Raw genomic sequence first — 114,614 nt, 5'->3', positions numbered from 1 at the left:
TGAATGAGCAAATAGGCGAATGAGTGAATGCTCTGCTGCCGTTCTTTGCATTCATCCCTTCACTTCTCTAGTCATTTCCCCATTGAATCCCGGCATCTGCGCCCTGAGCGCCGTCCCCGTTCGCGCCGAGCCCAACGACCGGGCCGAACTCGTTACCCAGCTGCTGTTTGGCGAGTGTTACCAGATTCTGGTCACGCAGGAAAGCTGGCTGCAAATCCAGTTGGCCGCCGACGACTACGTGGGCTGGATTGATTTCAAACAGCACACGGCCGTGTCGCCCGAGTACTACGCTGCCTGGTGCGCCCAAGACCACCCTCGCGCCCTCGACGTGGTGCAGGCCGTGAGCGACGCCACTACCAAAATTCCGCTCACGCTGGGCTGCCGGCTGCCGTTTTTCGACGGCATGAACGTGCGCATCGGCGACCGCAACTACTTCTTCAACGGCACGGCCACCAACCCCGCCGCCGCGCCCGACCACGCCCGCCAAGCCGCCCTGCTCCGCAAAACGGCCCTCATGTACCTGAAGGCGCCCTACGTGTGGGGCGGCAAAAGCGTCTTCGGCCTCGACTGCTCGGGCCTGTGCCAGCAGCTCTACGGCCTGGTGGGCATTCAGCTCCCGCGCGATGCCCGCCAGCAGATTGACCACGGCCGGCAAGTGCACTTCGTGACGCAGGCCCGCCCCGGCGACCTTGCCTTTTTCGACAACGCCGAGGGCCGCATCGTGCACGTGGGCATGGTGCTCGACGAAGGCCAGATTCTGCACGCCCACGGCGAAGTCCGCATCGACCCGCTCGACCACAACGGCATCTTCAACCGCGACCGACAGCGCTACTCGCACAAGCTGCGGCTGATTAAGCGCCTGCTGCCGGAGTAGGAGGGGCGCCATACGACAGAAAAGAACGTCGTGCTGCGCGCAGCATGACGTTTTTTTCATGCTTTCGTGTAGCACTGAACTTAACCCATTTCCGCTTGTTTATCTGCTTGGAAACCGCTAGCTTTCGGCGGGTTATCCGAGCCCCAAGCGTGTATGGACCAAAAAGTGTTAGTGCTGAATGGCGACTATACCGCCATTACCCTGTGCAGCGTGCAGAAGGCGTTTGTGCTCTTGTTTCTCGATAAGGCGGAGATGGTGGCCAAGTCGGACCACGGCACCCTGCGCACTATTTCCCAGTCGTTTCCGAAGCCCAGCATCATTCGCTTGCAGCGCTACGTGCGCGTGCCCTACAAAGGCATTGCCCTCAGCCGCCACAACATCTTCAAGCGCGACCATTTCGAGTGCCAATACTGCGGCTCGACCAAAAACCTGACGCTCGACCACGTGGTGCCGCGCTCCCGCGGCGGAGAATCTTCGTGGACCAACCTGCTCACGGCCTGCGCCCGCTGCAACCACGCCAAAGGCCACCACACGCCCAACGAGGCCGGTTTGACCATTCGGCAGCAGCCCAAAAAGCCCACCTTGGCCGGTTTCCTCAAGCTCTCGGCGGGCACCATCGACCAAACCTGGCACGCGTACCTGAATTAAGTTCGGCCGTATAGGGTTAGGAAGGGGTACCTTTGACCACAACCCCACCTAAACCTGCCTATGGCCCTGCCCAAGTTCGCTGCAACCCGCTCGTTTCACACCGAGCTCAAAACCCGTATCAATCACTATTTCGAGGAATCGGGGCAGCGGATGACTGGTGACTTTAGCCTCATCTTCAAGGGCGTGCTGCTCGTGAGCGTGATGGCCGCCCTCTACGTGCACTTGGTGTTCTTCACGCCCGCCTGGGGCTGGGCGTTGCTGGAATGCGCCCTGCTGGGCTGCGTCATCGCCGCCATTGGCTTCAACGTGATGCACGACGGTGCCCACGGCAGCTTTTCGCGCTTTGCTTGGGTGAACAAGCTGGCCGCCTACACGCTGGGCGTGCTCGGCGGCAGCCCCTACATGTGGAACTCCAAGCACAACCTCATTCACCACACCTACACCAACATCGAGGGCCACGACGACGACATCAACATCCAGCCCTGGATGCGCATGACGCCCGACCAGCCCAAGCACGCGCTGCACCGCTACCAGCACTTCTATTTCTGGGCCCTCTACTGCATGCTCTACACGTCCTGGATTTTCGCCATGGACTACCAGAAGTACTTCTCCCGCCAAATCGGCGCCATCGGCCTCAAGCCCATGAACACCGGCGAGCACGTCAGCTTTTGGGGCTTCAAGGTCCTGAACCTGCTGCTTTATGTGGCCCTGCCCATTTACATGGTGGGTTTCCTGCCCTGGCTGGCCGGTTTCATGCTGAGCACCGCCGTGGCCGGCCTGGTCCTGAGCATGGTGTTCCAGCTAGCCCACACCGTGGAAGACGCCGCTTTCCCGGTGCCACACGCCACCACCCACAAGCTGGAAGACGAGTGGGCCATTCACCAAGTGCGCACTACCGCCAACTTTGCCACCGATAACAAAGTGGTCAGCTGGCTGGTCGGCGGCCTCAACTTCCAGATTGAGCACCACCTGTTCCCCAAGATTTCGCACGTGCATTACCCCGCCATCAGCAAGATTGTGCAGCAGGTATGTTCCGAGTTTGACATAACGTATAACAACTACGCCCGCACCCGCACCGCCGTGGTTTCGCACGTCATGTTCCTGCGCCAGATGGGCCGCGCTGCGTAGTACGCTCATCAAGCACGAAATAAAAAGCCCTGGCGCATCTGCGCCGGGGCTTTTTGTTGCCTTAAGATTCCGAAACTACCGGCCCACAAACGAGAGCAAATCCGTCGTCAACTGGTCCTTGTCAGTGAAGAACAGGCCGTGCGGCGCACCTTTATACACTTTCAATTCTGCCTGCGGAATCAGCTTGGCCGTACGCTCGCCGCTGGCCTCAAAAGGCACTGTCGCGTCTTTGTCGCCGTGAATCACCAACGTGGGTACTTTGATTTCGGCCAAATCGGCCCGGAAGTCGGTGGCGCTAAAGGCCGTCACGCAGTCGCGCGTGGCATTGGGTGCAGCCAACGACGTCACCGTGAAATTCCAGTCAAGCACGGCTTGGCTTACGGGATGGCTAATCATGCCCACGCCGTAGAAGCCCTTGGCGAAGGTCTGCAGGAAGTCGAACCGGTCTTTCTTGATGCCGTCCTGCATCTGGTCGAACACCGATTGCGGCACGCCCTCGGGGTTGTTGTCGGTTTTGAGCAGGAAGGGCGTCACGGCCCCCACAAACGCCACCCGGGCAATGCGCTTGTCGCCATAGGTACCGATGTAACGGGCAATTTCACCGCCGCCCATTGAGAAGCCTACCAGCGTCACCTGGTTCAAATCCAGCTCTTCGAGTAGGGCGTTGAGGTCGGCCGCGAGGGTGTCGTAGTCGTAGCCCGTCCAGGGGCGCGAGGAGCGGCCGAACCCGCGCCGGTCGTAGGCGATAACGCGCAGGCCGGCCTTGGCCAGCCCAATGGCCTGGTGCTCCCACATGGTGTGGTCGAGCGGCCAGCCGTGGATGAGCACCACCGGGGCGCCCTGCCCCCAGTCTTCGTAGAAAATATTGACCGGATGCCCGGCCGTGTCGTTGCCTGCTTTGATATAAGCCATGCGTGAAAGGAGTGTTGAGGTGAATGGTTACCGTTCTCCTTACGGGCGGGGCGTTGTGCGGGGTTTGTCGGGGTAGTGTTAAGATTGTGGCAATTGACTACGATAAACTTCCCTGAATATTAGCGCCGCAGATTAACTTACAGTCTATGAAAACACTATTCATTGTATCCTCACTTCTTTGCAGCACTGCACCGGCCTTTTGCCAAGCCAGTTGGACCTACCGTGTTGGCTTTGTGCTGAATGATAAGAATGGTCAACCGCTACGCGACGATGATTTGAAATCAGGGACGTACAAAGTTTTTGTTTGTGGAGGTGGTTCTGATTCAGGCGCTCGCACGTTGGATTATGCGGCTTCACTAGGAATATTCTATGCCACCGGTGGTGCTATAGCAACAGTAGTATCTATAGGTTTAATTAATGGCAGGGATACAACAATTGTCTCGTTGCCTGTTGGTTCCGAGCGTTTCATTTTGACTACTTGGCCCACCACGACCGGCAAATATGTAATCAATCGAGCGGGCGTTGATGAAGTGGAAATGACAAAAGCTCGGATGATGTACCCTACTCGGTTAAACGGAAATGATACATCCCTTTACTCTTTGGCTATTTTAGATTGGGATAAATACCGCCTTAGCCAAGCCGACGCTATTCGGTATTTTTGGAAGCAATTTTTTGCCCATAGCAAGCCATTGAAACCGCTTACTCATTAAAAAACTACTTATCGACAAACTAGCAAAACTGCCTGAAAACCCGTACCTTTGCGGCCCCGCCAAGGTGGCGGGCCTTGCGCCCTAACGGCAAGAGGTTCAAAAGCAACGGCGTAGCAGTCTGGGCTTCGGCCGCTGCGCTTTTACATAGAAGCCCGCATACAAGTATGGCAACTGAATTAGTTGACGATTTTGATTGGGACAACGTTGGAGCGACCGGCTTCGGCGGCAATTATTCTTCGGACCAGCGCGCTGAGATGGAGAAAATGTACGGCGACACCCTGACGACCGTACAGGAAGAAGAAGTGGTGAAAGGCACCGTGGTCGGCATCACCGACCGCGACGTTATCCTGAACATCGGCTTCAAATCCGATGGCCTGGTGTCCATCACCGAATTCCGCGACCTGCCCGACCTGAAAATCGGCGACGAGGTGGAGGTATTCATTGAAGACCAGGAAGATGCCAACGGCCAGCTCATCCTGAGCCGCAAGAAAGCTAAAATCAAGCAGGCCTGGAAGGCTATTTACGACGCCCTCGAGTTGGATACCATCCTCGAAGGCGTGGTGAAGCGTCGCACCAAAGGCGGCCTCATCATGGAGCTCGACGGCGTGGAAGCCTTCCTGCCCGGCTCGCAAATCGACGTGAAGCCCATCCGCGACTTCGACATTTATGTTGGCCGTCGCATGGAAGTGAAAGTGGTGAAAATCAACTCCGCTTTCGACAACGTCGTGGTTTCGCACAAAGTACTCATCGAGAAAGACCTCGAGAAGCAGCGTGAGGCCATCCTGAACAACCTCGAAAAAGGTCAGATTCTGGAAGGCAACATTAAGAACATGACCAACTTCGGCGTGTTCATCGACCTCGGCGGTGTCGACGGTCTGCTGCACATCACGGACATCTCGTGGGGCCGCATCGCTCACCCGAGCGAAGTGCTGACCCTGGACCAGAAGCTGAACATCGTGGTGCTGGACTTCGACGAAGCCAAGAAGCGCATTTCGCTGGGCTTGAAGCAGCTGACTCCCCACCCGTGGGATTCGCTGCCGGCCGACCTGCAGCCGGGTTCGAAAGTATCGGGCCGCATCGTGAACGTGGCCGACTACGGCGCGTTCATGGAAGTGGTACCGGGCGTAGAAGGCCTCATCCACGTGTCGGAAATGAGCTGGAGCCAGCACCTGCGCAACCCGCAGGACTTCATCAAGCAGGGCGACACGGTAGAAGCGCAGATTCTGACGCTCGACCGCGAAGACCGCAAGATGAGCCTCGGCATCAAGCAATTGACCGAAGACCCGTGGACCCGTGGCGACTTCGCCTCGACCTACGCCGTGGGCACCAAGCACAGCGGCACCGTGCGTAACCTGACCAACTTCGGCCTGTTCGTAGAACTGGAAGAGGGTGTGGACGGCCTCGTGCACGTGTCGGACCTGAGCTGGACCAAGAAAATCAAACACCCCTCCGAAATGGTGAAGGTGGGCGACAAGCTCGACGTGGTTGTTCTGGAACTGGACCTCGGCGCCCGTCGCCTGGCCCTGGGCCACAAGCAGCTGGAAGAAAACCCCTGGGATACCTTCCAGACGGTGTTCACCCCCGGCTCGGTGCACAAGGCCACCATCACCGAGAAGTCGGAGCGTGGCGCGGTACTCGAATTGCCTTACGGCATCGAGGGCTTCGCTTATCCGAAGTCGCTGGTGAAGGAAGATGGCTCGACCGCTGAAAACGGTGAGTCGCTCGACTTCCGCGTAACGGAGTTCTCGAAGGACGACCGCCGCATTGTGCTCTCGCACACGGCCGTGTTCAACAAGGAAGCCGCCGCTGAGGACGACAGCCGCAACGCCAAGTTCAAGAAGAAAACCAACACCAAGGCTGGCGACACCCAGGGTGAAGGCAAAATCAGCGACCTGAAGAAGACCGAAGAGAAGTCGACCCTCGGCGACCTCGACGCCCTGAGCGCCCTGCGCGACCAGATGATGGGCAACGAGCGCAAGGCCGGTGAGCAGAAGCTCGCCGCCGCTGCCAAGGCTCCCAAAGCCGCCAAGGCTGAGGAAGCTCCCGCCGCTGAAGAAGGTGGCCTGCTGGCCGGCATCGCCGGTGCTGCTTCGGCTGCCCTCGACACGGTGAAGCACGCCGCTTCGGACGCTGTGGACGCCGTGACGCACTCGGACGCCTTCGCGAAGGCTTCGGAAGTGGCTGGCGACTTGGCCGACAAAGCCAAAGACCTCCTTGCCGGCGACGCCGACAAGAAGGAAGACGAAACCAACGCCTAGTGCTTGATTTCGAATGCTGAAAAAGCCCCGGCCGCAACGCCGGGGCTTTTTTTATGCGTTGGCCTTGCCCACACCAACCGGGCTGCCTACCTTTGCGCTCCCAAAAGCCCACAACCGGTGACGTGACCGAGTGGCTAGGTAGAGGTCTGCAAAACCTCCTACAGCGGTTCGAATCCGCTCGTCACCTCTTTTAGAATAACATAATCCCCTTGTAAGCGAGTTGCTTATGAGGGGATTCTTGCTTTTAGTCAAGCGAGGCCGTTGGAAGTAAGCCGAAGTGCCCGCAGAAAGCGGAAACCGGACTGCAGGAAGCAGGACTTACTGGTATCAGCAGCGGGGTGAGGCAAATAAATTTCTGAAAAGGCTGGCCTGCCCATGACGCTTCTACAGGCCTAGTGGCCAATACTTTCTTGTGCAAAACGAGTGCTGCAGTGGCACACAAAAGCCGGTCAGGAGAAAAGGACGGCAGTATGCTGGAATTATCAGGCCGTAATTGAGGGCATGATTCCTAGTTCCGCGCCAGCGTCTACCTCTTCCACCAAGGAAATTGCACATCACCCAAAGCGCAAATTCGAATACCGCTTGGAGGGTTTGCGGGGCATGGCGGCACTCGTGGTGGTGTGGTTTCACGGCGTCAGCATCGAAAGGGGCCTTGACCCGCATTTTACGCTGTCGGGGCCGCTGGCCTACCACGTGCCGGGGCACTTGAGCGTGCTGCTGTTCTTCATATTATCCGGGTACGTGATTGGCATTACCAATGCGGTGCCCCTGACCGGTCCGACGGTAAGGACCTACCTCAAAAAGCGGTTTGTGCGCATCTACCCCATCTATGCGGTGGCGATGCTGCTCACGTGGGCCGTGGCGCAGCCATATCCGGTGGGCACGTGGCTGGCCCATCTTAGCCTGACGCACGTGTTGCTGGCGAAGGTTATCATCGAAAATGAGCCGGCTTGGTCGCTGCACTACGAAGTCGTTTTTTACCTGCTGTTCATTCCGGTTTCCCTGTGGCGGGCCAATGCCTGGCCGGTGGCCGGCGGCTGTGTACTGCTTGGGGTGGTCAACCAGTTGCTGTGGCCGACCAATACGCTGCTGACTTGCTACTGCTTTGGCCTTGCGTTTTGGCTGTGCGGCCTAGGCCTGTCGCAACGCGCACTGCCGAGCCGGTGGGCCAGTTCGCAGTTTTTGGTGGGAATGTTGTTGCTGTTACTGAGCCTGCACTCGTTTAATATTTTTGAAACACTCCTCTGGAAGGTAGCGCAATTGGCGGTCGGCGACCGGCTGTACTACCATTACTTTCCGGGGGCCGAGCAATTACGGGCCGTGATTACGTTTGGCGATTTGGCCTTTCTGCCGGTTGGGGCGTTGTACATTCTGCTGTTTACCAATCAGGACTTTCCGGGCCGGCAGTATACACTGTGGGCCTTGTTTGGGTTGCCGGCAGCCACTTTCCTCTACCTGGGGCAGCACCACGGCCAGCTAAATCTGGCCCCCTACAACCTGTCCAGTGCGTTTTATGTGGCGGCGGTGGCTTTGGTGGCGGTGCCCTCGGCGCGCATTGAGGCCGTAGCGGCCCGTGCCATGCAGCGGCTGGTGAAGCTAGGAGGCATTTCGTATGGCCTTTACATCGTGCATTTTCCCATCATGACGGGACTGAGGCGCGTGGAGGCTTTTTCCGGGACCGGCTTCACGTATGGCGTGCGTTTCGCTTTGTATCTGTTGCTTTCGCTGCTGCTGGCTTATTACCTCGAAAAGCTACTTCAACCGCAGATGCGCAGGCTATTAACTTCTCAGAAACAGGAATTGGCGGTGCCCAGGCCAACCTGAAATGGTTGGTCCAGGGCCGGAGCATAGATAGTGGCTTTTTCGTGGTTGAAGGCAATGCATTGGGGGTTTTGGGCGGCGTTATCCCTACATTTCGTAGCCAAGCTGACCGAGTGACCGTACTTGCGGCTGAATCCTACTCTCACCACCCTGACACTTTATGAAAATTATTGACATTCGTACCATGCGCGGGCCCAGCTACTGGTCCGTGAAGCACACCAAACTCATCGTGATGAAGGTGGATTTGGAAGAGTTTGCGGGCACATGGTCGAACGCCATTCCGGAGTTGCCAGCTACGTTCATGCAGCTGTTCCCGAAGATTGGGCAGCCGCAGCCGGGCGGCATCAGCGGCCGGCAGTCGCCGAAGCACCCGCCGCTGAACGAAGACCAATTGAACGACGGCGAGCCGCTGGGCCACGTCATTCAGCACGTGGCGCTGGAGCTGCAGCGCATGGCCGGCATGCCCGTGTACTGGGGCAAAAGCTACCCGGCCCGCGAAGAAGGCGTGGAGTATGTGGTGTTTGCGTACCAAGAGGAGCGGGCCGGGCGCCGGGCCGCCGAGTCTGCGGTGCACATTGTGGAAGCCCTGTGCAAGCAGGAAGAGGTCAACCTCAAGCCCATCATCGACGAGCTGCACGAAATCCGCGAGGATGAATTCATCGGGCCCAGCACCTACAGCATCGTGGCCGAGGCCGCGTCGCGCAACATTCCGTACATCGCCCTCAAAAACAGCAACATCATTCAGCTGGGCTACGGCGTGAACCAGAAGCGCATCTGGGCCACCACCACCAGCTACACCTCGCACGCCGGCGTGGAAGTGGCCGGCAACAAGAACCGCACCAAGGCCATGCTCAACGACGCGGGCGTGCCCGTGCCGCGCGGCACCACCGTGTATTCGGAGAATGGCCTGCGCGACGCCATCGACGAATTGGGCTTCCCCATCGTGACCAAGCCGCTCGACGGCAACCACGGCAAGGGCGCCACCATTCGCATCATGAACTGGGAAGGCGCCGTGGCCGGCCTCAAAGCCGCGCAGGAATACTCGCGGGCGGTGATTGTGGAGCAGTTCATCGAAGGCTTCGACTTTCGCTTGCTGGTGGTGAACGGCAAGCTCATTGCGGCCGCCAAGCGCACGCCCGCCGCCGTGACCGGCGACGGCCGCAGCACCATTCAGCAGCTCATTGACGAGGTGAACAAGGACCCGCGCCGCGGCGTGGGCCATGAAAAGGTGCTTACCGCCATCAAGGCCGACAAGCACACGATGGACATTCTGGAAGCGCGCAGCCTGACGCTGGCGTCGGTGCTGCCGGCCGGCGAAACGCTGTATTTGAAAAGCACGGCCAACATCAGCACCGGCGGCACCGCCTCCGACGTGACCGACCAGATGCACCCCTACAACGTGCTGCTGGCCGAGCGCGTGGCCGGCATCGTGGGCCTCGACATTTGCGGCATCGACCTCATGGCCACTGACATTGCCGTGCCGCTCAACGAGAGCCGCGGCGCCGTGATTGAGGTGAATGCCGCCCCCGGCTTCCGCATGCACATCGCGCCGGCCGATGGCTTGCCCCGCAACGTGGCCGCGCCGGTGGTCGACATGCTCTTCCCGCCCGGCAGCACGGCGCGCATTCCCATTATCGCCATCACGGGCACCAACGGCAAAACCACCACCACGCGCCTCATCGCGCACATGGTGGCCAGCAAAGGCTACAAAGTGGGCTTCACAACGACTGACGGCATCTACATCCAAGGCGTGCAGCTGCAGAAGGGCGACTGCACCGGCGGCCAAAGCGCCGAGTTCGTGCTGAAAGACCCCACCGTGAACTACGCCGTGCTCGAAACCGCGCGCGGCGGCATGCTGCGCTCGGGCCTGGGCTTCCACACCTGCGACATTGCCGTGGTGACCAACGTGGCAGCCGACCACCTGGGCCTGCGCGACATTCATACGGTGGAGGAAATGGCCGCCGTGAAGGGCGTACTGCCCCGCACGGTGCGCAAAAACGGCTGGGCCGTGCTCAACGCCGACGACGACCTGGTGTACGCCATGGCCCGCACCGTGGACTGCAAAGTGGCCCTGTTCAGCATGCGCGACGACAACCCGCGCATTCAAGAGCACGTGGAGGCCGGCGGCGTGGCCGCGGTGTACGAGGAAGGCTACGTCACGATTTACCGCAACAGCTACAAGCTGCGCATCGACCGGGCCGCCGAGTTTCCCATCACCTTGGGCGGGCGCGCGGGCTTCAACATCGAGAACAGCCTGGCGGCCGCCCTGGCCGGCTACCTGGCCGGGTTCGACAAAGATGAAATCAAGACGGCGCTGCGCACCTTCATCCCCTCAGCCACCAAAACGCCGGGCCGGATGAACATCTACAATTTTCCGGACTTCGAAGTCATCGTGGATTATGCCCACAACACGGCCGGCATCACCAAATTTGCCGAGTTCATGGCCGCCACGCCGGCTACCCACAAAATCGGCATCGTGTCGGGCCTGGGCGACCGGCGCGACGAGGACACGCTGGGCTTCGCCCGCATCGCCGGCCGCATCTTCGACGAGGTGATTCTGCGGCAGGACCGGGACCTGCGCGGCAAATCGGCCGAGTTCCTGCGCGACATCATGGAGCGCGGCCTGCGCCTCGACAAGCCGGATTTGAAAATCACCTACATCGAACACGAGCCCGACGCCATCGACCACCTGCTGCGGCACACCCCACAGGGTGGGGTGGGCGTCATCTTCACCGAGAACATCAGCGCCACGCTGGCCAAGCTGGATGAGTTCGAGAAAACGAGTGCGGAGGGCTAAAGGTCATTGATAATTAGCATGGAGAGGGAGCAGGAGTAGTCCAGCTCCCTCTTTTTATATTGCGTCTTATATAAAAACTTCTTTTTCAATGTCTAACCTTTCTCTTCTGCCTCCTGCTACACTGGGTCGAGCCCTGTTGGCGTTGCTTGCTTTGGCGTTGCGCCTGCCGGCAGCGGCTCAGGCCCCAGCTTGGCAGTCGGCACAGGCTGTGGGTGTGGCCACAACGGCGGCGAATACTAATCATTCGGAAGTAACGGCTACGGCTATTGATGTGAGAGGAAATGTATTCTTAGCCGGGCATTTCACAAATACGGTGGTACTGGGCAGCACCACGCTGACCAGCCTCGGAGGTGACGATGTATTCGTGGCTAAATTTAACCCAGGTACCAACCAGTTTGTGTGGGCCCAACGGGCTGGCGGCACGGGGCTTGACCGTGCCAACGCACTGGTTGCGAACGGTACCAGTGTGTACGTGGCGGGTTTCTTTGATAGCACTACGGCGGGCTTTGGTTCCACCGTCCTGGCTAATACGGGCTCTTACGACGCTTTCGTAGCCAAGCTCACCGATGCGGGCAGCTTCACATGGGCGCAGCGCATTGGTGGTTCAGGTGAAGAGTTTGCCTCTGCGCTGGCATTGAACAGCACAGGCGTATACATAACCGGCAGTTTTACCAGCCCTGTGATGGCCTTTGGTTCTACCACACTAACCAGTGCGGGCTTGTCTGATGTGTTTGTGGCCAAACTCACAGACGCCGGCAGCACCGGCAGCTTCGTGTGGGCGCAACGGGCCGGGGGCATGTGGCGCGACGGAGCCAGCGCATTGGCCGTGAGCGGCAGTAGTGTGTATCTGACCGGTAGGTTTGACAGTCCCACAGCAATATTTGGTTCCACCACCCTGACCAACGCAGGCAGCAACGATGTATTCGTGGCCAAGCTGATGGATGCGGGCAGCACGAGTAGTTTTACCTGGGCGCAGCGGACCGGTGGGACGGGTGCAGAGCTTGCCACCGCGCTGGCTGTGAGCGGCAATAGCGTGTACGTAGCCGGCGTTTTTTACGGCTCTACAACGGACTTTGGCCCCACCACTTTGACCAATACGAGTGTTGGCGGCTATCCCGACATCTTTGTGGCCAAGCTCACGGACGCAGGGAATACGGGCAGCTTCGCATGGGCGCAACGGGCAGGGGGAACGGGCTTTGACGCAGCCACTGCGCTGGCCGTGAGCGGCAGTAGCGTGTACGTGGCTGGCAATTTTGGCTATCAAGGTAATCCGGTAGCAGATTTTGGTCCTACTACTCTTACTACTGCGGGCTCTGGCGACATATTCGTCGCCAAACTCACGGACGTAGGTAGCACGAGCCGCTTCGTTTGGGCGCAACGAGCAGGGGGTACGGCAGACGATGTGAGTAATGCGCTGGTCCTAAGTGGCACAAGTGTGTACGTGGCCGGGGCATTCGGTAGCACCACGGCTAACTTCGGCAGTATTGCCCTTCCAAAGCCGAACTCATTCGCGACGCTCGGCTTTCTCGCCTCCCTCACCGACCCTACCCTCACCGCCACCACGGCCGCCGGGCCCCGCGAGCCGGCTGCCCTCTTCCCCAACCCCGCCCGGCACGCGGCCACCCTGCGCCTGCCCGCCGGCACTGCCCCCGCGCCCCTCGCGCTCACCGACGCGCTGGGCCGCTCCGTGCGCCGCTACCCCGTCCCAACCGGCCCCGAGGCCACGCTCGACCTGCACGGCCTGCCCGCCGGCCTTTACCTGCTGCGCGGCGCTGGTCCGGCCCAGCGTCTGGCGATAGAATAGCAATGGCCTAGAAAGAAAAAGCCGCTTCAGTTATTGAAGCGGCTTTTTTGTGCCTTATAAATAAGGCCAGACTATTTGAGCGTGAACGTGGTTTTGCCCATCAGCTGGCCGCTTTCATAGAGCTCCACGGTGTGCTGACCTTTCTTGTAGTCGGCACCTTTGGCGTACACAAACTCCAGCTTTTGCTTGGTGTTGTCGTACACCACGTCTTGTTTTTGGGTGTAGAAAGCCTCCTGGCCATCCACGGTGAAGGTGCCGCCGCCGGTGCTCAGGTTGTAGAGCGCGGCGCCGTCGGGCTCCAGAATGCGCATGTAGATGGACTTGGTTTCCTTCGGCGACACGTCGTTGCGGGCCAGGTTGAAGGTCACTTTTACTTTCTCCACTTTCTTGGCCTTGAACTCCTCTTTGTCGTCTTCCTTTTCCTTGTTTTTGGAGGTGATGATGGCGACTTTGATGTTTTCGGACTGCAGGCGCGACGCAATGCCCACTTTCTCGCTCAGCTCGCGGTTGCTGCGCACCACCGTGCTGATGGTGTCCGTCAGCTTGTTTTGCTTCTCCTTGAGCGTGGTGGTTTCGGTGTAGAGGGTTTCGTTGTCCTTCTTCAGCTGGGCAATATCGTCGTCGCGTTTGCGCAGCTGGCTTTCCAGGTTGAGGGCGCGCTGCTTAAACAGGTTTTGCTGGGCAATGGAGAAGCTGCCGGCCCGGAACGAGCGCAGCTTCAGCAGGTCGGCGTTCACGCTGGCAATCTTGGCCACCAGCGAGTCGTTGCTCAGGCCCAGGGCCTGCAGCTCCTGGCTTTGGCGCTCAAAATCAGCCTTCAAAGCCTCGTATTGCTTGATTTGCTCCTGCAGCTTGCTGTCTTTGGCCTGCACTTCGGTGGTCAGCTGCTCGTTTTTCTGGCCTTTCTGCTGGTTGAGGTAGAACAGGACGCCGTTGATGCCCAGGAGCACCAGCACGAGGGCTGCCCAGAGCAGGACGCGGCTGTTATTGGAGCGGGGTTCGGGGGTTTCGTTCGGGTCCATGCGGGAATTGTTAAGCGGAAAAAGCAAAAGAAAAGCAAAGCGCCCGCCGCTATGCGGCACGTACCTTTGGGCGTAAAAATAGGGGACTTCCGTGCCCTGGCAAGTTACAAGTATACTTCAACGGTATGGAAACGGTTTTTCCGGCGTTCGACGCCGCCTACTGGCAAGGCCGTTACGACGCAGGCCGCGACGGCTGGGATGCCCACGCCATCACGCCCCCGCTGCGCGCCTATTTCGACCAGCTCGACGTGGCCCGGCAGCCGCGCATCCTCATCCCCGGCGCCGGCCGCGCCTACGAGGCCGAGTACCTCCACCAGCGCGGTTTCGAGCAGGTGTTCGTGGCCGACATTGCCCCCGAAGCCCTGCGCGCCCTGGCCGCCCGCGTGCCCGATTTCCCGGCCGACCACCTCTTGCTGGCCGATTTCTTCACGCTGCCCAACGACCCGCCCTACGATTTAATTGTGGAGCAGACGTTTTTCTGCGCCCTCAACCCCGCCCTGCGCCCGGCCTATGCCCGGCAAGTGGCCCACCTGCTGCGGCCCGGCGGCACGCTCATGGGCCTGCTCTTCGACACCGATTTCGGGCCGGTGCAGGAGCCGCCCTTTGGCGGCAGTAAGGAAGAATACCGCCAGTATTTCGAGCCGTACTTTGATTTCCGGCATTTCGAAACGGCCACTAATTCGCTCAAGCCCCGGCAGGGGCGCGAGCTGTTTATTTGTTTAAAGAAGAAATAACCTTCCCATGCTCCAAGCCCTCGCCAACACGCTCCCGCATTTCCGACACACCAACTCCGGCCAGTTTTTCCTCATGGCCGGGCCCTGCGTCATCGAAGGCGAAGACATGGCCCTGCGCATCGCCGAGCGCATCAAGCACCTCACCGACAAGCTCCAGATTCCCTACATCTTCAAGGGCTCGTACCGCAAGGCCAACCGCTCGCGCCTCGATTCCTTCACCGGCATCGGCGACGAAACGGCCTTGCGCATCCTGCAAAAAGTGGGGCGCGAAATCGGCGTCCCCACCGTCACCGACATCCATGAATCGGGCGAAGCCGCCCTGGCGGCCGAGTACGTCGACGTGCTGCAAATCCCGGCCTTCCTGTGCCGGCAGACCGATTTGCTCATCGCCGCCGCCCAAACCGGCAAAGTGGTGAACGTGAAAAAAGGCCAGTTCCTGAGCGGCGAAGCCATGAAATGGGCCGTCGACAAAATCCGACAGTCGGGCAACCCGCACGTCATCCTCACCGAGCGCGGCAACTCCTTCGGCTATTCCGACCTCGTGGTGGATTTCCGCAACCTGCCGGCCATGCGCGAGTTCGAGGTGCCCGTGGTGATGGACGTGACGCACTCGCTGCAGCGCCCCAACCAAAGCAGCGGCGTGACCGGCGGCCAGCCCGCCCTCATCGAGACCATTGCCAAAGCCGCCATCGCCGTGGGCGCCGACGGCCTGTTCATCGAAACGCACCCCACGCCCGCCACGGCCCTCTCCGACGGCGCCAACATGCTGCCATTGGACCAATTGGAGGCCCTCCTGGTGAAGCTGACGCGGGTGCGCGACGCCCTCCGGCCGGTGCCCGGCATCGACACGCAGGGCTTGCAGGCCTAATTTCGGAAACGCTGCGATGCAGGAGTTTCGGCTGTATAAGTCGCCTGTCAAAGCCCTGAAGCTGCTGGTGGGCTGCGCGGCCTTCGTGGCCATCGGCTGCCTGATGTTGAGCCGGCCCGACGCGCCGCGGTGGGTGGCGTGGGCGAGCATCGGGTTTTTTGGGCTGGGAATTCCCGTAAGCCTTTTTCAGCTGCTCGACCGGCGGCCGCAGATAATTGTCAACGACGTCGGGGTGTTTGACCGGATGATGCACCACGAATTCATCAACTGGGCCATCATTCAAGACGTGTACCTGGCCGAAGTAAACAAACAGGCCTTCATTTGCCTCGTGGTAGACGAGGCGTTTGAGCCGTCGCGCCGCAAAGGCAAATTCAAACAGGGCATGGCCAGTTTGAACAAGGGATTGGGATTTCAGGAGCTGAATATTTCCCTGGGCTTTGTCAGCATCGATGCCTTTCGATTCGCCGAATTCATCTTGGCCATGCGCGGTGCCGAGTCGCCCGAACGAGAAGCGCTGGTTAGCAATGCGATTGCCAATCTATGACCGGCAATCAGGGGCGCAGCCAGAAATGCTGTTTGGGTTGGTTCTTCCGGAAGAACACCAGCCCAATGTAGAACAAGTCCACCGTCAGCATCACCTCGGGATGGGCTTTGATGGCTTCCCAGGCCCGCTCCATTTCTGCGGACCAGTGTATGTCGTCGAAGACGAAAACTGAGTTTTCAGTACGGTGAGCCAGGCACTGCTCGAAGTAGCGCAGCGTGGGCTCGTAGCGGTGGTTGCCGTCGAAAAAGGCGAAGTCGACCGGACGATTCAGCGCTGCCAGGGCAGGAGCGAGGGTGTGGTCGATATTGCCTTCGATGACGTCGATGTTGCGCAGCTGCAGCTCGGCAAAGGTTTCGCTGGCCACGGCGGTCACGTTGGGGCAGCCCTCGAAGGTGACGACGCGGCTCCGCGAATCGGCCGAGGCCAAGTAGGCAGTGGTGAGGCCCAGCGACGTGCCCAGCTCCAGAATGGTGGCCGGCCGAAAGTAATTGACCAACCGAAACAGCAGCTGCGCCAGGGGCCGGGGCTTGGCGGCGGTGCGGGCAATGTCGGCCACGCGGCGCTGCTGGCCCGCGCCGGTGTGCGAGCCCGCCCCAAAATCGGTGACGCTGATGCTGGCCGGGCTGCCGAGCAGCTGCTGCCGGCGCGCTTCGATGGCTGCGTAGGCCTTGTACGAGCCCGTGTGGCGCACCACCGAGGTGTAGAGCCCAAATACGAAGGGCGAATGCAGCCCGTGGGCGTTGCCCGAACGAAGCCAGAAGCGGAGGTAAGCGAGGAGCTGAAACAAGAAGCGGGCGAACAATGCGAGCCGCAAAGGTCGCACTGTCCGCCCGCTCTTTGGCGAAACGAGGACTTAGTTGAGGCGGTAGGGCACCATGAGCGTGAACTCGGGAATCTCCACGTTGAACTCCTGGCCGTTGGCTAGGCGCTCCATGAGGTAGGTGCCGCGCATCTTGCCCACCCCCGACTTCAGGTTGCAGCCGCTCACGTATTGGTGGGCCTCGCCGGGCTCCAGCACGGGCTGGCGGCCCACCACGCCTTCGCCTTCCACTTCGCGCACCACGCCGTTGGCGTCGTGAATGTGCCAGTGGCGGCGCAACAGCTTCACGGTGAACTCGCTGTTGTTGCGAATTTCAATTTTATAGGCGAACACGAAGTGTTCCTGGCCGGGGCTGGAATAGTCGGGCAAGTAGTTGGTCGTAACCGAAACGGTGACGCCTTGCGTAGTGGTGGTGGGCATAGGTGTCGGGCTATAAGGTAGCTGCGGGCGTAACAGCGGCCCGCGGAAATTGGTTTTACGCAAAAGCGGCCTTTCAACGCCGCAAACACCCGTTTATTTTCTCCAAATTTTCAATGGTAAAGATAGCCGAAAGCTGGCGGCCGGTGTTAGCCGACGAATTTGAAAAACCCTATTTTCAGCGGCTAATTGCCTTTGTGAAAGGGGAGTACGCCACGGCTACCGTGTACCCGGCCGGCCCCCAAATTTTTCACGCCTTCGACGCCACCCCGTTTGAAAAAGTGAAGGTCGTTATCCTGGGCCAGGACCCTTACCACGGCCGCAACCAGGCGCACGGCCTGTCGTTTTCGGTGCAGGAAGGGCAGCGTACGCCGCCTTCGCTCCAGAATATTTTCAAAGAGTTGCAGGACGACATCCCCGGCACGCCGCCCGCGCCCAACGGCAACCTCGACCGCTGGGCCCAGCAAGGCGTGCTGCTGCTCAACGCCACCCTCACCGTGCGGGCCAGCGAGCCGGCCTCGCACCAGAAAAAAGGGTGGGAAGAATTCACCGACGCCGTGATTCGCAAGGTTTCCGAAGGCAAGGAGCACGTGGTGTTCATCCTGTGGGGCGCCTATGCCGGTAAGAAGTCCGAGCTGATTGACGAGAAGAAGCACCTGGTAATTAAGTCGGTGCATCCGTCGCCCTTTGCGGCCGACAAGGGGTTCTTCGGCAGCAAGCCCTTCAGCAAGACCAATGCCTGGCTTCAGCGCATGGGGCTGGAGCCGATAGTGTGGTAGGGTTCAAGCGTCACGGCGAGGCCGTAGGCCGTGGCAATCGAAGGTCAGCTGAGCTAGTCCGTCCGGTTCTTAGCTTCCAACGCACTGATTTGACAAGTCAAATAAAAAGCCCCGACTCCATGCAGAGCCGGGGCTTTTTACATTATGAGGCTGGTCGCGGAGTGAGGAGAGATTAGCTCCGCTGACCTTCGGTTGCTTCGCTGCGCTCGCCATGCCCGGCGCTTAGTGGATGATGTTGAACAAGCGGCTCCAGCGGATTTTGTGCCAGAAGTCGGCGTTGGGGTCGATGGACAGCCAGATGAGGACGGCTTTGCCCACGATGTGGTCTTCGGGCACGAAGCCCCAGAAGCGCGAGTCCTCAGAATTGTGGCGGTTGTCGCCCATCATCATGTAGTAGTTCTGCTTCACGGTGTAGCTGGTGAGCTGCTTGCCGTTCTGGTAAATCATGCCGTCGGCGTTGTTCCAGGTAATGCCTTCGTTGCGCTCGTAGCGGGCCACGATTTTGTAGTAGATGGCGGCATTGCCGGGGCTGAGGGTGATGGTTTGGCCCTTTTTGGGCACGGGCAGCGGGCCGTAGTTGTCCAGGGTCCACTTGCGCGGGGTGGCGCTGGTGGCGTCCGAATTGGTAAAATCAGCCTTGTCGGGAAAGAGCGACGGCAGCGGCGGCTCGTACACGTCGAGGCGCTTCACATAGGGCTGCTTGCGAAAGAAATCGGCTGCGGCTTGGGTGCAGCTGATTTTGTACACGAAGGTGCCGGGCACCTCGCCGCCCATGGCCTGCGGCATGCCGCCGGGCTGAGTGTAGTCGACCACGCCCTGGGAGCGCAGGGCCGCCAGCACCTCGTCGTTGGGGTTGTCCACCTGCATCACGTAGTCGGTTTGCAGGCCGGGCACGGTGCCCTCGGGCTGGCCGTTGAGGTACACCTGGCCGTTTTTGATTTGCAGGGTGTCGCCGGCAATGGCCACGCAACGTTTGATATAGTTGGTGCGCAGGTCGGCGGGGTACTGGGTTTCGTGGGGCACGTGAAACACCACCACGTCGTTGCGCTTCACTTCCGAAAAGCCCGGCAGCCGGTAAGTGGGCAGCTGAATGAGCTCAGAATAGCTTTTCAGGCCCGTGCCCCACACGGTTTGGTGGGTGAGGGGCACCTGCAGCGGCGTTTGGGGCGTGATGGGCCCGTAATGCAGCTTGCTCACGAACAGGTAGTCGCCCACCAGCAGGGAGTTTTCCATGCTGGGCGAGGGAATGGTGTATGCCTCAAACGTGGCCCAACGGATGAGCGTGGCCGCCACAATGGCAAAAATCAGCGAATCGGCCCATTCGCGGGTTTTCGTTTTGGGCGGCTTGGGGGCAGCGGTGGGGGTGGTTTTGAGCAACGACATGGGCAAGCTTGGGCTTGGCAGTGAATATCAGGCAAAGAAAGGCAGCAACGGGCCAGATTGCCCCGCCGCGGCCGGCAAATGGTGAGGCAACTACAAATCCAGCAGCTCTTTCATTCCGAACACGCCCTGGCGGCCGGGCAGCCACTCGGCGGCCAGCAGAGCGCCCAGGGCGAAGCCCTCGCGGCTGTGGGCCTCGTGCTTGAGCTCCAGCGTGTCGACGTCCGACGTGTAGGTAACGATGTGCGTGCCCACCGCCTCGCCGGCGCGCTCGCTGATGATGGCCAGTTCGGCCGGCGTTTCGGCGGGGGCGTTGCGCCAAGTGGATTTGGCCGGGAAATGGCGCAGGATGCCTTCGGCCGTGGTGAGGGCCGTGCCGCTGGGCTGGTCGATTTTGTGGGTGTGGTGGATTTCGCGCACGGCCACGTCGTAGCCGCCAAACTGGTTCATTTTGGCCGCGATGTACTCGTTGAAATGAAAGAACAGGTTCACGCCCACGCTGTAGTTGGAAGCGTAGAACAGGCTGCCCTGCACTTCCTCGGTCAGCGCTTTGGCCTCCTCAAAGTGGTGCAGCCAGCCCGTGGAGCCGCACACCACCGGCAAGCCCTGGCGCAGGCAGGCCTGCACGTTGGCAAAGGCCGAATCGGGGTGGGTGAACTCAACGGCCACGTCGGCCGTGGCGGGGCTGAAGTCGGCGATGCTGGCCTGGCTGGCGTGGAGGTCCACAATGCCGGCAATTTCGTGGCCGCGTTGCTGGGCCAGCGCGCCAATGGTCTGGCCCATTTTGCCGTAGCCGATGAGAAGAATTTTCATGGTAGTTATCAGGGGGCGTTGGCGGTTTTCGGGTCGGCAGCTGCGGCCATCTTGGGCATGACAGCTGACAACGAACTGCTGCCAACTAAAAAGTTATTTCACGCGCAGCGCCACTTGCAGGCCGGGCGTGAAGGGCAAAAGTGCACCCTGGCCGGGCACCTGCAGCAAGGTGGGCTGCCAGTGCACGGCCAGGTCGTCGCTCACGTCGAAGTCCTTCAGGTGAGCGTCGACCAGCGCGTCGACGATTTGCAGGCCATAAGCCAGCCCAATGTAGAGGTAAAAGATGTCGCGGTTGCCCCGGTAGTATACCAGCGCCGATTTAATGCCGTCGGGCCTGGTGTATAGCCGCGCCCGAGGCGAGAGACTTTGGCTGCCTATCAGCTTGGGGTTGGCCGTCACCAGGTCGTAGGCATCGGAAAACTCCGTGAAGCGACGCTGCCAGAAAATCTCGGCTCCCACCACCCCTCCCAAGGCCCCATACACCACCGGCAGCTTCCACCAGCGCCGGTTGTATATCTGGCCCGCGCCGGGCAGAATGGTGGCCAGCAGGGCCGCCTTGCCGGGCCGCGTGAGGCGAATGCCCTGGTAGCCAAAGGCCCGGAACATGCGCTCGGTGCGCTTGGCCGAGTCGGCCGCGGCCTTGCTGCGCTTGGCTTCGGGCGTCACCACCGGGTCGCGGCGTTCGGTGGTGTCGGCGAGGATGGCGGCGGGCGTGCGACCCGTGGGGTCGTTGGGATTGGTCGGGTTATTCGGGTTGAATACCTGCGCCCCGCCACTGTGGCCCGCCAGCAAGGAGCCAGCCAGAACCAGCAAGGCCGCGATGTGGTGATACAACTTCTTCATAGCAACTCCGCTAACGGAAAACGCCCGGGTTTCGCATGTTGGCCAGCGCGTTGAATTACGAAAACCACCCGCCCACCGGGGGCGGCCTTACGAGGGATGCAGAATGTGCAGGATGCGCTGCATGTCCTCAATCGAGTCGAAGGCGATTTTGATTTCGCCGTTGCCCTTGGGGCCGGGGCGCACCTGCACGCGCGAGCCAAACCGGTCGGTGAGGTGGCGCTCGGTGCGGCGCAGTTCGGCGGCGGGCACCGCCGGCTGAGCAGGAGCCGAGTTGGCCGAGCCATTGCTGTTCGACTCAGGCGCGGGGCGGCCGAAGCCGTTGCGCACCAGCTCTTCCACGCGGCGCACGGAGAGTTCTTCGGCCACAATCTTGCGGTAGAGCTCCACCTGGGCCTTGGGGTCGTCGAGGCCAATGAGGGCGCGGGCGTGGCCCATGCTGATGGCGGCGTCGCGCAGGCCAATCTGCACATCGGGCGGCAGCTTGAGCAGGCGCAGGTAGTTCGTCACGGTCGAGCGGTTTTTGCCCACCCGGTCGCCCAGCTCTTCCTGGCGCAGGTTGCACTCGCTCAGCAGGCGCTGGTAGCTGAGGGCGATTTCGATGGCATTCAGGTTTTCGCGCTGAATGTTCTCAATCAGGGCCATTTCCAGCATTTGCTGGTCGTCGGCCTTGCGGATGTAGGCGGGAATCGTCTCCAGACCAGCCAGCTTTGACGCCTGCAGGCGGCGCTCGCCCGAGATGAGCTGGTAGGCGTTGGTGCCGAGCTGGCGCAGGGTCACGGGCTGGATAATGCCCTGGATTTTGATGCTGTCGGCCAGTTCCTGCAGGGCTTGCTGGTCGAAGTGGGTGCGGGGCTGGTAGGGGTTGGCCTCGATGTGCTCGACCGAGATAAAGCCCACCGAGTTGACTGGGTGCGACACCAGCCGGTCGCCGGTACCGGGCCGGTCGCCTTTTTTCTCGTAGCTGCCCTCAATCAGGGCATTGAGGCCGCGGCCCAGGCCACCCTTGCGTTTCACCGCGGCGGCAGCGGCCAAAGCAGCTTGCAATTTCTCTTCGTTTCTCTCTTGAGCCATAGTACGTCGGCCGGGCCCATAAAAGGCATGCGGCAACCGAACGTCAAAAATACGGAGAGTTCAGCGAAGGGCAAGCCAGAAGTTTGGGGCGACGTTCTGACGGGCGCCTCACCCCCCCGGCCCCCTCTCCCAAAGGAGAGGGGGAGCCAGACGCAAGACCCGAATGCAAAGCCCCGTCGGGGCGGCCCTCGTTCAACGAATGCCGCCCCGACGGGGCTTTGAGAACCTGAAGAAGCTTGGGTTACTACCGATATGTCGCCCCGCTGGGGCTTATGGCACTACAACTTTGGATTCTGATGCAGCGCCAGCACCTCAACTACCTCGCACGGCCCGATATTTAGCCCACCTTCTCGGAAATAACCCCGTGTACCAAGCTTTATGTGCTGGCTGTGAAATTCCCGAAAAGCAGAATTTAGAATATACATATCAGCCAAGCCAGAATTAGGCATGGGCTCACCTTCGGGCAGCATTTCGCCAGATGGTGTGATGAATATCGGCCAAATCACAACTATCTGATTTGGTGGGCTTATGTCCTCGTATTCGTAAGCAAAATCCCACCGGATGCCCTGGAAGAGCGGCTTCTTGCGCCCGCCTTCTTCGGCGCTGTAGATGCGGTAGCTTACCCGAAAATCTGGCGGCTGGTGTTCGGAGGAAGAAGCCATCGGGAACTGGCTGGGCTTTAATAATCAGAAGAGACTTCTGCTACTATAGCATCTGTTGATTACCTGCGCAGTGGAGATGCTGCGACTTCGCTCAACATGACGTTCTAAAACTAAATCCGCTCGTCCTCGGCCGTTTCCTCGGTGGCTTCCACGCTGTTTTTCTCCACGATTTCGCGGGCCAGGTTGAGGTAGCTGATGGAGCCTTTACTCTCAGCGTCGTGCAGAATGACGGGGATGCCGAAGCTGGGCGACTCGCTCAGCTTCACGTTGCGCGGAATGATGGTGTCGAAGGCGAGCTGCTGGAAATGCATGCGCACTTCTTCCACCACCTGGTTGCTCAGGCGCAGGCGCACGTCGTACATCGTGAGCAGGATGCCTTCGATTTCGAGGTCGGTGTTGAGGCGGCTCTGGATGATTTTGATGGTGTTCAGGAGCTTGCCGAGGCCTTCGAGAGCGAAGTACTCGCACTGCACCGGGATGATGACCGAGTGCGCGGCCGTGAGGGCGTTGACCGTGATGAGGCCCAGCGACGGCGAGCAGTCGATGATGATGTAGTCGTACTGCTCGGCGAGGGGGCGCAGGGCCTCCTTCATTTTTTCTTCGCGGTTGGGCAGGTTTATCATCTCCACTTCGGCGCCCACCAGGTCGATGTGGGAGGGCATGAGGTCGAGGTGGGGCAGGATGTTGGTGGGCAGGATGATGTCCTGGGCGTTGATGCCGTCCACCATGCACTCGTAGATGCTGTTCTGGATGTCCTTGGGGTCGTAGCCCACGCCGGAAGTGGCGTTGGCCTGGGGGTCGGCGTCGACGAGCAGGGTCCGGTAGTCCAGGGCGGCCAGGGACGCCGCGAGGTTGATGGAAGTAGTGGTTTTGCCCACCCCGCCTTTTTGATTGGCTACCGCGATGATTTTTCCCATGAGTCTCTCTAGTTGTCAGTTGTTCGTTGTCAGTTGTTAGTGGTTTGTTGCTTCATCATCAGGTAGTGGGCTTTTTAAGGGCCTTTCAACTAACAACTGACAACGAGCAACCGACGACTAAAAACTAATAACTTTTGCCGTAGCATTGCACAAAGATACATTCTTTCCCTGTTCGCATGGCCCCTTTTTTGGCTCGTTGGGCTGGCTTCTCGGCTAACTGGTTTGGACTTTCGCTGGGCTTGCTAACGCTGGCCGGCTGCCACGACGCGGCCCGCCCGGCCGCCGACGAGCGCCGCGTGTTTCGCTACAACCAACCCGAGGCCCTGTCCTCGCTCGACCCCGCTTTTGCCCGCAACCAGGCCAACTGGTGGGCGGTAGGCCAGCTCTACAGCGGGCTGGTGGAGCTGGATTCGACCCTGCTGCCCGCTCCGGCCCTGGCCCGGCGCTATAGCATTTCGCCCGATGGCCGCCTCTACACCTTCGTGCTGCGCAAGGGCGTGCGCTTTCACGACAGCGACGTTTTTCCGGGCGGCAAAGGCCGCGAAGTGAAAGCTGCCGACTTCGTTTACAGCTTCAAGCGCATTCTGGACGCGGCCACGGCCAGCACCGGCGGCTGGATTTTTCGGGGCAAAATCCTGGAGAAGCCCGACGGCTCGCCCAGCGACACGGCCTTCGTGGCCGCGAACGACTCCACGCTGCGCATTCATTTGAAGGAGCCGTTTGTGCCGTTTCTGGGCATTCTGACCATGCCCTATGCCTACGTGGTGCCGCACGAAGCCGTGGCCAAGTACGGCAAAGACTTCCGCGAGCACCCGGTGGGCACGGGCCCGTTCCGGTTCAAGCTCTGGGACGAGGGCAATATCCTGCTCTACGAGCGCAACCCCAGCTACTGGCGGCGCGACCGGCAGGGCAAAGCCTTGCCCTATCTGGACGCCGTGGCCATCAGCTTTCTGCCCGACCGCAAGACCGAGTTTCTGACTTTTATGCAGGGCAAGCTGGATTTCCTGTCGGGCATCCGGGCCGGTTCGCGCGACCTGATTATGCACCCGGACGGCACCATCCGAGAGGATTTTAAGGGCAAATTCACGGTGCAGAAGGTGCCGTACCTGAACACGGAGTACCTCGGCATTCAGTTGGATTCGGCTAACCTGACGGGGGAGCAGGCCGTGCAGGGCCGGGCCCTGCGCGACAAGCGTGTGCGCCAGGCCTTGAACTACGCCCTCAATAAGCCCGAAATGCTGACTTACCTGCTGAACCGGGTGGGCACGGCCGGCACCTCCGGTTTCGTGCCCAAGGCCTTGCCGTCGTTCTCGGAGAAGGAAGTGCCGGGCTACAGCTACCAGCCGCAAAAGGCCCGGCAACTGCTGCGCGCCGGGGGCTACGGCCCCGGCAAGCCGCTGCGCCTGCGCCTAAGCACCGTGCTGGAACGCAAGGAGATAGGGGAGTACCTGCAAAAGCAATGGGCCGACGTGGGCGTGCAGGTCCAGATTGACATCAACCAATCGGCGGCGCAGCAGGACCTAGTGGACAACGGCCGGGTGGCCTTTTTCGCCAAAAGCTGGCTGGGCGACTACCCCGACGCCGAAAACTACCTGGCGCTGTTCTACAGCCCCAATTTCAGCCCCGGCGGCCCCGACAAAACCCACTTCAAAAACGCGCAGTACGACAAGCTCTACGACGAAGCCCGCCGCACCCAGGACGTGGCCCGGCGCACGGCGCTCTACCAGGCCATGGACCGCATTGTGGTGGAAGAGTCGCCCGTTATCAGCCTGTATTACGACGAAGTGGTGCGCCTCACGCAGAACAACGTGCGCGGCCTCACGCCCAACCCCATGAACACGCTGCTGCTGGAGCGAGTACACAAGGACTGACCCACCTTTTCGCCTTTAATCTGACTCGTTATGCGCTTTCTCCGCCCGTCGATTCTACTGGTGCTGCTGGCCCTGCCGTGGGCGGGCGCCGTGCGTGGCCAAGCCGCTGGTGCTGCCTCCGAAGCTGCCCCGCTGGTGATGGGGCAGACGTTCACCATTGCCTCCAAGGCGCTGGGCGAAACGCGCCGCATCAACGTGTACCTGCCGGCGGGCTATGCCGAATCGACTACGCTGCAGCTGCCGGTGCTTTACATGCCGGATGGCGGCATGCAGGAGGATTTTTTGCACGTAGCCGGCTTGGTGCAAGTCTCGGTGGGCAATGGCACGATGCGGCCGTTCATCCTAGTCGGCATCGAAAACACCGAGCGGCGGCGCGACCTCACCGGGCCCACCACCAACGAGAAGGACAAGAAAATAGCCCCCCGAGTGGGCGGCTCGGCTGCTTACCGTCAATTTCTGCGCGAGGAATTGATGCCGGCCGTGAAAAAGCGCTACCGCACCACTGCCGAAACGGCCATCGTGGGCGAGTCGCTGGCGGGCTTGTTCGTGGTCGAAACGCTGCTGCTGGAGCCCGAACTGTTCAATACCTACCTAGCCTTCGACCCCAGTCTGTGGTGGAACAACGGCCAGCTGGCAAAAGAAGCCAGCAAGTTGCCTTGGTTCACGGCCAAGAGCAGCCAGCTCAAAACCGTGTTTCTGGCCATCAGCCGCGATGGCGACCCGGACGTCGTGAGCCAGTTGGCCAAGCTGCTAAACAGCAAACCGGGGGGGCGCATCACTGCCTATTCCGAGGCCATGCCGCAGGAGTCGCACGCCACCATCTACCATCCGGCGGCGCTGAAGGCGTTTCGCACGGTGTTCAAGCCCGCGCCTTCGGAAGGAAAATGAGCCGGCCCGCGACTGGGGCGCGCCCTACCTGTCGGCCGCGGTGGACTGAACCAACGGGTCGAACTGGTGCCCGAAATAGGTGACGAGCTGCCGCACGTTTTCGGGTTCGCCTTCTTCTACCCGCACCACTTTGAGCTGGCCGTTGGCCTGCCGCACGCCAATGATGGTGCTGGGCAGGTCGGTGGTGTGCTGGGTGTATTGCTCAGCAAACTGGTCGAAATGCGCTTCCTTGGCCTGGCGCAGCAAGTCGTCGACAGCGGCTTTGGACAGCCTAAGCTCTTTCTGGCCCACAAACGGCACGCCGCGCCGGCCTTCGTACAGCACGCGCCCATCGGCAAACACCTGCATGCGGTAGGCCGGACAAGTGCCGAAGCAGGGCGTCCGCTCGAAGGTGATGACCGGGCTTTCCTCGGCCGCGGGCTTGGCGGCAGCCACGGGCTTTGTGCTGCTTTTGGCCTTTTTTACCTTCACCTTCTGGGTTTTGGAGGCGACTTTTTGGGCGCAGGCGGGCAGCGCGAGGCCGAAAGCAAACAGGAACAGCAGCAGGGCGAAGTGGCGCATGACGGGGGGGTATAAAAGGAATTGCCGCGTGAATGTAGGCAAACAAAAAACCGGCAGAACGAAAACCGTGCCTATGGTCTTCGTTCTGCCGGTTTTGGCCCGCCACCCATTCCGGATGACGGGAAAGATTACGACTTGCGCTTGGCCTGGGCTTCGCGCTCCTGCGCGGCCTTCATGGCTTCGGCAATGCGGCCCTGCAGGCCGCTGGGCTTCTTGTCCTTGTTCTTGATTTTGTTGGCTTCGAGCTGGGCGCGAATCTTGGTGTCATCCACCAGGCCGCGGGTGATGGCCTGCTGCGCGAAAGTGATGACGTTCGACACGAAGTAGTACCAGGTGAGGCCGGCCGCAAAGCTGTTCAGCACGAACAGGAAGATGATGGGCATCAGGTAGCTGTACGTCTTCATCGGGCCCTGCATGGCCGTGTTCATCTGGTTGCTCTGCCAGGTCATCACCAGGGTGGAGGCCGTCATGAGCAGCGTGAACATGCTGATGTGGTCGCCGTACCACTTGATGTAGAAAGGCAGTTTGGCAAACACGTCGTAGGAGCTCAAGTCCTTGGCCCACAAGAAACTCTGCTGACGCAGCTCAATGGCGTTGGGGAAGAACTGGAACATGGCAAACAGGATGGGCAGCGTGAGCAGCGTGGGCACGCAGCCGCTCAGCGGGCTCACGCCGAAGGTCTGGTAGAGCTTCATGGTCTCCTGCTGCACCTTGGTCTGGTCGTCGCCGTACTTGGCCTTCAGCTCGTCGAGCTCGGGCTTCAGCACTTTCATGCGGGCCTGGCTTTCGTAAGTTTTGTAGGTCAAGGGCCACGTTACCAGTTTGATGAGCACCACCAACAGCAGGATGATGATGCCGTAGGAGCTGATGTATTGCTCCAGGAAATGGAACACGGGCAGCACCACGAAGCGGTTTACCCAGCGAAACAAGCCCCAGCCGAGGTACACGTTGCGGTCGAACTCCGGCGCCACTTCCTTCAGGGTGTTGAAGGCATTGGGGCCGAAATAGAAGCGGTACTGGCCGCGGCCCTGCTCCACCTCGGCCACCGGAATGGAGAGCGTGCTGCTCAGCGTTTTGATGGTTTTGGGGTCTTCCAGGTTCACGTTCGAATTGAACGCGCCGCCAGCGAAAGGCTGCTGGTCGGCAATGAGGCCGGCCACAAAAAAGTCGTGCTTGTGCGCCGCCCATTTCACCGGTCCGCCGGCTTTGAATTCCTCGGGCTTCTCGCTGGCTTCGGCCAAGGCGCCCTGGTCGCCAGCGGCAAGGTAATGGTTGATGGTGGTGTGGTTGCGGTTCTGCTTGAGGTCCTGCTCGGTCTGGCGCACCTGGTCCACGAAGCTGAAGGTGAGCGGCTCCTGGGCCACGGTGCGCTCCAAGCCCACCAGGCGCAGGTCGTACTTCACTTCAAAGCTGTTGGCGGGCAGCGAGTAGGTCTGCACAATCTGCCCCCCGGCCACGGGCGCCGTGAACGTGAGCACCGACGCGCCGTTGGCTTGCGAGGGCGCAGCCTGAAAATTCAAGTCCGAAAACTTGATGGTTTTGCCGTCCACGGTACGGAAGCGGGTATCCATGCGGGCGCTTTTGGCGTCGAACAAGTCCAGCGGCTGGCCGAAAAAAGTCTTGTACTTCAGCAGGCGCACGGCCGTCACGCGGCCGCCGCGCGTCGAGAGCGTCACGTCGAGGTTGGCGTTGGTCAGGTGCAGGTCCTGGGCCGGGCCGGCCGTGGTGTCGAGGGCGGTTTCGGGGGCCAGTGCGGCGGCGGCCGGAGCCGCGGCTGGCGTGGCCGCCGCAGTAGTGGCCGGGGGCGTTTTGCCGGCGGCTTTCTCGTCCTTCTTCGGGCTGAAGAAAAACAGGTACACGAGGAGCAAGGCCGAGATGAGGAACAGGCCGGTTGCTTGATTTCTATCCATTACGATGTTAAAGTTGCGAAGGGGCAAAGGTACGGCGGGACGCTGCGCTTAATGAAGAATGAAAAAGAGGAATAAATAATTGCAGACGCCTGTCCTCCTGAGCGCAGCGAAGAACCTTATCGCGCTTGGGTAAAAAGAATTACCACAAACCGTTTTGACGTGATAAGGTCCTTCGCTGCGCTCAGGACGACAGGCGTCTGCAATTGCTTTGAAACCTGCCTACCCCTTGCGGTGCTGAATGGCGGCCCGCACGAAGCGCACGAACAGCGGGTGGGGCTGCTCCACGGTGCTTTTCAGCTCGGGGTGGAACTGACCGGCCACGAACCACGGGTGGCTGGGCAGCTCAATCACCTCCACCAGGCCGGTTTCGGGGTTGGTGCCGGTGGCTTGCAGGCCGGCTTCCTCGAAGCGGGGCAGGTACTGGTTGTTGAACTCGTAGCGGTGGCGGTGCCGCTCGCTGATGTGGTTGCGGCCGTAGGCTTTGGCCGCTTTCGAGCCGCGGCGCAGGTCGCAGGCGTAGGCACCCAGGCGCATGGTGCCGCCTTTCTGGGTGATGTTTTTCTGCTCCTCCATCATGGCAATGACGGGGTTCGGCGTGAGGGCGTCCATCTCGGTGGAGTTGGCGTCGAGCAGGCCCAGCACGTGGCGGGCGTATTCCACCACGGCCACCTGCATGCCCAGGCAGATGCCAAAGAAGGGAATGTTGTTTTCCCGCACGTAGCGCACGGCGGCAATCTTGCCCTCGAAGCCGCGCTCGCCGAAGCCGGGGGCCACCAGCACGCCGTCGCAGCCGTGCAGCAGGCCGGCAATGTTTTCGGGCGTCACGTGGTCGGACTGGATGCTGCGCACCGTCACCTTGCACTCGTTTTGGGCGCCGGCGTGCACAAAGGCCTCGTTGATGGACTTGTAGGCGTCGGGCAGCTCCACGTACTTGCCCACGAGGGCGATGGTCACTTCCTCAGTCGGGTTTTTCAGCTTGCCCAGAAAGTCCTTCCACGCCTCCAAATCCGGCTGCTGGGCGCCACCGGTCAGCTTCAGGCGCTTAATCACCCGCTCGTCCAGGCCCTCTTTGCGCATGAGCAGCGGCACCGAGTAGATGCTGTCGGCGTCGAGGCTTTCGATGACCGAGTTGATTTTGACGTTGCAGAACAGCGCGATTTTGCGCCGCATTTCCATCGGAATCGGGTGCTCGGAGCGGCACACCAAGATGTCGGGCTGCAGGCCGGCCTCGCGCAGGTCGCGCACCGAGTGCTGGGTGGGCTTGGTTTTGAGCTCGCCGGCGGCCTTCAGGAAAGGCAGCAGCGTGAGGTGAATGACCAGCGAATCGTACTCGGGCAGCTCCCAGCGCAGCTGGCGCACGGCCTCCACAAAGGGCAGGCTTTCGATGTCGCCGATGCAGCCGCCGATTTCGGTAATCACCACGTCGAACTGGCCGTTCTGGCCCAGCAGCAGCATGCGCCGCTTGATTTCGTCGGTGATGTGGGGCACCACCTGCACCGTTTTGCCGAGGAAGGCGCCTTCGCGCTCGCGCCGGATGACGTGGTCGTAGATGCGGCCCGTAGTCACGTTGTTGGCCTGCGAGGTGGGCGTGTTCAGGAACCGCTCGTAGTGGCCGAGGTCGAGGTCGGTTTCGGCGCCGTCGTCGGTCACGTAGCACTCGCCGTGCTCGTACGGGTTCAGCGTACCGGGGTCGATGTTGATGTAAGGGTCGAACTTCTGGATGGTGACTCGGAAGCCGCGGGCCTGCAGAAGCTTGGCCAGCGAGGCGGAAATGATTCCTTTGCCGAGTGAAGAAGTGACGCCGCCGGTAACGAAAATGTATTTCGCTGCCGACGCGCTGGGGGAGGGGTTGGAGCGTTCGGGCATGACGGGAGTCAAAAGTACGGCGCCCAAAGTTGGAATGGCGGAAAAAATGCGCGGCCGGGCCACCAATGCCGCCGCAGCTAGCCCATGACGGCCCGCAAAAAAGAGGCGGGTGTTTCCGCAAACGATTGCGAAAGTCGCTGGGAATTAGTACATTTATTCATGGCACATTTCATCAATCACCTCGTCCAGAGCTGGGGTCTGAGCCCGGTTCACTACTGGCACTTGCGCCTGCTCACGGCCTTGCTGCTCACGCCGTTGCTGGGCGTGCTCTACGTGGTGCTTTTCGACCGGCCCAAGCGGCCCACGGCGGGCCGCCAGCTGTGGCACCGGTAGAAAGGCGCCTAGGCGTTTCGCCATTCTGCCTTGTCGCGCTCGCTGAAGCATAGCGCGCTTCGGCAAGCCGTTTCGTTGGCTGGCGCGGCCGGGTGTTTCTTTGGGCTGGTAAATACAACCCGGCCCCATGTTGCACGGAACCCTGCTCCTCGTTCTCGGCCTGCTGTTCGTCGTGTTTCTGCTGGTGATGCTGGCGCAGCAGCTGCGCATTTCCTACCCCATTTTTCTGGTGCTGGGCGGGCTGGCGCTGAGTTTTGTGCCCGGCCTGCCGCGCGTGGCCATTGCGCCCGATTTAATATTCCTGATTTTCCTGCCGCCGCTGCTCTACGAGGCGGCCTGGACCACCTCCTGGAACGACTTTTGGCGTTGGCGCCGGGCCATCGGGCTGCTCGCGTTTGGGCTGGTGGCGTTCACCTCGCTCATTGTGGCCTACGTGGCGCGGGCCGTCATTCCGGGGTTCACGCTGGGGCTGGGCTTTCTGCTGGGCGGCATTATTTCGCCGCCCGATGCGGTGGCGGCCACTTCGGTGCTGCGCGGCATCAAGGTGCCGCGGCGCGTCACGGCCATTCTGGAGGGCGAGAGCCTGATTAACGACGCCAGTAGCTTGATTGTGTTTCGGTTTGCGTTGCTGGCGGTGCTCTCGGGCACGTTTGTGTGGCAGCAAGCAGCCACCAGTTTTCTGCTCACCAGCGGCATGGGGCTGATGGTGGGGCTGGGCGTGGCCTGCGGGTTTTTCCTGATTCATAAGTACCTGCCCACCACGCCCAGCATCAACACGGTGCTCACCTTCATGGCGCCCTACGTGATGTACTTGCTGGCCGAGGAATTCCACTTTTCGGGCGTGCTGGCGGTGGTCAGCGGCGGCCTGCTGCTCTCGCACTTGTCGCACCGGGTGTTCGACGCCAATACGCGCCTGCAGGCCAACAGCGTGTGGGCCAGCGTGAGCTTCGTGCTGAATGGGCTGGTGTTCATTCTCATCGGCCTGCAGCTGCCCATTGCCGTAGAAGGGCTGGGCGAATACTCTCTGCAGCAAGGTATTGCCTACGGCCTGCTGATGAGCGGGCTGGTCATCGTCATTCGGCTCCTCTGGATGTATCCGGCGGCGTTCATTCCGCGCTATTTGAGCAAAAGCATCCGCAATGCCGAGCCCAGCCCGGGCTGGCAGGGCACGCTGGTGCTGGGCTGGGCGGGCATGCGCGGGGTGGTTTCGCTGGCCTCGGCGCTATCGGTGCCGCTGCTGACCAACGACGGCCTGCCGTTTCCGCAGCGCAACCTCATTCTGTTCATCACTTTCGTGGTCATTTTGGTCACGCTGGTGCTGCAGGGGCTCACGCTGCCGGCCATCATCCGCTTCACCCGGATTGCCGAGCGCGACGACCGCATGCCCCTCGAAGAGCAGGAAGCCGGCGTGCGCCTGCACCTGCGCACCGCGGCCGTGAAGCACCTGCAGCGCCACTACGCCGCCGAAACGGAGGCCAACGAGCTGATTGCGCGCCTGCAGCAGCGCATGCAAACCGAAATCAACCTCACCACCCGCACCCTCAACGCGCTGGAAACCGACCAGGCCGGCCGTGACGCCCTGCGCCAGTACCACCTCGTGCTGCTCGACGTGCTGAACGTGGAGCGCGAGGCCCTGGCCCACCTGCGCCACCACGACAGCTTCGACGACGAAGTGCTGCGCCAGCAGGAAGCCCAACTGGACCTGGATGAGGCCAAGGTGAAGCACATTGAGCGGTAGGGGAGGGCGGCCGGCATGACGTGCTGATTATTTTTTCCACTCCGTTGCTTGCGTCGTTTCAGGCCGCCGCTATCTTTGCGGCACGCTCCCTAATCGGGGCACTTATCAAGAAAGGCGGAGGGACAGGCCCTGCGATGCCTTAGCAACCAGTAGCAATACCAGGTGCTAAATCCTGTTCTGAATCAGTTTCGGCCGGTTCAGGAGAAGATAAGTCTACAAGATGTTCCCCGACTGCAGCGGTGGTGCTCTTCTGACTTGTCGGAAGGGCTTTTTTTGTGCCCTTTCGGTGAGAAATCTTGAAAGTGCTCAGGTACCCGGGTGCGTTTTCGTCTCAACCACAAAACGCTCATTGCCTCATGCAAGCCTCCACCCGCCTCATTCAGTCCTTTCCCGTCGACGAACAAACCGGTGCCCTCGCGGTGCCGATATACCAGACCTGTACCTTCGTGCAAGAGTCGCCGGGCGTGCACAAGGGCTACGACTACTCCCGCACCGCCAACCCCACCCGCAGCGCCCTGGAGCAGCTGCTGGCCGGCCTCGAGCACGGCCATTCGGCCTACGCCTTCGCCAGCGGCATGGCCGCCATCGATGCCGTGCTGAAGCTGCTCTCGACCGGCGACCAGATTGTGGCCATCGACGACATCTACGGCGGGGCCTTCCGCCTGTTTGAGCACGTGTACCGCCGTTTCGGCATCGACATCGTGTATTGCGACACCGCCGACTTGGCCCAGGTGCAGGCCGCCATCAATGAGCGTACCAAGCTGGTGTGGCTGGAAACGCCCTCGAACCCCACGCTCAAAGTCTCCGACATTGCCGGGCTGGCCGAGCTGGCCCACGCCGCCGGCGCCTGGCTGTGCGTCGACAACACCTTTGCTTCGCCCGTGCTGCAGCAGCCCATTCTGCTGGGCGCCGATTTGGTGGTGCACAGCGCCACCAAGTACCTGGGCGGCCATTCGGATTTGATTGCCGGCGCCGTGGTGGCAGCTACCGAAGAGCTGGGCAAGCAAATCCAGTTCATTCAAAACGCCTCGGGCGCCATACTGGGGCCGTTCGATTCGTTTTTGGTGATTCGCGGGCTCGAAACGCTGCATCTGCGCATTGCCCAGCACTGCAGCGCGGCCCTGCAGGTGGCCCGCTTCCTGCAAAGCCGCCCCGAAATCCAGGCTGTGTATTACCCCGGGCTGGAATCGCACCCCAACCACGACTTGGCCCGGCAGCAGCAGCCCGACGGTTTTGGCGGCATCATCGCGCTGGTGCTAAAAGACGACACTGTGGAAGCGGCCACGCAACTTGCCACCAGCCTGAATTACTTCAAGCTGGCCGTGAGCCTGGGCGGCGGCAAGAGCCTGGTGTGCCATTCGGCCTCGATGACGCACACGGCCATCCCGGCCGAGCAGCGCCGCGCCGCCGGCTTTGCCGACAGCCTGCTGCGCCTCTCCATTGGCCTGGAGGCCGCCGACGACCTCATTGCGGATTTGGCGCAGGCCCTCGATGGCCTGGGCGCTGCCGCGGCCAGCGCACCGCTGGCGGTGCCCGAAGCAGAGGCCGTGCTGGCCTAGCCGCAACGGCGGGCGGCAGGTGGCGGCCCCGCGAGGGGCACCACTTGGCCGGTGGGGGCGTTTTATTCGGCCGATTTTGGGGCATCAGGCATGATTTGGGGCATAAAAGCCTCCCCAGCCGCGGCTGTTGCGTAAGTTGCGGCCGATGCTACGTTCCCTGTATTTTCTGTTGCTGCTGACGCTGGGGGCCACCCAGCTGCCGGCTTGCGCGCAAACCACCACCACCCCGCCGGCCACCGCCGCCACGGCGCCGGACCGGCCATTGCCCTGGCTCGATTCGTTGCTGAATAGTTCGGCCATTCTGCGCCAGCACCAGGTGGGCCTGAGCCTGGCCTACGCCGACAGCACGAAGCCGTTCTACGGCTACCAGGAAGCCAAATATTTCACCCCGGCCAGCAACATGAAGCTGTTCAGCTTCTATGCCGGGCTGCGCCTGCTCGGCGACTCGCTGCCGAGCCTGCGCTACTTCTCGCGCCGCGACACGCTGTTTTTCCAGGGCACCGGCGACCCCACGCTGCTGCACGGCGACGTGCCCAGCCGCCGCGCCTACAGCTTTTTGCTGAACCGCCCCGAGAAAGTGCTGGCCTACTGCGACATTAAATGCGTGACGCCCTTCGGCCCCAGTTGGACTTGGGACGACTATGGCTACTATTTCCAACCCGAGCGCGGGGCATTTCCCATCTACGGGCACACCGTGCGCTTCTACGCCGCCGCGCCCGCGCCCGCCAGGCCGCGGGCCGGCGCCACGGCCGCCACCCGGGCCGTGGCCCCGGCCATGTCGCGCGTGCGGGTGCTGCCGCGCTACTTTGCGCCGCTGGTGGGCCCGGCCACTTCCGACCTGCTCACGCCGGGCCTCGACAAGGACACCCACGTGCTGCGCGACCCCCGTGAAAACCGCTTCTACGTGCTGCCTTCCACCAAAAAGTGGGTCGATGAAACGCCCTTCATCACCAGCCGCGGGCTGATGCTGCGGCTGCTGGGCGACACCCTGCGCCGGGCCACCGCCAACGCCGCCTGGCGCCCGCGCCCGGGCCAGGATTCTATTCGCACCTTGCACGGGCTGCGCGTCGACTCCCTTTACCGCCGCATGCTGCGCGTGAGCGACAACTTTCTGGCCGAGCAGCTGCTGCTGATGTGCAGCACCAAAATCGGCAACCACGACTCGCTCAGCACCGGCCGCGTGATTCGCTACGCCCGCAAAAACTTCCTCAGCAGCCTGCCCGACCCCGTGGTGTGGGTGGATGGCTCGGGGCTTTCGCGGCTCAACCTCATCACGCCGCGCTCCCTCACGGCGCTGCTGCTCCGGCTGCACCAGGAGGTGCCCGAGCGGCGCTTGCTGAGCCTGCTGGCGGCCGGCGGGGGGCAGGGCACCCTCCGCAAGCGCTACCACGACGCCGCTGGCCCCTGGGTGTGGGGCAAAACCGGCACGCTGAGCAACAATTTGAACGTGTGCGGCTACCTGCGCACCAAAAGCGGCCGGCTAGTGGCCTTCAGCTTCATGAACAACAACCACGTGGCCGACAGCGGCGACATGCGCAACGAAGTAGAGCGGGTGTTGCGCCAGGTGCGCGACCGGCTGTAAAGCCGGCCCGTCGCGGTAACTTGGGGGTGAAACCTGGGCAAAAACACACGAACGTGAAAAAACTTGTCGGAACCCTGTTGGTGTTGGCCCTCGGGCCGACCGGCGCCGCCCTGGAAGGCTGTGCTGATAAGTACAAATGCAGCGTTGATACGTCGCTGGCCTATTTCGACGTGGATGGCCTGACCTTCGCCGTCCTCCAGCGCGGAGAGGCCGTTGCGGCGGGGCAGTCGGTGGCCGCGGCCGAAATCAGCCTCGCCATCCAGTTGCAGAAGCGCTACTACAGCCAGCGGCAAGCGGCCGCCTGGCTGCCGGCTGCTTACGCCTGCCCGCCCGCACCCATGCCCGGCTACCGGGGCACCACCGAAGTCCTCGATTCGCTGGTGGTGCGTTGCGTGTATGCCTACGACGCCGCCCACCCCGCCGGAACCGTCGTCAACGACTTGTTAGCTGGCGACGATGGCAAGCCCTTGCCGCTGGTGCCCGTGCCCGGCACGCGCCCGGACTATCCGCAGCAACTGCGCCTGCGTCAGGCCCCCAGCCAAGCCGGTCCGCAGCAGTTTGCGTTGCGCTACCGCCTCACCAACGGCGAAATCTACACGGCGCGTACGCCCCTCATCACGCTGCGCTGACCGCCGGACATAAACCTTCGGGAGGCGTGATGCCCGACCCGGAAAAAGTGCCCCGGCGCGGGTTAGCGCGTCACCATTATTCGCTGAGTGGCTGTAACATCCGGCCCGCTCACCTTCAGGTAGTAAACCCCGGCCGCGAGTCCCGACACATCAAACTCGGCTCGCACCGAAGGGTGCAGCTCTTGAATAGGCGTCACGGGCTGGCCCAGGGTGTTGTAGAGGCGGGCCGTGAGGTCGTTGGCCACGCCGCCCTCGGGCGCCACCGTAAGCACGTCGCTGACCGGGTTGGGGTAGGTCGTGATTTGCACGCCGGCGGCCAAGAAAGCAGCCGTCACCACGTAGGTGGTCACGGGCTCGTTCACCACGGCGTGGCCCGACTGCGGGCCCGTGGCGCCGGCCGGAATCACGCCGTAGTAAGTAGGGCCGGGCGTGTAGGGGTAGGCGCCGGCGTACTGGCTGTTGATGGTGACGAAGTAGGCATAAGTGCCCTGCGGGTATTCCGGCGTGATGCAAAAGCGGCCGTTGTGGCTGTCGAGGTCGCCGCGCCCGGCCACGTACTCAAAGTCTTCGATGTAGTAGCCCAGCGGCTTGGCCGCGTTGATGGCCGGGCCGGCCGAGGGCGCGGCAGAGCCGTCGGGCAGGGTGGTGCGGGCCGTGATGTTGCGCGTGCGGAAAGAGGTGCGCATGCTCCGGATGGCGCCCGTGCCGTTGGCATTGGCGTAGCCGTAGGCGCCGTAGATGGGGTAGCCATCAAAAGCGAAGCCGATGATGGGGGAGTGGCGGCTGCTGTCGCGGTCGTTGTAGAGGCAGCGCGGATTGAGGTGGTGGTGGTACTCGCCGTTGCCGGCCGGGTGGCCCAGGCAGGAGTCGAAGCTGGGCCCTTCCACCACGATGGCGTTCTGGTTCCACACGCCCGCGTTGTTGTAGCTCATGGCGTCCTTGGCGTTGAAAATGCTCACGCCGTTGCTCCAGATGCCGGTGTGGCCCAGGGGCGTGGCCGTGGGCGTACCGGTGTTGGGCTGGGGCGTGCGCGTGATTTTGAACACGAAGTTCTGGTTGGTGGCCGAGTTGGGGTTCATGGGCCAGGGGCCGATGGTGTAGCTCGGCACGCCCGTGCAGGTGATGTACACGTTGCCGGCAGAGTACTGCACCCGCTGCACGTTGCTCAGAATGCCACCAAAGCCGGTGGCGCCCGTGGTGTTCACCACCCAAGAGCTGACGATGGGGGTGATTTGGGCGTGGCCAAGGGCCGGGAACAGCCACAGCAGCACAAGAAGAAAGGAGTAGCGGTGTCGTTGCATAGAAATCGTTTGCGGGGTGAGGCCGGCTTGACGGCCCGGCTCGGCGGGGGGTTAACGCCGGAAGGCTTATTGGTTGCAGGAGCCTAAATGTAGCGCCGGCCAATGCCGAAGCGGCTATATAGTCTGCGAACTAGCTTTTCTGCCCGATGAGCTGCCGGTTTTAACTGGGGTGAGACACGGACGGATTTTTCAGACATGTTCGGACGGGCCGTGGAGAGGACAGGCGGGCGAAAAACGTCACCCGGCGCCCGCGCGCTTTCGCTGGGAATTGAGCCGGGTTGGGCGAGGAATGGCCGAGGTTAAACGATGCGCAAAAAAAGATAGTCGGCACGCCTAACAATTTTGCAACGCCAACCCGAAACAGCCCTGGCCGCCTATTCAACCGCCTTTTTCAACCCAAGACATGTTCGCTTTCACCTTCTCCTCCGCTTTCCTGCCATCCCTGCGCCGCACCCTGTTGGCCAGCCTTGGCCTGCTGACGCCCGCCCTGGTGTCGGCCCAAACCATCGTTTCGTTTGCCCCCACCACGGCCGCGGCCGGCTCCACGGTCGTCATCACCGGGCTCAACCTCGGCACCACGACGTCGGTGCAGCTGAATGGCCAGAAAATGCGCGTGGTGGGCACGCCCACGGCCACTTCGGTGTCGGTGATTGTGCCGCCGGCCGCCGCCACGGGCCGCATGCGCCTCACCACCAGCACGGGCACGGTGCTGAGCGCCAAGCTGGGCATCACCCGCAAGTCGTCGTCGGTGAGCTACGGGCAGCAGAGCACGGCCTTCACCGGCACCACGGCCAGCGGCAACTACTCCACGCCCACGGCCGGCGACCTCGACAACGACGGCCTCGTGGAGCTGCTGGTGGGCCAGGGCGACGGCACCGTCATGCTCTACGAGCAGGCCTCGGCCAACTCGCTCACCTTGGGCACCGGCGTGCTCCTCAAAAACGCCGACGGCACCACCCTCGACGTGGGCCTCTATGCCAAACCCACCGTGGCCGACCTCGACGGCAACGGCCTGCTGGAGCTGCTGGTGGGCGAAGACACCGGCAACGTGCTGCGCTACGAGCAGCTGGCCACCAGCGGCGCCGGCGCCCTGCAGTTCACCAAAACCACGCTCTTCGCCAACCCCTTCGGCGCGGCCACCAGCGGGGCGCCCAACGGCGGCTCCTACGCCCGGCCCACCGTGGCCGACCTCGACAACAACGGCTTGCTCGACATTTTGGTGGGCAGCAACGACGGCACCCTGCGCCGCTACGAGCAGGCCACGCCCAACGCCAGCACCACCGCCGGCTTCACGGCCTGGGGCCAGCTGAAGCTCGCCAACGGCACGGTCATCGACGCCGGCGACGTGGACAAGCCCCTGCTCACCGATTACAACGGCGACGGCTACCTCGACATGCTGGTGGGCACCAAGGCCGGCACCGTGATGCTCTACACCCAATCGGGCCTGAATGCGGTGACCTTCAACGCGGGCACCAACCTGAGCACCGACGGCACCTCGGCCGGCCTCATCAACCTGGGCGCCACCGGCACCAACCCCAGCAACGTGGGCGGCTACGCGGCCCCCGCCGTGACGGACCTAGACGGCGACGGCCTGCTCGATTTGTTCCTCGGCAACGGCAACGGCACCATTTTCCGCTACGAGCAAGCGCAGTCGGCCACCACGCCCTCGCTCGTGGCGCCGCTGCCCGTGCAGCTCACTGCCTTCGAAGGCGCTGCCCTGGCCACCGGCAACCGCCTCAACTGGGCCACGGCGCAGGAAGTCAACAGCAAGGTGTTCGTGGTAGAAGCCTCGGCCGATGGCAAAACCTTCGCCACGGTGGCCGAGCTGCCCGCCGCCGGCCGCAGCGTTTCGCCCCGCGCCTACGAGTACTTCGACGCTTCGGCCGCGGCTGCCGCCGTGCGCTACTACCGCCTGCGGCAGGTAGACCTGGACGGCACCGTGGCGTATTCGCCGGTGGTGGTGCTCCGCCGCTCGGTGGCCAGCGCCCCGGCCACCGCCGAGGCTTACCCCAACCCCTTTACCCAGGCCCTGAGCGTGGCCCTGCCCGGCAGCGCCGAGCCCCAGGCCGTGGCCGTGTCGCTGACCACGCTGGCCGGCCGCCCGGTATACGCCGCCAAACTCGACCTTGGCGCCGCCCCGCAGGCCCTGGCTGCCCTGCCCGAACTGGCCGCGGGCGTCTACGTGCTGCGCCTCACCACCGCCACGGGCATCATCACCCGAAAAGTGACGCGGCAATAAAACGCGGGTTATCCCTTCAGCAGAAAGGCCCGGCTTCCAGTTGCATGGAAGCCGGGCCTTTCTGCTGAAGGGAGGTTGACTGCTTAGTACAGCACCCGGAACTTGATGGTGTGCTCCACCGCGCGCAGGGCCTGAATCACCTCCTGGTCGTACTGCCGGTCAATGTCCGTTATCACGTAGCCGATGTGCTCGTTGGTTTTGAGGTACTGGCCCAGGATGTTGACGTGGTGCTGGGCCAGCACGTTGTTGATGTTGGCCAGCACGCCGGGCACGTTGGCGTGGATGTGGATGAGGCGGTGGGCCTGCTGCGTGGGCAGCTGAATGTTGGGGAAATTGACCGACTGCTGGGTGTTGCCGGTGTTGATGTACTGCATGATGCGCTCGGGCACAAACTCGGCGATGTTGCGCTGGGCCTCGGCCGTGCTGCCGCCGATGTGCGGCGTGAGCAGCACGTTGGGCAGGCCGCGCAGCTCGTTCTCGAAGGTTTCGTGGTTGGTTTTGGGCTCGTAGGGGAACACGTCGACGGCCGCGCCGCCGAGGTGGCCGCTGCGCAGGGCGTCGGCCAGGGCCGGCACGTCTACCACGTGGCCGCGGGCGTTGTTGAGGAACAGGGCGCCCTGTTTCATCAGCGCAAATTCCCGGGCGCCGATGTAGTTGGTGTTTTCCTGGCGGCCGTCGATGTGCAGCGTCACCACGTCGGCCTGGGCCAGCAGCTCGTCCAGGGTGCGGCACTTCACGGCGTTGCCGAGCTGCAGCTTTTCGGCCACGTCGAAGTACACCACCTTCATGCCCACGGCCTCGGCCACCACGCTCAGCTGCGAGCCGATGTTGCCGTAGCCCACGATGCCCAGCGTCTTGCCGCGAATCTCAAACGAGCCGTTGGCCGACTTGTCCCATTCGCCGGCGTGCATCTTGGGGTTTTTTTCCGGAATGCGGCGGGCCAGCACGATGATTTCGCCCAGGGCCAGCTCCACCACCGAGCGGGTGTTCGAAAACGGTGCGTTGAACACGGCCACGCCCTTTTTCATGGCCCCCACCAGGTCAATCTGGTTGGTGCCGATGCAGAAGGCGCCGATGCCGATGAGGCGGTTGGCGGCATCCAGCACGCGCTGGGTTACCTGGGTCTTGGAGCGAATGCCGAGCAGGCTCACGCCCTCGATGCGCGCAATGAGCTCGTCTTCGTCGAGGCCGCCTTTCACTTCTTCCACCTGGTAGCCTTCCTGGCGGAAAAGCTCGGCGGCGCGGGCGTCCGGATTTTCCAGCAGGAGCACCTTGATGCGGTTTTTGGGGTACGAAAGAGTCATGGGCAGTCTTAGTTGGTACAAAAACTCGTCGAAGGTGGGCAGCACTTCGTCGGCCTGGGCCACCACGCTGGGGCGGCTAACGTTCTCGGTGTAAGCGTAGAAGCGGTGCGCCAGGCCGGCTTCGCGAATTTGGTAGTCGGTATACCCGTCGCCGAGCACGTACACGGGCCCGTCCAAATCGAGCAGCACCAGCTGGCGGATTTTGCCGCCATCGCGGCTCAGCACGTTGCCGGGGTCGCAGCCGGTGATGTTGCCCTGCGCGTCGAAGGTGAAGGTGTTGGCCAGCACGTGGTCGGGCGCGATGCCGAACTCGGCCACCACGGGTTCAATGAACTCGCGGAAGCCGCTGCTCACCACGTAAATCCGGTCGGCGAACTGCCGGAAGAAAGCGGCGTTGCGCTGAATGCTCTCGCTCACTTTGGTTTTGAGGCGGGCGATGAGCGGCGTCAGGTGGCGCTCGTTGGCGCCCAGCAGGGCCAGTCGCTTGCTCAGCGACTCCTGGAAGCCGATTTCGCCGGCCATGCCCTGGTCGGTGAGGGCCTTAATCTGGCCGACGACGTTGGCCTGGTCGGGGTGGCCTTGCAGGGCGATGTCGGCCAGCTCGTCCAGGCCTTCGACCTGGGTAAAGGTGCTGTCGAAATCGAAAACGAGATAGGGCAGGGGGGCGGCGGGGGCGGACATGTCCGCAAAGATGGGCGCGGCAATAGCTTGCGCCCCCATTCGCCGGCGAAGTTTTTGTGAAACCAGTGCTGCCGTGGCTGCCAGCGCCGCTTCGGGAACCTCGCTGCTCTGCTGTTCGTAATTTGGTATGCATACCTTGCAAGCTCGTCGGCCGGCGCTTCGGCGCTGCCGATTGCTCCAAAGCCTTGGCCTTCTGGCCGGGGCTTTGTTGTTTCATTGCCTGGGCAGCAATTGCGGGCGCAGCCAGCTTGCGGCTTTTTCCCAGCGCAGGCCGTCCGACGGTGCGCTGTAGGAGGCTGCGCCAACACCGGGCCCTATTGGCGCGTTACCTTGTGCTATGACGAAAGCTGTTTTTATTGCCGCCGCCGAGCCCAACAGCGGCAAGTCGCTGGTGGCCCTGGGTTTGGTGAACATGCTGCTGGGCAAAGCCCGCCAAGTGGGCTACTTCAAGCCCATCATCGACTACGACCCCGGCCAGGGGCTCGACCCGCACATTGACACCATTGACCAGTACTTCAAGCTGGGGCTGCCCTACGCCGATACCTACGCATTCACGCGCCAGGAAGCGTTGCGGCTGCTGGAAGCCGACGCCCAAGGCGAGCTGATTGACGCCGTCATCCGCAAATTCAAGCACTGGGAAGACACGTGCGATTTTACGGTGGTGGAGGGCAGCGACTTCCTGGGGCCGGGCACCGCCATTGAGTTCGACGCCAACGTGTCCATTGCCAAGAACCTGGGCGTGCCGGTGGTGCTGCTGGTATCGGGCGAGGGCAAAAGCACGGCCCAGCTGGTGAGCGCGGCGCTGACGCTGCTGCGCAGCTTTGAGGGGCGCGAGGTGCCGGTGCTGCTGGTGGTGGCCAACCGCGTGGCCCCCGCCCAGGCCGACGACGTGCAGGCGCTGCTCCGCGCCCAGCTGCCGGCCGAGGTGCTGCTGGCCGTCATTCCCGAAGAGCCTAACCTGCTGCACCCCACCATGCGCGAAATCCAGTCCGGGCTGGGCGGCAAGCTGCTGTTTGGCGAGGGAGGCCTGGGCAGCCAGGTCGACAACTACGTCATCGGGGCCATGCAGGTGCCGCAGTTTCTGAACTACCTCAAAGACAACGTGCTGATAGTGACGCCCGGCGACCGGGGCGACATCATCGTGGCCGCGCTGCAGGCCAACCAGTCGGCCAGCTACCCGCGCGTGGCCGGCATCGTGCTCACGGCCGGCTCAGAGCCCGACCCGCCCATCATGCGCCTGCTGGAAGGCCTGCCCAACGTGGTGCCCATTCTGGCCGTGCCCACGGGCACCTTCGAAACCACCACCCGCGTGGCGGGCATCCGCTCGCGCATCTCGCCCGACAACCCCAAGAAGGTGCAACTGGCCATCGGCACCTTCGGGCGGCACGTGGATGTGCGGGCCCTGGAAGAAAAGCTGGTCAGCTTCCAATCCGAGGGCATTACGCCGCACATGTTCCAGTACCGGCTGCTGCAGTGGGCCAAACGCTCGCGCCGCCACATTGTGCTGCCCGAAGGCAACGACGACCGCATTCTGCGGGCCGCCGCCCAGCTGCTGCACCAGGACATTGTGGACCTCACCATTCTCGGCGACCCGGCCGAAGTGGCGGCCTCGGCCAAACGCCTGGGCCTGAGTCTGCCCGCCGGCCATCTGCGCATCATCGACCCGGTACACTACGAGCACTACGCCGACTACGTGGAGACGTTTTATGAGCTGCGCAAAGACAAGGGCGTGAACCACGACATGGCCCGCGACCTGCTGCGCGACGTGTCCTATTTCGGCTCGATGATGGTGTACAAAGGGCACGCCGACGGCATGGTGTCGGGGGCGGTGCACACCACGCAGCACACCATCCGGCCGGCGCTGCAGTTCATCAAAACCAAGCCGGGCGTTTCGGTGGTGTCGTCGGTGTTTTTCATGTGCCTGCCCGACCGCGTGGCCGTGTTCGGCGACTGCGCCGTGAACCCCAACCCCACCGCCGAGCAGCTGGCCGAAATTGCCATTTCCTCGGCCGAAAGCAGCCGGGCCTTCGGCATCGAGCCGCGCGTGGCCATGCTCTCGTATTCGTCGGGCACCTCCGGCGCCGGCGCCGACGTGGACAAGGTGCGCCAGGCCACCGAGCTGGTGCGCCAGAAGCGCCCCGACCTGAAAGTGGAAGGCCCCATCCAGTACGACGCCGCCGTGGACCCCCTGGTGGGCCGCCAGAAGCTGCCCGACTCGGAATTGGCCGGCCAGGCCAGCGTGCTCATCTTCCCGGACCTGAACACCGGCAACAACACCTACAAAGCCGTGCAGCGCGAAACCGGTGCCCTGGCCATCGGCCCCGTGCTGCAGGGGCTGAACAAGCCGGTGAACGACCTCAGCCGCGGCTGCACGGTGGATGACGTGTTTAATACGGTGGTCATCACCGCCATTCAAAGCCAGCAGCAGTAGCGTGGACGCTGCGAGTCCGCGCTACATACTACCTTTTGCATGAACATTTTCGTCATCAATTCCGGCAGCAGCTCCATCAAGTACCAACTCTTTAGGTGGCCGGCCGAGCAGCCCGTGTGCAGCGGCCTGGTGGAGCGCATCGGCTCGGACGAAGCCACCATTCGCCACACTGTTTTTGAGCAGGAAAGCGCCACTGCCGAGCAGCGCCTCGTCCTGCCGCTGTCCGACCACGAGGCCGGCCTGCGCGAGGTAGTCCGGCTGCTGACGGCCCAGCCCGGCGGCGTCATCCGGGACCCCGCGGAAATCGCCGCGGTGGGCCACCGCGTGGTGCACGGCGGCGAGGCTTTTGCGGCCACCACGCTCATCACGGCCGAGGTGAAAGCGGAAATCCGGCGGCTATTCGCGCTGGCGCCGCTGCACAACCCGGCCAATTACCTGGGCATTGAAGTGGCGGAGCAGCTGTTTGCCCAGGCCCGGCAGGTGGCGGTGTTCGACACGGCTTTTCACCAGACCATGCCCGAGTACGCTTTTCGCTACGCCCTGCCCACGGCGCTGTACGAGAAGCAGCGCATTCGCAAATACGGTTTTCACGGCACCAGCCACCAGTACGTGGCGGCCCAGGCGGCGGCGTATCTGCAGAACCCCGACGCCCGGCTCATCACCATTCACCTGGGCAATGGCTGCAGCATGGCGGCGGTGCGCGGCGGCCAGTCGCTGGACACCAGCATGGGCTTCGGCCCGCTCAGCGGCCTGGTGATGGGCACCCGCTCCGGCGACCTCGACCCCTCGGTGCTGTTGCACCTGCTGGGGCCGCTGGGCTATTCTGCCGAGCAGGTGAGCGCCCTGCTCAACAAGGAAAGCGGCATGCTGGGGCTGGCCGGCTCCAACGACATGCGCGACATCGGGCAGGCCCTGGCCGCCGGCGACGCCCGCGCCGCCCTGGCCTACGACCTGTACGCCTACCGCATTCGTCACTACATCGGCGCCTACACCGCCACACTCAATGGCCTGGATGCCATTGTGTTCACCGCTGGAGTGGGGGAGAACGACGCCCTGGTGCGCGCGAAGGCGTGCGCGCGGATGGAGTTCTTCGGCCTGCAGCTGGATGAGGAAAAAAACCAGCAGCGCAGCCCGGGCTTGCGCGACCTGAGCGGGCCGGCGTCGCGGGCCCGGATATTGGTGATTCCGACGAATGAGGAACTGGAAATAGCCCGGCAAAGCGCCGAATTACTAACCGCTCACGCTTGAAAATGCCCCAACGCCTGCTCTTTGTGTATAATGCCGACACCGGCCTGCTGCCCGGCCTAAAGGACGCGTTTCACAAAATCCTCTCGCCGGCCACCTACCCGTGCGCGCTGTGCGCCGTGACGTATGGCGCCACCAGCATGCGGCCCGAGTGGCGCGCGTTCATCAAGAATCTGCCGGTGCCGGTGCAGTTCCTGCACCGCGACGAGTTCGGGCGGGCTTTTCCGCAGTGGCGCGGGCACCGGCTGCCGGCCGCTTTTGCGGTGGCCGAAACGGGGGAGCTGCAGCCTTTTTTGACGGCGGAGGAAATGGCCGGGGCCGACCTCAATGGCCTGATGCAGCAGGTGCGCGAAAAACTGGCTTAGGGGCAAGGCCGCGCCGTTACCTTTGGCAGGAAAACAGACGGTTTCTGTTCTTTTCTATCATTATTCCACCCGATTTTTCATGAAATGTACCTTTTTGCTGGGCGCGGCCCTGCTGGCGGCCGGCCCGGCGGCGGCGCAGTTTCAGGCCCCGGTGCCGACTGGCCCGGCCTACGACGCCCGCACGCTGTTCAATCCCTCGTTCATCGAGCAGCTGGCCACGCCCACGCGCACGGCCGGCGGCCAGCCCGGCGCCCAGTACTGGCAAAACGCGGCCGACTACAAAATCAACGCCCGCCTCGACGACAAAACGGCCCGCGTGACGGCCAGCGTCGACATCACCTATACCAACAACAGCCCCGACGCCCTGCCCTTCGTGTGGCTCTACGTGGACCAGAACCTGTACCGCGCCGACTCGCGCGGGGCGGCCGCCACGCCGGTGGGCGGCGGGCGCTTCGGCAACTCGGCCCGCGGCTTCCAGGGCGGCGACTCGCTGCAAACCGTGAGCATCGAGCTGCACGGCAAAAAGCTGAAGGCCAACTACCGCGTGAACGACACGCGCCTGCAAATCATACTGCCCGAGGCTCTGAAGCCCAAGGGCGACAAGCTCAGCATCCACATCGACTACGGCTTCAACGTGCCCGAGTATGGCTCCGACCGCCTGGGCCGCCTCAACACCAAGAACGGCGAAATCTTCGAAGTGGCGCAGTGGCACCCGCGCATGGCCGTGTACGACGACGTGGAGGGCTGGAACACGCTGCCCTACCTCACGGCCGAGTTCTACCTCGATTACGGCAACTTCGACTACACCGTGAACGTGCCGGCCAACTTCCTGGTGGGCGGCTCGGGCGAGCTGGTGAACCCCGCCGAGGTGCTGACCAGCGCCCAGCAAAGCCGCCTGGCCAAGGCCGCCGGCTCCGACCAAACGGTCATCGTGCGCTCGGTAGACGAGGTGACGCAGCCCGGCTCGCGGCCGGCCGGCAAGGGCGGCCGCCTGAGCTGGCACTTCCGCTGCCAGCGGGCCCGCGACGTGGCCTGGGCCGCCTCGGCCGCCTTTGTGTGGGACGCGGCCAAGATGAACCTGCCCAGCGGGCGCAAGTCGCTGGCCATGTCGCTCTACCCCGTGGAGTCGGCCCAGGACACGGCCTGGAACCGCTCGACGGAGTACGTGAAAAAGAGCATCGAATTCAACTCGAAGCAGTGGTACGAATACACCTACCCGGTGGCCACCAACGTGGCCGGCGTGGTGGGCGGCATGGAGTACCCGGGCATTGTGTTTTGTGGAGCCAAAGCGCGCAAAGCCAGCCTGTGGGGCGTGACGGACCACGAATTCGGCCACAACTGGTTTCCGATGATAGTGGGCTCGAACGAGCGCAAATACCCGTGGATGGACGAGGGCTTCAACACCTTCATCAACATCCTGTCGTCGCAGGCCTTCAACAACGGCGAGTACGCCAAGCTGCTCAACGACACCACGCGCCTGGTGGGTGGGCTGGTGCGCGGCATTCTCGACCCCGCCACCGACCCGCCCTACACCGTGCCCGACGTGACGCAGTCGCGCAACCTGGGCTTTGCGGCGTACAGCAAGATGGGCTACGGCCTGTTTTTGTTGCGCGAGGAAATTCTGGGCGAGGAGCGGTTCGACTACGCTTTCCGCACCTACATCAAGCGCTGGGCCTTCAAGCACCCGCAGCCCAAGGACTTTTTCCGGACCATGAACGAGGCCAGCGGCGAGGATTTGAGCTGGTTTTGGCGCGAGTGGGTGTACAACAACTGGATTCTGGACCAGGCCGTGACCACCGTGGCCTACGTGAACCAGGACCCCGGCCAGGGCGCCCTCATCACCCTCGAAAACCGCGGCCAGGCCGCCATGCCCGTGACGGCCGACGTGACCGAAACCAACGGCAAAACCACCCGCGTGAAGCTGCCCGTTGAAATCTGGCAGCGCGGCGGCACCTGGACCTTCCGCTACAATTCCACCACGCCCCTCACCCAGGTGCGCCTCAACGCCACCAAGCTGCTGCCCGACGTGAACCCCGGCAACAACGTGTGGCGCGCGCAGGTGCTGCGGTAGCCATCGTTAGAAACCGAAGGCCGCCATGCTCTGCATGGCGGCCTTTTTTATTGGCATGCCTTCACCGGCTGGCCACTTTGCGCGGCGCTGGGGCGTCGGCGCCGTCCTGGCGGGCGCGCTTCACCACTTCGAGGCCCACTTTTTTGCCCAGGGCGAGGCCCACGGTGTTGTCGGTGCGGAAGTGAATGCCGCCGTCGAAGCGCGACTCGGCGGCTTCGTGGGCTTTGGCGTCGCAGAGCTGGGTTTCCTCGGGAAAGAGGTAGCTCAGCACCGTGCCGCGGGCGCAGGAGAGCGTGGCGTGGCCCGACGGGTAGCCCGGAAACGGCGGCGTGACGGGCAGCACCGGCTGGTAGCTCGGGTCGTACTGGTCGGGCCGAATGCCCCAGTACGTGAACTTGGCGTCCCAGCAGGCCACGCCGGCGTCGAAGGCGGCCACGCTGAGCAGGGCGTAGGCCCGGGCGGCCCGGGGGGCGTCGAGGTATTGGCCGGTCTCGAACAGCTTCCGGTTCAGCATCTCGCCCCAGTAGTCGTAGGAGGCCCAGTAGAAGGCCTGGCCCATGGTGGCCGGCGTGCGCTTGGCCGTTTTTAGCTCCTGCATGTCGGCGGCGTAGTCGGGCGGCGGACCGGGGCGGAACTGCCGGCCCGAGGTGAGCACAAACGGCCGCCAATGCCCGCGCATGGGCGCCACGGGCGCGCGCTTGTCGTGCCACAGGCCAGCCTGCGTGGGCACAGCGCCTTTCCAGACGGCGTCGCAGCTGTCGGTTTTGGCGCGCTCCAGCACGGCCGCGGCCACGCGCTGGCCCAGCTCGAAGCCGGCGTCGACGTCGCTGGGATAGGCCACCCCGGCCAAGATGCGCGAGCGGCCGGCGTCGGCAGCCAGCTGGCGCAGGGAGTCGGCCTTGGCCGGAAACAGGGCCGCCAGCACCGCCGAGGCCGCGCCGGCCGCCACGGCGTGCTCCGAAGGGTAGGAGGGGCTGCTGTTGTGGGCCACGCAGGCGGCTTCGGCGTGGCGGGCGTCGGGGCCCGGGCGGCGGTAGGCGTACTTGGCGTGCCAGGCGGCCACGGTGGCGTCGTAGATGGCGATGTTCATCAGGGCCTGGGCGCGCCACATGGTGACGGGGTCGTGCAGCAGGCTTTCCGAGATGGCTTGCCAGCGGTAGCCGGGCGCGCCGGCGTTCCAGTAGCGAATCAGCTGCCGGCTGGCCGAGTCGCGCCGCTGGGCCAGGGCCAGCACGGTTTGGGCTTCGGCCCGGGTGGCTTTGGCCGATGGCGGGGGCGGCACCGCCAGGGCCGCGCCCGAGGGGATGACCCAGGTTTTCCACTCGCCGGCGGTGGGCTCCATCTGCGCCCGTGCAGGACCGGCCAGCAGGCAGCCCAGCCCAACCAATAGTACAGTTGTCTTCATAGCAAATAGCAGCAAGGGGTGTATATCAAAAATAGTGAATATTTATGACATACGCCCCTTGCTGCTATTTGTCTGAATTGCAGGCAACAACAAGGGCCTGACAGGCCCTCATGATGCCCGGCCGTGGCGGCTCCGCCACTTGGCGTCGTAGCGCGCACCGCCGAACAAATAGAGCATCAGCGCCCGCGAATAGCGCAGAATGAGCGGCGTGAACAGCACCGTGACGCCGGTGATGATGGCCACGTACACCCAGGTGTCGGGGTTGCCGAGCAGGTAATAAATCAGCACGCCCAGCACCAGGAAAGTGCCCACGTTGAAGGCGAAGGTGATGTACATCGAGCCGAAGTAGAAGCCGGGCTCGGGCTCAAAGCTCTGGCCGCACACGGGGCACTGGGCGGGCATTTGGGCAAACTGGGTCACGTTCAGGGCCGAAGTGCTGAAGAGCTTGCCCTGGTGGCAGCGCGGGCAGCGCAGCTTGAGCAGCGCCAGGGCCGTCGAGTCGACGAGTTCGTAGGAATCGGTGGGTTCGGCCATGGGGGAAGCGGGGGAGGGAAGCATGAGGCTAGGGGCTATACGGGAGAAAAGCGGCGGCGCCCACGCGCGGGGCGAGCGCCGCCGCGTCAGCGCCATTGATGACCCAAAATTACCGGGCCGTAAGGCGGGCATTGCGGCCCGATTTCAGGCCTTTACAGGACAAATCAACGCTGCTGCCGAAAGGCTTCCGGCGTGGTGCCCGCGTACTTGCGGAAGTAGCGCACGAAGTAGGACGAGTCCTCAAACCCCAACTCGTAGCCCACCTGCGCCACGCTCAGCGCCGAGTGGCTGAGCAGGCGCCGCGCCTCCGTGATGACCCGCTCGTGGATGAGGGCGCTGGCGGTTTTGTTGAGCACGCGGCGGCACAGGGCGTTGAGATGGTTGGCCGTGAGGTGCAGCAGGTCGGCGTAGTCGCGCACGCTGCGCCGGGTGCGGTAGTGCTCGTTGAGCAAGGCGCCAAACTGCCGGATTTGCTGCAGGGCAAGGCTGGCTTCGGCCTCGGCAGCGGGGGAGGCGGGATAGTGGCGGGTGGCCAGCTCCAGCACCAGGTGCAGGTAGCTGCGGAAAACGTCGGCCTGGTTGGCGTGGGGCGCGGTGTATTCGTCGAGCAGGCGCTGAAACAGGGGCTGAATCTCGGTTTCGGCCGCCGGCAGGTACAGCACCGGCGGGTGCGCGCTGCCGAAAAACGGGTAGGCGTAGAGGCCGGCGCCGGGGTAGCGGAAGAGGTAGAAATCGGCCGAAAAAAACACCACGAAGCCGCGCGTGTCGGGCGTGAGCTGCCAGTGGTGCACCTGCCCCGGGGCCAGAAAAAACACGCTGCCCGGCCGCAAGTCATACGCGACGAGGTCGACGGTGTGCGTGCCCGTGCCGGCCGTGACGTAGAGCAGCAGGTAGAAATCGTGGGCGTGGGCCGCGTTCACGTGCGGAAACCGGACGACGTGCGTTTCCAGCCGCTCGCAGTAGTAGGGCGCGCCGGAGGGCGTGTTGGGAAACGAGGCGAGGGCCAGAACCGGCAGGCCAGTGGCTTTCATGGGCGCAGCTTGAGGCCGTGAAAGTAACCCCGGCGGCGCGGGTCGTACCTTTGGGGCACTGCTGGGGTCTGGTTGGCCCTGACTGGCGGATGCCCCGGCGGCATCGCGTCAACGGGCATGGGCGCTTGGCCGTGGCCGTTGAGTACAAGCTATTTTCAGCTTGCACCCAGCTTGGCCGACGCCCGCCAGCAGCGACTTGTTGCCCCGTTCTTGTGCACCTTTCCTTGTTGAACCGCTCGGCCGTTTGGGCCGGGCTGCTGGGCGCGTCTGTGCTGCTCGCCGGCTACAGCGGCGCCAAGCCCACGCCAACGGCTGCCCCGCGCAGCCGCACTTTTGTGCTCACCAGCACGGCCACCGTGCCCGTGCCGCCCGCCGGCACCAAAACCCTCGACCTGTGGCTGCCCGTGCCCCACGCCGACGCCAACCAGGACGTGCGCAACCTCAAAATTGAGTCGCCGGTGCCGTACAAGATTGAAACCGGCGCCTACGGCAACCAGATGGTGCACCTGCAGCCCGCCGCCGTGCCCACCGCCCCGCTGGTGGTGAAGCTCACCGCCCACATCACCCGCCGCGAGCACCTCAACCTGCGCGCGGGTACGCCCACGGCCAAGGCCAGCAAGGAAAAAGCCGACACCAACATGGCCCGCTGGCTCGGCCCCGACCGGCTGGTGCCCCTCGACGCCAAAATCAAGCAGCAAGCCCAGGAAGTGGTGGCCAAGGCCGGCGCCAAAACCGACCTCGAAAAAGCCCGCGCCGTCTACGAGCACGTGGTGAGCACCGTGACCTACGACAAAACCGGCCAGGGCTGGGGCCGCGGCGACATCTACTACGCCTGCGACGCCCGCCGCGGCAACTGCACCGATTTCCACGCCATCGTCATCGGCTACTGCCGCTCACTGGGCATTCCGGCGCGCTTCAGCATCGGCTTGCCGCTGCCCGCCGAGCGCGGCAAGGGCGAAGTGAAGGGCTACCACTGCTGGGCCGAGTTCTACACCAAGGAAACCGGCTGGGTGCCCGTCGACGCCTCCGAAGCCGCCAAAAACCCCGACAAGCGCAACTACTTTTTCGGCGCCCACGACGAAAACCGCGTCGAATTCACCCGCGGCCGCGACGTGGAGCTGGCCCCCAAGCAAGCCGGCCCGCCGCTCAACTACTTCGTGTACCCCTACGCCGAAGCCGACGGCAAGCCCCTGGACGTGGCCCGCACGTACGAGTTTGTGGACGTGGCCAAGTAGCGCGGCTTCGTTCTGGCGGGCGCCTCACTCCCTGACCCCCTTTCCAATAGATGAGGGAGCACCGGTTTTGCTCCCATTAAGGGTGAAAGTGAAGAGTTAGGAGTCAAAAACGACGATTACTTCTAACTCTTAATGCAAAGACGGGCTTCCCTCTCCCTGAGGAAAGGGCCGGGGGGCGAGGCGTCCGCCAGAACGAAGCCGCGGCCAAACCCAGTCAAACCACTATATTCACCCAGCACCTTTCCTGCTGGTCTCATGGTTTTGCGCTTCCAACAGCCGGCCCCGCCGCTGCGGCCTTTTGTGCAGTACTACATGCTGGTGCACATGCGCTACCACGGCATCAGCCCGGCGCAAGCCGTGAAGCCCATGCCGCCGGCGCCGCAGCAGTGGCTGTATTTCTACCCGCGCGAGGCCATGAACACCTTTCATTACGGGCAGGGGCGCGAAATTCCGTCGCCGCGCAGCATCGTGGTGGGGCCGCAGGTGTCGCGGGTCGATTTGCGGTTTCCGCCCGACCACCTCATGGTGTGCGCCGCGTTCTGGCCCGGCGGGCTGCACCGGCTGCTGGACGTGCCGGTGAAGGAGCTGTTTGACTTCTCCATCGACAGCCGCGCGCTGCTCGGGCCCGGCGTGGCCGAGGTGGAAAGCCGGCTGGCCGAAACCACCGACTACGCCGCCATGCTGGCTGTGCTCGAAAGCTACCTGCTGGGCATGCTGGGCCGCCTGCGCCCCCGCGCCGAGCGCCCCCTCGACCGCCTGCTGCCGGCGCTGCTGCCCACCGGCCGCACCACGGCCTCGCTCGAGCACCTGGCCGCCGAGGCCTGCCTGAGCCCGCGGCAGTTCGAGCGCGGCTTTGTGGAGCGCGTGGGCATGTCGCCCAAGCTCTACGCTCGCATCGTGCGCTTCGACCGGGCGTTTCGGCTCAAAGAGCGGCGGCCTGAGCTGGACTGGCTGGCCGTGGCCGTGCGCGCCGGCTACTACGACTACCGCCACCTGGTGCGCGACTTCAAAGCGTTTGCCGGCGTGACGCCGCCGCAGCTGCTGGCCGCCGAGCTGGCCCACACCCAGGTGGTGGGCAGCCCGGTGCTGTACCCAGCGTAAATGTCGGTTTTTTACTACCGGGGCGGGGCCGTTGGCCGAGAGCTTTGCTGTCGAACCAACCACTTCAACCCCATGAAAACCTTCTTCCTGAGCCTGGCCCTGTGCCTGGGCACCGCCGCCGCCTTCGCCCAACAGCTGCCCGCCGCCGACGAGGCCGCCATCCGCCAGGTGTTGCGCCGCGTGGACGCCAACTACACCGACCACAAGTTTGCCGATATGGCCGCCTACACCACCCCCGACGTGAGCTGGGTCAACATCGTGGGCATGTGGTGGCAGGGCCGGCCGCAGGTGCAACTGGCCCACCAGCAGATTTTCGACTCCATTTTCAAAAGCGTGCCTTTCAAGCAAGGCAAGGTGGCCATGCGCGCCATCACCCCGGAGGTGGCCCTCGTGAACGTGTACTACGAAGTAGGCGCCTTCTACCCGCCCGACGGCGTGAACCGCGGCACCAACAAAATGGGCGACGACCAGAACCTGCTCAGCCTAATAATGGTGAAGAAGCAGGGCAAATGGCTGCTCACCGCCGGCCACAACACCGTGGTCGACGCCCGTGCCGCCGCCAACGACCCCGCCCTCGCCGCCAAAAAATAGCCTGCCGCAAAGCGTAAAAAAGGCCGCGCAAACAACTGAGTTTGCGCGGCCTTTCTGATGGCGACGAAGGAAGAAAACGGGCTACGGCGCCAGCACCAGCTTGCCGAAGTTCTCGCCCGAAAACAACTTCAGCAGCGCGGGCAGGAAGTTTTCGATGCCGTGCTCTACCTGCACTTTGGGCATGTGCAGCTTGCCTTCCCGGAGCCAGCCGGCCATTTCGCGGGCCGCGGCCGCGTAGTTGGCGGCGTTGTCGAACACCACGATGCCCTCCATGCGGGCCCGGTTCACGAGGAGCGAAAGGTAGTTGCTGGGGCCCTTCACGGGCGTGGTGTTGTTGTATTGCGAAATGGCCCCGCAAATGACGATGCGGGCCTTGAAGCGGATTTGCTCCAGCACAAAATCGAGGATTTCGCCGCCCACGTTGTCGAAATACACGTCGATGCCCTGGGGACAGGCCGCGCGTAGGCCGGAGCGTACGTTTTCGGTTTTGTAGTTCACGCAGGCATCGAAGCCCAGCACGTTCAGGCAGTAGTCGGCCTTGGCCTGGTCGCCCACGATGCCCACCACCCGGCAGCCTTTCAGCTTGGCAATCTGGCCCACCACGCTGCCCACGGCGCCGGCCGCGCCGCTCACCACCACGGTGTCGCCGGGCTGGGGCTGGCCAGTGTCGAGCAGGCCGAAGTAGGCCGTCAGGCCGGGCATGCCCAGCGTGGCCAGGTAGGCTTCGAGCGGCGCCAGGCTGGTATCCACTTTCACCAGGTATTCGGGGCTGCGCGGGTCGGTGGCGCCGGGGCCCACCACGGCGTATTGCTGCACGCCGAGGTTGCCGGTCACGTAGTCGCCCACCGCAAAAGCGGGGTTTTTCGATTCCACCACCTGGCCCGCCGTGCCCGCCCGAAACACCTCACCAACCTCGATGGGCTTGATATAGGAACGGCCCGCGTTCATCCAGCCGCGCATGGCGGGGTCGAGGGAAATAAAGCTAATTTTGATGAGCGCCTGGCCGTCGGTGAGGGCCGGCACTTCCACCTCGTCGAGGTCTAAGTTGGCCGTCTGCGGCAGCCCGACGGGGCGCGAAGCCAGCTTCACGCGCTTGTTGGTGTACGTCATAAAGATTGGTGAGAGAGGAGTAGAGACGCAACATGTTGCGTCTCTACGGTGTTCAAATTAGGCAGCCTTCACCGGCTGGGCCTGCTCCAGCGTCTGCACGTCCTCGGCCGTGAGGCGCAGCTCGGTGGCTTCGAGCAGCTCCGTGACCTGGCCCACGCTGGTGGCGCTGGCAATGGGCGCGGCCACGGCGGGCGTCTGCATCAGCCAGGCCAGGGCCACCTGGGCGGGCGTGGCCGATTGCCGGTCGGCCACCGCATCGAGGGCTTTGAGGATGCCCAGTCCCTTTTCATTCAGGTATTTCTGGCCCACCCCGCCGCCGCGCGGGCTCTTCTGCAGGTCGGCCTCGGAGCGGTACTTGCCGGTGAGGAAGCCGGCGGCCAGGCCGTAGTACGGAATGGCGCCGATGTTTTCTTCGAGCAGGAGCGGGGCCAGGTTCTTTTCGAAGTCCTCGCGGTCGTAGAGGTTGTAGAGGTTTTGCAGCGTCTCGTAGCGCGGGAAGCCGTGCTGCTGGCTGGCGGCCAGCGACTCGCGCAGGCGTTCATTGGTGAAGTTGGAGGCGCCAATGGCGCGCACCTTGCCCGCCTTCACCAGTTGCGCATAGGCTTCCAGGGTTTCCTCCACGGGCGTGGTGGGGTCGTCTTTGTGCGACTGGTAGAGGTCGATGTAGTCGGTGCCGAGGCGCTTGAGCGAGCCTTCCACGGCGCGCAGGATGTAGTCCTTTTTCAGGCCCTTGTGGTCGGCGTTCACTTCCCAGCCCACTTTGGTGGCGATGATGACGTCGTCGCGCCGGCCGCGGCGCTGCAACCACCTGCCGATGATGGTTTCGGACTCGCCGCCCACGTGGCCCGGCACCCACACCGAGTAGCCGTCGGCGGTGTCGATGGCGTTGCCGCCGTTGGCCACAAAAGCGTCGAGGACGGCAAAGGAAGTGGCCTCGTCAATGGTCCAGCCAAAGACGTTGCCGCCCAGCATGAGCGGCGAAATAGACAGGCCGGAGCGGCCCAGTTCACGGGTTTGCATAGCGAAAAAACAGGGTTGGCATGAGGTGCACTAACCGAAAAATGGCGCCGAAGGTTAGCCTCCGGCGCGCACGGCTCAGGTGCGGATGGCGTCGGTGTCGACGGGAACGTAGCCCAGCTGCCGGCTCATGCTCAAGACCTGGCCTTTGTGGTGAAACTCGTGGGTGATGACGTGCGTGAACAACTGCAGCGGCGAAAAGGGCAGGGGCGCGGGCTGGCGCGGCACCGCCACCGCCATGGGCACCAGCCAACGGCCCGCATACTGCCGCAAAAAGGCCTCCACCAACCGGTCGACCTCGGCAAAAAGGCGGCGCAGCGCCGCCACGTCGGGCACCGCATCGGGCACCGTTAGGCGCGGCAGGTCTGCCTGGCCCAGCCAGAAAGCGTAGCAAGCTGCCACGTGCACCAGCAGGTCGCGAATGCTGCTGTGATTGAACTCCGGCAGGGGCGCCACCACATGCGCCGGGTCTATCGTGGCGCAATACTCCAGCAGCGCCCCGCGGGCCCCCCGAACCAGCTCGTATTGTTGCGAAAAAGCAGTGTCCATAAAGATGTTGACAAGAAAAAAAGCCGCAAGCCCGCACCGCTTCCGGCAGGAGGCAGCCCCGGCATGCGGCACGATTATCGGCGGCGCAAACGCCTTAGTTTACTCTGTTCAGCAGCTTGCTGAGGGTGCTGAAACGGCCGTTTTTCACCGCCGCCGAGTCCGTGGTCCTGACTTTGTTGACGGGGTAGCTGAGGTAGGCCTTGGCCACGTTGGCTTTCGGGTTCACCGTGCCTTTTACCACGAGGCTCGCGGTTTGGGCCTGCGCCAGGCCCGGCAGCAGGAGCAATGCGCTGTAGAGTAGGTTTTTCATAAGCGAAGAAAATGGAGCAGCGGCAAGACACTGCTTGGCCCACAAAGTTGCCCGGGGCAGCTCCGTAAGCCCGTGGCCGGGCGCTGTAAATGTAGCCCCGCCGCCCGGCGGTGGCTGAGCCCCGGTGCAAATACATGGCGCCTACGCCACGCGCCGGGCCGTGCTGGCGGGCAGCCACTTGCTGCACCGGCACACGGTACAGGCATGAGCGGGCCGGGGCGTCAGGGTTTCCACTTTGCCGCACTCGGTGCAGGCATACGCGCCCTCTTGCTCGATGAGGCTGATTGCCTTTTCCCGGTCCTCGGGCAGAATGGGCAGGCCGGGGCGCACCTCGTCGTCGGGGTAGAAATAGGCGCTCACCTGGCCGGTGGCTTCGATGTAGGCCAGCCGCACCTGGCCCAGGTGCTCCACCTGCAGCTGGCGGAGCTCGCCAAACAGCTCCTTGTGCGTCAGGTTCTGGTTGCGCAGGGCGCGGTCCACGATGGCGCCGTCGGCGACGAGCCGGACCGGCTTGCCCTCCAGCCAGTCGCTGAAGCGCGGGAAGTGCTCGGTGAGGCGGTTGAACAGGATGTAGAGCAGCATCACCACCCCAAACACCACCGCAATGTGCGCCAAGGCCACGTCGTGGTAAAACATGGCGTCGCCCGCCGCCGAGCCCAGCGCCAAAATGATGCTCAGTTCAAACAGCGACAGCTGCCGCACCCCGCGCCGCCCCGTGATGCGCAAGGCCGCCAGCGTGAGCAGGTAGGTGAACACGCAGCGGAAGGCCACTTCAAACAGAAACGCCGGCGGCGCATCGGCCGACCACAGCAGGCGCTGCCAATCGAAAGGCGTAATGGTTTCGGCGAGCAGGGGCATGGACTACAGAAGCGAATAGTGTCACAGACACTTACTCACTTCAGGGCAATTTGTTCCCATACCTGGTAGCCGTGCGGGGGGAGGGCAGCGGTGCGGTTTTGTTGGGAAACCGAAGGCGCGCGGCCGTCAAACACAGCCGCGTAGCGCCAGCCCAGCGAATCGGGCGTGGCTGGCAATGTCACCCGTTGCGGCTTGTTGCTCAAATTCACGGCTACCACAATGCCGTCCAGTGCTTTGCGCCGCTCGAACAGGACGGTGGAAGCCGGGCTGGGCAGCAGCCGGAAGCGAGAGGCCGCGTCGAAATTGCGCAGGGCCGGGTGCCGCTTCTTCAGTTGCAGCAGCGTGGTATAGAAGCCCTGCAGCGGGTAGCCGTTCCACGAAATGGTGTCTTTGTCGAAGAAGCGCAGGCGCTTTTTCAGGGCCGACTCCTGGCCGTTGTAGAGCATCGGGATGCCGGGCCAAAGCATGGCCAGCACTGCTTCGGGCACGGCGTTGGGCCCGAGGCGCTCGTACTCGCTGCCGTCCCAGGCGTTGATGTCGTGGGTGCTGGTGAAGGTCATCAGGCCCACGCCGGGCGGGTAGGTGCGGCGCTCGGCGGCCCAGTAGCGGGCCAGTTCGGCGGTGGGTTTCTGGCCGCGGCCCACGCTGTCGAGCAGGCCGTGCAGGCTGAGGGCGTAGGTGGCATCAAACGCTTGCTCGAGCAGGCGGGTGTGGGGGTCGAATTCCCGCCGCGAAATGAACGTGGGCGGAAACAGCTCGTCCCACTCGGCCAGCATAAAGACCGGTTTTGTCTTTTCCAGCTCGCGCCGCGTGTCGTTCCAAAAGTCGGTGGGCACCAGCCCGGCCACGTCGCAGCGAAAGCCGTCGAGGTCGGCGGTTTTCACCCAGTAGGCCATGCTTTCGGTCATGTAGCGGCGCAGGGCGGGCTGGCGGTAGTCGAGGTCGATGACGTCCTGCCAGTCAGCCACCGGCGGGCGGAAGTTGCCCTTGGCGTCGCGGGTGTACCACTCGGGGTGCTCGGTGGTGAGGTTGCTGTCCCAGGCCGTGTGGTTGGCCACCCAATCGAGAATGACGTGCAGGCCCAACTGGTGCGCCGTGCCCACAAAATGCTGCAGGTCGGCCAGCGTGCCGAGGTCGGGGTTCACGGCGCGGTAGTCGCGCACCGAGTAGGCGCTGCCCAGCGCGCCCTTGCGGTGGCTCCGGCCGATGGGATTGATGGGCATGAGCCACACAATGCCCACCCCCATGCGTTGCAGGCGCGGCAGGTGCGCCTCCGCCGCCCGCAAGGTGCCTTCGGGGGTGAACTGGCGCACATTTATCTGGTAAAGGCTGGCCGTGGCGGCCCAGGCCGAGTGCCGCACGCGGAACGCCGCTGCGTCGGGCACGGCCGCGGCCGGCGGGACGGCGGCCTGTTGTTCAGTGCCCGCGCCGGGGCCCGACTGGCAGGCCCCGAGCGCAACCAGCAGCCCCGCCAGGGCGCCCCAGGCGCGGAAAGCAATGGGAATTCTCATGCCGCAAAGTAAGACAAACCGGGAAAGCCCACCGGGCCGCATTTTTGCGGCAGCCGATGGGCGCTGAGGCCCCTGCAAGTCCCAATTTCCTTCATGACGGTGGCGCTGTGTGCCGTCGTCGCGCAAGCGTGCTTCGCGGCCGGGTTGCTGGCCGCGTCGCCGTTCAAGCGGGTGTTGAACCGCTTCCTGGCCCTGCTCATGGGGGCCATTGCGCTGTGGGTGCTCGTCGTGTTTTTTCAGATGTCGGGGCTGTACGGGCAAAACGCCAACCTGTCTTTCTCGCCCATGTACTACTCGCTGGCGTTTGGGCCGCTGCTGTATTTCTAGGTGCGCCGCCTCGTCAACCACGGCTTTCGGGGGCGGGCCGGCTGCTGGCTGCATTTTGAGCCAGTATTCCTGCAGGTGGCGCTGTATTGGTTTGGTGGCTGTGCTTCCAGCCCTACGCCGTGCGCAACGACTTTTGGCAGTACGTGCGCCGCCCCGTTACCTACCGGCTCGAATTCATCGATACCTGGGTTTCGCTGATGGTGTTCCTGCGCCTGTGCGGCACGGCCACGCTCGACCGCACCCAATTCGGGGTGAAGTACAAATCCCACTCCTTCTTCCAAAACCTGGGCAGCTACGCCATTCGCAACGATTTTCAGGTCACGTTCGACCGGCTGGCCCGCTAGTCGGCCACCTGCCGCCAAACGACCGGCCGCGCTGCCCGTACATTCCAGCGCGGCCCACCCACGGGGCTGATTCAAGCGCCTACCCATGACCAACGCTTCGTATTGGATGCCGTCCAACCGGCGCTGGCGCGGGCACACCCGCTGGGTACTGATTGGAGCGCTGCTGGCCTGGGCCACCTTCGGCGCGCTGGCGTGGGCGGTGCTAACCACTGGGCATCTGGGCTTTGATGAGCCGCTGCTCTGGTTTTGGCACCGCCACGCCACGGCCGCGCTCGATGCCCTGGCCGTATTTCTGACCATTGTGGGCAACACCGGGCCCATGGTGGGGGCCGGGGTGCTGGGGCTGCTGGCGCTGCTGCGCCGCCGCCGCTGGCGCGCCGCCGGCGAGTGGGCGCTGGCGGTGGGCGGCTCCATGCTGCTCACGCAGCTTATCAAGGCGCTGGTGGCCCGGCCGCGGCCCGCGCTGTGGGCCAGCATTCGACCCGAAACCACCCTCAGCTTTCCCAGCGGGCACGCCATGGATACGGCCGCGCTGGCCACGGCGCTGGGCCTGTTGCTGTGGCAGGCCCGGGCCCGCGGGTGGGTGCAGGGGCTGGCGCCGCTGTTTGCGCTGGCCGTGGGCTGGGCCCGCGTGTACCTGGGCGTACACAACCCCTCCGACGTGTTGGCCGGCTGGAGCAGCGCTGTAGGCTGGGTGCTGCTGGTGCACCTGCTGCTGAGCCGCTACCGGCCAACGCCGGACCCTAGCTTGGGGCCATGAAGGCCTTTTTGCTGCTGCTGTTGCTCACGCTGGCCGCCTGCTCCAAAGACGCGCCCAAGCCGACGCCGGTGCCGCCTACGTCCATCACCTACACCGCCTCGACCTGACCAGCTACAACGTGTCGCTCGTCACGCCGCCGCCGTCCGCCTCGGGGCAGGAGCGGCGCATACTGGTGCTGCGCGCGGGCCTGCCCGATGGCTCGGCCCTGGCGCTGCTGTATTACTACGTGGGCAAGGGATTACCCGGCAGTACCGGGCCGGTGTTGCTCAATGTCCCCGTACAGGCCTGCAACTAACTTCCCCGCCGGCTGCACATCCAACGGCGGGCCGTTCTACAGCGGCCCCACCACCACGGGCGCACTTACCGTCGACAATCTGATACCCAATTTCTGTAGCGGCAGCTTTGCCGGGCCCATGGCCATGGGCGGGGCCAGCGTGCGGCTGGTGTTTCAGCGAGTGCCGTTCTAGCGCTGGCGGCGAGTCGGGGTTAAGTGGGCGTGGCCGGATTTTGGGCCTCATACCACACGCAGCGCACGTCCTCTTCCACAAATTCGTTGCCTTCGCGAAGGCCAATTTTGGCCAGAATGCGCCGGGAAGCCAGGTTTTCGGCGTCGGCGTAGCCACAGATTCGGGGCAGGCGCATGGCCTGGAAGCCGTGGTCGAGCCAGGCCTGGGCGGCTTCGTAGCCGTAGCCCTGCCCCCAGAATTGGGGCCGAAAGCGGTAGCCCAGGTCGTAGAAATCGTGCTGCCCGTTGATGGGGCCGGCCACCAGCTTCAGCCCGGCCCAGCCCATGAATTCGCCGGTTTCGCGCAGCACCACGGCCCAGCGCCCGATGCCGTTGGCGGCGTATTGCGCCTCAATGAAGCGTATCATGTCCAGGCTTTCGGTCGGGTCCGTCAGCAGCCGGCCACCGATGCCGCCCAAGTAGCGGTGCACGGCCGGGTCAGAGTCGAGCGCAAACATGCCGGCCGTGTCGGCGTCGGTGAGCGGGCGCAGGTGCAGGCGGGCGGTGTCGAAGGGCGGCATGAGTGGGACGTAAGCTATTGGGTAACAATCAGGCGCTGGTGCTGGCCGGCCACTTCGGCCGTGTACACGCCCGGCGCGGCGTTGCGGGCGTCCCAGCGCAGGGCGTGGGGGCCGGGCTCGTCCGATAGCGCTTCCGTGAACACCAGTTGCCCCAGGCTGTCAAAAATATTGAGAAAGGCATCGGCGCGCACGGAGCTGATTTCCAGCTTGGGGTTGCGACGGTCGGGCTGAACGGCGGTGGGGCTGGTGCGCCGGTGGCGGGTGTAGTGCAGGGTGGTGCCGCCGGGCCCGAAGCTGCGGGCGTCGGGTGCTTCCAGCGTCAGGGCGTCGGGCGCCGCGTTGGGGGCGGTTGTGGTCAGGATTTTTAGGCCGCGCAGGCTCACGGCCACGCCGGCATTCATCAGGAAGTGCACTTCCAGCTCATGCTTCACCGGGTCGTAGGAATAGCCTTCGGCGGGCACGGGCTTCTCGTCGAAGAAAATGGCCGTGGGCGGCGCGGCCACCCGCTGCACCAGCAGCCGCAGGAACCGAAACACCGGCTGGCCCGGGTATTCGCCGTTGCTGCTCAGTATCACGTCGGTTTGCATGGGCGTGCAGAAGCCGCGGGCCGTGAGGGTTTCGTACTGCCGCCGCGCCAATGCCTGGGCGGAGTGCCCGTCGTCGTCGTACATCGTGAATTCCGATTCCGACGCGCTGGGGTCGGGGTAATAGCGCAGCAGCAGGGTGTCGGGGCGGTAGAGGGCGGTGCTGGGCCGGTAGGAAGTCATGGGCAGAAAGGCGCCGCCGCGCACCAGCAGGGGCGTGTGGGCCAGCGGGGCGGGCACGCCCACCACGCTACTGCCGGCATAGGTCTGATTGGTGTAAAAATCAATCCAGTTTCCGCTGGGTATCAGCACGTTGCACCGCCGCTGGCTGGGGTGGAGCACCGGGGCTACCAATAGGTTGGGGCCGAGCAGGTATTGGTCGTTAGCAAGTGCCAATGCCTTGGTGACCAGCGAGTCAAGTGGCGCACTTGTATCAATATCCCGGTAGAAATGCTCTTTTTTCGGCTTTTCCCAGTCATCGGCGGCTGCTACCTCCACTAAATAATCGGCTTTTGATGGTGGCGGTGGCGGGATAACAGGATAACGATTGTTGAAATCCATGGCCCGCACCAGCGGCAGGCCGCGCGCCGTGTTTTGCCAGGCCAGCGTGTACAGGTACGGCAGCAACTGATACCGCAGCTGCACGGCGTTGCGCACGCTGCTCTTGTACGGGTCAGGGTAATAGTAGGGCTCCGGCGGCACGCCCGAGCCGTGGGGCCGCAGGATGGGGCAGAGGCTGGCCATTTGCAGCCAACGGGTGTACAGCTCCGGGTCGATGCCGCCCACGCAGAAGCCGCCCGCATCGGAGTGCATGTAGCCCACTCCCCCCTGGCCCATGCCCAGCATCACCGGAATCTGGGCCTGAAAACCGCTCCAGGAGCGATTGATGTCGCCCGACCACGGAAACACGCTGTTGCGCTGCATGCCCGCCCAGCCCGAGCGCGCCAGGTTGAACACCCGCTCGTCGGGAAAATCTTTCGCGTAGCCTTCGCTCAAAATGCCCGCCCAGCTTTGCCCGAAGGCGTTGTGCACGGCGCGGGCCGGGCCGGCCGCGTGCTGCATGGCCTCGGGGTGGTTTTCGGGCTCGCCCAGGTCGCTCCACCAGCCGGCGGCGCCTTCCTGGTGCAGCTGTTTGTAGTAGCCCCACAGCCAGTCGCGGGTTTGGGGCTTGAACACGTCGAGCAAGCTGGCCGGCCCGGCCCAGAACGAGCCCACCGTGAACGGCTGGCCCGCCGCCGTGGTGCCCACCAGCCCCTGCGTGCGCACCGTGGAGTCGTTGCGCGAAGTCAGCATCACGTAAGGCTCCGAAATCAGCACGGTCTTCACGCCCTGCTTATTCAGGCGGCTCATCATCCCGGCCGGGTCGGGGAATTTGCTGCGGTCCCAAGCCAGGTCGCCCTGCCGGGTGGTGCCGCCAAACCAGTACAAGTCCAGCACCAGCGCGTCGAGCGGGAAGTTCTCGCGGCGCATGCGGGCGGCCACGTTCTGCATCTCCGCGTCGCTTTGGTAGCCGAAGCGGCTCTGGATGAGCCCCAGCGCCCAGCGCGGCGGCAGCGGCTGCCGGCCCGTGAGGGCCGTGTAGCGTTCCAGGATTTCGGCCTGGTTGCGGCCGGTTATCACGAAGTAGGAGAGGGAGGTCAGTCCCTCGCCACCGTATTCCAGCACGTTTTTATCGGTCTTGCCCAAATCGAGGTAGCCCGGCGCGTGGTTGTCGAAAAACAGCATGTAGCCCCGGCTGCTGAGCACCGTGGGCAGCGCGATGTTCAGGTTGGGCTCGTTGTTCTGCGAGCCGTAGTGGGCTTGGTTGTAGAGCTCCAGCCGGTGGCCGCGCCGGTCCAGCGGAAGGGCGCGCGAGCCGGTGCCGTACAGTCGCTCGCCCGGAGCGAGGCGGAAGCGCACGCCCACGCCGCCGGGCACTGGTTGGGTGGCGGTTGTGGGCGCGGCTGCTTGGTAGAGAAAAATTGGTCCTGCCTGAGAAAAGGATAATTCGTTGCGATGGTAGCTGACCTGACAAGTTTTTTTGTCAATCATCACTGTCACGCCATTCGCCAGTGGCCCCGAAAGTACAAGCAGCGCATCGGGGGTATTCGCTACTTCGGGCTTGGTAGCCAGAATGCCCTTGGGCTCATCCTGCACGGCGGGGCCTTGTACCACGCTCACCGAGCTATCTGCTTTGAGCGGGTGGCTGTTGGCCGAGTAGCTCACCTTTAACACCCCCTCGGCCCAGGACTGCACCTTAAGCATGCTACCATTGGTGCAAGTGACACGCAGGACACCACCTGCAAATGAGTGCGACTTGTACCGCCCGCCCGGCACTACCCGCGCCGGCACCACGCGCCGCCCAAACGGGTCCGTGGCCGGTGGGCCGCCCCCGGCGCGCTGGGCCTTGGCGCCGGGCGTTGACAGCAGAAGCGCTGAAACCAAAACTGCTGAAGAAACCGAGAAGCGGGTAATGTGCTTCATGAAAGCCAAGTCGGGTGGGAGGGGCAAGTTACAGCCGAAGTCAAAGCCTCCGATTTCGTGCCTGTACCGAAGCAAAATCAGGCTTGAGCTGAACCATGCTGCCCAGCCCGGGAAATTTTCCCACTGCGGGATATAGTACCTTCGCCCTATGTCGCCCAAGTCCCCTGCTTCCCCGTACGCCGCGGTTTTCATTGATTTTGAGAATGTTTATTATTTTCTCAAGAATCACTTCCACGACCCGCCCGACCTCAACGACTACGTGCTCGACATCGTGCGCAGCCTGCGCGAGCAGTTGGCCGCCAAGGGCCTCGACTCGCTCATCAGCTACGCCTACGCTGACTTCGAGCGCCTGGCCACGGCCCCGCAAGGGGCCCTCTACCTCATGGGCGTGAGCACCCGCAACGTGCTGGGCACCGACCACAAAAACGCCGCCGACATGCAGCTTTGCATCGACGCGCTGGAGGTGATGTACACCCGGCCCGACATCGGCACCTTCGTGCTCGTGGCCGGCGACCGCGACTACATTCCCGTGCTGCAGCACCTGCGCCGGCAGGCGCGGCAGGTGCTGGTGGCCGGTTTCCGCGAGTCCGTGTCCGGCGACTTGCTGCAGAACATCGGCTCCGCATCCTTCATCGACGCCCGCGACCTGCTGGGCGCCGAACGCGTGGAGCAGCTCGAAAAGCGCCGCACCGACCGCCTGCGCCTGCAGGAAGAAAGCCGCCGCCTGCGCGAGCAGGGCCTGGCGGGCGTGCCCACGGCCGCCGCCCTGGCCGCCCGCGAAACCGCCAAAGGGCCGCAGGTGGGCTCCATTCCCTCGGCCAGCGCGCCCCGGCCGGTGGTGCCCGTGGCGCCCCGGGTGGCATTTCGCGCCACCGACGAGGTGCCCGATTTTGCCCCGGTTCGGCCCTTGGCGCGCGACATCGAGCGCCGCACGCTGGCCTTCATTCTCAACGAGTTTCAGAAGCTGGAAGCCAAGCAGCAGCGCCGCGTGCCCGAGCTGTGGCTGGGCCCGTTCATGCGCCTGCTCACCGACGAGCTGCCCGAGCTGCCCGACTACGAGCGCCGCGACCTGCTCAACCACCTGCGCGACGCCGGCACCATCCGCATCGAAAAGCGCGAGGGCGAGCCGCATCCGTTCTCGGTCATCGTGGTGAATTACAACCACCCCGACGTGCAAGCCCTGCACCCCGGCGGAGAATAGGGCGCCGGGGCCGCCGGCTCCCGGCGAAGGCCAAAATGTTGTGATGGTCGGGGTCAACAAGGCCGGGCGTTGCGGGTTGCTAAGGCATCTTTCATCCGCCAACCCTTCCACTCCCCACACATGAATGCTTCCCAATCGCAAAGCAGCCTCGGCAACAGCCAGCTGGATACCACGCTGGGTGCGCTGCGCGGCGGCCTGCCCAGCGCCGCCGGCATCGCCGGCGAAAACATCACCGGCTGGATAAAAACCCTGCAGGGCAACGCCCCGCTGGCCGACATCGCCGCCGAGCTACAAAGCCTCCACCAGGTGCTTCGCAGTGGCACCGCCGATGCCGCCACCCTTGCCCAACACCTGAGCAGCCTTGGCGAGCTCACCACCCAAGCGGCCGACTCGGCCACCGCCGATGCCCAGGACAAGCTGCGCGAGCTGGGCAACGTGCTCAGCACCGCCGCTGGCCAGCTGCGCGGCTAAGCCACCGCTGCCGGCCGGCAGCGGTGCTGGTGTGCCCCGGCCGCCGGCAGGACTTTTGCGAACGGACGGCCGCTGCGTCTCTGTGAAAAGAGCCGCTCCCATGCGGCACGCGGGCATATCTGCCGATGGGTTGGCTTTTTGGGGGCTTGGCGCCGTACCTTCGTGGTCCCAAGCCAGGGTTTGGCGGCGTGCCGTGCCGGCTGGGTTCATTTTCCATTTCTCTCTTCTTCTCATGAGCTTTATTTCCGAAGTAGAATCCGGCATCAAGTCCCTATTCACCGCCACCGGCAACGGCTTCCAGATGGACCCCAGCGCCGGCTACAGCCACATCGACCACTGGATTCAGCAGCTGCGCTCCATCGACCAGCCCGTGCTGCGCCCCATCGTGGCGGAGCTGGAGACCCTGCGCCGCCACATCGACGGCAACAACCCCGCCGGCATGTCCCAGGCCTTCCAGAACCTCGGCGAGCTCACCGCCCAGGCGGCCCTCACCACCCACAACTTCAGCGGCGAAGGCGACAAAGCCCGCGAACTCAGCCAGAAACTCATCGCCGCCGCCGGCAACCTGCGCCACCTGGCCAGCACGGCCGTTGCGCGCTAGCACGAGGTAGCGACGTATACTTGCGTCGCTACCTCGTTCACCAAACTTGATAAGCAGTAAAAAAGCCCGCTGGATGATTCCAGCGGGCTTTTTTACTGCTTGCTTGCCTAGTACCCCACGGCGGTGTCGTCGCCGCGCGGGTCGGCGCCGCCTTCCAGGGTGCCGTCGGGCAGCACGTGAATGATGTCGAGGCGGCCCCAGGGCAGGCGGGGCTGGGGGCGGTAGCCGCGGGCGCGCAGGGTGTCTTGGGCGGCGGGCAGCAGGGCGCCAGCTTCCACGTCGAGCACGTCGGGCAGCCACTGGTGGTGCAGGCGCGGCGCGGTCACCACTTGCTGGGCGTTTAGGCCGTAGTCGACAATGCCCAGAATGCTCTGCAGCACGCTGGTGATGATGGTGCTGCCGCCCGGCGACCCCGTGACGAGGGCCACGCGGCCGTTGCGGGTCAGAATGGTGGGCGTCATGCTGCTGAGCATGCGCTTGCCGGGGGCAATGGCGTTGGCCGTGCCGCCCACCAGGCCGTAGGAGTTGGGCACGCCGGCTTTGGCCGAGAAGTCGTCCATCTCGTTGTTCAGCAAAAAGCCGGCGCCGGGCACCACCACTTTGCTGCCGTAGGCGCCGTTGAGGGTGGTGGTGCAGCTCACGGCGTTGCCGAGGGCGTCCACGATGCTGTAGTGGGTGGTTTGGTCGCTCTCGTAGCTGGGCAGGTTGGCGCCGGCCGTCACCTCCGAGCTGGCCGAAGCCCGGCCGCGCGAGCGCATGGAGCCGGCCCGCTGGTGGTTGTAGTCCACGTCGAGCAGCTTTTGGGTGGGCACGAGGCCAAAGTCCGGGTCGCCGAGGTAGGTGGCGCGGTCGGCGTAGGCGCGGCGCTCGGCCTCGGTGATGTAGTGCACGGCCAGGGGCGTGTGGTAGCCGGCCTGAGCCAGGTCTACGGGCTCCAGCATTTGCAGCATTTGCAGCAGGGCCACGCCGCCGGAGCTGGGCGGCGGCATCGTAATCACGTCGTAGTCGCGGTAGCGGCCGCGCAGGGGCTCGCGCCACTTGGCGCGGTAGCCGTCGAGGTCGGCTTGGCTGACGAGGCCGCCGCCGCGCTTCATCTCGGCCAGCAGCAGGCGGGCGGTTTCGCCGCGGTAGAAGCCGGCGCGGCCCTGGTCGCGGATGCGCGTGAGGGTGCGGGCCAGTTCGGGCAGGCGCAGGGTGTCGCCGGGCTGCCAGTCGCCGCCACCGGGGCGCACGTAGGCCGGCACATTGCCGGGGTTGTACTTCTGAAATTCAGCCTTGGTGCGATTCAGGCCAGCGGCTTCCTTTGTGGTGAGCACGAAGCCCCGGGTGGCCAGGGCCACGGCCGGCTGCAGCAGCGTGGGCCACGAGAGTTTGCCCAGCTGCTTGTGCAGCGTCACCATGCCAGCCACGGTGCCGGGCGTGCCCACGGCCAGGGGGCCGGCGGTGCTCAGGCCGGGCACTACGTTGCCGGCTTTGTCGAGGTACATGTCGCGCGAGGCGGCCGTGGGGGCGGTTTCGCGGAAGTCGAGCGAACCAGCCGACCCGTTGCGGTCGCGGTAGAGCAGGAAGCCGCCGCCGCCGATGTTGCCGGCCACGGGCAGCACCACGGCCAAGGCAAACTGCACGGCCACGGCCGCGTCGTAGGCGTTGCCGCCGCGCTGTAATATCTGGGTGCCAATTTTAGAAGCCTCTGGGTGGGCCGATACCACCATGGCGTAGCGGGCCAGCTTGGGCGCCGCGGCCTTGGGCACCGGCGTGCCCAGCGAGCCCTCAAATGCCCGCGAGGTAGACGTAACCGGCCGCTCGGCCGAACAAGCCATCAGCAGGGCCAGGGAAATAGTGAGTACACGTTTCAGCATTGGGCAAAATAACGGGAATAATGCCGCCCTTGCTACCATGCGCCGAAAATCAAAGCCCAGCCCCGGCAAAACCTCGGCGATTCTGCTCCTGACCTCGGCCAGCAGTTTTGGGGCCTTACATTTGGGCAAAACCATTTTCACCCATGGCTAAGTCGAAACCTACTGCGCCCGCGGCTGCCCCGGCCACCGTTGCCGCTACTTCCAACGCGACGGCTCGCGCCCGCCGCCCTGCGCCGCTGGCCCTCGTCAAGAACGACGCCTGGCTGGCGCCCTTCGAGCCCGTGCTGCGCCAGCGCCAGGAGCGCCTGCAGGCCCGGCTGGCCGAAATCGAGCAGTACCACGGCTCCTTGCTGCACTACGCCACCGCCCACCAGCAGCTGGGCCTGAACCACGACGCCGGCCGCGGCGGCTGGGTGTACCGCGAGTGGGCGCCCGGCGCCGAAGCGCTGTCATTAATCGGAGATTTCAACCACTGGGACCGGCAGGCCAACCCCTTGCACAAGCTGGAATTTGGGGTGTGGGAGGCGTTTTTGCCCGATGCGGAATACGACCAGCGCCTCGCCCACGGCAGCCGCTTCAAGGTGCACGTGGTGGCCAACGGCCAGGGCAAAGACCGCCTGCCGGCCACCCTGCGCCGCGCCGTGCAGGACGAGCAGACCAAGGATTTTGCCGGCCAAATCTGGCGCCCCGACACCGAGTTCCGCTGGACCGACCAGAAGTTCCGAACCGCCACCGCCGTGAAGGAGCCGCTGATTTACGAGGCCCACGTGGGCATGGCCACCGAGGAAGGCCGGGTGGGCACCTATCGCGAGTTTGCCGAAAACGTGCTGCCCCGCATCGAGGCCGGCGGCTACAACACCATCCAGCTGATGGCCGTGCAGGAGCACCCGTATTACGGTTCCTTCGGCTACCACGTGGCCAACTTGTTTGCGGCCAGCTCGCGCTTCGGCCCGCCCGAAGACCTGAAGTTTCTCATCAACGAAGCGCACCGGCGCGGCATTGCCGTGCTGCTCGACATCGTGCACTCGCACGCCGTGAAAAACGAAGCCGAAGGCCTGGCCGATTTCGACGGCTCCGGCAACCTCTACTTCCACAAGGGTGAGCGCGGCAACCACCCCGGTTGGGACAGCAAGCTGTTCGACTACGGCCGGCCCGAGGTGCAGCAGTTTCTGCTCAGCAACGTGCGCTTCTGGCTGGAGGAATACCATTTCGACGGTTTCCGCTTCGACGGCGTGACCAGCATGCTCTACCACCACCACGGCGAGGGCGTGGCCTTTGTGGGCTACGACAACTACTTTGGGCCGGCGGCCGACGAGGACGCCATTCTCTACCTGCAGCTGGCCACCACGCTGGCCCACGAGTTCAAGAAAGGCAGCCTGCTGGTGGCCGAGGACATGAGCGGCCTGCCCGGCCTGTGCCGCCCCATCAAGGAAGGCGGCGTGGGCTTCGACTACCGCCTGGCCATGGGCATTCCCGACTACTGGATTAAGCTGCTCAAGCACACCCCCGACGAGCACTGGCCCCTGGGCGAGCTGTGGTACACCCTCACCAACCGCCGGGCCGGCGAGAAAACCATTGCCTACGCAGAAAGCCACGACCAGGCTTTGGTGGGCGACAAAACGCTGGCCCATTGGCTGTTCGACGCGGCCATTTACACCCACATGCACGTCGTGGACGGCGACCCCGGCGCGGCGCGGGCCCTGGCGCTGCACAAAATCATCCGGCTGCTCACGCTGGCGGCCGGCGGCGAGGGCTACCTCACCTTCATCGGCAACGAGTTTGGGCACCCCGAGTGGGTCGATTTTCCGCGCGAGGGCAACGGCTGGAGCTACCACTTTGCCCGCCGCCAGTGGAGCCTGGGCGACAACCCCGACCTGAAATTCCATCAGATGGGCGCCTTCGACAAGGCCCTGATTCATTTGGCCAAAGCCCGCCACCTGCTGGCTGCCGGCCCGGCCACGCTGCTCAAGCACGACGAGGAAAATCAGGTGCTGGCCTTCGAGCGCGGCGGCCTCGTGTTCATCGTGAACCTGCACGTGGAGCGCAGCCTCACCGACTACCGCTTCTGGGTGACGCAGGAGGGCAAGTACCGCGTGGTGCTCTCCTCCGACAGCGCCCGCTTCGGCGGCTTCGACCGCCCCGATGAGGCATTTGAGTACGAAACGTATGAGCACCAGCTCAGCCTGTACCTGCCCAGCCGGGTGGTGCTGGTGCTGGCGCAGGCGTAACGGAGGCGTAAGGCGACAGCGCCGACAGCCCCTCACCAACCCCTGTAACAAAAGAACGCCGCTTAATAAGGCGCCGGCGTGCTGATGAGGCCGGCCCCCGCGGGGTGGCGCATGGGGCGAGAGTGGGCATCAGCGGGTGAGCTTGAGGACTTCGGAGCCGGCCAGCAGAAAGGCGCCCGTGCCGTACACTTCCCAGCTGTCGGCTGAGAAGTCGCGGCGCGGGTCGGCGCCGATGGGCTGCACCCAGCCCACGCGGCCTTCCGGCGACACCACTTTGCTGAGGGCCACCCAGGCTTTTTGTACGGCGGGCAGGAAGGTGGCGCGGTCCAGAATGCCGTTGTTGAGGCCCCAGGCCATGGCGTAGGTATCAAAGCCCGAGCCCGAGGTTTCGCCGCCGGGGTAGGCGGCGGGGTCGAGTAGGCTGGAGCGCCACAGGCCGTCGGGCTGCTGCAGCAGCAGCAGCCGGGCGCTCATTTCCTTAAACAAGCTCAGGTAGAAAGGCCGCGAGGGGTGATTGGCGGGCAGCTCCTGCAGAATTTGCACCAGGCCGCCCATCACCCAGCCGTTGCCGCGGCTCCAGAAAATGCGCTGGCCGTTGCTTTCCTTTTTGCCTTCGCCGGCCGCGTTCCACAGGTAGGAGGCATCGCGGGCAAAAAGGTGCTCCTGGTGGTTGAACAGGCGCCGGTAGGTTTGCTGGTACAGCGTGTCGTTCAGGGCCAGGTACTCGGGCTTGTTCTCCATCAGGCCCATCTTCACGAGCACGGGCGGGCCCATAAACAGGGCGTCGCACCACCACCAGGCAATGCCGTTTTTCTGCACCTCGGGGCCGGGCACGGTGCGAAATTTCTCCACCACGGCCAGGGTGGGCGCTAGCATGCGCCGGTCCTTCTTGAGGCGGTAAAGGTTGAGGTAGGTCTGGCAGATGACGATGTCGTCGGCGTGGTCGTAGCGGCGGTCGGGCTGCCAGTGGGTGCGCTCGCTCATGGCCAGGAGCGAGTCCAGAATTAGCCGGGATTTGGTGGCCTGATAAGCGGCAAACACCCCGGAGTAGAACGCCCCGTTGGTCCAGTCCGTCGCCTGGTGCTTGGGGTGGGCCAGCTGCCAGCGCGTCGCTTTCAGCAATTGCTGCTTGATGAATTTGGGCTTGAACACGGCCTTGTCGGCGGCGCTGAGTGCCTGGGCGTGGCCGGCGCGGCCCAGGCCCAAGGCCAGCAGCAGCCCGCCCGCCAGCGGACGAAGAAAACGGAGCATAAAGATGGGGTGGGGAAGTGAGGCTGGTTGGAAAGGGGCCAGCGGCGAATTTCCAACCGCAATACTAGGCGCCGGGGGCAGAATAGGGCAGGGAGGCATTGAGGCAATTGGCTGCCCGCAACGCAACGAAGGCCGCCCACGCCCGGCATTCCCGCGGCCCGACGGGAGCTTTACCTTCGCACTGCGGCCTGAATAGCACCGCGCCACCCGCGGGTAGTCCCCGTCGGCCCTTCACGCCGCCTTTCAACCTTTCTCCGTTCGTGTTCATGCTTCCTTCGTTTTTACGTGGCCTGCTGCCCTTGCTGGCGGCCGCCGGCCTGGGGCTGGCCGGCGCCCCGCCCGCCACGCCGCCCGCCCACACCTTTGCCCTGGCCGCCGACCAGTTTTTGCTGGATGGCAAGCCGTTTCAAATGATTTCGGGCGAGCTGCACTACCCGCGCATTCCGCGCGAGGCCTGGCGGCAGCGCCTCAAAATGGCCAAAGCCATGGGCCTGAATACGGTGGGCACCTATGTGTTCTGGAACGCCCACGAGCCCCAGCCGGGCCGGTACGATTTTGCCGGCAACCACGACGTGGCCGCCTTCGTGCGCATGGCCCAGGAAGAAGGCCTGTGGGTGGTGCTGCGTCCCAGCCCCTACGTGTGCGCCGAGTGGGAATTCGGCGGCTACCCCTACTGGCTCCAGAACATTCCCGGCCTGAAGGTGCGCAGCCAGGAGCCGCAGTACGTGGCCGCCTACCGCCGCTACATGCAGGCCGTGGGCAAGCAGCTGGCGCCGCTGCAGGTGAACCACGGCGGCCCCGTGCTCATGGTGCAGGTGGAAAACGAATACGGCTCCTACGGGGCGGATAAGGAGTACCTCGCGTTAAACAAAAAGCTGTTTGAGGAAGCCGGCTTCGACGGCCTGCTCTACACCTGCGACCCGGTGAAGGACGTGGCCAACGGCCACCTGCCCGGCCTGCTGCCCGCCGTGAACGGCACCGACAAGCCCGGCCAAATCCGCCAGCTGGTGCGCGCCAACCACGGCGGCCAGGGGCCCTACTACGTGGCCGAGTGGTATCCCGCGTGGTTCGACTGGTGGGGCACCCAGCACCACACCGTACCCGCCGCCAAGTACTCGCCCGGCCTGGATTCGGTGCTGAAGGCGGGCATGTCCATCAACATGTACATGTTTCACGGCGGCACCACCCGCGGCTTCATGAACGGGGCCAACTACAAGGGCGACGGCACTGCGTACGAGCCCCAAATCAGCAGCTACGACTACGACGCGCCGCTCGACGAGGCCGGCAACGCCACGCTCAAGTTCTTGGCTTTCCGAAGCGTCATTGCCAAATACCGGCCGGCCGGCCAGCCCCTGCCGCCCGTGCCCGCGCCCCGGCCCAGCGTGGCCCTGCCGGCCCTGAGCCTCACCCGGGCGCTCAGCCTGCTCGACCGCCTGCCCGCCCCCGTGGCCAGCGCCACGCCCCTCACCTTCGAGGCGCTGAAACAGGCCTACGGCTATGTGCTCTACCGCGCCACGGTGCCGGGCGGCAGCCCCCAAACCCTAAAAATCACGGACCTGCGCGACTACGCCGTGGTGCTGCTGAACGGCCGGCGCGTGGGCTCCCTCGACCGCCGCTTGCGGCAGGACAGCCTGCGCCTGGCCTTGCCCGCCGGCCCGGTGCAGCTCGACATTTTGGTCGAAAACATGGGGCGCATCAACTTTGGCAAATACCTATTGGAGAACAACAAAGGCATCACCCGGAGCGTGCGCCTGGGCGGGAAGGAGGTGCGGGGCTGGCAGATGTTCGGCCTGCCCTTCGACCAAGCCCCGGTAGTGCCCAACGCCAGCGCGGCAGTCCCGACGGCCGACGGCTCCCCCGTACTGCGGGCCGCCACGTTCAGCGTGGCCCAGCCCGCCGACACCTATCTCGACATGCGGCAGTGGGGCAAAGGCGTGGTGTGGGTGAACGGCCACCACTTGGGCCGCTACTGGGCCATTGGGCCCCAGCAAACGCTGTACGTGCCCGCCGAGTGGCTGAAAAAAGGCGCCAACGACATAGCGGTGCTGGAACTGCTCAAGCCGCAGCAGGCCCGCGTTGCTTTTCTCAATCATCCGATTCTCAGCGAACTGCAGCCCGCGGCGGGCAGCAGCCAGCCGTGAGCAAAAGCCTGCCCTGCCCGCCCGTGCCTCTGGCGCCCCACCCATCCGGCAAGCCCCGAATGATGATTTGCGGCACGGCTGGACTTTAACCAACATTCGTTCCTGATGCTTTTTGTTCGATTTGCCGGGCCGCTGTTGCTCCTCTGGGCCGGCCTGGCTTCGCCCCGCGCCACGCTCGCGCAAACCCCCGTGGGCCTGGGCTGGGCCCGCAACAACGTGAACGGCGCCGTGTTCCGCAAAAACTCCGTGGTGACGCACCAGCGCGACCAGTTCACTGCCTACTACGACTCGGTGGGCTACGTGACGCTGGCCAAACGCCGCCTGCCCGCCGGGCCTTGGCAGGTGCAGCGCACGCCCTACCACGGCAACGTGAAGGACGCCCACAACGTCATCAGCCTGATGGTGGACGGCGCCGGCTACGTGCACCTGAGCTTCGACCACCACAACACCCTCCTGCGCTACTGCCGCGGCCTGGCGCCCGGCTCATTGGAAATGGGCCCGCTGCAGCCCATGACCGGCCAGCAGGAGCAGAAGGTGAGCTACCCGGAGTTTCACCGTTTCCCCGGCGGCGACCTGCTCTTTCTGTACCGCGACGGCGGCTCCGGCAACGGCAACCTCGTGCTGAACCGCTACTCGCTGAAAACCCGGCAGTGGACCCGCCTGCACAGCGTACTCATCGACGGCGAAGGCCAGCGCAACGCCTACTGGCAGGCCTGCATCGACGCGCGCGGCACCGTGCACGTGGCCTGGGTGTGGCGCGAGTCGCCCGACGTGGCCTCCAACCACGACCTGGCCTACGCCCGCTCCCGCGACGGCGGCCGCACCTGGCAGAAAAGCACCGGCGAACCCTATGCGCTGCCCATCACCGAGCGCACCGCCGAGTACGCCTGCCGCATCCCGCAGCGCAGCGAGCTGATAAACCAGACGTCCATTGCGGCCGATGCCGCGGGGCAGCCCTACATCGCCACGTACTGGCGGCCCGCGGGCACGCAGGTGCCGCAGTATCAGCTCGTTTGCCTGGCCGGTAAGGAGTGGAAGACCATGCAGGTCGGCCAGCGCACCACGCCCTTTAGCCTGAGCGGAACCGGCACCAAGAAGATTCCCATTGCCCGGCCGCAGGTGCTGGTGGGCGAGCAGCGGGGCCACCGCACGGTGTACGTCGTCTTTCGCGACGTGGAGCGCCAGGACCGCGCCTCGCTCACCCAGTGCACCGACCTCGCCGCCAACCGCTGGACCACCACCGACCTCATCACCAGCCCCCTGGGCAGCTGGGAGCCCAGCTACGACACCGAGCGTTGGCTAAAACACGGCGTGCTCAGCCTTTTCGTGCAGCGCACCGGCCAGGGCGACGGCGAAACCCTGGAGGCGCTGCCGCCCCAGCCCGTGCGCATTGTGGAGTGGCGGCCCGGCCGGTAGCTGCGCCGGCCGCTACTTGCCCCGCTCCAGCACCACAGCCGTTTTGGCGGGCAGCTGCAAAAGACGCAGTATTATTTGATGCTTTCTTCAACGCAGTTACTTCATTTGCTTTCAGAACTCGTCGTTCCGCCTTTTGCGCAACCCCTGCGCGGCCGCTACTGCTTCTAGTCGCCACATTTTCCAAACTCACTCGCCGCCCGGCTCTTTCCCGCCCCCTTATGACTCCAGCCTTACGTCTTGCCCTATTCAGCCTGTGGCTAGCTTCCGCAGTTATTACGCGCGCCTACGGCCAAGCGCCTCCTTCTTGGCAAAGCGCCGTCTTGTTGGGGCAAGGCGCGGGCGAAACCTCTTCTACTTTTCTGTCCCAACCTGATGGGGCGGGCAACGTGATTGTGGCCGGTTCGTTTGCGGGGGCCGTCCGCTTGGGTACCATTACATTGACCAGCGCAGGCGGAGACGACATTTTTGTTGCCAAGTGGCGTCCGGCTACCGGGAGCTTCCTGTGGGCCATGCGGGCCGGAGGTAGCACCAACGACTTCCCCCAAGCCATCACCTTGGCGGGGAGCAGCATTTACATGACCGGCGCCTTTTCCAGTCCCACTTGTGCGTTTGGCAGCAACACGCTCACCAATGCGGGCAATGCGACGCAAGATGTGTTTGTGGCCAAGCTCACGGACGCGGGCAGCACAGGTGCCTTTGTGTGGGCACAACGGGGTGGAGGCTCGCAAAACGACAGTGCCAACGGCATTTGCGTATCCGGCCCAAACGTGTACATCGCCGGTTCATGCAGTGGCTTGGATGTGGTATTTGGCACGACTACCGTGGCCGGGGGAGGTTTCGCGGCCAAACTGGTGGACGCGGGTGCCAGCGCAGCATTTGCTTGGGCCCAGCGCACGGGCGCCTCGGCCAACGCCGTTGCCGTGGGCAGTGGAGGCGTTTACCTCGTGGGCAATTTTGTGTCCTCGACGGCTGTCTTTGGCGCTACAACGCTGACCAATGCGGGCGGCAACGACGTGTTCGTGGCCAAGCTAACGGACTCGGGGACGGGGGCAACGTTTCCGTGGGCCGTGCGGGCCGGGGGCGCCGGGGTCGAAGCCGGCTTTGGTGTGGCCGTCTCCGGCACCGATGTCTACATTACGGGCTCGTTTGCCAGTTCGACGTGCACCTTTGGCACCAGCACCTTACTAAACGCTGGCGGGCAAGACGCATACGTGGCCAAACTGACCGATTCGGGGAGCAGCGGGGCGTTTGTGTGGGCCGATAGACTGGGCGGCACGGGCAATGATTACGGTTTCGCCCTGGCCGTGCAGGGCCCCAACGTCTACGTGTCCGGCTCGTTCAGCAGCCCCACGGCCGACGCAGGCGCCACCACATTGGTGAACGCGGGAACGGGGTACGACTTGTTCCTGGCCCGCCTCACCAACGCGGGCCTGAGTGGCGGCATCGCATGGGCCCTGCGAGCTGGAGGTGCTGGCAATGATTACGCGGGCAGTCCTGCCGTCATTGGCACTGGCGTATACTTGGGCGGGAGTGTTGCTCCCCCGGCCAGCTTCGGGTCGCTGCCCGTAATGGGAACGAGTGCTTCCGTGGGATTCCTCGCGTCATTAAACGACGCCACCGCACTGGCCACAAACACGCTTTTTGAGAAAAGCCAATGGGGTTTGTCTCCCAATCCCGCCCATTCGAGCACGTGTATCGTCGTGCCACAGGCCATCGTAGGGCTGAAAGGTGCCCTCATCATAAGCGACGCGCTGGGGCGTCAGGTTCGAAGCGAATTGATGCTTTCCTTGCCGAGCGCAGTGCCGTTGGCGGTGTCCGGCTTGCCCCGGGGCCTCTATTTCGTTCGACTCGTGGTGCCCGGCCAGACGTTGACCCAACGCCTGCTTCTTGACTAGAAGCAGGCTGACCACAACCCGTTGGGTATTTGCCGAAGCTACTTGCCCAGCTCCAGCACCACGGCCGTTTTGGCGGGCAGCTGCAGCGTGGCCAGATTGCTCAGGCTCTCGCCCGTCAGCACGTTGCGGCCCTTCGTGAAGCCACTCATGCGCTCCGCGAAGCGGGCCGTGGGCAGCGCGGCGGGCTTATCGGTGGTGTTGCTGGCCACCAGCACGGTGCCGCTGGCATCGTAGCGGAAGTATACGTAGAGGCCGTTTTCGGGCAGGTACTGCATCAGCTTGCCGGTGTGCAGCACTTTGTGGTCGCGGCGGTAGGTGGCCAGCTTCTTCACGAAGTCGAAGGCCTCGTTTTCGCGGGCCGAGCGGCCGGCGGCGGTGAACTTGTTGTCCTTGTCGCCGGGCCAGCCGCCGGGGAAATCCTTGCGCACCTCGGCATCGGTGGGGTCTTTGAAGTTCTTCATCAGGATTTCGGTGCCGTAGTACATGCTCGGGATGCCGCGCGTGGTGAGCAGCCAAGTCAGGCCCAGCTTGTACTTGTCGAGGTCGTCGCCGATTTCGGACAGGAAGCGGTTGTGGTCGTGGTTGTCGAGGAAGGTCACGAGCCGGGTCGGGTCCTGGTACACCACGTCCTGGGCCAGGGCCTGGTACACGCGCTGGGCGCCGCCGTCCCAGCCGGTGGTGGCGGGCGTGCCGGTATCTTTCAGCGCGCCCAGCAGGGCCCCTTCGAGCACGAAATCGAGCGCACCCGGCTGGTTCGATTTGAAGGGAAAATCAATTTTGCTGCGCGTGTAGTAGGCCTGGTCGATGCTGTTGGTCACGGCCGACTCGCCGAAGATGTGCAGACGCGGGTATTCGGCCAGCAGTGCTGCGTTGCAGCGGTTCATAAACGGCTGGTCGTTATACAGGTACGTGTCGATACGCCAAGCGTCCACGCCAAAGTTCTCGACGCACCAAATGGCGTTTTCAATCAGGTAGTTGGCCACGAATGGGTTCTGCTGGTTGAGGTCGGGCAGGAAAGGCACAAACCAGCCGTTGAGGGTGATTTTGCGGTCAATCTGCGCCGCGTGCGGGTCGGTGATGGGCGTGTAGCGGTAGGTGGTGTTGGTGTAGCTGGGCCACTGGTGCAGCCAGCTTTTCATGGGCAGGTCCTGCAATATCCAGTGGGTGTTGCCCACGTGGTTATACACGGCGTCCTGCACCACTTTGAGGCCGGCGGCGTGGGCCTGCTGCACAAAGCTTTTGTAGGCCGCGTTGCCGCCCAGGCGGCGGTCCACGCTGTATTGGTCGGTGAAGCCGTAGCCGTGGTAGGAGGCGCGCATGGTGCCGCCCTCGGAGGTGAGCGGCTGGTTGTTTTCGAGCACCGGCGTAAACCACACGGCCGTCACGCCCAGGTCTTTGAGGTAGCCCAGGTGCTGGGCCGCGCCTTGCAGGTCGCCGCCGTGGCGGAAGAAGGGGTTGGCGCGGTCGTGGTTGGGGTCGCGCATATCCGCGAACTTGTCGTTGGCCGGGTCGCCGTTGGCAAACCGGTCGGGCATGGCCAGGTAGATGAAGTCAGCGGCCGTCACGCCCTGGGCTTTGGGGGCGTTGTCGCGGGCTTTCAGGGCCCAGGTTTGCGTCACGGTCTGGGTGCCTTTTTTGCCTACCAGCCGCACCGAGCCGGGCTTGGCCGAGGGCGAGATGCTGAGGTCGAGAAAGGCGTAGTTGGGGTTCTCGACGGTGTTGGTTTTCACCAGTTTCACCCCGGGGTAATTCACGGTATACGTGAGGGTGCCCGCGCCGGGTCCGTGCACCAGCAACTGCACGTTGGGGTTTTTCATGCCCACCCACCAGTTGGTGGGGTTCACGCGGTCGATGCTGATGTTCTGGGCCTTGGCCAGCAGCGGGAGCAGCAACAGGAGCAGCAGATGGCTTTTTTTCATGAGGATTGGCTGGGTGGGAAACCAGGTATTAATAGTCAGAACGTCATGCTGCGCGCAGCATGACGTTCTGTGCAAAAGCAGAGGCTGCTACCCCCGCTTGCGGCCCTGCGTGAGCATGGCCACGGCCTCGCCGAGGCGCTTGGCGCGGGTTTCGGGCTTTTTGGCGCCTTCCAGCCAGCGCACGTACTCGCGCTGGTGGGTGTAGGCCAGCTTGTTGAAATAAGCGGCGGCTTTGGGGTTGGCGGCCAGCTGCTCGGCCAGGTCGGCGGGGGCTTCCATCTTGCGCTCGGTGGCGTCGCGCGTCAGGGTCACGCGCACGGTGTCGCCCACGGTTTTGTCGATGGCCTTGCGGATTTGCTTGAGCAGGAGCAGGGCGTGGTGGCCGTCGCCGAGGGGCACGGCGCTGCCCTGGTAGGGGTAGCCGTCGAAGGTGGCCTGCACCGGAATGCGGCCGCGCGTGCCGTACACTTCCGGCACCGAAAAGGGCAGCACCACAAACACGCCGCCGTGGTCTTCGCCGGCTTCTAAAACGGCTTCAAATTCGTGTTCGGGCTGCATGCGGGGGCTTTTGTTGAAGTGGCTAAAATGACGTCAGGCCACAAAGGAAACCAATTCGAGCCAAGCCGCCCGCGGAGCTTAGTCCGCAGCCACCTCGCGCAGCACGGCCTGCACGGCGGCCTCGTCGGCGGCCGGCACCACGCGCACTTCGCTGGCCTCGGCGCCGTGCCGCTGCTGCAGCTGTTGGCGCACCGCTTCGCTGGGCACCAGCACGAGGCGCGCCCGGCGCAGGGCCATGCGCTCCACTTCCAGCAGCCAGCCGCCTTCGTGGGGGCCAAAGTCGCTGGCCAGGCTTCCCGCGTACAGCACCAGCGGCAGCCGCGAGCGGTTGCGGATTTCAACCGCCGCCAGCCAAGCCGGCCAGTTGGGCGCGTAAATCACCTCGAAGTCGGTGCGGCCGTGCACCAGCTGCGCCGCCTGCCGGGCGTACTGAATCATGCGGAAATTCAGGCCGTCCGCTGCCGGCAGGCGAGCGGAAAGCCCCGCTTCGGGCGCCGCCGGAATCTGCGGGGCTGAGGCAGGATTTTCCACCGCCGGCTCCGCCGCCGCCACGTCCGCGGCCGGGGCTTCCAGGGTCAGGTTGTCTTCGGGGGCGGCCAAGTCGCCGGCTTCGGCGGCACCTATTTCTTCCCGCGGCTCGTCGAGGGCTTCGGCAAGGCGCGCGGTGGTGGGCTCTGAGTCGCTTGCCGCTTCCTCGTTCAGGTCCGGGGCCACGGCAGTCGGCACCGTTGCTTCCTCCGCTTGCGCGGGCGCGGGCGCGGCCAGCGGGCTGAAGCCAGCGGGCCAGCTCAACGCCGCCTGGGCCAGGTCGGCCGCTTCGCGCACGCTGGACGCCGGCACCAGCGGGGCCACTGGCTGCTGCACCGACGGCCCGGCCGGCGCGCTGGCCCCGACGTAGGGCGCGGCCGGCGCGGCCCAGCGCACGCGCTGCGGGGCGTTGGCGCCGGTGGGCCACTGGCTGCGGGCGGGGCCGGCCGACGCCGGGGCGGCGGTTTTGGGGGCGGGCAGCGCAGCGGGCAGCTGGGCAGAGCCCTCGGTGGAGCCGGCAGGGGCGGCCAGTTCGTCCAGCCCAACCAGCAGGGTGGTAAAGGCGGGCGTTTCTTCGCTCGCGGCGCTCATCAAGCGGCGCACGCCCACTGCTTCTGGCGCAGCCGTCTCTTCGGCCAGGATTTCCGGGGCTGCGAAAGCCGCGTCCGGTTCGGCCTCGGTCGTGGCTTGGGAAGCCGAGTGGGGCGGAGCGGCGTCGGCCGCTGGTGCGGCTGGCTCCTTGCCGGCAAGCGCTTCAGCTTCGGCGGGCAGGTGCGGGTACAGGGCCAGCACCGCCTGCTCGGCGGCGAGGTGGTAGACCAGCGGCAGGGTGGGGGGCAGGGCCGCTCCGCCGAGCACGGCCACGCTGGGGTCGGCATCGTCCCAGGCCAGCAGCAGAACGGAGAAATCGGACGGGGTCATGGCAGGCAAAAAGGGGCAAAAACGGGCCGGCGCAGGCTGCCGGGCGGGCGCGGCGCGCTATCAGTTGTCAATGCTACGCAAGCCAATTCATATATCGGCGAAAAATCTGCGCTGGCCGAAAATTTCGGCGGCAGCCAGCCCGGAAAAAGTAACTTGCGTACTTAGCCTTCACTCAACCGGCTTGGCCGGTCTTTTTTTGCCCGGCGGCGCCCGCGCGCTGCCGTTGTTTAGCCCCGCTTTTGTTTATGAATACCTCGATTCAGGAAAATAACTACATGGTGAACGACCTGGCGGCCAAAAGCCACCAGGAACATTACCCCGGCGAAGTCATTCGCTTCGACCAGCTCGACGACCACCGCTTCCTTTTCAATTGCCAAAACGGCGTGCGCCTGTTGCTGCACGTGCTGAGCGACAAAATTCTGCGCTTCCGCTACCTCACCGACGGGCCCCTCAACCCCGATTTCTCCTACGCCGTGCCCGCCGATGCCACCACGCGCCTGGCCCCGGCCCTGGTGGAATTCCGCGAAAAGCCCGACCACTACCGCCTCACCACGGCCCGCCTCATCTGCATCATTCAGAAGGAAACCCTGAAAACCCGCGTGCTCGACCGCTCGGGCACGGTGCTGAGCGACGACGAGAAGGGCTTCCACTGGGAGTACGACTACGACACCGGCAACGACATCGTGAAGATGAGCAAGCAGGTGCCGCCCGGCGTGCACTACTACGGCCTCGGCGATAAGCCCGACAACATGAACCTGCGCGGCAAGCGCTTCACCAACTGGGGCAGTGATACCTACGGCTACGTGAAGGGCTCCGACCCGCTCTACAAAAACATCCCGTTCTACCACGTGCTGCACCAGAAAATTGCCCACGGCATTTTCTTCGACAACACCTTCAAAGCCAGCTTCGACTTCGCGGCCGAGCGCGCCGACGTGACCAGCTTCTGGGCCCAGGGCGGCGAGCTGAACTACTACTTCATCTACGGCCCCACGCTGCTGGAAGTGACGCAGGAGTACACCCTGCTCACCTGCCCGCCCGAGCTGCCGCCGCTCTGGACGCTGGGCTACCACCAGTGCAAGTGGAGCTACTTCCCGGAGAGCAACGTGAAGGAAATCACGAGCGGGCTGCGGGATAGAAAAATTCCCTGCGACGCCATCTACCTGGATATAGACTACATGGAGGGCTACCGCTGCTTTACGTGGAGCAAGCAGCACTTCCCCGACCCCAAGCGCCTGGTGCAGGAGCTGGCCGACGACGGCTTCAAAATGGTCGTCATCATCGACCCCGGCATCAAGATTGACCCCGAGTATTCGGTGTACAAGGAAGGCATCGAAAACGACTACTTCTGCCGCCGCGCCGACGGCCCCCTGATGAAGGGCTCGGTGTGGCCGGGCCTCTGCAACTTCCCCGATTTTACGGCGCCGCGGGTGCGCACGTGGTGGGCGGGCTTGTTCAAGGAATTGATTCAGGACATCGGCGTGAAGGGCGTGTGGAACGACATGAACGAACCGGCCGTGTTCGAGAAAGGCACTTTCCCGCCCGACGTGCGCTTCGAATACGACGGCCACTGGGCCTCGCATCAGAAGGCCCACAACATCTACGGCATGCAGATGGCCCGCGCCACCAACGACGGCGTGAAGCAGTTCTGCTACCCCAACCGGCCCTTCACCATCACGCGCAGCACCTACAGCGGCGGCCAGCGTTACTCCTCCGGCTGGACCGGCGACAACATCGCCTCCTGGGAACACCTCTGGCTGGCCAACATCCAGTGCCAGCGCCTAAGCATCTCGGGCTTCAGCTTCATCGGCTCCGACATCGGCGGCTTCGTGGATACGCCCACCGGCGAGCTCTACGCCCGCTGGATTGCGCTGGGGGCCTTCCACCCGTTCTTCCGCACCCACAGCTCCGGCGACCATGGCGACCAGGAGCCCTGGAGCTTCGGCGACGAGGTGACCGACCTGGCCCGCCACTTCATCGAGCTGCGCTACCGCCTGCTGCCCTACATGTACACCACGTTCTGGCAGTACGCCACCCAGGGCACGCCCATGCTGCGTCCGCTCACCTTCTTGGACCAGCACGACACCGAAACCTACTTGCGTATGGCCGAATTCGGCCTCGGCGACAACCTGCTGGTCTGCCCCATCACCCAGCCCGGCGCCGAGGGCCGCTGGATGTACCTGCCCCGCGGTGACTGGTTCTACTACTGGACCGACGCGCCCACCAGCGGCGGCGCCGAAGTCTGGGCCACCGCCGACCTCACCCGCATCCCGCTCTTCGTGAAGGCCGGCGCCGTGCTGCCCATGCAGCCCGTGCTGCAATACGTGGGCGAGAGGGCCATCGAGCAACTCACCCTGCACGTGTACTACAAAAACGGCACTGCTGAGAGCGTGCACTACGACGACGGCGGCGAGGGCTACGCCTACCAGGACGGCCAGCGCACCGTGCGCCGCTTCACGGTGGCCGGTTCGCCGCAGGAGTTGGTGCTCACCCAAGCCATTGAGGGCAGCTACCAGCCCAGCTACGCCACCTACCGCGTGGTGCTGCACGGCCTGCCCGGCCCCCTCACCGCGCAAGCCGACGGCCAGGACGCCGAACTAACCACCGCCACCCTGGAAACCGGCCTCACCCTGCCCAGCGTCATCGCGCCCGTCGGCTTCGGCGAGGTGCGGGTGAGCGTGGCACCGGCGGCGGGAGAGAAGGCGGAAGTAGCGGCTTGATTTACCCTTCCTCAACTGAGGACTCTACCGCATACTTTTATGTCCATTGTTGCCCACACTGATTTCACGCTAGGAACGAAGGTCCTTATTTATAGTGCCGCTGTTGGGTTCGGGCTTTTGGCAGTTTGGGATGCGACTGATTCTTTGCGCACAAAAGACTTTGGGCATCTGTGTTTGATAACCATTCCTTTGTTCATCGCGTGCGTCGCAGGATTGGTATATGCTACGCGACACAAGTTGGTGCTCTCTGATGCGGAGCTTGTTCAATACGGCTTTCGCAAAAAGCACATTCAGCTTGAGCAAATCGAAAGCATCACTGAGAACCTGGGCGCATACATAGTTAAGTCGGCAAACAATTCCATTCGCATCACCACCGATTTGCAGAATAAGAACCGCTTTAAAGACCAATTAATCGCACAGATTCAAGAAGTAGACCTGTCCAAAAATTATTTGCCGGGTAATCGTTTGGCTGCGGAAGACCAACACAAGATTTTCGAACAGTTCCGGCACATGATAGATGTAGGCATTGAGACAGAAACACTATTTAAAGCAGACGCCACACTGTTTGAGCAACTGTCAGAGTCAGCTTACTATTTGGGATATGAACATTCGGTCCATTCCTTTTTAAATCGAGCTTATGATGTTGAAGGAACAGAATTGAATACTTTGCTCAAGCAGCGCACTGAAGAAGCCTACACTTCTGATTCCAGCATTTTCATTCTGCCTCACCACTTGGAGTGGTTGATATTGTGTCTTGGTAGCGGAGACATAATTGTAAAACCAGCCAGCGAATAAATGCCAGTGACGCGTTTCTTTGGCGGCAGTAGTTGCGGCAGTGCCCTTGGAAACGGGCGGGCGTGGGGCGCCGGCGGGGTGCGGGGGCGCCTGGGGGCGGTGTTGGTCGTTTAGATACATTTGCCTGATGAAAACGCTGCTACCCATTGCCTTATTCTGCTGTCTAACCGGCACGACAATGGGGCAGGCGCCCGCTTCCTTCCCCCTTGATAAGGCAACGCGCCGCATATGCTATACGGCGGTGGTGCCGGCTGCTGGCGTAAGCCAGGCGGATTTACGAGCCCGTGCCCGCGCTTGGGCAAGTGGCATTGCTCCTGCTAGTAGGCCGCCTATCGAGACCAGTGAGCTGGACACCGAAGTGGTTGCTGCCGATGGGTCGCAGCCTTTTGCATATACCTACGAAGCGGTGGAAAGTGGCACCCGCCCAGCCCGTCATTACACCATTAAGCTAGTGCTTCACTACACGACGAAGCTTTCGCTGCGGGAGGGCCGCTATCGGTACGAAATAACGACTTTTGTGATTGAGTATCCGATGGCTAAGCCACCGTCGCCCACTAGCCTGCCTGCCGAAGCCGATTTGATAGAAGCGCGGGCGCTCAACGAAAACGGCAGCAACAGCATAGCGGCCGAACGCAAAAGCTTTGCAGAGGCCGCTGCGAAGCTGCAAGCCCAGCTAAAACAGAGAATGAACACGCCCATTACGCCGGCTGAGGCGAAGCAGTAGGAGGCATTGCCGCTTTGCCAGCACGGCCTTGCCGTCCCTATACCCAAGTTCCATTGAGAACGGGGCTGGCGCGGGGAAGGAAAGCCAGCGACGCGAAAGCGCCGCGCGATGCCGGGAGCTGAATGCGAAACATGAGAAAGAATCACACTTCCGTAAAGGCTTTCTAGCGCCCACTGGCACGCGTGCGGTGCCGCTCAGCGCAGCTCCACGAAGAAGCAGGCGCCGGCGCCTTCCTCGCTCTCCACCCACACCTTGCCGCGGTGCAGCTGCACTATCTGCTTGGTGATGAACAGCCCCAGCCCGGTGCTGGCTTCGCCGCCCACGCCGGGGCGGGCCGAGGTGCTGAATTTCTCAAACAGCTCCTCCTGCAGCGCTTCCGGAATGCCGATGCCGGTGTCGCACACGCGCAGCAGCACCCGGCCCTGCTGCTCCTGCAGCCCCACCGTGACCCGGCCGCCGGCGGGGGTAAACTTCAGGGCATTGCTCACCAGGTTGTCGACCACCCGCCCGAAGACGTCGGCGTTCAGGTTGGCTTGCACGGCCTGGGCGGGCAGTTCCAGGGCCAAGTGCAGGCCTTTGTGCTGGGCCGCCAGCCGGTGGGCCGGCAGTCGCTCTTCCAAAAACGCGATGAGGTCGGTGGGCTGCTTTTTCAGCAGGTTGGCCTCCAGCGAGCCCAGGAAGAGGATGTCCTTCAGCAGCTTGTCGGCCTCGGTGCACGACCGGCGAATGAGGGCCAGGTAATGCGCCGTTTCCTGGGCCGCGGCCGTCGCGGAAGGCGCGTCCGACTGGCGCTGCAGCAGGTCGGTGAGCAGCTGGATGTGGGCAATGGGCGTTTTTAGGTCGTGCGTGACGAGGTGCAGAATCGTTTCCTGCGCGTCGTAGAGGCGCTTGAGCGACAGCTCCAGGGCCTTGCGGTCGCCGATGTCTTCGAGTTGCGTATAGCCCAGCTCCTCGGCACCGTCGGGAAACCGGATGGAGGTGACCTGGCACCAAAACGAGGAGCCGTCGGTGCGCACCAGGCAGGTTTCGAGGGTGAAGTGCGGCAGCTTGTGGCTCCACAGCCGTTCCTGCAGGAAGGCCCAGTCGGCGCGGTGGTCGGGGTGGGCAAACTCCTGGATGCGGTGCCCCACCAGGCTGCTCTCGTCGGCGAAGCCCAGCATGTTCACCACCGCCCGGTTGGCTTGCCGAATCACCAGGTCGGGGGTAATGATTTTCTGCCCGAACGGCGAATTGTCGAACACCGTGCGGAACCGGGCGTTGTGCCGCTCTTCGCTATCCGACTCGGCCTGGTGCGCCCGGGCCACCGCCTGGCCCGCCCGTAGGCACCGGTTTTCCTCCCGCAGGGCCTCAAGCTGCTGTTCGAGGGAAAGAGGGTTCTCAAGGGAAGGCGACATGGCGGAACACGAATGAAGGGCGCGGGCAGCGGCACCAAGGGCAAGGTACGCCTTCCCGGCGCGCCAGCTGGTCTGTATGGCAGCTATTGTCTTCACTAACAAAGCCCGCTATGGTCGGCCGGAAGCACACACAGGAGCATCTGCTAAGAAGCTTAGGGTGGCTAAGGTTCAGCTGCAGGCTTGCATTTTGAGGAGGAGAAACGCACGTCGACGCTGCTAAAAAAAGCGTACGTGCCCGGAACATGCCGACGCGAATGGACCATGGGTGGCGGAGTGGCCTCGCCGGTGGCGGGCTGTCGTTGCGTAATCCCGGCCCGGCGCCGTCTTTTGCAGCTCCACCTGCATCGCATCATGCCCGGCACCACCATCCAGTCCATCAGCCTCTACAAGCTGCTCGTGCCGCTCAAGGAGCCGTTTGTCATCTCCCTTGGCCCGCTGCTGGCGGTGCAGAACGTGGTGGTCGTCATGCGCACCGCCGATGGCCTCGTGGGCTACGGCGAGTGCAGCCCCTTCCTCACCATCAACGGCGAGAGCGTCGACACTTGCTTTGTGGTGGGCCAGTATTTTGCCCCCGCCCTCAAAGGCCGCGACGCCCTCGACCTGGCCGGCTGCCTGGCCGAGCTGGACCGCATCATCTACGGCAACAGCAGCATCAAAAGCGCCTTCGACATTGCCCTGCACGACATTGCGGCCCGGCACGCCGGCCTGCCGCTCTACGCCTTTCTGGGCGGCCACCGCCACAAGGCGCTGCACACCGACATGACTGTGAGCCTGGGCCCGCCCGAGAAGATGCAGGCCGACGCCGTGCGCTTTCAGCAGGAAGGCTTCCCGGCCATCAAGGTGAAGCTGGGCGGGCCTTTGCATGAAGACGTGGCCCGCATCCGGGCCATTCGGGCGGGCATCGGGCCCACGCACCCGCTGCGCATCGACGCCAATCAGGGCTGGCAAACGGCCGACAACGCCATTGCCGTGCTGCAGGCCTTGGGCGAGTTCAACATCGAGCACTGCGAAGAACCCATTCTGCGCCAGCATTTCATGGAGCTGAGCCGGGTGTCGGCCGCTTCGCCCATCCCCATCATGGCCGACGAAAGCTGCGGCGACGAGCACGACGCCGCGCGGCTCATCCAGCTGCAAGCCTGCCAGCTGCTGAACATCAAGCTGGGCAAGTCGTCGGGCTTCCACCGGGCCCGGAAGATTGCTCGGCTGGGAGAAGCCGCCGGCCTTACGCTGCAGGTGGGCGGCTTTCTGGAATCGCGCCTGGGCATGACGGCCGCCGCCCACCTGGCCCTGAGCAACCCCGCCATTCAGCACTGCGATTTCGACACCCCGCTCATGTTCACCGCCGACCCCGTGGAAGGCGGTTTCCGCTACGGCCCGGGCGGGCGCATCGACATGCCCACCGGCCCCGGCCTGGGCGCCACCATTGCCGAGGCGTGGCTGCGCCGGGCCGAACAAGTCCATTTCTGAGGCGCGGCCGTCAGCGCACCAGCTTGCGCGTGAGCAGCCCGTAGGGGGTATCGAGCCGCACGGAGTAAATGCCCGCCGGCAGCTCGCTCAGGTCGAGCGCGCGCTCGGGGGCGCCGGGCCGGGGCGCGGGCGTTTCGCGGCGCACGAGGCGGCCCGTGGCGTCGAACACGCTGAGCGGGGCCGCCAGCAGGGCCGCGTCGGGGCTGCTGAGGCGGTAGCGGCCGTCGGGGCTGGGGTTGGGCGCAATGCTGAGTTGGGCGGCCAGGGCGGCGTCGCGGGTGGCGGTGGCCGTGCCGGTGAAGGAGATGTCGTCGATGCGCAGCACCGAGCCCGCCGTCACGGTGCGCGCCTGGCCGGAGTAAAACACCATGAACACGGAGTCGGGGGCCAGGCCCGAGGAGTACTGCAGGGGCACCGTGGCCAGGGTGTAGCTGCTGGCCAGCGCCCTAAAGTCGTAGGCGCCGCCCGCCACCACCGTCGTGGTGCCGTTTAGGCGGCGGGTGAGCAGCACCACCATGGCGGCCGAGTCGGACAGGGCCTGGCTGCCCTGCAGCTGGTAGTAAAACTGCAGGTTGCGCGGCCGCGCCGTAAACGGCACGCCGCCCGGCAGGCCGGCGCTGGTGCGCAGGGTGCTGCCCAAAATCAGCAGGCCCGGGAAAGACGCCCCGCCCGGCAGGCTCACGGTTTGGAGCTGAGCGGCGTAGGGCGCGCTGTTGGCCGTGGTGGTCTTGGCCACGGCCCCCGTGCTGAAGAAGCCGCCCAGCAGGTCGTCGGTCGTCAGCCAGCCGGTGGGCGTTTCTACCCCATTGCGCGTGGCCCAGGTGCTGAAGTTGCCGTTGGGAACGGTCTGGGCCGTGGCGGGGGCGGCCAGGGCCAGCCCAATGCCGGCCAGCCCGGCGCGTAGGGCGAGAAGTAAGGTTTTCATCGTGATAGTAGGGAAAGAAGTGAACAGGGGACCAGCAGCAGCGCAGCGCGGACAGGTTGCCGACAGGCGTCTCGCGTAGCTAATATAGTAAAATATGTTTTCTTGTTGATTTAAGCGCCGGGCGTCTACTGCCTGCCGCGGCACGTCTATCTTCACGCCATGGCGATTTGGCAGAATCTTGTGCGGGGGCTGTGGCTGGGCGGAAGCTTGCTGGCAAGCGCAGGGCCGGCGGCCGCGCAGCTTCGGCCCAACCCGCTGCGGCAGGTGCTGCGCCACGACACCGCGGGGCTGGGCCGCGTGCTGGCCCGCCCCGGCACGTACCGGCTGCAAATCCTCTACACCCGCATCCGGCGCGCCCCCGATGGGACGCCACACTTCCGCCGCTACGGCTACCGCGTGCGGCCCCGCCAGTATTTCTACCCCGCCAGCACCGTGAAGCTGGCCGCGGCCGCCCTGGCACTGGAGAAGCTGCGGCAGCTGGCAACCCACTACCCCGGCCTCGGCCCGGAATCCGTCATGCTGACGGACTCGGCCTTTGCCGGCCAAACGCGGGTGCTGCGCGACAGCAGCAGCGCCAGCGGCCGCCCCACGCTGGCCAACTACGTGCGCAAGGCCTTGCTGGTGAGCGACAACGATGCCTTCAATCGGCTGTATGAGTTTGTGGGCCCGGCCGAGCTCAACGCCGGGCTGGCCCGCCTGGGGCTGCGCCACAGCCGCCTGCGGCACCGCCTCTCGGTGGGCGACCAAGAGCCCGGCAGCCGCCACACCAACCCCGTGGCGTTCTACGCCGATACGGCCGCCACGCAGCTGCTCTACCGGCAGCCGGCGGGCTTTTTTGAGGGCCCGTGGCCGCGGCTTCACCTGCGGGGCGAAAGCATTGGGCAGGGCCACGTGCAGGGCACGCAGGTGGTACCGGGGCCCCTCGATTTCAGCCAGAAAAATGCCTTTTCGTTGCCCGACCTGCAGCGCCTGCTGCAACTCGTGTTGTTTCCGGAAAGCGTGCCGGCCGCTCAGCGCCTGCGCCTCGCGCCCGCCGACTACGCCCTGCTGCGCCAAGCCCTCTCGCAACTGCCCCGCGAAAGCACCTCCCCGCGCTACGATGCCGTGCATTACCCCGACACCTACGCCAAGTTTTTGCTGGGCGGGGGCGGCACCGTGCCGCTGCCACCGGGCGTGCGCGTCTACAACAAAATCGGGCAGGCCTACGGCTTCCTCATCGACAACGCCTACGTCGAAGACCCCGCGCACGGGGTAGAATTTCTGCTCAGCGCGGTGCTCTACGTGAACGCCGACGGTGTGCTGAACGACGACAAGTACGAGTACGACGCCGTGGGTTTTCCCTTCCTGAGGGACCTGGGCCGGCGCGTATACGAGGCCGAGCTGCGCCGAAAGCGGTAGAGCGGCGTATTCGCGCCTCTACAAAAACCGGGCTTGCAGCTCCGGCGTGGGCAGCAGGCAGCTTTCCTGCCGGCCAAACCAGCGGTAGCGGTTGCGCGCCACGAAGCGGTAGAGAGCGTCGCGGAAGGCGCGGGGAAGCAGCTGGCCCACGGCAGCCAGGCGCCAGACGCCGCCCAGGCCGCGCGCAATGCGCAGCACGGCATCGGAGTGGGAATACAAGCGCCCCTGGCTGAGCAGGAGCACCGATTCGGGGTCGATGGACGCGCTGGCTGCTATGGCATGAGACGCCAGCAGGGCGCGGCCTGCGTCGCTTTGCAGGGCGGCGAAGCGGTAGCGGCCGGCCGGGTCGTGGCGAATGATGAACTGCACGAAGCCGTGGCACAGGTTGCACACGCCGTCGAAGAAAATGGTGTCGGGGGCCACGGGGGCGGGCATGGGCGGGCAGGAGAGGGGCGCGTGTACTAACGGGGCGGCGGGTGGGAGGTTGGCGACGGCGGCCGGCGGCCGAGGCGGGGCTCCGTATTTGTTCTGACAAAAAATACGGATTTATTTATCGGTTAGGGCCTCAGCTTGGCCGTACAGCTAAGCAAACCAAATCCTTACCGTCATGTTCACCCCAAAAACGGTTTCCCCTTAGCCGCGCGGGCCCTGAGCACTGCCCTACTCGGCGCCTGCCAATCCGAGACCACCGAGGAAAACTCGACCACAACCACCAGCTCCGTCCCCAGCACCATGAGCAGCGACTTGGTCAGTGGCGGTTCGGGCTCCGACGGCGGCATGGGCACCTCCGGCAGTGTGGGCAGCACGAGCGGGCCGACCACGCGCTAGGGCACTTTCCGGCATTTCTTTCTTTTTCTGCAAGGCGAAAGGGCGCGTCGTTCCGTATGACAGCCTTTTCGCCTTGTTGATTTTCTTCCCGGCGCTTGCCGGCCTACTCTATGGATGAAGCCCCCGCTGGCTTTTGGGGCGTGCTCCGGCGCCCGTTCGTGCTCGATTTGCGGGCGTTGGCGCTGCTGCGCATGGCCACGGCCGCCGTGCTATTGGTCGACCTAGCCATCCGCAGCACCGACCTCGAAGCCCACTACGCCAACCTGGGCGTGTTGCCCGTGTCCGCGCTCATGGAGCGCGCCTGGACGCCCTACCAATTCTCGCTGCACGCCGCCACCGGCCTGTGGCAGTTGGAGGCCCTGCTGTTTCTCGTGGCGGCCGTGGTGGCCGGCGCCTTGCTGCTGGGCTACCACACGCGGCTGGCCACAGTGGCTTCGTGGGTGCTGCTGGTGTCGCTGCAAAACCGCAACACCCTCATTGGCCAGGGCGGCGACGACCTGCTGCGCATGCTGCTGTTCTGGGGCATTTTTCTGCCGTGGGGCCGCGTGTGGTCCCGCGACGCCCGCCACCAGCCTGCGCCCGCGCGCCTCTCGTATTTCAGCGCCGCCACCGTGGCCTACGTGGTGCAGCTGGCCCTGCTGTACTGGTGCACGGCCCTGCTCAAAAACGGCACCGAGTGGACCCGCGACGGCACCGCGCTCTACTACGCTTTCAGCCTCGACCAGCTGCTGCTGCCCGGCGGCCGCTTGCTCTACCCATACCCCGGGTTGCTGCGCGTCCTCACGTTCGGGGCCTATTTCACCGAGCTCTTGCTGCCGTTTGCCCTGTTCATTCCGGTGGGGGTGCGCTGGTGGCGGCTGCTGGTGGTGGGGGTGCTGTTTTTCTTTCACCTCACCATCAGCGTCACGCTGTTCGTGGGCCTGTTTTTTCTGATAAACTGGGCGTCCGTTCTGGGCCTGCTGCCGCCGGTGGCGCTCGACTGGCTGGAGCGGCGCCTGGGGCCGGTGCTGGGCCGCCTGGGGCCGCGCGTGCAGCGCTGGCGCTACTGGCTGCCCGCCTGGCAAGCCCCCTGGCGCCTGCGCCTCGAGCGCACTGCGCCGCCCACCGAGCAGGACCAGTACCTGGCCCGCCGCGCCCGCGACCTTTTTGTGGCTCTGGTGCTCACCTACATCTGCCTTTGGAACCTGCACGACGTGGCCTTGCTGCGGCCCGCCAGGGGCATTTTCCCCGATAGGCTGCGCTGGTTCGGCTACCTGTTGCGCGTCGACCAGCACTGGGGCATGTTTGCGCCCACCGTCTTCAAAGACGATGGCTGGTACATCTTCGAGGGCACCACCGCCAGCGGCAGCGTGCTGGACCTCAACCGCGCCGGCGTCCCGGTGAACTACGCCAAGCCGGCCGCTGTGGTGTCGCTTTTTAAAAACGACCGATGGCGCAAATATTCGGAAAACTACCTCTTCGTCGACAACGCCTGGATGCGGCCTTATTACTGCAACTACCTGCTGCGCATTTGGCACGAAAACCCGGCCCATCCGCCGCTGCGCCATCTATCGGTGGTGTACATGAAAGAAGTGTCTTTGCCCGGCTACCAAGTGGCCAAGCCCGTGCGGGAAGTGCTGTGCGACTGCGAGTTGCCCGCGCAGCCTGCGCCCCCGGTGTCGCTGCGCAACTAGGAAATACGTATTTATATCGCAAGAATACGGGTAAATCGCGCCGCCAATGCCCGTATAGCCATAGAGCCAACCGGCACCTTTCCTTTCTTTCCACATTTCCATTGCCCCATGAAACGTAAATGGCTTACTGGGCTGACCGGCGCATTCCTGTGCTCGTCGCTCGTCCTTTTCAGCGCCTGCTCCACTTCCGAAAACGCGGGCTCGACCAGCGGCACCACCTCGGGCAGCACGTCCGGCTCCACGGGCACTACCACCTACGGCTCCACTTCGGGTAGCACCACGGGTTCCACCACGGGCACTGCCAACCCGGGCACCAGCACGTCGGGCACCACCAGCGGCACCACATCGGGTACTACCACGTCGGGCACTACCACGTCTGGTACCACCACGTCGGGCACCACTACCTGATAACGAAACGGTTATTAGCCAAAAAAGCCGCACTCTTTGCTGAGTGCGGCTTTTTTGTTGCTGGGCGGCTCAGGCCCACTGCTTGAGGTACTGAAACACCTCCGGGTGCGTGAGCAGGCCGCCGTGGTGCTGCTGGCTGAACACGGCCGTGCGCACGCTGGCGCCCTCGGGCAGGGCCGCCTCATCGCCGAACGTGGCGTGGCCGCGGGCACTGCCCTGGCCCACCAGCCCGTCGCCGAAGTACTCACGCAGCGCCGAGGGGCGCGTGGAGCGCAGCCACGCGCCCATCAAAATGTGGTAGCGCACGCCCGGCAGCGGCGGCACGGGGGTGCGCGGCGGCGTCAGGTCGTTGGCGTGGGCGTCCTGCCAGTCCTCGTCTACCAGAATGGAGTAGCGCAGGTCCTTGATGCCGTTGCTGCGCTGGTTGAGGGCCTTGCTGAAAAAACGCGTGGGAAACAGGTTGATGCGCTCCAGCAGCCGCGCGGTGAAGTGCGAATTCTGTTCCAGCCACGAGCCGTCGTTGGGCGTGCCAAGGAGGAAAACCGACCGCAAGTGCGCCAGCCAGGGCTCCGGCTCCAGAATGGGATGGTCGGCGATGCTGCCGGTATTCATGCCGGCGTGCAGCGCTTCGCTAAAGCCTTTCAGGCGGCCCACGCCGCTGCCGTAGTGCCCCGCCGAGCGAATGATGAGCCCGCCCATGCTGTGGCCCACCAGCACCAGTTCGCCCACGGCGTCGGGGTAGGTGGTCACCAGCTCGGTGAGCAGGCGGCTGAGCTCGCGGCCGTTTTCGGAGAGGTGCAGGCCCGAGTTGAAGCGCACGTAGAGGGAGCGGCAGTGCGTTTCCTCGGCCAGGCGCGGGCCGAAGCGCCGGCTGCCGGGCGCGTCCTGAAAGCCGGTTTGCCAGATGAGCTCGTCGCCCATCAGGCCGTGCACAAACACCACGGTTTTCTGCTGGGGCTCGGTGAGGCGCAGGTCGGCCACGGGCACGTCCTCGCCGCCCCGCCGAAAGCTCATTTGGATGGCGCGGCGGTCGAAGCGGGCCGCCAGCTGGTCGCCGAGCGCGCCGTTGAGCACCGGGAGGAAGAAATGCTGGTGCGCCCGGCCCGAGCGAATGAGGTAGCCAGCGCCTTGCACGGGCAGCAGGGCGGCGCGCCCCACCGCCCCAAGGGCCCGGCGGAAGCGGGAAGGCTGGTTGGCATCGGAAGCGGCCATGATGGAAAAGCAGCACAAGAGGCGGCACGCGCCGTGCCCGAAAGTAACGCCCGCGGCGGCTTTGGGTTGGCCTTCCGCCCGAAATCCCCGTACTTTGTGTGTCCAATCCCAAGACCTACTTCATGAAGCTTTCTTCTCGTCCTGCCCTGGCCTTGCTGCTGGGCACCGCTTTGGCCGCCACGCTTTCGTCCTGCGACTACCGCTGGAGCCCCGGCGAAAACCCGCAATTCAAACACGGTTTCACCAAAGCTCCCGGCTGGCACAATTGGGACGTGAACCGCGACAGCATCAACTACAAGCAGGAGGCTCCGGCCGCTGGGGGCGTGGGCTCGGCCGCCGCCATTGCCAACGGCACCGTGCAGGACCAGCTCAACTCGGCCCCGGCCGGCAAGAGTGCCGCCTCGCCGCAGTCGGCCAGCGGCACCATGGCCACGCCCGACAAGTCGACGAACGGCAACGGCAACACCAACGACCAGCAGCAGCCCAAGTAATTTTTTTAGCTCGGCTTTGAGAGCCCGCTACCCATTGGGTGGCGGGCTTTTTGCGTTTGGTGCAAGCACGACGGTAGGCCCTGCCGGCCCGGCAGTGCCCCGAAGAAAAGTCAACCCGCTCGTTGGTGGCGGCCGTAGTAGCAAGGAGCCCGGCGCGGCCGGAACCGCTTCGCCGCGGGCTGCTCATTATTCCTGCTTCACCTTTCTACACCGCCTATGCTTTCCAACGATGCCACCCGGGCCAACACGCCCGCTTTCACCGCCGTAGTGCCCGGCCTGAGCGTGCTGCGCGACGTGTTTGTGAACCTGTACTACGCTTTCCCACAAGACCAGCCGCAGGGCCCCTGGGTGCTGATTGATGGCGGCCTGCCGGGCTCGGCCGACAAGATTCGCAAACAGGCCGAAGCGCTGTTCGGGCCCGACACGCCGCCCGCCGCCATCCTGCTCACCCACGGGCATTTCGACCACGTGGGCGCCCTCGACGGCCTGCTGGCCGCTTGGCCCGACGTGCCCGTGTACGCCCACCCGCTGGAGCTGCCCTACCTCACCGGCAAGTCGAGCTTTCCGCCGCCCGACCCCACCGTGGGCCGCGGCATGATGGCCTACCTGTCGTTTGCCTACCCCAAGCACGCCTACGATTTCGGCTCGCGCGTGCAGGCCCTGCCCGCCGATGGCCGCATGCCCGGCCTGCCGGGCTGGCGCTGGGTGCACACGCCGGGGCACACGTTCGGGCACGTGTCGTTCTTCCGCGAGCACGACAAGGTGCTGGTGGCCGGCGATGCCTTCACCACGGTTTTTGCCGAGTCGGGTACCAGCACTTTCACCCAAAAGCAGGAAGTGCACGGCCCGCCGGCCTACTTCACGCCCGACTGGGATGCCGCCCGCGACTCGATGGCGCTGCTGGCGCGCATGGAGCCCGAAGTGGCCGCCACCGGCCACGGCATTCCCATGCACGGCGAGGAGCTGCGTCGCCAATTGGCCGACTTCGTGCCGCAGTTCGACGCGCTGGCCCGCCCCAAAGTGGGCCGCTACGCCAAAGTGCCCGCCCGCGCCGATGGCAGCGGCGTGACCTCGGTGCCGCCGCCCCTGGTGCAGCCCTGGCTGAAAATCCTGGCCGTGGCAGGCCTTGCCATTGGCGGGGTGGCCCTGGCCACGGCCGGCAATGGCAAAAAGAAGCGCAAAAAAGGCAAGCACGGCCGCGCGAAGAAATCGGATTCGCCCAGCAAGACCATGCAGCGCACTGCCGATGGCTCGTACCGGGCCTGGTACCGCGACCACCCGGCCGAATTTGCGGAGCCCGGGCACGGCGGCTCGAATGTGCAAAGCCACCTGACCGACGACACGGCACCCGCGCACCGCGGCGACCAGCGCTACACCGACTCCTGGGCCCGAAAAATCGAAACGCAGTATCCGTAGCCAATGCTGCTGGCAAAAAAAGGCCTGTTTCCAACGAGGGAACAGGCCTTTTGCTTTTTGTTGATTTCTAGCCTGATAGCAATGCCATCGGGCCTGAGGCTACTCAGGCTTTGGGAACTGGCCCGGGCGGGCGTAGCCAAAGCGCACGGGCGGCTGCACGGCATGGTAGCCATCGAGGCCGGAGATGCAAGCCGCGGCCAGCGCCACCAGGTCCAGGGTGCCGTCGTCGCGCAGGCCTTCGTCCTGCAGGTAAACGTGTTCCACGGCACCCACCAGCAGCACGGTGCCGTTGCTGATGGCGTGCTCTTCGAGCAGCCGCAGGCCGATGCTCAGCGGGCTTTCGGCCACGTAGGGCGCCGGAAAGTCGTCCCGAAAAGCGGCCGTAAAGCCGCACTCATCGAACTCCGAAACCGTGTCGGGAAAATTGGCGGAGGTGTAGTGCGCGGGCGCGGCCAGGGCCACCGGCACGTGGTTGAGGGTGAAGCAGCCGGTGGCTTTGAGGTTGGCGTAGGTGTGGCGCGGCACGGTGGTGGGGCGCGTCACGATGCCGAGCAGGGCGGGGTCGGAGCCCAGGTGCAGGGCCGAGCTGAACACGGCCAGGTTGGTGGCGCCGTCGGGTGCGGCCGTGCCCACCAGGTTGGCGGGTTTGAAGCCGGGCAGGCCGTTGACGAGGTTGAGGCGGTAAATCTTGTCGAAAGCCTGGATGTCGGCGGCGGTGAGGTGGCGCATGGGAGGGGCGTGAAGCTGGATAATGGCACAGCGAGGCAATGACCAGCTTATTCCCCTAATTGTTCAGCCCGTTTTCAATGTACTGCCGGGCCCGTCGTGCGGTCGAGGCACAGGCGGTTGTACTGGCTGTGCAAAATCAGCGCAAATAGGAACAGGCCGTACACCAGCTGCGTGCCCACGGTGGCCCATTGTTCCAGCAGGCTGCTGCCGAACACTAGGGCCGTCATCAGCAGCATGGCCGCCGCCAGCGCCGGCCGGGTAAACAACCCGATAATCAAAAGCAGGCCGATGGCGCCTTCTGCAAACGGCAGCACGGCCACGAAGGGCCGCACCAGCAGCTCGGGCAGCAGCGAATTGGCAAACTGCTTCACCATGCCCGCCTGAAAGGCGGCCAGCTTGGGCAGCCGCACCAGAAAGTGGGTCAGAAAGGCCACGCCCATCAGCAGGCGGCCCAGCACGAAGGCCAGTTCAGCGTTGGTCAGGTTCATGAGCGGCAAGGGGGAAGTGGCAGCCGAGTAGCATAACGAAATTGACCGGGCGCCGGCTTATTGCTGGTGCAAAAAATCCCGCACCGCCCGGAAATACGCGTCGGGCACTTCGCGGTAGGCCGTGTGCGAGGCGTTTTCCAGCACCACCAGCTGCGAGTGCGGCGTACGCTGTTGGAAATAAGCCGTGGAGGCGGGCGTGGCTTCGTCGTAGCGCCCGCAGAGGTAGAGCACCGGCAGGGTGAGACTGTTGAGCGACGACACCCGCGAATAGTGCTTCATGTTGCCGGTGGAGGTGGTTTCGTTCTTGCCCCACATGGTTTCGTAAGCCTGCTTGCCGCCGCCTTTTTGCCAGGTGAGCACCTTCGGCTTGTTGCGGTACACGTGCAGGCTGTAGTAGTAATCCACCGCCTGCTGGTACTTGCGCCGGCTGGCCGAGTCGGTAGCGTTTTCCAGCCTAAAGGCCTCGCGCTGGGCCGGGGGCAGCTCGGCCACGTAGCGCTGGGCGTCCGAAATCCAGCGCTTGGTGTCCAGCCACGGGCTCGACTCGATGAGGCTGACGACCTGCGGCGGTTTCTTGGTAAGCACGTATTCCGTGGCCAGCGTGGTGCCCCAGGAGTGGCCCAGCAGGTGCAGCCTGGGGTAGCCCAGGGCGCGCACCACGGCGTCTAGTTCCTCCACGTAGCGGCCCAGTGTCCACAGGCTGGGGTTGTCGGGCCGGTCCGACTTGCCGCAGCCCAGCTGGTCGTAGAGTATCACCGGCCGCTCATCGGCCAGGGCCGTGAAATTGCCGAAGGCGCCGCTGCCCGAGCCCGGCCCGCCGTGCAGCACCAGCAGCGGCACGCCCGGCTTGTCGGCGCCCAACACTTGGTACCACACCTTGCCGCCCGGCACCGCGACGTAGCCCTCTTTGGTGTTCGATTGCGCGTGCAGCGTCAGGGCCAGCAGCCAGAAGGCCAGCACGGCCAGCAGGTGACGGTCAAGTCCAGGTTTTGTCATGGCTCGGTGCTACTGCTTCGTTATCGTTCCAGCTTGAAGCCGGGCTCGCGGGCGGGTGGGGCCGTGCGGTTGGCCACGGCCCAGCCGGTGAGGTACATCCACTGGGTCATGCGGGTGAGCTTGGGGTAATCGATGCGGCTGGGCTCGTCGCGCGGGGTGTGGTAGTCTACGTGCAGCACCGAGGTGTACATCACTGCCGGAATGCCCAGGCGGGCGTAGGGCAGGTGGTCGGAGCGGAAATACCAGCCCTCGGGGTGGGTGGCCTTGTCCCACTCGGTGTCGAGCTTGAATTTGGGGCCCGCCTGGTTGGCCGCCAGGGCCGTTTTCACCAGGTCCGACGAGTTGAGGTGGGGCGCAATGGAGCCCAGCAGGGCGGCGCTGTCGGGCGCGTTGCGGCCCATCATCTCCGCGTTCAGCACGGCCACAATGGACGACGGCGGCACCGTGGGCTTGGCCGAATAGTAGCGCGAGCCCAGCAGGCCCCGCTCCTCGGCGCCGTGAAACACGAACAGGGCCGTGCGCCGCGCCGGCTGCTTTTTGAAGGCCCGCATGATGGCCAGCAGGGCCGCGCAGCCGGTGGCGTTGTCGTCGGCGCCGTTGTAGATGGAGTCGCCGGCCACCGGGGCGCGCACGCCGTCGTGGTCCTGGTGGGTGCTGAACAGCACGTTTTCCTTCCGCAATTGGGCATCGGTGCCGGGCACGGTGGCCACAATGTTCACCGAGGGGTACAGGAAGCTCTCCACTTTCAAATCCACCACCAGCTGCTGGCCGGCTTGCTGCACCCAGTCTTTGGCACTTTCGGGCAGCAGGAGCAGGGGCGGGGTGTCCACCACTTTGGTGTTGGGGTCGCCGGGCAGGCCGTAGCGGCCCCGCTCGTAAATGTGGCCCCAGTGCTCGTAAATGGCCTGGGCGCGAGCATCGGCCACAAACACCACGGCCGCGGCGCCCGCCTTCAGCAGCTCCGCCGATTTCGTGTTCATGGTCAGCGTCAGGAAGCGGCGGAAGCTCAAATCGGCCGGCACCGTGCCCGAAAACAGCACCGCCACGGCCTTGCCCTTGATGTCGACTTTGGCCAGCTCGGCGGCCGTGCCGGTGCCCACGTACACCAGCGGCGCCGTCACGGCATAGTTGGTGGGGGCAAACACGAGGGCGTCCGCGTTCGGCTTCAGCTGGTGCGTGCCGATGCTGAGCTTGCTGGCTTTGGTGAGGCGCGTGCGCTGCAGATGAAACCACTGAAAATACGTGCCGTCGTCGCCCGCCGGCTGCAGGCCAATGGCCCGAATCTGGTCGGCCAGCCACACGGAGGCCTTCAGCTCATCGAGCGTACCGCCCTCCCGGCCCCGGTAATGGTCGCCGGCCAGCGCGTACAAATCGCGCTTGATGTCGGCTTCGCGGATGGCGCTCTCGGCGTTGGCAGGCTTGGCGGCGGGTTTTGCGGTTGGCTTTTTCTGGGCGGATGCGGCAAAGGGCGCGGCCGCCAACATTCCGGCCAACAGCCAGCCCGTAGTGGTTCGGACAATTGAATTCATGTGGGCTAAAGAGAAAGCAATGGATGATGTTTCAAATGGGAAAGGGGTTTACTTGCTCGGAATGGCATCGGAAGCAGTTCCAGGCGCCAAGTACAGGTCGAGCCATTCTACCCACAGCCGGTTCCATTCGGCGCTGCGCACGGGGTCGGCGGGCACGTGGGCGGCAATGGGGAAGGCCACGAAGCGCACCGGCACGCCGTTGTCGCGCAGGGCGTGGTAAAACTTGTAGGCATTGGCAATGGGCACCCGAAAGTCGTGCACGTTGTGCAAAATGAGCGTGGGCGTGTGCCAGCGCCTAGCCCGCGACAGCGGCGACTGTGCCTGGTAGCGCTCCAGGTTATCCGCGCTGAGCCAGGGCGAAGGACCGTAGTGCCCGGCATTGGCCACGTTGTTGTCGCTCAGGTTGTAGCTGTCCAGTAGGTCGACCACGGCCGAGGCCGCCACCGCGCAACGCCAGCGACGCGACTCACCCATGAGCCAAGCCGTCATAAATCCGCCGTAGGACGCGCCGCTCAGGGCAATGCGGCTGGTGTCGACCCAGCCGCGCTTTTCGAGCGCGGCGATTCCCGCCAGCACGTCGCGCCCCGGCCCGGCGCCGACATCTTCCCTGATGGCCCGCTGAAAGGCGTAGCCCAGGTTGTCGCTGCCCCGGTAGTTGGGCTGAAACACCACGTAGCCGCGCGCCGCCACCGCCTGCCCCAGCCCATAAAACGCCAGCCGCGAGGCGTTGGACGGCCCGCCGTGCATCATCAGCACCAGCGGGTACTTGCGGGCGGGGTCAAAATCGGGCGGGTAGGTCAGGATGCCGTCGGGGCGCAGGTTGTCGGAGGTCCACTCCACGGCTTCCATGCGGCCCAGGGCCAGGGCCGCGGTTTCGTGGTTGAAATCGGTGAGGCGGCGCGGGCTGGCCGTGGGCGAGGCCAGGTAGTACAGCTCGGCCGGGCGGCCGGGCTCGTTGGCCGTCAGGGCCAAGGCGTTGCGGCGGCCCACGGCCATTTCCACCCAGTAGCTGCCGTTGGGCGACACCGCGCCCAGGGGCAGCCGCCGGCTTTTGCCGTCCAGCCCCAGCTGCCAGATGGCCACGGTGGCCGCGTCGTTGCCGCCCACAAACAGGCTTTTGCTGTCGGGGCTCCACAAGGCGCGCTGCAGGTTGCGGTCGAGGCCGCGGCACACATGCCGCGCGGCACCTCCCGCGGCGGGCACCACGTCAAATTCCAGCGACTCATAATACGGCGCCTCGCGCGGCGTCTGGTAGCTAATCCAACGCCCGTCGGGCGAGTAGGCCGGCAGGTCGACGCGGTGCGGGGAGCCGGGCAGCTCCCGTACCGCGCCCGTGCCCACGTCCAGCATATACACCCGGGTTTCCTGGTCGCCGGTTTGGGCACTGGGGCGCAGCACGCACACCAGCGTGCGGCCGTCGGGCGCCCAGGCAAACGGGGCTGAGGAGTCGTCGGGAAGGCTGAGGGGGCCGGCGGTGAGGCGCCGGGCGGGGCCGCCGCTGGCCGGCACCAGCCACAGGTGGTCGGGCGCGGGCGGGGCCGTGAGCGTCGCGCTGCCGTTGCCCACTTCAAAGCTGTCGTTGCCACGAGCGATTTCAGCCGCTTTGGTAGGCGCATCGGCGGCCGAGTAGGCGAGGGTTTGCCCGTCTGGGCTCCAGCTGTAGAGCTGCACGTTTTCAACCGCGTTGGTCAGCTGGCGGGCTTCGCCGGAGGCAAGGGATTGAATAAATAGCTGCGTGTGCGCGTCTTTGCCCGTGCCGGCGCGGGCCAGAAAGGCTACCCGGTTGCCGGCGGGGGCCCAGCGCGGCTGCTTCACGGTGGGGCGGCCGGCCACCAGCACGCGCCGCTGGCCGGTGGCCACGTCTACCAGCACTACCTCGGCCTCGTTGCGATTGGTGGCGGGGTTGGGGCGCGACACAACGACGAGAATCTGCCGGCCGTCGGGCGAAAGCTGCGGGTCGCCCACGTTCACCAGACGGCCGATGTCGGCCAAGGCAAAAGGGCGTTGAGCAAGGGCCGCCGGCACGCCCGCGCCCCACCACAACAGGCCCAAGAGCCACCAGCAATTCCGCAACCGACGTTTCATGACCGGAAGTAACAACTCAGCTCGCCAACTGCGGCTCGGCGGCGGGGGCCACGTACGTCTTTTGGGGCAGCCGCGCCGCCACCAGCGCAAACAGCGTCACGTTCACGGCCATCAGGCCCACCGAAAACCAGTAGAAGTTGGCGCCGTGCAGCCCGGCCAGCCACCCGCCCCGCGCAATGCTGCCGTTGAGCAGGCTCAGGCCAAAGTTGGCGGCCGCAATGGTAAGCACCCACAGCGCCGTGGTGAGGCTTTTGAAGGCCTTGGGCGCGTGGGTGTAGGCGTACTCCAGGCCCGTGATGGCCACCATGATGACGCCACCCACCAGCACGCAGTAGGCCAGTATCTGCCACCACGCCGAGGGGTGGCCGCCGGCATCGACGCGCAGCTGCACCACGCCGATGATTACCACCGCCAGCGCTGCAATGACCATGCCCGCGCCCATGCGCCGCAGCGGCGTCACGCGCACGCCGCGCCGCTGCAGGGCCGGGTAGAGGCCGTAGGTCAGCAGCGGGTTCAGCCCAATGCCGAACACGATGCCCGAGAGCTGAATCTGCTCGGCCAGCGGCCGGAAGCCCGGCCACAGCTCCCGGTTGAGGTGCGTGGCCTGCAGCACCCATTCCGAGGAGCTTTGCTCGTTCAGCATCCAGAGCACCGGCACGAAAATGAACACGGCCCCGATGCGCCGCAGGGCCGCCCGGCCCTCGCCGGGGCCCAGCGTTTGGCGCAGGCCGGCGCGCAGGCCGGTGGGCGGCACGCGCACGTAGCGCCGGCGGCCCAGCCAGAAAGTGAGCGCGGCGGTGGCCATCAGCAGGCCCGGCACGCCAAAGGCCACCGCCGGGCCGTAGTGGGCGTAGAGCAGCGGCGTGACCACCGTGGCCAGGGCCGCGCCCACGTCGATGGACATCTGAAACCAGCCGAAAGCCTTGGGCAGCAGCCCGGCGTTGGCCTGGGTAAACTGGTCGCCGAGGTTGGCCGTCACGCTCGACTTGATGCCGCCCATGCCCACGGCCACCACCAGCAGCCCCAGCCGGAAGCCGCTCAGGTCGTCGTGAAAAGCGGCCAGCAGGGCGTGCCCGCCGCAGTACAGCAGGGAGAGGTAGAGGATGACGCGGTACTTGCCCAGCACCCAGTCGGCCAGCAGGGCGCCCACCACCGGCAGGGCGTAGCCCAGCGCCGCAAAGGAGTGCACCAGGGCGTTGGCCTGCGCCTCGGCCCCGGGCGTGAGCGCGCCCTGCTGCGTGGGGTTGAAAAACTGCGCCACCAGAAACGTGGGCAGGATGGTGAGCATGCCGTAGTAGCTGAACCGCTCGGCCACCTCGCTGCCGATGATGAACGGCAGGGCGCGGGGAAAGCGGGCCGTGTCAGAAGACGAGGGAGAAGCAACCATACGGCGGGACTGGAAACTAACCGGAAAAACAAAAGAAAGTCATGCTGAGCGGAGCCGAAGCATCTCTACCTCAATACTAACCAAAAGCAATGGATTAGTTACGCGGTAGAGGTGCTTCGGCTCCGCTCAGCATGACGTTCTTCGGTTGAGAGCTAATGCCGGTTTCCTTAGCCCTTCGCCTACATCACCGCGTTGCGGGGGTCGGGCTTGGGCTTCATTTCGTAGTCGTGCGGGGGCTGGGCGCCGGCCAGGTGCTGCACGAAGTAGTCCCAGCGGCGGCGCGTCATGTAGGGCGAGTAGGCCCCGTAGCCGTGCCGTGCGTTCGGAAATACCACCAGGTCGTAGCTCTTGTTGGCTTTGGTGAGGGCTTCAATCAGCAGCAGGGTGTTGGAGGGCGGCACGTTGTCGTCCATCAGGCCGTGGGCCAGCAGGAGCTTGCCTTGCAGGTTTTTGGCGAAGGTGGTGTTGGCCTGGTTGTCGTAGTTGGTGGTGCCGTCGGGGTTGGTTTTGAGCAGGCCCACGTAGCGTTCGGCCCAGTCGTCCTCGTAGTTGCGGTTTTCGTGGTTGCCCGATTCCGAAATGCCCACTTTGAAGAAATCCGGGTAGCGGAACATGGCCGCCGCCGTGGCGTAGCCGCCCCCCGAGTGGCCCCAGATGCCGGCGCGGTCGAGGTCGATGTAGGCGTATTGCCGGGCCAGCTGCTTCATGCCGCCCACCTGGTCCGAGAGCGTGTTTTCGGCCATGTTGCCGTAGCAGGCGTCGTGGTAGCTCTTGGAGCGCAAGGGGTTGCAGCTGCCCTCAATCACGACCACCACAAAGCCCAGCTCGGCCAGGGCCTGGTTGTCGTTGCGGGCCGAAACGAACGACCAGCTGCCCACGCCGCCGCCCTGCGGCCCGGGGTAGATGTAGTTGATAATCGGGTACTTCTTGCTCGGGTCGAGGTTGGTGGGCGTGAACATCAGGCCGTACAGGTCGGTCTGCCCGTCGGCGGCTTTCACCGTGATGGGCGTGGGCGCCTTCCAGCCGGTGGCGGTGAGGCGCGAAATGTCGGTCTTCTCCAGCGTCGAGAGCAGCTTGCCGTCGGCGGCGCGCAGCACCGTCACGCCCGGCTTGTCGGGCTGCGAGTAGGTGTCGATGAAGTAGCGGCCCGAGGGCGACATCGTGACCTGGTGGTTGCCGGCTTCGGGCGTGAGCAGCGTGAGGTTCTTGCCATCCAGCCCGATGCGGTAGAGGTGCGTGAAGTAGGGGTTGCCGGCCTCGCGGCCATCGGCCAGGAAGTACAGCTGGCGCTTCTTCTCGTCCACCTTTAGGAGCTGCGTCACCACAAAGTTGCCCTTGGTAATCTGGTTCTTTACCTTGCCGGTGGCCGCGTTGTAGAGGTAGAGGTGGCCCCAGTTGTCGCGTTCCGAATACCAGATTACTTCCTTGGTGCTGGGCAGGTAGCGCCAGTTGATGGCGCCCTGGCCCGACTCGTACTGCGTGGCTACGTTCTCCTCAAACACGTCGCGCACGGCGCCGGTGGTGGCGTCGGCCACCCGCAGCTTGGCCTGCTTGTGGTCGCGTGAGGTTGACACGAACGCCAACTCGCGGCCGTCGGGGCTCCAGTCCACATCGTCGAAGGTGCCGCTGCTGGAAATGTCGTCGGAGAGGGAGCCCCGGTGCGGGTCGGGGGCCATCTGGAAGCGCACTACTTTCGGCGACGCCACTTCCACCACCACCCGCTCTATCATCGGAATGTCCTTGTCGCCGGGCAGGGGGTATTTCCAGGCGTCGAGCTTCGGGTGCCCCACGTTGGTGGTCACGAGGTACATGTCGCCCACGTTGCGCTGGTCCTGCCGGAAGGTGGCGATTTTGCGCGAGTCGGGCGACCAGCGCAGCACGGGCTTGTCGCTGTGCGTCCAGCCGGCGTTGTCGGTGGCGTAGCCGTAGTCCTTGGCCCCGTCCGTCGTGAGCTGGGTGGTCTGGTTGGTGTCCGTGTTGCGTACCCACAGGTTGTAGTCCTTGATGAAGGCGGCCAGCTTGCCATCGGGCGACACCTCTTCGGTGGCCGAGCCGGTGGCGGCGGCCGGGGCGGTAGCCGGGGGCGTTTCGGGATTGATTTTGCCGCTCACCACGTCGTACTTCCAGCTTTTGCCGGCGGCGGCGAAGGAAATGGCTTTGGCGTCGGGCGAGAAGCTGATGCTGCGGAAGGGCAGGCGGCCGCCCTCGTAGCTCTTGCCGCTGGCTGCCGACAGCGCCGCCGCCAGCTTGCCCTGGTCGAAGGCGGCGGTGCGGGTTTTGCGGGCCGGGTCCACGAGGATGAACTCGCTGCCCTGGGCCGTCATCACGCGGTACCAGAACCGGTCGTTCGGCAGCCAGTTGGGCTGGCCGGCGCTGTGGTCGATGAGGGCCTGGGTGTTGTAGCTCATGGCGCGCTCGGCGCGGGCGTAGTCCTCGGCCGTGAGCACCGGCCGCTGCTGGGCCGAAGCGGCCGAGGTAAAAAACGCGGCCGCAACCAGGGCCGGAACAAACTTGTGCATAGAATGGGGCAAAATGCGGGAATTCGGAATGAGAAGGGAAAGGTAGCGCGGGGCCGCATATGGGCGCCGGGCACCGGACAAAAAGAAAGCCCCGTGGCCGGGGCTCTCTTTGAAACATGGGCACGAGCAGCAAGGACGCGGCCTGTGCTTCCCGGTTGCTTGGGAAGCGGTGTTTTACTGCCCGGCGCCCGCCGTCGGCTCGGCCACGCGCTGCAAATCCAAATCCTGAAAGTCGTAGCTGAAATCGGTGGCGGGCGAAATCGGCTTCATTTTCAGGCCCGAGGCGCGGCCCTGGTCGTCGAGGGTGAAGGTGGCGAAAGCATCGGCATTGAAGCTGCGGTCGCGCCAGCGCACCACGTAGGTGCTGCCGCGGTAGGGCAGCACCTGGCCCACCAGGCGGGGCGCCCGCACCGCGCGCAGCCAGAGCTGCGGGCCCTGCTGGTACACGTTCACGTCGCCCAGCCAAGCGTCGTGGTAGCGGCCCACGTAGGCGCTATAGTCCGGTTTTTTGGGCGCGGCTTTCTGGGCCAAGGCCACTTGTTTCCAGGCGGCGGCGGTGGCTTTATCCGCCTTCGTTGCCCCGGCTAGTTTGTAGCCCAGCATTTCCTGCACCCGGTCCTGGCCGGTCACGCCCAGGTAATGGTCCAGAATGTTGGCTGTAATGGCATTGAAAGCCAGGCCTTCTTCCTGGTTGGTAAGCACGATGATGCCCAAGTGCAGCTCGGGCACCAACTGCACTTTCGTCACCATGCCCACCTCGCCGCCGGTGTGCGACACCACCTTGTAGCCCCGCGCATCGTTCAGGAACCAGCCCAGGCCGTAGGCGTAAAAATGCGTGTTGTAGGGCGACGGGCCGGGGCCGACCGGCAGAATGGTTTGCGGCGACCACAGCTCCCACTGCGTCTGGGGTTTCAGCAGCGGGGCGGGGGCTCCGGGGCCGCCCAGCAGCATCAGGGCCCACTTGCTCAGGTCGTTCACGCTGCTGTACATGCCGCCGCACGGCGCGGCAATTGCGCCCCGGTCGCGCTGAATCACCTGCACCTTGCCGTCTACTTGGCCGTGGGCGTCGATAACGTTGGTGGGGTCGGGCAGGCGCGAATAATCGGTGGCGGTGCGCGTCATGCCCAGCGGCTTGACGAGGCGGGCTTCCACAAACTCGGCCCAGGGCTGCTTGGCCACGCGCGTCACCACTTCGCCCGCCACAATGTAGAGGTTGTTGTCGTAATCGAACTTGCTGCGAAATGACGATACCGGCTTGAAATAGCGCAGGTTGTGAATCACGTCCTTCACCGTGAAGTCGCTGGAATCGGGAAAGAACATCAAGTCGCCGGCTCCCAGCCCCATTCCGCTGCGGTGGCAGAGCAGGTCGCGCACCGTGAACTCGGCCGTCACGTAGGGGTCGTACATCTTAAACTCGGGGATGTAATCCGTCACCTTGTCGTCCCAGCGCAGCTTGCCCTCGTCCACGAGCAAGCCCAGCGCGGCGGCCGTGAAGGCTTTCGTGTTGGAGGCGATGCCGACCAGCGTGTTGGCGTCCATCGGCGCCTTGGTTTTCAGGGAGCTGACGCCGTAGCCTTTGGCCATCACCACTTGCCCGTCCTTCACCACGGCCACGGCCATGCCCGGCACGTTGAAGCCCTTGAGGGTGCCGGCCACCGCCGCATCCACCGCGGCCACGTCAAGCGGGGCGGTTACGGGCGGGGCGGTTTGGGCATGGGCCGCGGGAGGGCCCACGGTGGTGGCCAGGGCCAGACTGAACAACGCCACGACGCGGCCAAGAGGAGTAGAGAATAAAACCATTCGAAAAAAAATTTGGCTTAAAAAAAGAAATATCGGCCAATGTAAGCCGGTTATTTCTTTTTCAGCCTTCTCTGTTCTCCAACTGCCGCAAGGCCAGCGGCCCGCCTAGCGCTGGCGCACGGCCCAGGCGTCCATGCGGCGCTCCAGCACCGAGAGGGGCATGCTGCCGCCGCCCAGAATCTCGTCGTGGAACGCGCGCTCATCAAACCGCTCGCCGAGCTGCTTCTGGTAGCGGGCGCGCAGTTCCTGCAGCTTCAGGGCGCCTATTTTGTAGGTCAGGGCCTGGCCGGGCAGGGCCAGGTAACGCTCCACCTCGGCCGTGGCCTCCTGCTCCGAAATGGGCTCGTTGGCCATCAGGTAGTCCACGGCCTGCTCCGGGCTCATGCCCTTGGCGTGCAGGCCCACGTCGACCACCAGCCGCAGGGCGCGGTGCATCTCGTCGCCCAGCGCCCCGATGCGTTGGTAAGGGTCTTTGAACAAGCCCAACTCCGGCCCCAGGCTCTCGCAGTACAACGCCCACCCCTCGCTGAAGGCGGGGTAGGTGGCAAAGCGCCGGAACTTGGGCAGGGCGGTGTTTTCCTGCTGCAGCGACAGCTGGTAATGGTGGCCCGGAATGGCCTCGTGCAAAAACAGCGACTCCATGCCCGAGGTCACGTTGAACTGCGTGGCGTCGAGGATGGGCACGTAAAAAATGCCCGGCCGGGAACCGTCCGGCGCGCCCCGGTTGTACTCGGCCGAGGCCGTGGCCGCCCGAAACGCCTCGGTCTGCCGAATCTCGAACGGCGACTTGGGCGCCCGCCCAAAGGCCCGGGCGAGGTTCGGCGAGAGGCGGGCCTGAATGCCGCGAAAGGCGTTCAATACCTCGTCGGGGGTTTGGTAGGGGCTGAACCGGGGGTTGGTGGTGAGGTAGGTAAAAAACGCCGGCAGCGAGCCCCGAAAGCCCACGCGCCGCTTCAGCAGCTCCATCTCGGCGCGGATGCGCTTCACTTCGGCCAGCCCGGTGAGGTAGATGGCGTCGGGGGAGCGGTCGGTGGTGGTCATCAGGCGCACCTGGTAGCGGTAAAGCTCGGCCCCGCCGGGCACGTCGCTCAGGCCGGTGCTGCGGCGGGCCTGGGGCAGGTACTCGTTTTGCAGAAACTCGGCTAGCTTGCGGTAGGTGGGCACCAGCTCCGCCTGAATGGCTTCGCGGTAGGCCGCCGTCAGCCGCGCTTTGTCGGCGGCCGGAAAGTCGGCCGGAAACCGCGTCACCGGACCGTAAAACACGCTTTTGGTGGCGTCCATTGTCACGTAGGCCTGCAGCTGCGGCACCGTGCGCAGCACCAGCACGCGGGGCAGCACCACGGCCGCCTTCATGCCCAGCCGGAAGTTGACGATGGCAGAGTCGGCCCAGGCCGGAAACCGGCTCACCCGCGCCAGCCAGTTGTCGTAGTCGCGCACCGTGCGGAAGGGCTGGGCCCCGGTGCCGCCGCCCAGTTGCCCCAGCAGGCTGGGCACGCTGTTGAACTGGGCAAACGGCAGCATCCACAGGTTCAGGCGCAGGCCTTCGAGGCGGGTGCGCATTTCGTACTGAAAGATGTCGTAGCTAAGCTTGTCTTCGGCCGAAAGGCGGGCCCGGTCGATGTTGAGCAGGTCGTTGAGGTAGCGGCGGTACAGCCGCTGCTGCTGCTGCCGGAAGGCCTGGGTCTGGTCGTTGGGCAGACGGTCGTTGTAGCGGTTGTCGCCCTGGGCCATGGCCAGCAGCGGAAACAGCCGGGCGCGGTCTTCCCAGTAGGCATTGAAGAGGCTGGCCAGCAGCACCCCGGCGGGGTTGGTGCCGCGGGCGGGCGCAGGCGTCTGGGCCGCCGCGGGGCGCGCCCACAGCAGCCAGCCCCCCAGCAATACAAAAACCAACTTGCCCATTACCGCGCGAATAAGCTGGCAATGTACGCCCTAATGCGTCAGAATGCCATTGGAGAGCGGTTTTTCTCCGCCGAGCGCCTGCCTGCCGGGATATTATGAAGCGGGCATCAACAAAAAAGCGACCCGCCGTGGCCGGCGGGTCGCTCTCTGGTTTTCACCCGAAACGGGTTTATTTCTGGCGCGCGGCCCACGCATCCATCTTGGTTTCGAGCACGGCCAGCGGCATCGAGCCGTCTTTCAGCAGTTCGTCGTGGAAAGCGCTGAGGCTGAACTTGCTGCCCAGCTGCTTCTCGTACTTGGCGCGCAGCTCCCGAATTTTCAATTGGCCAATTTTGTAGCCCAAGGCCTGGCCGGGGATGGCCATGTAACGCTCAATGGCGGAGGTGGCCTCATCGCGGGTAGTGCTCAGGTTGGCCAGCAGGTACTCAATGGCCTGCTCGCGCGTCATTTGGCGGGAGTGCAGGCCGGTGTCCACCACCAGGCGCACGGCGCGCAGCATCTCGTCGCCGAGGGCGCCCATGCGTTGGTAAGGGTCTTTGAACAAACCCAGCTCCGGCCCTAGGCTCTCGCAGTACAGTGCCCAGCCTTCTACGTAGGCATTCTGGCCGCCAAAGCGGCGAAACTTGGGCAGGGCGGTGTTTTCCTGCTGCAGCGAAATCTGGTAGTGGTGGCCCGGAATGGCCTCGTGCAAAAACAGCGACTCCATGCCCGACGTGGTGGCAAACTTGGTGGCGTCGGGAATGGGCACGTAGAAAATGCCCGGCCGCGAGCCGTCCGGCGACCCCTGGTTGTACTCGGCCGACGCCGACGCTTCGCGGAACTTCTCCGTCTCACGGATTTCAAACGGCGTTTTGGGCGTGCGCCCGAACATCTTCTGCAGGTTGGGCAACATGCGCTGGTGAATGTTTTCAAACGCCGCCAGCACTTCCTCCGGCTTTTTGAAGGGTCGGAATTTGGGGTCTTCGTTGAGGTACTTGAAAAACGCCTGCAAGTCGCCCTTGAAGCCCACTTCGGCCTTGATGGCCTCCATCTGCTGGCGGATGCGGGCCACTTCGCGCAGGCCGGTCTGGTAGATTTCGGCGGGCGTCTTGTCGGTCGTCGTCTCGTACTTCACGTCGTAGGCGTAAATTTCCTTGCCGCCGGGCACCGCGTCGATGCCGCTGGTGGCGCGGGCCTTGGGCAGGTATTCCGTCTGGAGGAAAGCGCCCAGCTTTTGGTAAGCTGGCACTAGCTCCGTGAGGATGGCCTTTTTGTAGGCCTCGGTCAGTCGGGTTTTGTCGGCGTCCGAAAAGTCTTTGGGAAAGCGTGTGACGGGGCCGTAGTACAGGCTTTTGGTCGGGTCCGTTACCACAATGTCGGGCGCCTGCAACTGCGGTATCATGCGCTGCACCAGTACTTTGGGCAGCACCACGCCCGTGCGCACGCCCACCCGAAAGTTGGCAATGGCCGAATCGGTCCAGGCCGTGAAGCCGTGCACGCGGCCCAGCCAGTTGTCGTAGTCCTTCACCGTTTTAAACGGCTGAATGCCCTGCCCCGAGCCGAATTGCCCTAACGAAATGGGCAGGCCGTAAAACTGGTTGGCCGGCAGCATCCACGCGTTTAGCTTCAGGCTGGCCAGCCCGTGGTTCATCTCGTAGGCGAAGATGTCGTAGCTGATTTTGTCGTTGTCGCTTAGCTTGTCGCGGTCAAACTGCTGCAGCTTGGTCAGATAGCCCTGGTAAAAGGCGCGCAGCGTGTCGCGGTAGGCGCGGGTCTGGTTGTTGGGCAGTTGGTCGTTGAAGCGGTTGTCGCCGTAGGCCGTGGCCGAGAGCGGGTCGAGGCGCGACTGCTGCTCCCAGTAGGCGTTGAACAGGCCGTTCAGGCCCGTGGTCGAGTCGACCGCCGAACCGGCGTTTTCCGTGCCGCTGCTGGCGGTTTCGGTGGTTTTGGTTTGGTTGCAGGCCGAGGCGAGCGCGGCGGCCACGAGGCCGGCGAGGGCAATTTTTTTCATGAATGCAGGAAAAAGTTGTCGCAAGCTACGAAGCCCGGTCATTCCCCGCACGCCCTCGGCTACGGCGCCGCCAAACCCGGCGTGCGAACCGCCAACCGGGCCAGTACCAGCCGTCCTAGCTCCATGGCCAGGCGGTCACGCCGCCGGTCTTCTAGGCGGCGCGGCATGCCGATGACGAGCGTGCGCTCCGGCAGCTGCACGTAGAGGTCACCGCGGTAGTCGTCGTAGTAGGCCTCGCGTCCCAGGCCCGTCATCCGCACCATGCTGCGGCGGCTGAACTTGTTGCCGGCCTGCGCAATGGCAAAGGCCGTGGCGGGCCGCAACGACACCAGCACCACCGCGTCGGGGCCGCTGGGGCGGGCCGCATCCACAAAGCGGCAGGCCTCGCCCTGGGCCTGTTGCTGCACGGTCTGGCCCGTGAGCTCGGTCACCTCCCGCGCCGTGAGCAAGCCGCAGGCCTCCGTGGGCAGCGTGGCCGTGGTGTCGAGTTGCACCGCCGTGGAGCGGCCCGACCCGCCGCTGGATTGTTCGAGGGGCGCGCCGCCGCTGCAGGCGCCGAGGCACAGCGCCCCGGCCACCAGGGCTAGCCGGCCAGCCGTGCGCAGCCCGGAAAGGAAAACGGTCATTGGCATGAATGCAGGGGCAGGAAAATCAGCTGCCACCCGGCCCTTTACTACGGCAGCGGGCAGAAAAGGGCAATGCAGCACACCTCTCAGCCCCCAATGCTACCACGCAAAAAGCCCCCGCGCCTTGCGACACGAGGGCTTTTGGTAGGCTGTGCGGGCGGAATTACTGGCGGGCGAAGCGCTGCACCGTGCGGCCGGTTTCGGTCACAAGTTCCAGCAGGTACATGCCGGCCGGAAGGGTCTGCACGCTCACGCCTGCGGCGCCGGTGGTTTCACCGCTCATCAGCGTTTTGCCCATCTCGTTCAGCACGCGGAAACGCACCGTGCCGTCCAGGCCGTTCAGGTACACTTTGTCGCTGCTGGGGTTGGGGTACAGTTCCACGGCCGTAACGGCGCTCCAGCGGGCCGACACCACGGACGAGTACGATTCCTTGCCGTCGGCATCTACTTGGCGCAGGCGGTAGTAGTTCAGGCCGGCCAGGGGGGCGCGGTCCAGCGTGGCGTAGGTGTGCGTGGTGGTGCTGCTGCCCAGGGCCTGCACTTTTTCAATGGTGCGGAAGGTTTCGCTGTTGGCGCTGCGCTGTACTTCAAAGTAGGCGCTGTTCTTCTCCGTGGCCGTGGCCCAGTCCAGGGCAATGCCGTTGCCTTTGGTGTTGGCCGCAAAGCGCGTCAGCTGCACGGGCAGCGGGTTGGTGCCGGGGAAGCCCACCGAGGCCACGGTGCTGGCCAGCGAGAAGTTGCTGCCTGTGCTGAACGTGGTGAAGGGCGCCGACGTCAGGGAGCCGCTCACGGGCAGACCGTTGTTGGCGGTGCCAATAGCCCCGCCATTGCCAATGCTGCTCCACGCGCCATTGGCCACGTTATTTTTGGCCATTACGAAGGAGGAGGCCTGCGGGTCGTTCACGTAATCATCGGTTGCAAAGAACATTGTGACGGTGCCCGAGAAACCCGAAGGAGCCACGTCCGGAGCCAATTGC

General features: G+C 64.2%; 96 protein-coding genes, 1 tRNA gene and 1 riboswitch (1 of these 98 only partly in view). Of the genes, 50 read left to right on the top strand and 47 right to left on the bottom strand.

What is annotated here, in order from left to right; translation table 11 throughout:
- Nucleotides 1-82: 82 nt before the first annotated feature.
- The 3 genes from IC234_RS18175 (at nt 83) to IC234_RS18165 (ending at nt 2,650) form a co-directional block, all read left to right on the top strand.
- Complete coding sequence (locus IC234_RS18175) at nt 83-874, top strand: C40 family peptidase (RefSeq protein WP_223827768.1); 792 nt, start codon at nt 83-85, stop codon at nt 872-874.
- 153 nt (nt 875-1,027) lie between these two features.
- Complete coding sequence (locus tag IC234_RS18170; protein ID WP_190927401.1) at nt 1,028-1,522, top strand: HNH endonuclease; 495 nt, start codon at nt 1,028-1,030, stop codon at nt 1,520-1,522.
- A 60-nt stretch (nt 1,523-1,582) separates the two neighbouring features.
- A complete protein-coding gene (locus IC234_RS18165; RefSeq protein WP_190927398.1) occupies nt 1,583-2,650 on the top strand; it encodes a fatty acid desaturase family protein in 1,068 nt (355 codons plus the stop codon).
- A 75-nt stretch (nt 2,651-2,725) separates the two neighbouring features.
- Here IC234_RS18165 and IC234_RS18160 read toward each other — a convergent pair whose 3' ends face one another.
- The gene (locus IC234_RS18160; protein ID WP_190927396.1) at nt 2,726-3,562 is read right to left on the bottom strand and encodes an alpha/beta fold hydrolase; all 837 of its coding nucleotides are present in this window, start codon (nt 3,560-3,562) and stop codon (nt 2,726-2,728) included.
- 146 nt (nt 3,563-3,708) lie between these two features.
- Here IC234_RS18160 and IC234_RS18155 point away from each other — a divergent pair, with 146 nt between their 5' ends.
- From IC234_RS18155 to IC234_RS18130, 6 genes are all read left to right on the top strand, one after another.
- Nucleotides 3,709-4,272, top strand: coding sequence for a hypothetical protein (locus tag IC234_RS18155; protein WP_190927394.1), 564 nt, complete (start codon nt 3,709-3,711; stop codon nt 4,270-4,272).
- 164 nt (nt 4,273-4,436) lie between these two features.
- A complete protein-coding gene (gene rpsA / locus IC234_RS18150) occupies nt 4,437-6,530 on the top strand; it encodes a 30S ribosomal protein S1 (protein ID WP_223827767.1) in 2,094 nt (697 codons plus the stop codon).
- A gap of 116 nt (nt 6,531-6,646) precedes the next feature.
- Nucleotides 6,647-6,717 (top strand) — tRNA-Cys (locus IC234_RS18145).
- A 236-nt stretch (nt 6,718-6,953) separates the two neighbouring features.
- The gene (locus IC234_RS18140; protein ID WP_190927392.1) at nt 6,954-8,354 is read left to right on the top strand and encodes an acyltransferase family protein; all 1,401 of its coding nucleotides are present in this window, start codon (nt 6,954-6,956) and stop codon (nt 8,352-8,354) included.
- A gap of 157 nt (nt 8,355-8,511) precedes the next feature.
- The gene (cphA, locus tag IC234_RS18135) at nt 8,512-11,148 is read left to right on the top strand and encodes a cyanophycin synthetase (RefSeq protein ID WP_190927390.1); all 2,637 of its coding nucleotides are present in this window, start codon (nt 8,512-8,514) and stop codon (nt 11,146-11,148) included.
- Nucleotides 11,149-11,236: 88 nt separating this feature from the next.
- The gene (locus IC234_RS18130; RefSeq protein WP_190927388.1) at nt 11,237-12,952 is read left to right on the top strand and encodes a T9SS type A sorting domain-containing protein; all 1,716 of its coding nucleotides are present in this window, start codon (nt 11,237-11,239) and stop codon (nt 12,950-12,952) included.
- A 71-nt stretch (nt 12,953-13,023) separates the two neighbouring features.
- Here the strand turns inward: IC234_RS18130 and IC234_RS18125 are convergent, their stop codons facing one another.
- The gene (locus IC234_RS18125) at nt 13,024-13,974 is read right to left on the bottom strand and encodes a hypothetical protein (protein WP_190927386.1); all 951 of its coding nucleotides are present in this window, start codon (nt 13,972-13,974) and stop codon (nt 13,024-13,026) included.
- Between the two features lie 125 nt (nt 13,975-14,099).
- Here IC234_RS18125 and IC234_RS18120 point away from each other — a divergent pair, with 125 nt between their 5' ends.
- Genes IC234_RS18120 through IC234_RS18110 form a run of 3 tightly spaced genes read left to right on the top strand, consistent with a single transcriptional unit; the run spans nt 14,100 to nt 16,120 of the window.
- Nucleotides 14,100-14,708: a methyltransferase domain-containing protein gene (locus tag IC234_RS18120; RefSeq protein ID WP_190927384.1), complete on the top strand. Its 609-nt coding sequence runs from the start codon at nt 14,100-14,102 to the stop codon at nt 14,706-14,708.
- Between the two features lie 7 nt (nt 14,709-14,715).
- A complete protein-coding gene (kdsA, locus tag IC234_RS18115; protein ID WP_190927382.1) occupies nt 14,716-15,576 on the top strand; it encodes a 3-deoxy-8-phosphooctulonate synthase in 861 nt (286 codons plus the stop codon).
- Nucleotides 15,577-15,592: 16 nt separating this feature from the next.
- Nucleotides 15,593-16,120 (top strand): STM3941 family protein, encoded by a 528-nt coding sequence (locus IC234_RS18110; RefSeq protein WP_190927380.1) that lies wholly within the window; start codon nt 15,593-15,595, stop codon nt 16,118-16,120.
- A gap of 7 nt (nt 16,121-16,127) precedes the next feature.
- Here the strand turns inward: IC234_RS18110 and IC234_RS18105 are convergent, their stop codons facing one another.
- Both IC234_RS18105 and apaG read right to left on the bottom strand, forming a co-directional pair.
- Nucleotides 16,128-16,907: an O-methyltransferase gene (locus IC234_RS18105; RefSeq protein ID WP_190927377.1), complete on the bottom strand. Its 780-nt coding sequence runs from the start codon at nt 16,905-16,907 to the stop codon at nt 16,128-16,130.
- A gap of 66 nt (nt 16,908-16,973) precedes the next feature.
- On the bottom strand, nt 16,974-17,360 hold the full coding sequence (apaG, locus tag IC234_RS18100; protein ID WP_190927375.1) for a Co2+/Mg2+ efflux protein ApaG: 387 nt from the start codon (nt 17,358-17,360) through the stop codon (nt 16,974-16,976).
- Nucleotides 17,361-17,473: 113 nt separating this feature from the next.
- On the opposite strand from apaG, the gene IC234_RS18095 reads away from it, so the two are divergent.
- Nucleotides 17,474-18,136: a uracil-DNA glycosylase gene (locus tag IC234_RS18095; RefSeq protein ID WP_190927373.1), complete on the top strand. Its 663-nt coding sequence runs from the start codon at nt 17,474-17,476 to the stop codon at nt 18,134-18,136.
- 222 nt (nt 18,137-18,358) lie between these two features.
- Here IC234_RS18095 and lepB read toward each other — a convergent pair whose 3' ends face one another.
- From lepB to IC234_RS18065, 6 genes are all read right to left on the bottom strand, one after another.
- The gene (gene lepB, locus IC234_RS18090) at nt 18,359-19,519 is read right to left on the bottom strand and encodes a signal peptidase I (RefSeq protein WP_190927372.1); all 1,161 of its coding nucleotides are present in this window, start codon (nt 19,517-19,519) and stop codon (nt 18,359-18,361) included.
- 90 nt (nt 19,520-19,609) lie between these two features.
- A complete protein-coding gene (gene dapB / locus IC234_RS18085; protein ID WP_190927371.1) occupies nt 19,610-20,329 on the bottom strand; it encodes a 4-hydroxy-tetrahydrodipicolinate reductase in 720 nt (239 codons plus the stop codon).
- A 93-nt stretch (nt 20,330-20,422) separates the two neighbouring features.
- Nucleotides 20,423-21,172, bottom strand: a complete 750-nt coding sequence (locus tag IC234_RS18080) for a DUF5683 domain-containing protein (protein ID WP_190927370.1) — start codon at nt 21,170-21,172, stop codon at nt 20,423-20,425.
- An 87-nt stretch (nt 21,173-21,259) separates the two neighbouring features.
- Nucleotides 21,260-22,204 (bottom strand): ParB/RepB/Spo0J family partition protein, encoded by a 945-nt coding sequence (locus IC234_RS18075; protein WP_394354892.1) that lies wholly within the window; start codon nt 22,202-22,204, stop codon nt 21,260-21,262.
- A gap of 317 nt (nt 22,205-22,521) precedes the next feature.
- Entirely contained in the window at nt 22,522-22,905 is a 384-nt protein-coding gene (locus IC234_RS18070; protein WP_190927368.1) for a hypothetical protein, read from the bottom strand.
- 110 nt (nt 22,906-23,015) lie between these two features.
- A complete protein-coding gene (locus tag IC234_RS18065; RefSeq protein WP_190927367.1) occupies nt 23,016-23,822 on the bottom strand; it encodes a ParA family protein in 807 nt (268 codons plus the stop codon).
- A 176-nt stretch (nt 23,823-23,998) separates the two neighbouring features.
- Between IC234_RS18065 and IC234_RS18060 the strand changes: the two genes are divergently transcribed.
- Together IC234_RS18060 and IC234_RS18055 are read left to right on the top strand one after the other, a co-directional pair.
- Entirely contained in the window at nt 23,999-25,693 is a 1,695-nt protein-coding gene (locus tag IC234_RS18060; protein WP_190927366.1) for an ABC transporter substrate-binding protein, read from the top strand.
- A gap of 30 nt (nt 25,694-25,723) precedes the next feature.
- On the top strand, nt 25,724-26,581 hold the full coding sequence (locus tag IC234_RS18055; RefSeq protein WP_190927365.1) for an alpha/beta hydrolase: 858 nt from the start codon (nt 25,724-25,726) through the stop codon (nt 26,579-26,581).
- Nucleotides 26,582-26,605: 24 nt separating this feature from the next.
- Here IC234_RS18055 and IC234_RS18050 read toward each other — a convergent pair whose 3' ends face one another.
- The 3 genes from IC234_RS18050 to IC234_RS18040 form a co-directional block, all read right to left on the bottom strand.
- The gene (locus IC234_RS18050; RefSeq protein WP_190927364.1) at nt 26,606-27,142 is read right to left on the bottom strand and encodes a DUF6438 domain-containing protein; all 537 of its coding nucleotides are present in this window, start codon (nt 27,140-27,142) and stop codon (nt 26,606-26,608) included.
- Nucleotides 27,143-27,270: 128 nt separating this feature from the next.
- Nucleotides 27,271-29,052 carry a membrane protein insertase YidC gene (gene yidC, locus IC234_RS18045; protein ID WP_190927363.1) on the bottom strand — a complete coding sequence of 594 codons (1,782 nt, stop codon included), beginning with the start codon at nt 29,050-29,052 and terminating at the stop codon, nt 27,271-27,273.
- Nucleotides 29,053-29,271: 219 nt separating this feature from the next.
- Nucleotides 29,272-30,918, bottom strand: a complete 1,647-nt coding sequence (locus IC234_RS18040) for a CTP synthase (RefSeq protein ID WP_190927362.1) — start codon at nt 30,916-30,918, stop codon at nt 29,272-29,274.
- A 159-nt stretch (nt 30,919-31,077) separates the two neighbouring features.
- On the opposite strand from IC234_RS18040, the gene IC234_RS18035 reads away from it, so the two are divergent.
- From IC234_RS18035 to IC234_RS18015, 5 genes are all read left to right on the top strand, one after another.
- Nucleotides 31,078-31,251 (top strand): hypothetical protein, encoded by a 174-nt coding sequence (locus tag IC234_RS18035; protein WP_190927361.1) that lies wholly within the window; start codon nt 31,078-31,080, stop codon nt 31,249-31,251.
- 127 nt (nt 31,252-31,378) lie between these two features.
- Nucleotides 31,379-32,989 (top strand): Na+/H+ antiporter, encoded by a 1,611-nt coding sequence (locus IC234_RS18030; RefSeq protein WP_190927360.1) that lies wholly within the window; start codon nt 31,379-31,381, stop codon nt 32,987-32,989.
- A gap of 99 nt (nt 32,990-33,088) precedes the next feature.
- A riboswitch (SAM riboswitch) is annotated at nt 33,089-33,203 on the top strand.
- A gap of 142 nt (nt 33,204-33,345) precedes the next feature.
- Nucleotides 33,346-34,548: a trans-sulfuration enzyme family protein gene (locus IC234_RS18025; protein ID WP_190927359.1), complete on the top strand. Its 1,203-nt coding sequence runs from the start codon at nt 33,346-33,348 to the stop codon at nt 34,546-34,548.
- A 145-nt stretch (nt 34,549-34,693) separates the two neighbouring features.
- The gene (locus IC234_RS18020; RefSeq protein WP_190927358.1) at nt 34,694-36,130 is read left to right on the top strand and encodes a D-alanyl-D-alanine carboxypeptidase; all 1,437 of its coding nucleotides are present in this window, start codon (nt 34,694-34,696) and stop codon (nt 36,128-36,130) included.
- A 53-nt stretch (nt 36,131-36,183) separates the two neighbouring features.
- The gene (locus IC234_RS18015; RefSeq protein ID WP_190927357.1) at nt 36,184-36,759 is read left to right on the top strand and encodes a hypothetical protein; all 576 of its coding nucleotides are present in this window, start codon (nt 36,184-36,186) and stop codon (nt 36,757-36,759) included.
- Between the two features lie 62 nt (nt 36,760-36,821).
- Here IC234_RS18015 and IC234_RS18010 read toward each other — a convergent pair whose 3' ends face one another.
- The gene (locus IC234_RS18010) at nt 36,822-38,060 is read right to left on the bottom strand and encodes a YHYH protein (RefSeq protein WP_190927356.1); all 1,239 of its coding nucleotides are present in this window, start codon (nt 38,058-38,060) and stop codon (nt 36,822-36,824) included.
- Nucleotides 38,061-38,463: 403 nt separating this feature from the next.
- Here IC234_RS18010 and IC234_RS18005 point away from each other — a divergent pair, with 403 nt between their 5' ends.
- Nucleotides 38,464-40,299, top strand: coding sequence for a T9SS type A sorting domain-containing protein (locus IC234_RS18005; protein WP_190927355.1), 1,836 nt, complete (start codon nt 38,464-38,466; stop codon nt 40,297-40,299).
- 83 nt (nt 40,300-40,382) lie between these two features.
- On the opposite strand, the gene serA is transcribed toward IC234_RS18005, so the two are convergent.
- The gene (gene serA / locus IC234_RS18000; protein WP_190927354.1) at nt 40,383-42,284 is read right to left on the bottom strand and encodes a phosphoglycerate dehydrogenase; all 1,902 of its coding nucleotides are present in this window, start codon (nt 42,282-42,284) and stop codon (nt 40,383-40,385) included.
- 337 nt (nt 42,285-42,621) lie between these two features.
- Here serA and pta point away from each other — a divergent pair, with 337 nt between their 5' ends.
- The 4 genes from pta (at nt 42,622) to IC234_RS17980 (ending at nt 48,396) form a co-directional block, all read left to right on the top strand.
- Nucleotides 42,622-44,715, top strand: a complete 2,094-nt coding sequence (pta, locus tag IC234_RS17995) for a phosphate acetyltransferase (protein ID WP_190927353.1) — start codon at nt 42,622-42,624, stop codon at nt 44,713-44,715.
- Between the two features lie 39 nt (nt 44,716-44,754).
- Nucleotides 44,755-45,963: an acetate/propionate family kinase gene (locus IC234_RS17990; protein ID WP_190927352.1), complete on the top strand. Its 1,209-nt coding sequence runs from the start codon at nt 44,755-44,757 to the stop codon at nt 45,961-45,963.
- 2 nt (nt 45,964-45,965) lie between these two features.
- A complete protein-coding gene (locus tag IC234_RS17985; protein ID WP_190927351.1) occupies nt 45,966-46,325 on the top strand; it encodes a hypothetical protein in 360 nt (119 codons plus the stop codon).
- 79 nt (nt 46,326-46,404) lie between these two features.
- A complete protein-coding gene (locus IC234_RS17980; RefSeq protein WP_190927350.1) occupies nt 46,405-48,396 on the top strand; it encodes a M1 family metallopeptidase in 1,992 nt (663 codons plus the stop codon).
- Nucleotides 48,397-48,457: 61 nt separating this feature from the next.
- Here IC234_RS17980 and IC234_RS17975 read toward each other — a convergent pair whose 3' ends face one another.
- From IC234_RS17975 to IC234_RS17965, 3 genes are all read right to left on the bottom strand, one after another.
- Nucleotides 48,458-49,801 (bottom strand): phosphatase PAP2 family protein, encoded by a 1,344-nt coding sequence (locus IC234_RS17975; protein WP_190927349.1) that lies wholly within the window; start codon nt 49,799-49,801, stop codon nt 48,458-48,460.
- Between the two features lie 108 nt (nt 49,802-49,909).
- A complete protein-coding gene (locus IC234_RS17970; RefSeq protein ID WP_223827766.1) occupies nt 49,910-50,335 on the bottom strand; it encodes a DUF983 domain-containing protein in 426 nt (141 codons plus the stop codon).
- Nucleotides 50,336-50,499: 164 nt separating this feature from the next.
- Complete coding sequence (locus IC234_RS17965) at nt 50,500-51,366, bottom strand: helix-turn-helix transcriptional regulator (RefSeq protein WP_190927348.1); 867 nt, start codon at nt 51,364-51,366, stop codon at nt 50,500-50,502.
- Between the two features lie 212 nt (nt 51,367-51,578).
- On the opposite strand from IC234_RS17965, the gene IC234_RS17960 reads away from it, so the two are divergent.
- The 3 genes from IC234_RS17960 to IC234_RS17950 all read left to right on the top strand — a co-directional run bounded on the left by IC234_RS17960 (nt 51,579) and on the right by IC234_RS17950 (nt 54,293).
- Nucleotides 51,579-52,601, top strand: a complete 1,023-nt coding sequence (locus IC234_RS17960) for a transglutaminase-like domain-containing protein (RefSeq protein WP_317173406.1) — start codon at nt 51,579-51,581, stop codon at nt 52,599-52,601.
- A gap of 255 nt (nt 52,602-52,856) precedes the next feature.
- Nucleotides 52,857-53,702 (top strand): helix-turn-helix domain-containing protein, encoded by an 846-nt coding sequence (locus tag IC234_RS17955; protein WP_190927346.1) that lies wholly within the window; start codon nt 52,857-52,859, stop codon nt 53,700-53,702.
- Nucleotides 53,703-53,774: 72 nt separating this feature from the next.
- Nucleotides 53,775-54,293 carry an SgcJ/EcaC family oxidoreductase gene (locus IC234_RS17950; protein WP_190927345.1) on the top strand — a complete coding sequence of 173 codons (519 nt, stop codon included), beginning with the start codon at nt 53,775-53,777 and terminating at the stop codon, nt 54,291-54,293.
- 81 nt (nt 54,294-54,374) lie between these two features.
- Here IC234_RS17950 and IC234_RS17945 read toward each other — a convergent pair whose 3' ends face one another.
- From IC234_RS17945 to IC234_RS17920, 6 genes are all read right to left on the bottom strand, one after another.
- Nucleotides 54,375-55,403 (bottom strand): NADP-dependent oxidoreductase, encoded by a 1,029-nt coding sequence (locus tag IC234_RS17945; protein WP_190927344.1) that lies wholly within the window; start codon nt 55,401-55,403, stop codon nt 54,375-54,377.
- 57 nt (nt 55,404-55,460) lie between these two features.
- Nucleotides 55,461-56,423 carry an aldo/keto reductase gene (locus IC234_RS17940; protein WP_190927343.1) on the bottom strand — a complete coding sequence of 321 codons (963 nt, stop codon included), beginning with the start codon at nt 56,421-56,423 and terminating at the stop codon, nt 55,461-55,463.
- 75 nt (nt 56,424-56,498) lie between these two features.
- Nucleotides 56,499-56,969 carry a DinB family protein gene (locus IC234_RS17935; RefSeq protein WP_190927342.1) on the bottom strand — a complete coding sequence of 157 codons (471 nt, stop codon included), beginning with the start codon at nt 56,967-56,969 and terminating at the stop codon, nt 56,499-56,501.
- A 94-nt stretch (nt 56,970-57,063) separates the two neighbouring features.
- Nucleotides 57,064-57,279 carry a DUF4369 domain-containing protein gene (locus IC234_RS17930; RefSeq protein ID WP_190927341.1) on the bottom strand — a complete coding sequence of 72 codons (216 nt, stop codon included), beginning with the start codon at nt 57,277-57,279 and terminating at the stop codon, nt 57,064-57,066.
- A 141-nt stretch (nt 57,280-57,420) separates the two neighbouring features.
- On the bottom strand, nt 57,421-58,137 hold the full coding sequence (locus tag IC234_RS17925) for a DUF421 domain-containing protein (protein WP_190927340.1): 717 nt from the start codon (nt 58,135-58,137) through the stop codon (nt 57,421-57,423).
- A gap of 35 nt (nt 58,138-58,172) precedes the next feature.
- On the bottom strand, nt 58,173-59,648 hold the full coding sequence (locus tag IC234_RS17920) for an alpha-amylase family glycosyl hydrolase (protein WP_190927339.1): 1,476 nt from the start codon (nt 59,646-59,648) through the stop codon (nt 58,173-58,175).
- Between the two features lie 93 nt (nt 59,649-59,741).
- On the opposite strand from IC234_RS17920, the gene IC234_RS17915 reads away from it, so the two are divergent.
- From IC234_RS17915 to IC234_RS17895, 5 genes are all read left to right on the top strand, one after another.
- Nucleotides 59,742-59,975, top strand: a complete 234-nt coding sequence (locus tag IC234_RS17915; RefSeq protein WP_190927338.1) for a hypothetical protein — start codon at nt 59,742-59,744, stop codon at nt 59,973-59,975.
- A gap of 119 nt (nt 59,976-60,094) precedes the next feature.
- Nucleotides 60,095-60,319, top strand: coding sequence for a hypothetical protein (locus tag IC234_RS17910; protein ID WP_190927337.1), 225 nt, complete (start codon nt 60,095-60,097; stop codon nt 60,317-60,319).
- A gap of 85 nt (nt 60,320-60,404) precedes the next feature.
- The gene (locus IC234_RS17905) at nt 60,405-61,079 is read left to right on the top strand and encodes a phosphatase PAP2 family protein (protein ID WP_190927335.1); all 675 of its coding nucleotides are present in this window, start codon (nt 60,405-60,407) and stop codon (nt 61,077-61,079) included.
- 118 nt (nt 61,080-61,197) lie between these two features.
- Nucleotides 61,198-61,374, top strand: a complete 177-nt coding sequence (locus tag IC234_RS17900) for a hypothetical protein (protein ID WP_190927333.1) — start codon at nt 61,198-61,200, stop codon at nt 61,372-61,374.
- A complete protein-coding gene (locus IC234_RS17895; protein ID WP_190927331.1) occupies nt 61,349-61,546 on the top strand; it encodes a hypothetical protein in 198 nt (65 codons plus the stop codon). Before IC234_RS17900 ends, IC234_RS17895 begins: the two co-directional genes overlap by 26 nt.
- A 19-nt stretch (nt 61,547-61,565) precedes the next feature.
- Here the strand turns inward: IC234_RS17895 and IC234_RS17890 are convergent, their stop codons facing one another.
- Nucleotides 61,566-62,105, bottom strand: coding sequence for a GNAT family N-acetyltransferase (locus tag IC234_RS17890; RefSeq protein WP_190927329.1), 540 nt, complete (start codon nt 62,103-62,105; stop codon nt 61,566-61,568).
- A 14-nt stretch (nt 62,106-62,119) separates the two neighbouring features.
- Nucleotides 62,120-65,152: a TIM-barrel domain-containing protein gene (locus IC234_RS17885; RefSeq protein WP_190927327.1), complete on the bottom strand. Its 3,033-nt coding sequence runs from the start codon at nt 65,150-65,152 to the stop codon at nt 62,120-62,122.
- A gap of 148 nt (nt 65,153-65,300) precedes the next feature.
- Here IC234_RS17885 and IC234_RS17880 point away from each other — a divergent pair, with 148 nt between their 5' ends.
- The 3 genes from IC234_RS17880 (at nt 65,301) to IC234_RS17870 (ending at nt 67,425) form a co-directional block, all read left to right on the top strand.
- The gene (locus IC234_RS17880) at nt 65,301-66,353 is read left to right on the top strand and encodes an NYN domain-containing protein (protein WP_190927325.1); all 1,053 of its coding nucleotides are present in this window, start codon (nt 65,301-65,303) and stop codon (nt 66,351-66,353) included.
- A gap of 120 nt (nt 66,354-66,473) precedes the next feature.
- Nucleotides 66,474-66,824 carry a hypothetical protein gene (locus IC234_RS17875; protein ID WP_190927323.1) on the top strand — a complete coding sequence of 117 codons (351 nt, stop codon included), beginning with the start codon at nt 66,474-66,476 and terminating at the stop codon, nt 66,822-66,824.
- A gap of 232 nt (nt 66,825-67,056) precedes the next feature.
- Nucleotides 67,057-67,425, top strand: coding sequence for a hypothetical protein (locus IC234_RS17870; RefSeq protein WP_190927322.1), 369 nt, complete (start codon nt 67,057-67,059; stop codon nt 67,423-67,425).
- Nucleotides 67,426-67,532: 107 nt separating this feature from the next.
- Here the strand turns inward: IC234_RS17870 and ggt are convergent, their stop codons facing one another.
- Nucleotides 67,533-69,284, bottom strand: a complete 1,752-nt coding sequence (ggt, locus tag IC234_RS17865) for a gamma-glutamyltransferase (protein ID WP_190927321.1) — start codon at nt 69,282-69,284, stop codon at nt 67,533-67,535.
- Nucleotides 69,285-69,427: 143 nt separating this feature from the next.
- Here ggt and IC234_RS17860 point away from each other — a divergent pair, with 143 nt between their 5' ends.
- Complete coding sequence (locus IC234_RS17860) at nt 69,428-71,512, top strand: alpha amylase C-terminal domain-containing protein (protein WP_190927320.1); 2,085 nt, start codon at nt 69,428-69,430, stop codon at nt 71,510-71,512.
- 129 nt (nt 71,513-71,641) lie between these two features.
- On the opposite strand, the gene IC234_RS17855 is transcribed toward IC234_RS17860, so the two are convergent.
- Nucleotides 71,642-72,763, bottom strand: a complete 1,122-nt coding sequence (locus tag IC234_RS17855) for a glycoside hydrolase family 88/105 protein (RefSeq protein ID WP_190927319.1) — start codon at nt 72,761-72,763, stop codon at nt 71,642-71,644.
- A gap of 266 nt (nt 72,764-73,029) precedes the next feature.
- On the opposite strand from IC234_RS17855, the gene IC234_RS17850 reads away from it, so the two are divergent.
- From IC234_RS17850 to IC234_RS17840, 3 genes are all read left to right on the top strand, one after another.
- A complete protein-coding gene (locus IC234_RS17850) occupies nt 73,030-74,904 on the top strand; it encodes a glycoside hydrolase family 35 protein (protein WP_190927318.1) in 1,875 nt (624 codons plus the stop codon).
- A gap of 105 nt (nt 74,905-75,009) precedes the next feature.
- Nucleotides 75,010-76,320 (top strand): BNR repeat-containing protein, encoded by a 1,311-nt coding sequence (locus IC234_RS17845; protein ID WP_190927317.1) that lies wholly within the window; start codon nt 75,010-75,012, stop codon nt 76,318-76,320.
- Nucleotides 76,321-76,829: 509 nt separating this feature from the next.
- The gene (locus tag IC234_RS17840; RefSeq protein ID WP_190927316.1) at nt 76,830-78,215 is read left to right on the top strand and encodes a T9SS type A sorting domain-containing protein; all 1,386 of its coding nucleotides are present in this window, start codon (nt 76,830-76,832) and stop codon (nt 78,213-78,215) included.
- A 38-nt stretch (nt 78,216-78,253) separates the two neighbouring features.
- Here IC234_RS17840 and IC234_RS17835 read toward each other — a convergent pair whose 3' ends face one another.
- The 3 genes from IC234_RS17835 to IC234_RS17825 all read right to left on the bottom strand — a co-directional run bounded on the left by IC234_RS17835 (nt 78,254) and on the right by IC234_RS17825 (nt 82,141).
- On the bottom strand, nt 78,254-80,134 hold the full coding sequence (locus tag IC234_RS17835) for a glycoside hydrolase family 13 protein (RefSeq protein ID WP_190927315.1): 1,881 nt from the start codon (nt 80,132-80,134) through the stop codon (nt 78,254-78,256).
- 87 nt (nt 80,135-80,221) lie between these two features.
- Nucleotides 80,222-80,692: a YdeI/OmpD-associated family protein gene (locus IC234_RS17830; RefSeq protein ID WP_190927314.1), complete on the bottom strand. Its 471-nt coding sequence runs from the start codon at nt 80,690-80,692 to the stop codon at nt 80,222-80,224.
- A 78-nt stretch (nt 80,693-80,770) separates the two neighbouring features.
- Nucleotides 80,771-82,141, bottom strand: coding sequence for a glycosyltransferase (locus IC234_RS17825; RefSeq protein ID WP_190927313.1), 1,371 nt, complete (start codon nt 82,139-82,141; stop codon nt 80,771-80,773).
- Between IC234_RS17825 and IC234_RS17820 the strand changes: the two genes are divergently transcribed.
- From IC234_RS17820 to IC234_RS17805, 4 genes are all read left to right on the top strand, one after another.
- Nucleotides 82,140-82,412, top strand: coding sequence for a hypothetical protein (locus IC234_RS17820; protein WP_190927312.1), 273 nt, complete (start codon nt 82,140-82,142; stop codon nt 82,410-82,412). The two genes, IC234_RS17825 and IC234_RS17820, sit on opposite strands and share 2 nt — an antisense overlap.
- Nucleotides 82,387-84,858, top strand: coding sequence for a glycoside hydrolase family 31 protein (locus IC234_RS17815; protein ID WP_223827765.1), 2,472 nt, complete (start codon nt 82,387-82,389; stop codon nt 84,856-84,858). Before IC234_RS17820 ends, IC234_RS17815 begins: the two co-directional genes overlap by 26 nt.
- Nucleotides 84,859-84,897: 39 nt before the next feature.
- Entirely contained in the window at nt 84,898-85,653 is a 756-nt protein-coding gene (locus tag IC234_RS17810; RefSeq protein WP_190927311.1) for a hypothetical protein, read from the top strand.
- A 127-nt stretch (nt 85,654-85,780) separates the two neighbouring features.
- Nucleotides 85,781-86,377, top strand: a complete 597-nt coding sequence (locus tag IC234_RS17805) for a hypothetical protein (RefSeq protein WP_190927310.1) — start codon at nt 85,781-85,783, stop codon at nt 86,375-86,377.
- A 194-nt stretch (nt 86,378-86,571) separates the two neighbouring features.
- Here IC234_RS17805 and IC234_RS17800 read toward each other — a convergent pair whose 3' ends face one another.
- Nucleotides 86,572-87,771 (bottom strand): PAS domain-containing sensor histidine kinase, encoded by a 1,200-nt coding sequence (locus IC234_RS17800; RefSeq protein ID WP_190927309.1) that lies wholly within the window; start codon nt 87,769-87,771, stop codon nt 86,572-86,574.
- 351 nt (nt 87,772-88,122) lie between these two features.
- On the opposite strand from IC234_RS17800, the gene IC234_RS17795 reads away from it, so the two are divergent.
- A complete protein-coding gene (locus IC234_RS17795) occupies nt 88,123-89,238 on the top strand; it encodes a mandelate racemase/muconate lactonizing enzyme family protein (RefSeq protein ID WP_190927308.1) in 1,116 nt (371 codons plus the stop codon).
- A gap of 10 nt (nt 89,239-89,248) precedes the next feature.
- On the opposite strand, the gene IC234_RS17790 is transcribed toward IC234_RS17795, so the two are convergent.
- Complete coding sequence (locus IC234_RS17790; protein WP_190927306.1) at nt 89,249-90,163, bottom strand: T9SS type A sorting domain-containing protein; 915 nt, start codon at nt 90,161-90,163, stop codon at nt 89,249-89,251.
- 159 nt (nt 90,164-90,322) lie between these two features.
- On the opposite strand from IC234_RS17790, the gene IC234_RS17785 reads away from it, so the two are divergent.
- A complete protein-coding gene (locus tag IC234_RS17785; protein ID WP_190927304.1) occupies nt 90,323-91,561 on the top strand; it encodes a serine hydrolase in 1,239 nt (412 codons plus the stop codon).
- Nucleotides 91,562-91,579: 18 nt separating this feature from the next.
- Here IC234_RS17785 and IC234_RS17780 read toward each other — a convergent pair whose 3' ends face one another.
- A complete protein-coding gene (locus IC234_RS17780) occupies nt 91,580-91,996 on the bottom strand; it encodes a thiol-disulfide oxidoreductase DCC family protein (protein WP_190927302.1) in 417 nt (138 codons plus the stop codon).
- 503 nt (nt 91,997-92,499) lie between these two features.
- On the opposite strand from IC234_RS17780, the gene IC234_RS17775 reads away from it, so the two are divergent.
- Together IC234_RS17775 and IC234_RS17770 are read left to right on the top strand one after the other, a co-directional pair.
- Nucleotides 92,500-94,062 carry an HTTM domain-containing protein gene (locus IC234_RS17775; RefSeq protein ID WP_190927300.1) on the top strand — a complete coding sequence of 521 codons (1,563 nt, stop codon included), beginning with the start codon at nt 92,500-92,502 and terminating at the stop codon, nt 94,060-94,062.
- Between the two features lie 108 nt (nt 94,063-94,170).
- Nucleotides 94,171-94,470 carry a hypothetical protein gene (locus IC234_RS17770; protein WP_190927298.1) on the top strand — a complete coding sequence of 100 codons (300 nt, stop codon included), beginning with the start codon at nt 94,171-94,173 and terminating at the stop codon, nt 94,468-94,470.
- Between the two features lie 69 nt (nt 94,471-94,539).
- Here the strand turns inward: IC234_RS17770 and IC234_RS17765 are convergent, their stop codons facing one another.
- The gene (locus tag IC234_RS17765) at nt 94,540-95,682 is read right to left on the bottom strand and encodes an esterase/lipase family protein (RefSeq protein WP_190927296.1); all 1,143 of its coding nucleotides are present in this window, start codon (nt 95,680-95,682) and stop codon (nt 94,540-94,542) included.
- 122 nt (nt 95,683-95,804) lie between these two features.
- On the opposite strand from IC234_RS17765, the gene IC234_RS17760 reads away from it, so the two are divergent.
- Both IC234_RS17760 and IC234_RS17755 read left to right on the top strand, forming a co-directional pair.
- On the top strand, nt 95,805-96,173 hold the full coding sequence (locus IC234_RS17760) for a hypothetical protein (protein ID WP_190927294.1): 369 nt from the start codon (nt 95,805-95,807) through the stop codon (nt 96,171-96,173).
- A gap of 216 nt (nt 96,174-96,389) precedes the next feature.
- A complete protein-coding gene (locus IC234_RS17755) occupies nt 96,390-97,589 on the top strand; it encodes an MBL fold metallo-hydrolase (RefSeq protein ID WP_190927292.1) in 1,200 nt (399 codons plus the stop codon).
- Between the two features lie 99 nt (nt 97,590-97,688).
- Here IC234_RS17755 and IC234_RS17750 read toward each other — a convergent pair whose 3' ends face one another.
- From IC234_RS17750 to IC234_RS17695, 12 genes are all read right to left on the bottom strand, one after another.
- Complete coding sequence (locus tag IC234_RS17750) at nt 97,689-98,318, bottom strand: flavin reductase family protein (protein ID WP_190927290.1); 630 nt, start codon at nt 98,316-98,318, stop codon at nt 97,689-97,691.
- A gap of 74 nt (nt 98,319-98,392) precedes the next feature.
- Nucleotides 98,393-98,806: a MauE/DoxX family redox-associated membrane protein gene (locus IC234_RS17745; RefSeq protein ID WP_190927288.1), complete on the bottom strand. Its 414-nt coding sequence runs from the start codon at nt 98,804-98,806 to the stop codon at nt 98,393-98,395.
- 57 nt (nt 98,807-98,863) lie between these two features.
- A complete protein-coding gene (locus tag IC234_RS17740; protein ID WP_190927286.1) occupies nt 98,864-99,802 on the bottom strand; it encodes a proline iminopeptidase-family hydrolase in 939 nt (312 codons plus the stop codon).
- Nucleotides 99,803-99,822: 20 nt separating this feature from the next.
- On the bottom strand, nt 99,823-101,286 hold the full coding sequence (locus tag IC234_RS17735; protein WP_394354894.1) for a M28 family peptidase: 1,464 nt from the start codon (nt 101,284-101,286) through the stop codon (nt 99,823-99,825).
- 93 nt (nt 101,287-101,379) lie between these two features.
- Entirely contained in the window at nt 101,380-103,416 is a 2,037-nt protein-coding gene (locus IC234_RS17730; protein ID WP_190927282.1) for a S9 family peptidase, read from the bottom strand.
- Between the two features lie 16 nt (nt 103,417-103,432).
- Nucleotides 103,433-104,803: a POT-type proton-dependent oligopeptide transporter gene (locus tag IC234_RS17725; protein ID WP_190927280.1), complete on the bottom strand. Its 1,371-nt coding sequence runs from the start codon at nt 104,801-104,803 to the stop codon at nt 103,433-103,435.
- A gap of 179 nt (nt 104,804-104,982) precedes the next feature.
- A complete protein-coding gene (locus IC234_RS17720; protein ID WP_190927278.1) occupies nt 104,983-107,322 on the bottom strand; it encodes a S9 family peptidase in 2,340 nt (779 codons plus the stop codon).
- Between the two features lie 174 nt (nt 107,323-107,496).
- On the bottom strand, nt 107,497-109,122 hold the full coding sequence (locus tag IC234_RS17715; protein WP_190927276.1) for a serine hydrolase: 1,626 nt from the start codon (nt 109,120-109,122) through the stop codon (nt 107,497-107,499).
- Between the two features lie 105 nt (nt 109,123-109,227).
- Nucleotides 109,228-111,021 carry a DUF885 domain-containing protein gene (locus tag IC234_RS17710; RefSeq protein ID WP_190927274.1) on the bottom strand — a complete coding sequence of 598 codons (1,794 nt, stop codon included), beginning with the start codon at nt 111,019-111,021 and terminating at the stop codon, nt 109,228-109,230.
- Nucleotides 111,022-111,190: 169 nt separating this feature from the next.
- On the bottom strand, nt 111,191-113,011 hold the full coding sequence (locus IC234_RS17705; RefSeq protein WP_190927272.1) for a DUF885 domain-containing protein: 1,821 nt from the start codon (nt 113,009-113,011) through the stop codon (nt 111,191-111,193).
- A gap of 59 nt (nt 113,012-113,070) precedes the next feature.
- The gene (locus IC234_RS17700) at nt 113,071-113,637 is read right to left on the bottom strand and encodes a hypothetical protein (protein WP_190927270.1); all 567 of its coding nucleotides are present in this window, start codon (nt 113,635-113,637) and stop codon (nt 113,071-113,073) included.
- 163 nt (nt 113,638-113,800) lie between these two features.
- Nucleotides 113,801-114,614: the end of a T9SS type A sorting domain-containing protein gene (locus IC234_RS17695; RefSeq protein WP_190927268.1), read on the bottom strand. Its footprint extends 1,754 nt past the window's final position; the window shows 814 of its 2,568 coding nt (coding positions 1,755-2,568); the start codon falls outside the window, past its right edge; the stop codon is at nt 113,801-113,803.

The organism is Hymenobacter armeniacus (genome assembly GCF_014699055.1).
Taxonomy (GTDB): Bacteria; Bacteroidota; Bacteroidia; order Cytophagales; family Hymenobacteraceae; genus Hymenobacter; species Hymenobacter armeniacus.
The sequence above is the reverse complement of the archived record's forward strand: the minus strand, read 5'-3'. Positions and strand labels throughout refer to the sequence as shown.

Coding starts and splice junctions, on each gene's coding strand:
- IC234_RS18170 (WP_190927401.1), top strand. CDS start 1,028: ATGGACCAAAAAGTGTTAGTGCTGAATGGCGACTATACCGCCATTACC.
- IC234_RS18165 (WP_190927398.1), top strand. CDS start 1,583: ATGGCCCTGCCCAAGTTCGCTGCAACCCGCTCGTTTCACACCGAGCTC.
- IC234_RS18160 (WP_190927396.1), bottom strand. CDS start 3,562: ATGGCTTATATCAAAGCAGGCAACGACACGGCCGGGCATCCGGTCAAT.
- IC234_RS18155 (WP_190927394.1), top strand. CDS start 3,709: ATGAAAACACTATTCATTGTATCCTCACTTCTTTGCAGCACTGCACCG.
- rpsA (WP_223827767.1), top strand. CDS start 4,437: ATGGCAACTGAATTAGTTGACGATTTTGATTGGGACAACGTTGGAGCG.
- cphA (WP_190927390.1), top strand. CDS start 8,512: ATGAAAATTATTGACATTCGTACCATGCGCGGGCCCAGCTACTGGTCC.
- IC234_RS18130 (WP_190927388.1), top strand. CDS start 11,237: ATGTCTAACCTTTCTCTTCTGCCTCCTGCTACACTGGGTCGAGCCCTG.
- IC234_RS18125 (WP_190927386.1), bottom strand. CDS start 13,974: ATGGACCCGAACGAAACCCCCGAACCCCGCTCCAATAACAGCCGCGTC.
- IC234_RS18120 (WP_190927384.1), top strand. CDS start 14,100: ATGGAAACGGTTTTTCCGGCGTTCGACGCCGCCTACTGGCAAGGCCGT.
- kdsA (WP_190927382.1), top strand. CDS start 14,716: ATGCTCCAAGCCCTCGCCAACACGCTCCCGCATTTCCGACACACCAAC.
- IC234_RS18110 (WP_190927380.1), top strand. CDS start 15,593: ATGCAGGAGTTTCGGCTGTATAAGTCGCCTGTCAAAGCCCTGAAGCTG.
- apaG (WP_190927375.1), bottom strand. CDS start 17,360: ATGCCCACCACCACTACGCAAGGCGTCACCGTTTCGGTTACGACCAAC.
- IC234_RS18095 (WP_190927373.1), top strand. CDS start 17,474: ATGGTAAAGATAGCCGAAAGCTGGCGGCCGGTGTTAGCCGACGAATTT.
- lepB (WP_190927372.1), bottom strand. CDS start 19,519: ATGTCGTTGCTCAAAACCACCCCCACCGCTGCCCCCAAGCCGCCCAAA.
- dapB (WP_190927371.1), bottom strand. CDS start 20,329: ATGAAAATTCTTCTCATCGGCTACGGCAAAATGGGCCAGACCATTGGC.
- IC234_RS18080 (WP_190927370.1), bottom strand. CDS start 21,172: ATGAAGAAGTTGTATCACCACATCGCGGCCTTGCTGGTTCTGGCTGGC.
- IC234_RS18070 (WP_190927368.1), bottom strand. CDS start 22,905: ATGGCTTCTTCCTCCGAACACCAGCCGCCAGATTTTCGGGTAAGCTAC.
- IC234_RS18065 (WP_190927367.1), bottom strand. CDS start 23,822: ATGGGAAAAATCATCGCGGTAGCCAATCAAAAAGGCGGGGTGGGCAAA.
- IC234_RS18060 (WP_190927366.1), top strand. CDS start 23,999: ATGGCCCCTTTTTTGGCTCGTTGGGCTGGCTTCTCGGCTAACTGGTTT.
- IC234_RS18055 (WP_190927365.1), top strand. CDS start 25,724: ATGCGCTTTCTCCGCCCGTCGATTCTACTGGTGCTGCTGGCCCTGCCG.
- IC234_RS18050 (WP_190927364.1), bottom strand. CDS start 27,142: ATGCGCCACTTCGCCCTGCTGCTGTTCCTGTTTGCTTTCGGCCTCGCG.
- yidC (WP_190927363.1), bottom strand. CDS start 29,052: ATGGATAGAAATCAAGCAACCGGCCTGTTCCTCATCTCGGCCTTGCTC.
- IC234_RS18040 (WP_190927362.1), bottom strand. CDS start 30,918: ATGCCCGAACGCTCCAACCCCTCCCCCAGCGCGTCGGCAGCGAAATAC.
- IC234_RS18035 (WP_190927361.1), top strand. CDS start 31,078: ATGGCACATTTCATCAATCACCTCGTCCAGAGCTGGGGTCTGAGCCCG.
- IC234_RS18030 (WP_190927360.1), top strand. CDS start 31,379: ATGTTGCACGGAACCCTGCTCCTCGTTCTCGGCCTGCTGTTCGTCGTG.
- IC234_RS18025 (WP_190927359.1), top strand. CDS start 33,346: ATGCAAGCCTCCACCCGCCTCATTCAGTCCTTTCCCGTCGACGAACAA.
- IC234_RS18020 (WP_190927358.1), top strand. CDS start 34,694: ATGCTACGTTCCCTGTATTTTCTGTTGCTGCTGACGCTGGGGGCCACC.
- IC234_RS18010 (WP_190927356.1), bottom strand. CDS start 38,060: ATGCAACGACACCGCTACTCCTTTCTTCTTGTGCTGCTGTGGCTGTTC.
- IC234_RS18005 (WP_190927355.1), top strand. CDS start 38,464: ATGTTCGCTTTCACCTTCTCCTCCGCTTTCCTGCCATCCCTGCGCCGC.
- serA (WP_190927354.1), bottom strand. CDS start 42,284: ATGTCCGCCCCCGCCGCCCCCCTGCCCTATCTCGTTTTCGATTTCGAC.
- pta (WP_190927353.1), top strand. CDS start 42,622: ATGACGAAAGCTGTTTTTATTGCCGCCGCCGAGCCCAACAGCGGCAAG.
- IC234_RS17990 (WP_190927352.1), top strand. CDS start 44,755: ATGAACATTTTCGTCATCAATTCCGGCAGCAGCTCCATCAAGTACCAA.
- IC234_RS17985 (WP_190927351.1), top strand. CDS start 45,966: ATGCCCCAACGCCTGCTCTTTGTGTATAATGCCGACACCGGCCTGCTG.
- IC234_RS17980 (WP_190927350.1), top strand. CDS start 46,405: ATGAAATGTACCTTTTTGCTGGGCGCGGCCCTGCTGGCGGCCGGCCCG.
- IC234_RS17975 (WP_190927349.1), bottom strand. CDS start 49,801: ATGAAGACAACTGTACTATTGGTTGGGCTGGGCTGCCTGCTGGCCGGT.
- IC234_RS17970 (WP_223827766.1), bottom strand. CDS start 50,335: ATGGCCGAACCCACCGATTCCTACGAACTCGTCGACTCGACGGCCCTG.
- IC234_RS17965 (WP_190927348.1), bottom strand. CDS start 51,366: ATGAAAGCCACTGGCCTGCCGGTTCTGGCCCTCGCCTCGTTTCCCAAC.
- IC234_RS17955 (WP_190927346.1), top strand. CDS start 52,857: ATGGTTTTGCGCTTCCAACAGCCGGCCCCGCCGCTGCGGCCTTTTGTG.
- IC234_RS17950 (WP_190927345.1), top strand. CDS start 53,775: ATGAAAACCTTCTTCCTGAGCCTGGCCCTGTGCCTGGGCACCGCCGCC.
- IC234_RS17945 (WP_190927344.1), bottom strand. CDS start 55,403: ATGACGTACACCAACAAGCGCGTGAAGCTGGCTTCGCGCCCCGTCGGG.
- IC234_RS17940 (WP_190927343.1), bottom strand. CDS start 56,423: ATGCAAACCCGTGAACTGGGCCGCTCCGGCCTGTCTATTTCGCCGCTC.
- IC234_RS17935 (WP_190927342.1), bottom strand. CDS start 56,969: ATGGACACTGCTTTTTCGCAACAATACGAGCTGGTTCGGGGGGCCCGC.
- IC234_RS17930 (WP_190927341.1), bottom strand. CDS start 57,279: ATGAAAAACCTACTCTACAGCGCATTGCTCCTGCTGCCGGGCCTGGCG.
- IC234_RS17925 (WP_190927340.1), bottom strand. CDS start 58,137: ATGCCCCTGCTCGCCGAAACCATTACGCCTTTCGATTGGCAGCGCCTG.
- IC234_RS17920 (WP_190927339.1), bottom strand. CDS start 59,648: ATGAGAATTCCCATTGCTTTCCGCGCCTGGGGCGCCCTGGCGGGGCTG.
- IC234_RS17915 (WP_190927338.1), top strand. CDS start 59,742: ATGACGGTGGCGCTGTGTGCCGTCGTCGCGCAAGCGTGCTTCGCGGCC.
- IC234_RS17905 (WP_190927335.1), top strand. CDS start 60,405: ATGACCAACGCTTCGTATTGGATGCCGTCCAACCGGCGCTGGCGCGGG.
- IC234_RS17895 (WP_190927331.1), top strand. CDS start 61,349: ATGTCCCCGTACAGGCCTGCAACTAACTTCCCCGCCGGCTGCACATCC.
- IC234_RS17890 (WP_190927329.1), bottom strand. CDS start 62,105: ATGCCGCCCTTCGACACCGCCCGCCTGCACCTGCGCCCGCTCACCGAC.
- IC234_RS17885 (WP_190927327.1), bottom strand. CDS start 65,152: ATGAAGCACATTACCCGCTTCTCGGTTTCTTCAGCAGTTTTGGTTTCA.
- IC234_RS17880 (WP_190927325.1), top strand. CDS start 65,301: ATGTCGCCCAAGTCCCCTGCTTCCCCGTACGCCGCGGTTTTCATTGAT.
- IC234_RS17875 (WP_190927323.1), top strand. CDS start 66,474: ATGAATGCTTCCCAATCGCAAAGCAGCCTCGGCAACAGCCAGCTGGAT.
- IC234_RS17870 (WP_190927322.1), top strand. CDS start 67,057: ATGAGCTTTATTTCCGAAGTAGAATCCGGCATCAAGTCCCTATTCACC.
- ggt (WP_190927321.1), bottom strand. CDS start 69,284: ATGCTGAAACGTGTACTCACTATTTCCCTGGCCCTGCTGATGGCTTGT.
- IC234_RS17860 (WP_190927320.1), top strand. CDS start 69,428: ATGGCTAAGTCGAAACCTACTGCGCCCGCGGCTGCCCCGGCCACCGTT.
- IC234_RS17855 (WP_190927319.1), bottom strand. CDS start 72,763: ATGCTCCGTTTTCTTCGTCCGCTGGCGGGCGGGCTGCTGCTGGCCTTG.
- IC234_RS17850 (WP_190927318.1), top strand. CDS start 73,030: ATGCTTCCTTCGTTTTTACGTGGCCTGCTGCCCTTGCTGGCGGCCGCC.
- IC234_RS17845 (WP_190927317.1), top strand. CDS start 75,010: ATGCTTTTTGTTCGATTTGCCGGGCCGCTGTTGCTCCTCTGGGCCGGC.
- IC234_RS17840 (WP_190927316.1), top strand. CDS start 76,830: ATGCGGGCCGGAGGTAGCACCAACGACTTCCCCCAAGCCATCACCTTG.
- IC234_RS17835 (WP_190927315.1), bottom strand. CDS start 80,134: ATGAAAAAAAGCCATCTGCTGCTCCTGTTGCTGCTCCCGCTGCTGGCC.
- IC234_RS17830 (WP_190927314.1), bottom strand. CDS start 80,692: ATGCAGCCCGAACACGAATTTGAAGCCGTTTTAGAAGCCGGCGAAGAC.
- IC234_RS17820 (WP_190927312.1), top strand. CDS start 82,140: ATGGCAGGCAAAAAGGGGCAAAAACGGGCCGGCGCAGGCTGCCGGGCG.
- IC234_RS17825 (WP_190927313.1), bottom strand. CDS start 82,141: ATGACCCCGTCCGATTTCTCCGTTCTGCTGCTGGCCTGGGACGATGCC.
- IC234_RS17815 (WP_223827765.1), top strand. CDS start 82,387: ATGAATACCTCGATTCAGGAAAATAACTACATGGTGAACGACCTGGCG.
- IC234_RS17810 (WP_190927311.1), top strand. CDS start 84,898: ATGTCCATTGTTGCCCACACTGATTTCACGCTAGGAACGAAGGTCCTT.
- IC234_RS17805 (WP_190927310.1), top strand. CDS start 85,781: ATGAAAACGCTGCTACCCATTGCCTTATTCTGCTGTCTAACCGGCACG.
- IC234_RS17800 (WP_190927309.1), bottom strand. CDS start 87,771: ATGTCGCCTTCCCTTGAGAACCCTCTTTCCCTCGAACAGCAGCTTGAG.
- IC234_RS17795 (WP_190927308.1), top strand. CDS start 88,123: ATGCCCGGCACCACCATCCAGTCCATCAGCCTCTACAAGCTGCTCGTG.
- IC234_RS17790 (WP_190927306.1), bottom strand. CDS start 90,163: ATGAAAACCTTACTTCTCGCCCTACGCGCCGGGCTGGCCGGCATTGGG.
- IC234_RS17785 (WP_190927304.1), top strand. CDS start 90,323: ATGGCGATTTGGCAGAATCTTGTGCGGGGGCTGTGGCTGGGCGGAAGC.
- IC234_RS17780 (WP_190927302.1), bottom strand. CDS start 91,996: ATGCCCGCCCCCGTGGCCCCCGACACCATTTTCTTCGACGGCGTGTGC.
- IC234_RS17775 (WP_190927300.1), top strand. CDS start 92,500: ATGGATGAAGCCCCCGCTGGCTTTTGGGGCGTGCTCCGGCGCCCGTTC.
- IC234_RS17770 (WP_190927298.1), top strand. CDS start 94,171: ATGAAACGTAAATGGCTTACTGGGCTGACCGGCGCATTCCTGTGCTCG.
- IC234_RS17765 (WP_190927296.1), bottom strand. CDS start 95,682: ATGGCCGCTTCCGATGCCAACCAGCCTTCCCGCTTCCGCCGGGCCCTT.
- IC234_RS17760 (WP_190927294.1), top strand. CDS start 95,805: ATGAAGCTTTCTTCTCGTCCTGCCCTGGCCTTGCTGCTGGGCACCGCT.
- IC234_RS17755 (WP_190927292.1), top strand. CDS start 96,390: ATGCTTTCCAACGATGCCACCCGGGCCAACACGCCCGCTTTCACCGCC.
- IC234_RS17750 (WP_190927290.1), bottom strand. CDS start 98,318: ATGCGCCACCTCACCGCCGCCGACATCCAGGCTTTCGACAAGATTTAC.
- IC234_RS17745 (WP_190927288.1), bottom strand. CDS start 98,806: ATGAACCTGACCAACGCTGAACTGGCCTTCGTGCTGGGCCGCCTGCTG.
- IC234_RS17740 (WP_190927286.1), bottom strand. CDS start 99,802: ATGACAAAACCTGGACTTGACCGTCACCTGCTGGCCGTGCTGGCCTTC.
- IC234_RS17735 (WP_394354894.1), bottom strand. CDS start 101,286: ATGTTGGCGGCCGCGCCCTTTGCCGCATCCGCCCAGAAAAAGCCAACC.
- IC234_RS17730 (WP_190927282.1), bottom strand. CDS start 103,416: ATGAAACGTCGGTTGCGGAATTGCTGGTGGCTCTTGGGCCTGTTGTGG.
- IC234_RS17725 (WP_190927280.1), bottom strand. CDS start 104,803: ATGGTTGCTTCTCCCTCGTCTTCTGACACGGCCCGCTTTCCCCGCGCC.
- IC234_RS17720 (WP_190927278.1), bottom strand. CDS start 107,322: ATGCACAAGTTTGTTCCGGCCCTGGTTGCGGCCGCGTTTTTTACCTCG.
- IC234_RS17715 (WP_190927276.1), bottom strand. CDS start 109,122: ATGGTTTTATTCTCTACTCCTCTTGGCCGCGTCGTGGCGTTGTTCAGT.
- IC234_RS17710 (WP_190927274.1), bottom strand. CDS start 111,021: ATGGGCAAGTTGGTTTTTGTATTGCTGGGGGGCTGGCTGCTGTGGGCG.
- IC234_RS17705 (WP_190927272.1), bottom strand. CDS start 113,011: ATGAAAAAAATTGCCCTCGCCGGCCTCGTGGCCGCCGCGCTCGCCTCG.
- IC234_RS17700 (WP_190927270.1), bottom strand. CDS start 113,637: ATGACCGTTTTCCTTTCCGGGCTGCGCACGGCTGGCCGGCTAGCCCTG.